General features: G+C 71.9%; 76 protein-coding genes, 1 tRNA gene, 1 pseudogene and 1 riboswitch (2 of these 79 only partly in view). Of the genes and pseudogenes, 30 read left to right on the forward strand and 48 right to left on the reverse strand.

The window, feature by feature from the left end; translation table 11 throughout:
• Positions 1 to 834 carry the 3' portion of an N-acetylmuramic acid 6-phosphate etherase gene (murQ, locus tag ACJX2R_RS23945; RefSeq protein ID WP_262699204.1) on the forward strand. The gene continues 99 nt to the left of window position 1, outside the view, so only the last 834 of its 933 coding nucleotides appear in the window; its start codon lies off the left edge, out of view; it ends in the stop codon at positions 832 to 834.
• Positions 835 to 950: 116 nt separating this feature from the next.
• On the opposite strand, the gene groL is transcribed toward murQ, so the two are convergent.
• The 4 genes from groL to thrC form a co-directional block, all read right to left on the reverse strand.
• Positions 951 to 2,576, reverse strand: coding sequence for a chaperonin GroEL (gene groL, locus ACJX2R_RS23950; RefSeq protein ID WP_020870491.1), 1,626 nt, complete (start codon positions 2,574 to 2,576; stop codon positions 951 to 953).
• A gap of 329 nt (positions 2,577 to 2,905) precedes the next feature.
• Positions 2,906 to 3,112 (reverse strand): cold-shock protein, encoded by a 207-nt coding sequence (locus tag ACJX2R_RS23955; RefSeq protein WP_009716982.1) that lies wholly within the window; start codon positions 3,110 to 3,112, stop codon positions 2,906 to 2,908.
• Between the two features lie 418 nt (positions 3,113 to 3,530).
• A complete protein-coding gene (locus ACJX2R_RS23960) occupies positions 3,531 to 3,809 on the reverse strand; it encodes a MoaD/ThiS family protein (RefSeq protein WP_037960442.1) in 279 nt (92 codons plus the stop codon).
• Positions 3,806 to 5,098, reverse strand: coding sequence for a threonine synthase (thrC, locus tag ACJX2R_RS23965; protein WP_413101804.1), 1,293 nt, complete (start codon positions 5,096 to 5,098; stop codon positions 3,806 to 3,808). Before thrC ends, ACJX2R_RS23960 begins: the two co-directional genes overlap by 4 nt.
• A gap of 18 nt (positions 5,099 to 5,116) precedes the next feature.
• Positions 5,117 to 5,258: riboswitch (SAM riboswitch) on the reverse strand.
• A 199-nt stretch (positions 5,259 to 5,457) separates the two neighbouring features.
• Between thrC and ACJX2R_RS23970 the strand changes: the two genes are divergently transcribed.
• A complete protein-coding gene (locus ACJX2R_RS23970; protein ID WP_413101805.1) occupies positions 5,458 to 6,405 on the forward strand; it encodes a glucosyl-3-phosphoglycerate synthase in 948 nt (315 codons plus the stop codon).
• A gap of 147 nt (positions 6,406 to 6,552) precedes the next feature.
• Entirely contained in the window at positions 6,553 to 8,037 is a 1,485-nt protein-coding gene (locus ACJX2R_RS23975) for an alpha,alpha-trehalose-phosphate synthase (UDP-forming) (RefSeq protein ID WP_413101806.1), read from the forward strand.
• A 67-nt stretch (positions 8,038 to 8,104) separates the two neighbouring features.
• On the opposite strand, the gene otsB is transcribed toward ACJX2R_RS23975, so the two are convergent.
• From otsB to ACJX2R_RS23990, 3 genes are all read right to left on the reverse strand, one after another.
• Positions 8,105 to 8,968 carry a trehalose-phosphatase gene (otsB, locus tag ACJX2R_RS23980; RefSeq protein WP_413101807.1) on the reverse strand — a complete coding sequence of 288 codons (864 nt, stop codon included), beginning with the start codon at positions 8,966 to 8,968 and terminating at the stop codon, positions 8,105 to 8,107.
• Between the two features lie 171 nt (positions 8,969 to 9,139).
• A complete protein-coding gene (locus tag ACJX2R_RS23985) occupies positions 9,140 to 9,358 on the reverse strand; it encodes a DUF3263 domain-containing protein (protein WP_121825225.1) in 219 nt (72 codons plus the stop codon).
• A 152-nt stretch (positions 9,359 to 9,510) separates the two neighbouring features.
• Positions 9,511 to 10,746 carry an extracellular solute-binding protein gene (locus ACJX2R_RS23990; protein WP_413101808.1) on the reverse strand — a complete coding sequence of 412 codons (1,236 nt, stop codon included), beginning with the start codon at positions 10,744 to 10,746 and terminating at the stop codon, positions 9,511 to 9,513.
• 336 nt (positions 10,747 to 11,082) lie between these two features.
• On the opposite strand from ACJX2R_RS23990, the gene ACJX2R_RS23995 reads away from it, so the two are divergent.
• From ACJX2R_RS23995 to ACJX2R_RS24005, 3 genes are all read left to right on the forward strand, one after another.
• A complete protein-coding gene (locus tag ACJX2R_RS23995; protein WP_413101809.1) occupies positions 11,083 to 12,015 on the forward strand; it encodes an ROK family protein in 933 nt (310 codons plus the stop codon).
• On the forward strand, positions 12,015 to 13,292 hold the full coding sequence (gene nagA, locus ACJX2R_RS24000) for an N-acetylglucosamine-6-phosphate deacetylase (RefSeq protein ID WP_413101810.1): 1,278 nt from the start codon (positions 12,015 to 12,017) through the stop codon (positions 13,290 to 13,292). Before ACJX2R_RS23995 ends, nagA begins: the two co-directional genes overlap by 1 nt.
• Before the next feature lie 204 nt (positions 13,293 to 13,496).
• Positions 13,497 to 14,459: a 1-phosphofructokinase family hexose kinase gene (locus ACJX2R_RS24005; protein ID WP_413101811.1), complete on the forward strand. Its 963-nt coding sequence runs from the start codon at positions 13,497 to 13,499 to the stop codon at positions 14,457 to 14,459.
• A gap of 176 nt (positions 14,460 to 14,635) precedes the next feature.
• Here ACJX2R_RS24005 and ACJX2R_RS24010 read toward each other — a convergent pair whose 3' ends face one another.
• Both ACJX2R_RS24010 and cdgB read right to left on the reverse strand, forming a co-directional pair.
• On the reverse strand, positions 14,636 to 15,646 hold the full coding sequence (locus ACJX2R_RS24010; RefSeq protein ID WP_413101812.1) for a carbohydrate-binding protein: 1,011 nt from the start codon (positions 15,644 to 15,646) through the stop codon (positions 14,636 to 14,638).
• Between the two features lie 186 nt (positions 15,647 to 15,832).
• Complete coding sequence (gene cdgB, locus ACJX2R_RS24015) at positions 15,833 to 17,524, reverse strand: diguanylate cyclase CdgB (RefSeq protein WP_413101813.1); 1,692 nt, start codon at positions 17,522 to 17,524, stop codon at positions 15,833 to 15,835.
• Between the two features lie 403 nt (positions 17,525 to 17,927).
• Between cdgB and ACJX2R_RS24020 the strand changes: the two genes are divergently transcribed.
• Positions 17,928 to 18,428 carry a flavin reductase family protein gene (locus tag ACJX2R_RS24020; RefSeq protein ID WP_413101814.1) on the forward strand — a complete coding sequence of 167 codons (501 nt, stop codon included), beginning with the start codon at positions 17,928 to 17,930 and terminating at the stop codon, positions 18,426 to 18,428.
• A 77-nt stretch (positions 18,429 to 18,505) separates the two neighbouring features.
• On the opposite strand, the gene arfB is transcribed toward ACJX2R_RS24020, so the two are convergent.
• Complete coding sequence (gene arfB, locus ACJX2R_RS24025; RefSeq protein WP_371105970.1) at positions 18,506 to 18,943, reverse strand: alternative ribosome rescue aminoacyl-tRNA hydrolase ArfB; 438 nt, start codon at positions 18,941 to 18,943, stop codon at positions 18,506 to 18,508.
• A gap of 174 nt (positions 18,944 to 19,117) precedes the next feature.
• On the opposite strand from arfB, the gene ACJX2R_RS24030 reads away from it, so the two are divergent.
• A complete protein-coding gene (locus tag ACJX2R_RS24030; RefSeq protein WP_037956321.1) occupies positions 19,118 to 19,693 on the forward strand; it encodes a TerD family protein in 576 nt (191 codons plus the stop codon).
• A 101-nt stretch (positions 19,694 to 19,794) separates the two neighbouring features.
• Here ACJX2R_RS24030 and ACJX2R_RS24035 read toward each other — a convergent pair whose 3' ends face one another.
• Positions 19,795 to 20,403 (reverse strand): Uma2 family endonuclease, encoded by a 609-nt coding sequence (locus ACJX2R_RS24035; RefSeq protein ID WP_413101815.1) that lies wholly within the window; start codon positions 20,401 to 20,403, stop codon positions 19,795 to 19,797.
• Positions 20,404 to 20,412: 9 nt separating this feature from the next.
• Complete coding sequence (locus ACJX2R_RS24040; RefSeq protein ID WP_413101816.1) at positions 20,413 to 20,994, reverse strand: TetR family transcriptional regulator; 582 nt, start codon at positions 20,992 to 20,994, stop codon at positions 20,413 to 20,415.
• A 101-nt stretch (positions 20,995 to 21,095) separates the two neighbouring features.
• On the opposite strand from ACJX2R_RS24040, the gene ACJX2R_RS24045 reads away from it, so the two are divergent.
• The 4 genes from ACJX2R_RS24045 (at position 21,096) to ACJX2R_RS24060 (ending at position 26,076) form a co-directional block, all read left to right on the forward strand.
• The gene (locus tag ACJX2R_RS24045; protein ID WP_413101817.1) at positions 21,096 to 22,106 is read left to right on the forward strand and encodes an NAD(P)-dependent alcohol dehydrogenase; all 1,011 of its coding nucleotides are present in this window, start codon (positions 21,096 to 21,098) and stop codon (positions 22,104 to 22,106) included.
• A gap of 495 nt (positions 22,107 to 22,601) precedes the next feature.
• Complete coding sequence (locus ACJX2R_RS24050) at positions 22,602 to 24,221, forward strand: M4 family metallopeptidase (RefSeq protein WP_413101818.1); 1,620 nt, start codon at positions 22,602 to 22,604, stop codon at positions 24,219 to 24,221.
• 131 nt (positions 24,222 to 24,352) lie between these two features.
• Complete coding sequence (locus tag ACJX2R_RS24055; protein ID WP_413101819.1) at positions 24,353 to 25,438, forward strand: S-(hydroxymethyl)mycothiol dehydrogenase; 1,086 nt, start codon at positions 24,353 to 24,355, stop codon at positions 25,436 to 25,438.
• Positions 25,438 to 26,076 (forward strand): MBL fold metallo-hydrolase, encoded by a 639-nt coding sequence (locus tag ACJX2R_RS24060; protein WP_413101820.1) that lies wholly within the window; start codon positions 25,438 to 25,440, stop codon positions 26,074 to 26,076. Before ACJX2R_RS24055 ends, ACJX2R_RS24060 begins: the two co-directional genes overlap by 1 nt.
• A 118-nt stretch (positions 26,077 to 26,194) precedes the next feature.
• On the opposite strand, the gene ACJX2R_RS24065 is transcribed toward ACJX2R_RS24060, so the two are convergent.
• Both ACJX2R_RS24065 and ACJX2R_RS24070 read right to left on the reverse strand, forming a co-directional pair.
• A complete protein-coding gene (locus ACJX2R_RS24065) occupies positions 26,195 to 26,704 on the reverse strand; it encodes a flavin reductase family protein (RefSeq protein WP_413101821.1) in 510 nt (169 codons plus the stop codon).
• A 7-nt stretch (positions 26,705 to 26,711) separates the two neighbouring features.
• Positions 26,712 to 41,051 carry an amino acid adenylation domain-containing protein gene (locus ACJX2R_RS24070; protein ID WP_413101822.1) on the reverse strand — a complete coding sequence of 4,780 codons (14,340 nt, stop codon included), beginning with the start codon at positions 41,049 to 41,051 and terminating at the stop codon, positions 26,712 to 26,714.
• 244 nt (positions 41,052 to 41,295) lie between these two features.
• Between ACJX2R_RS24070 and ACJX2R_RS24075 the strand changes: the two genes are divergently transcribed.
• Together ACJX2R_RS24075 and ACJX2R_RS24080 are read left to right on the forward strand one after the other, a co-directional pair.
• On the forward strand, positions 41,296 to 41,670 hold the full coding sequence (locus ACJX2R_RS24075; RefSeq protein WP_413101823.1) for a hypothetical protein: 375 nt from the start codon (positions 41,296 to 41,298) through the stop codon (positions 41,668 to 41,670).
• The gene (locus ACJX2R_RS24080) at positions 41,667 to 42,185 is read left to right on the forward strand and encodes a 3-hydroxyacyl-ACP dehydratase FabZ family protein (RefSeq protein ID WP_413101824.1); all 519 of its coding nucleotides are present in this window, start codon (positions 41,667 to 41,669) and stop codon (positions 42,183 to 42,185) included. The genes ACJX2R_RS24075 and ACJX2R_RS24080 overlap by 4 nt, the downstream gene beginning before the upstream one ends.
• An 81-nt stretch (positions 42,186 to 42,266) precedes the next feature.
• Here ACJX2R_RS24080 and ACJX2R_RS24085 read toward each other — a convergent pair whose 3' ends face one another.
• The 3 genes from ACJX2R_RS24085 to ACJX2R_RS24095 all read right to left on the reverse strand — a co-directional run bounded on the left by ACJX2R_RS24085 (position 42,267) and on the right by ACJX2R_RS24095 (position 66,497).
• On the reverse strand, positions 42,267 to 43,532 hold the full coding sequence (locus ACJX2R_RS24085; RefSeq protein WP_413101825.1) for a cytochrome P450: 1,266 nt from the start codon (positions 43,530 to 43,532) through the stop codon (positions 42,267 to 42,269).
• 16 nt (positions 43,533 to 43,548) lie between these two features.
• Positions 43,549 to 55,320 carry an amino acid adenylation domain-containing protein gene (locus tag ACJX2R_RS24090; RefSeq protein WP_413101826.1) on the reverse strand — a complete coding sequence of 3,924 codons (11,772 nt, stop codon included), beginning with the start codon at positions 55,318 to 55,320 and terminating at the stop codon, positions 43,549 to 43,551.
• 155 nt (positions 55,321 to 55,475) lie between these two features.
• The gene (locus ACJX2R_RS24095; protein WP_413101827.1) at positions 55,476 to 66,497 is read right to left on the reverse strand and encodes an amino acid adenylation domain-containing protein; all 11,022 of its coding nucleotides are present in this window, start codon (positions 66,495 to 66,497) and stop codon (positions 55,476 to 55,478) included.
• Between the two features lie 286 nt (positions 66,498 to 66,783).
• Here ACJX2R_RS24095 and ACJX2R_RS24100 point away from each other — a divergent pair, with 286 nt between their 5' ends.
• Together ACJX2R_RS24100 and ACJX2R_RS24105 are read left to right on the forward strand one after the other, a co-directional pair.
• Positions 66,784 to 68,001, forward strand: coding sequence for a cytochrome P450 family protein (locus ACJX2R_RS24100; protein WP_262699227.1), 1,218 nt, complete (start codon positions 66,784 to 66,786; stop codon positions 67,999 to 68,001).
• Between the two features lie 79 nt (positions 68,002 to 68,080).
• Entirely contained in the window at positions 68,081 to 69,154 is a 1,074-nt protein-coding gene (locus ACJX2R_RS24105; RefSeq protein ID WP_413101828.1) for a MupA/Atu3671 family FMN-dependent luciferase-like monooxygenase, read from the forward strand.
• 101 nt (positions 69,155 to 69,255) lie between these two features.
• Here the strand turns inward: ACJX2R_RS24105 and ACJX2R_RS24110 are convergent, their stop codons facing one another.
• Genes ACJX2R_RS24110 through ACJX2R_RS24120 form a run of 3 tightly spaced genes read right to left on the reverse strand, consistent with a single transcriptional unit; the run spans position 69,256 to position 72,317 of the window.
• Positions 69,256 to 70,050, reverse strand: coding sequence for an ABC transporter permease (locus ACJX2R_RS24110; RefSeq protein ID WP_262699229.1), 795 nt, complete (start codon positions 70,048 to 70,050; stop codon positions 69,256 to 69,258).
• Positions 70,047 to 71,045, reverse strand: coding sequence for an ATP-binding cassette domain-containing protein (locus ACJX2R_RS24115; protein WP_413101829.1), 999 nt, complete (start codon positions 71,043 to 71,045; stop codon positions 70,047 to 70,049). The genes ACJX2R_RS24110 and ACJX2R_RS24115 overlap by 4 nt, the downstream gene beginning before the upstream one ends.
• Positions 71,046 to 71,090: 45 nt before the next feature.
• Complete coding sequence (locus tag ACJX2R_RS24120; RefSeq protein ID WP_413101830.1) at positions 71,091 to 72,317, reverse strand: cytochrome P450 family protein; 1,227 nt, start codon at positions 72,315 to 72,317, stop codon at positions 71,091 to 71,093.
• A 325-nt stretch (positions 72,318 to 72,642) separates the two neighbouring features.
• On the opposite strand from ACJX2R_RS24120, the gene ACJX2R_RS24125 reads away from it, so the two are divergent.
• From ACJX2R_RS24125 to ACJX2R_RS24145, 5 genes and pseudogenes are all read left to right on the forward strand, one after another.
• Complete coding sequence (locus tag ACJX2R_RS24125; protein ID WP_262699232.1) at positions 72,643 to 73,254, forward strand: hypothetical protein; 612 nt, start codon at positions 72,643 to 72,645, stop codon at positions 73,252 to 73,254.
• A gap of 266 nt (positions 73,255 to 73,520) precedes the next feature.
• Positions 73,521 to 74,552, forward strand: coding sequence for a 4-hydroxyphenylpyruvate dioxygenase (hppD, locus tag ACJX2R_RS24130; protein WP_413101831.1), 1,032 nt, complete (start codon positions 73,521 to 73,523; stop codon positions 74,550 to 74,552).
• Positions 74,549 to 75,565: pseudogene (locus tag ACJX2R_RS24135) on the forward strand (alpha-hydroxy acid oxidase); the annotation flags it as partial. The gene hppD and the pseudogene ACJX2R_RS24135, both read left to right, overlap by 4 nt.
• Positions 75,566 to 75,781: 216 nt before the next feature.
• The gene (locus ACJX2R_RS24140) at positions 75,782 to 77,053 is read left to right on the forward strand and encodes a PLP-dependent aminotransferase family protein (protein WP_413105942.1); all 1,272 of its coding nucleotides are present in this window, start codon (positions 75,782 to 75,784) and stop codon (positions 77,051 to 77,053) included.
• A complete protein-coding gene (locus ACJX2R_RS24145; RefSeq protein ID WP_413101832.1) occupies positions 77,050 to 78,159 on the forward strand; it encodes a prephenate dehydrogenase in 1,110 nt (369 codons plus the stop codon). The genes ACJX2R_RS24140 and ACJX2R_RS24145 overlap by 4 nt, the downstream gene beginning before the upstream one ends.
• Before the next feature lie 37 nt (positions 78,160 to 78,196).
• Here the strand turns inward: ACJX2R_RS24145 and ACJX2R_RS24150 are convergent, their stop codons facing one another.
• The 13 genes from ACJX2R_RS24150 to ACJX2R_RS24210 all read right to left on the reverse strand — a co-directional run bounded on the left by ACJX2R_RS24150 (position 78,197) and on the right by ACJX2R_RS24210 (position 89,951).
• Positions 78,197 to 80,284 carry an ABC1 kinase family protein gene (locus ACJX2R_RS24150; protein ID WP_413101833.1) on the reverse strand — a complete coding sequence of 696 codons (2,088 nt, stop codon included), beginning with the start codon at positions 80,282 to 80,284 and terminating at the stop codon, positions 78,197 to 78,199.
• 160 nt (positions 80,285 to 80,444) lie between these two features.
• Positions 80,445 to 80,651 carry an MbtH family protein gene (locus ACJX2R_RS24155; RefSeq protein ID WP_014061551.1) on the reverse strand — a complete coding sequence of 69 codons (207 nt, stop codon included), beginning with the start codon at positions 80,649 to 80,651 and terminating at the stop codon, positions 80,445 to 80,447.
• Between the two features lie 96 nt (positions 80,652 to 80,747).
• Positions 80,748 to 81,461, reverse strand: coding sequence for a 2-hydroxychromene-2-carboxylate isomerase (locus tag ACJX2R_RS24160; RefSeq protein ID WP_262699236.1), 714 nt, complete (start codon positions 81,459 to 81,461; stop codon positions 80,748 to 80,750).
• A 26-nt stretch (positions 81,462 to 81,487) separates the two neighbouring features.
• Positions 81,488 to 82,234: a 3-oxoacyl-[acyl-carrier-protein] reductase gene (gene fabG / locus ACJX2R_RS24165; protein ID WP_413101834.1), complete on the reverse strand. Its 747-nt coding sequence runs from the start codon at positions 82,232 to 82,234 to the stop codon at positions 81,488 to 81,490.
• 56 nt (positions 82,235 to 82,290) lie between these two features.
• On the reverse strand, positions 82,291 to 82,803 hold the full coding sequence (locus tag ACJX2R_RS24170; RefSeq protein ID WP_413101835.1) for a 3-hydroxyacyl-ACP dehydratase FabZ family protein: 513 nt from the start codon (positions 82,801 to 82,803) through the stop codon (positions 82,291 to 82,293).
• Positions 82,803 to 83,225: a 3-hydroxyacyl-ACP dehydratase FabZ family protein gene (locus tag ACJX2R_RS24175; protein WP_413101836.1), complete on the reverse strand. Its 423-nt coding sequence runs from the start codon at positions 83,223 to 83,225 to the stop codon at positions 82,803 to 82,805. The genes ACJX2R_RS24170 and ACJX2R_RS24175 overlap by 1 nt, the downstream gene beginning before the upstream one ends.
• 8 nt (positions 83,226 to 83,233) lie before the next feature.
• On the reverse strand, positions 83,234 to 84,361 hold the full coding sequence (locus tag ACJX2R_RS24180; RefSeq protein ID WP_413101837.1) for a beta-ketoacyl synthase N-terminal-like domain-containing protein: 1,128 nt from the start codon (positions 84,359 to 84,361) through the stop codon (positions 83,234 to 83,236).
• A gap of 31 nt (positions 84,362 to 84,392) precedes the next feature.
• On the reverse strand, positions 84,393 to 85,412 hold the full coding sequence (locus tag ACJX2R_RS24185; protein WP_413101838.1) for a hypothetical protein: 1,020 nt from the start codon (positions 85,410 to 85,412) through the stop codon (positions 84,393 to 84,395).
• Positions 85,409 to 86,242: an alpha/beta fold hydrolase gene (locus tag ACJX2R_RS24190; RefSeq protein ID WP_413101839.1), complete on the reverse strand. Its 834-nt coding sequence runs from the start codon at positions 86,240 to 86,242 to the stop codon at positions 85,409 to 85,411. The genes ACJX2R_RS24185 and ACJX2R_RS24190 overlap by 4 nt, the downstream gene beginning before the upstream one ends.
• 89 nt (positions 86,243 to 86,331) lie before the next feature.
• Positions 86,332 to 87,276, reverse strand: a complete 945-nt coding sequence (locus ACJX2R_RS24195) for a beta-ketoacyl synthase N-terminal-like domain-containing protein (protein WP_413101840.1) — start codon at positions 87,274 to 87,276, stop codon at positions 86,332 to 86,334.
• On the reverse strand, positions 87,273 to 88,406 hold the full coding sequence (locus ACJX2R_RS24200; protein ID WP_413101841.1) for a beta-ketoacyl-[acyl-carrier-protein] synthase family protein: 1,134 nt from the start codon (positions 88,404 to 88,406) through the stop codon (positions 87,273 to 87,275). Before ACJX2R_RS24200 ends, ACJX2R_RS24195 begins: the two co-directional genes overlap by 4 nt.
• The gene (locus ACJX2R_RS24205) at positions 88,403 to 89,644 is read right to left on the reverse strand and encodes a beta-ketoacyl-[acyl-carrier-protein] synthase family protein (protein ID WP_413101842.1); all 1,242 of its coding nucleotides are present in this window, start codon (positions 89,642 to 89,644) and stop codon (positions 88,403 to 88,405) included. Before ACJX2R_RS24205 ends, ACJX2R_RS24200 begins: the two co-directional genes overlap by 4 nt.
• Before the next feature lie 55 nt (positions 89,645 to 89,699).
• The gene (locus ACJX2R_RS24210; protein WP_014061562.1) at positions 89,700 to 89,951 is read right to left on the reverse strand and encodes an acyl carrier protein; all 252 of its coding nucleotides are present in this window, start codon (positions 89,949 to 89,951) and stop codon (positions 89,700 to 89,702) included.
• A 577-nt stretch (positions 89,952 to 90,528) separates the two neighbouring features.
• Between ACJX2R_RS24210 and ACJX2R_RS24215 the strand changes: the two genes are divergently transcribed.
• A complete protein-coding gene (locus ACJX2R_RS24215) occupies positions 90,529 to 91,026 on the forward strand; it encodes a hypothetical protein (RefSeq protein ID WP_413101843.1) in 498 nt (165 codons plus the stop codon).
• 139 nt (positions 91,027 to 91,165) lie between these two features.
• Positions 91,166 to 91,441 carry a hypothetical protein gene (locus ACJX2R_RS24220; protein WP_413101844.1) on the forward strand — a complete coding sequence of 92 codons (276 nt, stop codon included), beginning with the start codon at positions 91,166 to 91,168 and terminating at the stop codon, positions 91,439 to 91,441.
• Positions 91,442 to 91,580: 139 nt separating this feature from the next.
• Here the strand turns inward: ACJX2R_RS24220 and ACJX2R_RS24225 are convergent, their stop codons facing one another.
• The 7 genes from ACJX2R_RS24225 to ACJX2R_RS24255 form a co-directional block, all read right to left on the reverse strand.
• Positions 91,581 to 93,449: a BTAD domain-containing putative transcriptional regulator gene (locus ACJX2R_RS24225; protein ID WP_413101845.1), complete on the reverse strand. Its 1,869-nt coding sequence runs from the start codon at positions 93,447 to 93,449 to the stop codon at positions 91,581 to 91,583.
• 85 nt (positions 93,450 to 93,534) lie between these two features.
• Positions 93,535 to 94,263 carry an IclR family transcriptional regulator gene (locus tag ACJX2R_RS24230; RefSeq protein WP_262699249.1) on the reverse strand — a complete coding sequence of 243 codons (729 nt, stop codon included), beginning with the start codon at positions 94,261 to 94,263 and terminating at the stop codon, positions 93,535 to 93,537.
• Between the two features lie 4 nt (positions 94,264 to 94,267).
• On the reverse strand, positions 94,268 to 95,011 hold the full coding sequence (locus ACJX2R_RS24235) for a thioesterase II family protein (RefSeq protein WP_413105943.1): 744 nt from the start codon (positions 95,009 to 95,011) through the stop codon (positions 94,268 to 94,270).
• Between the two features lie 156 nt (positions 95,012 to 95,167).
• A complete protein-coding gene (locus ACJX2R_RS24240) occupies positions 95,168 to 95,977 on the reverse strand; it encodes a LuxR family transcriptional regulator (protein ID WP_413101846.1) in 810 nt (269 codons plus the stop codon).
• A 115-nt stretch (positions 95,978 to 96,092) separates the two neighbouring features.
• Positions 96,093 to 96,821 carry a DNA-binding response regulator gene (locus ACJX2R_RS24245; RefSeq protein ID WP_413101847.1) on the reverse strand — a complete coding sequence of 243 codons (729 nt, stop codon included), beginning with the start codon at positions 96,819 to 96,821 and terminating at the stop codon, positions 96,093 to 96,095.
• A gap of 651 nt (positions 96,822 to 97,472) precedes the next feature.
• The gene (locus tag ACJX2R_RS24250; RefSeq protein WP_014061570.1) at positions 97,473 to 97,730 is read right to left on the reverse strand and encodes a LysR family transcriptional regulator; all 258 of its coding nucleotides are present in this window, start codon (positions 97,728 to 97,730) and stop codon (positions 97,473 to 97,475) included.
• A gap of 406 nt (positions 97,731 to 98,136) precedes the next feature.
• Positions 98,137 to 98,209: transfer RNA gene (locus ACJX2R_RS24255), tRNA-Thr, on the reverse strand.
• Between the two features lie 176 nt (positions 98,210 to 98,385).
• Between ACJX2R_RS24255 and ACJX2R_RS24260 the strand changes: the two genes are divergently transcribed.
• The 3 genes from ACJX2R_RS24260 (at position 98,386) to ACJX2R_RS24270 (ending at position 101,187) form a co-directional block, all read left to right on the forward strand.
• The gene (locus ACJX2R_RS24260) at positions 98,386 to 99,522 is read left to right on the forward strand and encodes an ABC transporter ATP-binding protein (protein WP_413105944.1); all 1,137 of its coding nucleotides are present in this window, start codon (positions 98,386 to 98,388) and stop codon (positions 99,520 to 99,522) included.
• A 363-nt stretch (positions 99,523 to 99,885) separates the two neighbouring features.
• The gene (locus ACJX2R_RS24265; protein WP_020870433.1) at positions 99,886 to 100,305 is read left to right on the forward strand and encodes a hypothetical protein; all 420 of its coding nucleotides are present in this window, start codon (positions 99,886 to 99,888) and stop codon (positions 100,303 to 100,305) included.
• 81 nt (positions 100,306 to 100,386) lie between these two features.
• On the forward strand, positions 100,387 to 101,187 hold the full coding sequence (locus ACJX2R_RS24270) for a nucleotidyltransferase family protein (RefSeq protein ID WP_262699252.1): 801 nt from the start codon (positions 100,387 to 100,389) through the stop codon (positions 101,185 to 101,187).
• 836 nt (positions 101,188 to 102,023) lie between these two features.
• On the opposite strand, the gene ACJX2R_RS24275 is transcribed toward ACJX2R_RS24270, so the two are convergent.
• From ACJX2R_RS24275 to ACJX2R_RS24300, 6 genes are all read right to left on the reverse strand, one after another.
• Positions 102,024 to 103,793 (reverse strand): DoxX family protein, encoded by a 1,770-nt coding sequence (locus tag ACJX2R_RS24275; RefSeq protein WP_413101848.1) that lies wholly within the window; start codon positions 103,791 to 103,793, stop codon positions 102,024 to 102,026.
• Between the two features lie 116 nt (positions 103,794 to 103,909).
• Positions 103,910 to 104,860 (reverse strand): 23S rRNA (guanosine(2251)-2'-O)-methyltransferase RlmB, encoded by a 951-nt coding sequence (rlmB, locus tag ACJX2R_RS24280; protein WP_413101849.1) that lies wholly within the window; start codon positions 104,858 to 104,860, stop codon positions 103,910 to 103,912.
• Positions 104,861 to 105,006: 146 nt separating this feature from the next.
• Entirely contained in the window at positions 105,007 to 106,404 is a 1,398-nt protein-coding gene (gene cysS, locus ACJX2R_RS24285) for a cysteine--tRNA ligase (protein WP_413101850.1), read from the reverse strand.
• 282 nt (positions 106,405 to 106,686) lie between these two features.
• Positions 106,687 to 107,178: a 2-C-methyl-D-erythritol 2,4-cyclodiphosphate synthase gene (ispF, locus tag ACJX2R_RS24290; protein WP_413101851.1), complete on the reverse strand. Its 492-nt coding sequence runs from the start codon at positions 107,176 to 107,178 to the stop codon at positions 106,687 to 106,689.
• Positions 107,168 to 107,962 (reverse strand): 2-C-methyl-D-erythritol 4-phosphate cytidylyltransferase, encoded by a 795-nt coding sequence (ispD, locus tag ACJX2R_RS24295; protein WP_413101852.1) that lies wholly within the window; start codon positions 107,960 to 107,962, stop codon positions 107,168 to 107,170. Before ispD ends, ispF begins: the two co-directional genes overlap by 11 nt.
• Positions 107,963 to 108,249: 287 nt before the next feature.
• Positions 108,250 to 108,732, reverse strand: coding sequence for a CarD family transcriptional regulator (locus ACJX2R_RS24300; protein ID WP_009716930.1), 483 nt, complete (start codon positions 108,730 to 108,732; stop codon positions 108,250 to 108,252).
• Between the two features lie 642 nt (positions 108,733 to 109,374).
• On the opposite strand from ACJX2R_RS24300, the gene ACJX2R_RS24305 reads away from it, so the two are divergent.
• Entirely contained in the window at positions 109,375 to 110,082 is a 708-nt protein-coding gene (locus ACJX2R_RS24305; protein WP_413101853.1) for a DUF461 domain-containing protein, read from the forward strand.
• Positions 110,083 to 110,384: 302 nt separating this feature from the next.
• Here ACJX2R_RS24305 and ACJX2R_RS24310 read toward each other — a convergent pair whose 3' ends face one another.
• Positions 110,385 to 111,065: a response regulator transcription factor gene (locus tag ACJX2R_RS24310; RefSeq protein ID WP_037960596.1), complete on the reverse strand. Its 681-nt coding sequence runs from the start codon at positions 111,063 to 111,065 to the stop codon at positions 110,385 to 110,387.
• Positions 111,062 to 112,357 (reverse strand): sensor histidine kinase, encoded by a 1,296-nt coding sequence (locus ACJX2R_RS24315; protein WP_262699259.1) that lies wholly within the window; start codon positions 112,355 to 112,357, stop codon positions 111,062 to 111,064. The genes ACJX2R_RS24310 and ACJX2R_RS24315 overlap by 4 nt, the downstream gene beginning before the upstream one ends.
• A 323-nt stretch (positions 112,358 to 112,680) precedes the next feature.
• Between ACJX2R_RS24315 and phoU the strand changes: the two genes are divergently transcribed.
• The 3 genes from phoU to ACJX2R_RS24330 form a co-directional block, all read left to right on the forward strand.
• On the forward strand, positions 112,681 to 113,358 hold the full coding sequence (phoU, locus tag ACJX2R_RS24320) for a phosphate signaling complex protein PhoU (protein ID WP_413101854.1): 678 nt from the start codon (positions 112,681 to 112,683) through the stop codon (positions 113,356 to 113,358).
• 409 nt (positions 113,359 to 113,767) lie between these two features.
• On the forward strand, positions 113,768 to 113,998 hold the full coding sequence (locus ACJX2R_RS24325; protein ID WP_262699261.1) for a hypothetical protein: 231 nt from the start codon (positions 113,768 to 113,770) through the stop codon (positions 113,996 to 113,998).
• A gap of 436 nt (positions 113,999 to 114,434) precedes the next feature.
• Positions 114,435 to 115,343: the beginning of a hypothetical protein gene (locus tag ACJX2R_RS24330; RefSeq protein WP_413101855.1), read on the forward strand. It continues 3,300 nt past the right edge of the window; only the first 909 of its 4,209 coding nucleotides appear in the window; its start codon is at positions 114,435 to 114,437; the stop codon falls past the right edge of the window.

The following is a 115,343-nucleotide window of genomic DNA, read 5'->3' on the forward strand; positions in this document are numbered from 1 at the left end:
CTTGAGATCGCCCGGATCATGAACGCGGAGGACGCCGCCGTCCCCACCGCCGTCGCCGGTCAGCTGCCCAGCATCGCCGCCGCCATCGACGCCATCGCCGTACGGATGTCCCGTGGCGGCCGCCTCCTCTATACGGGCGCGGGCACCGCCGGACGGCTCGGGGTGCTCGACGCCAGCGAGTGCCCGCCCACCTTCAACACCCGGCCCGAGCAGGTCGTCGGGGTGATCGCGGGCGGCCCGGACGCCGTGGTGACCTCGGTCGAGGGCGCGGAGGACAGCGCGGAGATGGCCGCCCGGGACCTCGACCGGCTGGGCATCGGGCCCGACGACACCGTGGTCGGCGTCTCGGCCTCCGGCCGCACCCCGTACGCCGTGGGCGCGGTCGAGCACGCCCGGCGGTGCGGTGCGCTCACCGTCGGGCTGTCCTGCAACGCCGGTTCGGCGCTCGCCGCCGCGGCCGACCACGGCATCGAGGTCATCGTGGGGCCGGAGCTGCTCACCGGCTCGACCCGGCTGAAGGCGGGTACGGCCCAGAAGCTGGTGCTCAACATGATCTCGACCATCACCATGATCCGGCTGGGCAAGACCTTCGGGAACCTGATGGTCGATGTGCGCGCCTCCAACGACAAGCTGCGCGCGCGTTCGCGGAGGATCGTCTTCCTGGCGACCGGCGCCTCCGACGAGCGGATCGAAAGCGCGCTGGCGGCCACGGACGGCGAGGTGAAGAACGCGATCCTCACCATCCTGGGCGAGGTGGACGCCCCGACCGCCGAGAAGCTCCTCGCCGAGGCACACGGCCATCTGCGCGCCGCCCTGGAGGCGGCCACGGGGTAAGCCCCTCAGCTGGGCACGTGGCCCTGGATACGCCGTCGGGGCGGCACCCCTGGGAGAGGGTGCCGCCCCGACGTCTGGACGGTACGACCGACCGGCGAGCGAACGCGCCGAGTCGATCAGAAGTCCATGTCACCGCCCGGCATGCCGCCCGGAGCGCCCGCCGGGGCGGCCTTCTCCGGCTTGTCGGCGATGACGGCCTCGGTGGTGAGGAACAGCGCGGCGATCGACGCGGCGTTCTGGAGCGCGGAGCGCGTGACCTTGGCCGGGTCGATGATGCCCTCGGCGATCAGGTCCACGTACTCACCGGTCGCGGCGTTGAGGCCGTGACCCGGGGTCAGGTTGCGCACCTTCTCGACCACGACGCCGCCCTCGAGACCGGCGTTGACCGCGATCTGCTTCAGCGGGGCCTCCAGGGCCAGGCGCACGGCCTGGGCACCGGTGGCCTCGTCGCCCTCGAGCTCCAGCTTCTCGAAGACCGAGACGGTCTGGAGCAGGGCCACGCCACCACCGGCGACGATGCCCTCCTCGACGGCGGCCTTGGCGTTGCGCACCGCGTCCTCGATGCGGTGCTTGCGCTCCTTGAGCTCGACCTCGGTGGCGGCACCGGCCTTGATGACGGCCACGCCGCCGGCCAGCTTCGCCAGGCGCTCCTGGAGCTTCTCACGGTCGTAGTCCGAGTCCGAGGACTCGATCTCGGCGCGGATCTGGTTGACGCGGCCCTGCACCTGCTCGGTGTCGCCGGCGCCGTCCACGATCGTGGTCTCGTCCTTGGTGACCGTGATCTTGCGGGCACGGCCGAGCAGGTCGAGACCGGCGTTCTCCAGCTTGAGGCCGACCTCCTCGGAGATGACGGTGCCACCGGTAAGGATGGCGATGTCACCGAGCATGGCCTTACGGCGGTCACCGAAGCCCGGCGCCTTGACGGCGACGGACTTGAAGGTGCCACGGATCTTGTTGACGACCAGGGTCGCCAGGGCCTCGCCCTCGACGTCCTCGGCGATGATCAGCAGCGGCTTGCCCGACTGCATGACCTTCTCGAGCAGCGGGAGGAGGTCCTTCACGCTGCTGATCTTGGAGTTGACGATCAGGATGTACGGGTCGTCGAGCGACGCCTCCATACGCTCCATGTCCGTCGCGAAGTACGGGGAGATGTAGCCCTTGTCGAAGCGCATGCCCTCGGTGAGCTCGAGCTCGAGCCCGAAGGTCTGCGACTCCTCGACGGTGATGACACCTTCCTTGCCGACCTTGTCCATCGCCTCGGCGATGAGCTCACCGATCTGGGTGTCGGCGGCGGAGATGGAGGCGGTGGAGGCGATCTGCTCCTTGGTCTCCACGTCCTTGGCCTGCTCGAGCAGCTGGGCGGAGACGGCCTCGACGGCCTTCTCGATACCACGCTTGAGCGCCATCGGGTTGGCGCCCGCGGCGACGTTGCGGAGGCCCTCCTTGACCAGCGCCTGGGCGAGGACGGTCGCGGTCGTCGTGCCGTCACCGGCGACGTCGTCCGTCTTCTTCGCGACCTCCTTGACCAGCTCGGCGCCGATCTTCTCGTACGCGTCCTCGAGCTCGATCTCCTTGGCGATGGAAACACCATCGTTGGTGATCGTGGGGGCGCCCCACTTCTTCTCGAGGACGACGTTACGGCCCTTGGGGCCGAGGGTGACCTTGACGGCGTCGGCGAGCTGGTTCATCCCGCGCTCGAGGCCGCGCCGCGCCTCCTCGTCGAACGCGATGATCTTGGCCATGTGAAGTGGTCCTCCCAGAGACGGGGTGGATTGCTCCGGACCGCGCTGGCGCCCGCGACGGACGGCCTACCTGCCGCGCGGTTCCTTACCCCGCATGGCCTGGCGGGCCTCACCGACCCGGTCCTTCTGTCACTCTCAACGTCAGAGTGCTAACGCCAATGATTAGCACTCGGACCCAGTGAGTGCAAGCGCCCGTAGGGCGGCAGAAGCGCCCGAAGGGGGCGGTAGGGCACAGGAGGCCATGGCGCCAGGCATGCCGAAGGGTCCGTATCCTGTTCGGGACACGGACCCTACGGACTTGTTCGTTTCAGCTGCGTCGCGTCGGCGCGTCAGCCTACGGCCACGCGGACCATGTCGGCCTGCGGGCCCTTCTGGCCCTGCGAGATCTCGAACTCGACCCGCTGGCCTTCCTCGAGGGTGCGGTACCCGTCCATCTGGATCGCGCTGTAGTGGACGAACACGTCCGCACCACCGTCGACCGCGATGAAGCCGTACCCCTTCTCCGCGTTGAACCACTTGACGGTGCCCTGAGCCATTCCTAACTCCCCTATTGCTGGCCCTTGCGCAGGACCGCACTCCGCGGACCCGGGTCAGACCTCACCCCCCGGATGTGGGGGGTGTGCGCCGGAACGCGTCGACCGCCGCTGAATGTATCCGTCCCAACGCCCTCTGCAACAGGTCAATCGGACGAGAATTCTTGGCACGGTCGAACGGTTAAAAGTGAGGAATTATGTGAAGTTCGGGCAAGCCGGGCCGGACATAAGGAACCAACCCGACAATTCGCGCTCACACTTTACGCACAACTTGACGAGTTCTCATATGTGGCTCCGACCCCGGAGCCGTCGGGGAATCCGGGCAACTGTATCGCGATTCCACAGACGGAATCGCCCCGTCCGGTTGTCCCCGGACGGGGCGATGCCAAAGGTGAGGAGGGGTGAGCGGGTGGACGCGGGGTCAGCAGCCGCCCGCGACCGCCGGGATGATCGAGATCCCGGCGCCGTCCGGGGTCGCCGTGGCCAGGCCGTCGGCGAAGCGGACGTCGTCGTCGTTGACGTAGACGTTCACGAAGCGGCGGAGCTTGCCGGTGTCGTCCAGGACGCGGGCCGAGATGCCCGCGTGGTTCTTCTCCAGGTCCGCCAGGACCTCGGCCAGGGTCGCGCCCTCGGCGGGGACCTCGGCCTGGCCGCCGGTGTAGGTGCGCAGGATGGTCGGGATTCGGACGTTGACGCTCATGCGAGTCCAGCCTCTCGGAACGAGTCAAGGGTGGGGCGGATGATGGCGGAGGGACCCGTGGTGGGGGCCACCGCGTCGAGGGTCTTGAGGCCGTCGCCCGTGTTGAGCACGACGGTGGTCAGGGACGGGTCGAGCAGACCGTCCTCGATCAGCTTCTTGGTCACGCCGACGGTCACGCCGCCCGCGGTCTCCGCGAAGATCCCCTCGGTGCGGGCCAGCAGCTTGATGGCGTCGACGATCTGCTCGTCGTTCACGTCCTCCACCGCGCCGCCCGTACGGCGGGCGATGTCCAGGACGTACGGGCCGTCCGCGGGGTTGCCGATGGCCAGCGACTTGGCGATGGTCCGCGGCTTCTGCGGCCGGACGACGTCATGGCCGGCCTTGAAGGCGACGGAGACCGGGGAGCAGCCCTCGGCCTGGGCGCCGAAGATCTTGTAGGGCCGGTCCTCGACCAGACCGATCGCGATCAGCTCCTTCAGCCCCTTGTCGATCTTGGTGAGCTGGGAGCCGGAGGCGATCGGGACGACGATCTGGTCCGGCAGCCGCCAGCCGAGCTGCTCGCAGATCTCGTACGCCAGGGTCTTGGAGCCCTCGCCGTAGTACGGCCGCAGATTGACGTTGACGAAGCCCCAGCCCTCGCCCGCCGGGTCACCGATCAGCTCGCTGCAAAAGCGGTTGACGTCGTCGTAGTTGCCCTCGATGCCGACCAGCTCACCGCCGTAGACCGCGGCCATGACGACCTTGCCCGCCTCCAGGTCGTGCGGGATGAAGACGCAGGAGCGGAAGCCCGCGCGGGCGGCCGCGGCGCCCACCGCGCCGGCGAGGTTGCCGGTGGAGGAGCAGGAGAGGGTGGTGAAGCCGAAGGTGCGGGCGGCCTGGACGGCGATGGCGACGACCCGGTCCTTGAAGGAGTGGGTCGGGTTCCCGGAGTCGTCCTTGATGTGCAGCTCACCGGTGACGCCGAGCTCACGGGCGAGGTTGTCGGCCTTGACCAGCTTGGTGAAGCCGGGGTTCAGGCTCGGCAGGTCCGCCACGTCCGCCGGGACGGGCAGCAGCGGGGCGTAGCGCCAGATGCTGTTCGGGCCGGCCTCGATCCGCCGGCGCAGCCCCTCCACGTCGCCGGCCGGGAGCTCGTACGCGACCTCGAGGGGGCCGAAACAGGACTCGCACGCGAAGATCGGACCCAGTTCGAACCGCTCACCGCACTCCCGGCAGGACAATGCGACGGCGGGGCCGAAGGCACCGGAGGCGGAGGAAGTGGTTGAGCTTTCTACTGACTGCACAGCCATGGATGGCGAGGCCCTTTCTCCTCATCTTCCTCGCGACGCATTTCGCCACGAGACGGAATTGGCACCTTCCCGAGCTGGGAGCCTCGCTGCGGAACGCGAGATCAGCTGGAGGGTTGCCGGGGCTTCAACGGGCCGTTCCCTCTGCCCCTCTGGATGAGCGGTATGGCGCCGGGCGGACCCGGGGCGTTTGTCGGCACGGGCTTCGCCGGTACCTCGGTACCTCGGTAAACACCGAGGTCGACCCCGACATACGACGGCCATGTGCGTTGTTCAAGACTGTAACCGAAGGCCCGGATGGTTGAGCTAGCCGTCCGATGCGCGAGATGGATCACAGCGATCACAGCAGGGGAGACACACAGGTGCTGGATGAGGTGGAGCGCTGGCTGAAGCGTCGCTCCTGGTCTGCCGACGACCGTCCGCTGGATCGCCTGCTGGCCGCGAAGCGGGCCTCGGCGGCGACGGTGAGCGTGGTCCTGCCCGCCCTGAACGAGGAGGCCACGGTCGGCGAGATCGCCGACACGATCCGGCGTGAGCTGATGGGCGAGGCGACACCGCTGGTGGACGAGCTGGTGGTGCTGGACTCCGGCTCCACGGACCGCACCGCCGAGGTCGCCGCGGCGGCGGGCGCCACCGTCGTCCCCCGCGACTCGCTGCTGCCCCGGCTGCCCGCGCTGCCCGGCAAGGGCGAGGTGCTGTGGCGGTCCCTGCTCGCCACGAGCGGCGACATCGTCTGCTTCATCGACGCCGACCTGCGGGAATTCGAACCGCGCTTTGTCTCGGGGATCGTCGGTCCGCTGCTGACCGACCCCACGCTGGAACTGGTCAAGGGCATGTACGACCGCCCGCTCGGCGAGGTGGCGGGCCAGGGCGGCCGGGTCACCGAGCTGGTCGCCCGCCCGCTGCTGAATCTGCACTGGCCCCAGTTGGCCGGATTCGTCCAGCCGCTGGGCGGGGAGTACGCGGCGCGCCGCTCGCTGCTGGAGCGGCTGCCCTTCCCGGTCGGCTACGGCGTCGAGCTCGGGATGCTGGTCGACGCGCTGCACACGGTGGGGCTCGACGCGCTCGGCCAGGTGGACATCGGGGTGCGCAAACACCGCCACCAGGACGGGCAGGCGCTCGGCCGGATGGCGGCCGCGATCTACCGCACCGCACAGCTGCGGCTGGCCCGGGGCCACTTGGTGCGGCCGCGGCTGACCCAGTTCGACCGGGGCGAGAACGGCTTCGAACCGCGCACCACGGCCGTGGACACCGAGGAGCGGCCGCCGATGATCGAGATCCCGGAGTACACGGCGCGGCGCGCGGCGTGAGGCGGGGCGTGGGGCCGCGGCTCGGCGCCCGCGGAGGGGCACCGCCCTGGCGGTCACGTGGCCGGAACCGGAAGAGCGGAATAGCACCTACGGGGCAAGAAACCGTACGTACGTTTGCGCGGGGCCGCGCCTGGCTAGGCTCGCGACATGGCAGTTCCGCGCACCGCCCCGATCCTGGTCGCGTCCAACCGCGGCCCGGTCTCGTACACCCTGGGCGAGGACGGCTCGCTCGCCGCCCGGCGCGGCGGTGGCGGGCTGGTCTCCGGGCTCAGCGCGATCGGCCCCGAGTCGGGCGGGGTGTGGGTGTGCGCGGCGCTCGGCGAGGGCGACCGCGAGGCGGCCCGGCGGGCCGGGGACAGCCATCTGAACCCCGGTGACACCGGCGGTCAGCAGGTGCGGATGCTCGACATCTCGCCGGACGTCTTCGCCGCCGCGTACAACGGCGTGGCCAATTCGGTGCTGTGGTTCGTGCACCACCTGCTCTACCAGACCCCGGTCGAGCCGGTCTTCGACGCGGAGTTCGCCGAGCAGTGGGCGGCCTACGAGAGCTATAACGCGGCCTTCGCGGACGCGCTCGCCCAGGAGGCGGTGGACGAGGCCGTCGTCCTGGTGCAGGACTACCACCTGGCGCTGGTGCCCGCGATGCTCCGCGAGCGCCGCCCCGATCTGCGGATCGGTCACTTCTCCCACACCCCGTGGGCCCCGCCGGACTACTACCGGCTGCTGCCGGACGAGGTCGCGGCGGGTGTGCTGCGCGGCATCCTCGGCGGCGACCGCGCCGCGTTCCTCACCGAGCGCTGGGCGACCGCCTTCGCCGACTGCTGCGCGGCGGTGCTGGGCGCGGAGATCGTCCGGGACGGTGGCGGCGACGGTGACGATGGGGGCGGCGGTGGCGGTATGGCGACGGCCGTGCGCTTCGAGGGCCGGGAGACCCGGCTGGGCGTCCACGGCCTGGGCGCGGACGCGGACTTCCTGCGGGAGCGGTCGCGCCAGGCCGATGTGGACGAACGGCTGAGCACGCTGCGGGCGCAGATCGGGCCGGGCCGGAAGTCGATCGTCCGGGTGGACCGCACCGAGCTGTCCAAGAACATCGTGCGCGGGCTGCTGGCCTACCGGCGGCTGCTGGAGACCCGCCCCGAGTGGCGCGAGCGCGTGGTGCATGTCGCCTTCGCCTACCCCTCGCGCCAGGACCTCGCGGTCTACCGCGACTACACCGAGCGGGTGCGGCGGATCGCGGACGAGATCAACGAGGAGTACGGCACGGAGGGCTGGACCCCGGTCGCCCTGCATGTGAAGGACGACTTCGCCCGGTCCCTCGCGGCCTACCGGCTGGCGGACGTGGCACTGGTCAACCCCATCCGGGACGGGATGAACCTGGTGGCCAAGGAGGTCCCGGTGGTCTCCGAGCGGGGCTGCGCGCTGGTGCTGTCCCGGGAGGCGGGCGCGTACGCCGAGCTGGGCGAGGACGCGCTGGTGGTGAACCCGTACGACGTGGAGGGCACGGCCCGCGCGCTGCACGAGGCCCTGCGCATGAGCGACGGCGAGCGCGCGGACCGCACGAAGCGGCTCGCCGCCGCGGCGACCGCGCTACCGCCACAGGCATGGTTCCTGGCGCAGCTGCGGGCGCTGTAGACCGGCGCCGTCCGGGTGGGTGGCAGGCGCTGTCCGGTTGGGTAGCGGCCGTTCTCCCCGGCGAGCCCTACGCGGCTTCGCCGCTGACCGCGGCGGCCAGGGCCGAGAGCAGGTCCACTACGCCCGCCGGGCCGTCGACCACCAGGTCGGCCCGCTTGGCGAGCTCGGTCACCTCCGTGCTGCCGCTGCACACCAGCACCCCCGGCACCCCCTCCTCGCGCAGCCGCTCCACCGCCGCGAACGCGGCCAGGTCGCCCAGGTCGTCGCCCGCGTAGAGCACGGCTTCCGCGCCCGTCCGCCGTACGTATTCGGTGAGCGCGACGCCCTTGTCCATGCCCGGCGGTCGCAGCTCCAGCACGAAGCGGCCGGGCTCGACGATCAGCCCATGGCGCTCGGCGAGGGCGTGCAGCGGCGCGCGCAGCCGCTCGAACGTGGCCTGGGGGTCCTCGGCACGGCGGGTGTGGACGGCGACGGCGCGGCCCTTGTCCTCGATCCAGGTGCCGCGCGAGGCGCCGTGCTCCTCGAGGACGGCGGGGAGTTCGGCCTGGACGGCGGCGACGCCGGGGTGCGGTTCGGGCGCCTGGACCTCGCCGCTGCCCGCGTCCCAGCGCTCGGCGCCGTAGAGGCCGAGGACGACGAGCCCGTCCAGCCCCTCGGCCCCGGCGAACCCGCCGTACCGTACGGCGACTTCGGCCGGGCGTCCGGTGATCACCGCGACGGAGCGGATCCCCGGGGCCAGCCGGGAGAGCGCGGGGACGGCGCCGGGGTGGGCGCGGGCCTGGTCGGGGTCGGGGACGATCTCGGCGAGGGTGCCGTCGAAGTCGAGTCCGACGACGGCGCGTCCGGGCCGTTCGAGGAGGGCGGCGAGGCCCTCACGGCCGGCGGAGGTGGTGGGTACGGGGACGGGGTGACTTCCCATAGCGCTGCCCATGGCGGTGACCCTACCGGGCCCGGCGGCACGGCGGGCTTACCCCGGGCGTCCCCCCGGTGAACGCCCCCGGGCGCCCGGACGGTGAAGGCCTCACGGGTACTCGCCCCGTCAACGGCCCGCGCGCCCGGCTGATGAACGCGCCCCGGCCGTCCCTCCGACGCGACGACGCGCTCAGCGGCGTTCGCGGCGCTCGTCCCTGATCCGGCGCAGCCGGTTGACGGTCACCGGGTCGTGCTCCAGGGCCCTGGGGTCGTCAAGCAGCGCGTTCAGCAACTGGTAGTAGCGGGTCGGGGAGAGGCCCAACCGCTCCCGTATCGCCCGCTCCTTGGCGCCGGGGCCCGGCCAGCCGCGCCGCTCCACGGCGAGCACGGCCAGGTCGCGCTCTGACAGCCCGGCATCCGGATCCGGCTCCTGGTCCTCGACCCGGCCTTGGCCCTGGTCCTCGACCTGGTCCTGCTCCCCGGCCTGGTCGGCGGGGTCGTCGGAGGGTCCGGAGCCGGGGCCGGGCCCGGAGCCGGGGCCGGAGCCGGGCGTGTCCACTGTCATGCCCCCGCATTCTCCATGGCGTCGGCCTCCCGCTGGATCTGGCCCAGTACGCTCGCCGGGTCGCCGCCCTTGGCCACGGTCGAGCCGATCTTCTGCTTGATCAGCTTGCTGACCTCCGCCCAGGAGGTCTTGTCGGCCGGGTAGAACTCCGCGCTCTCCAGCTCGTCCAGGAACCGCCACAGCCGCTTGTACTCACGGTCGCCGAGCATTGTCTGCTCGACGGCGGTGGTCACCGGCAGCAGGTCGTACTCGGTGACGAAGTCCAGCACGTTCTTCTCGGTGTAGACGAAGTCGAGGAACTTCCCGATCGCCTTACGGTGGCCGTTCTGCTTGAAGGCCATCAGCCAGTCGGCGACGCCCATCGTCGACGGGGACTTGCCCCTGCGGCCGGGCAGCGGCGCGGTGCCGTATGTGATGCCGTGTCCGGACGCCTGCTGCATAAGGGTCGGGTGGCCGTTGAGCATGCCGACCTCGCCGCGGGCGAAGGCGTCGAAGGTGTCCTGGCGGTTGGTGCGGGCCGGGGAGCCGGGGCCGGTGAGGTCCGCGCCGACGAGTTCGTCGCGCAGCCACTCGAAGGCCTCGATGTTCTCGGTGGAGTCGATGGTGTAGCTGCCGTTGGCGTCGGTGTAGCCGCCACCGCCGCTGAGCATCCACATCATGGTCTCGGCCTGGCACTCCTCGGGGCCGAGCGGCAGCCCGTACGGGATCTTCACCCCATTGGCCTTGAGCCGGACGGCCGCCTCCTTGAGCTCGTCCCAGCTGGTGGGGGCGGAGGATATCCCGGCCCGGTCGAAGAGCTTCTTGTTGTAGAAGAGCAGCCGGGCGCTGGCCACGAACGGCACCCCGTACTGCACCCGCCGCACCTCACCCGCATGGGCGATCGAGGTGATGAAACCGGCCTGGGTGGGGATGGAGAGCATCTCGTCCGCGCGGTAGAGCTTGCCCTGCGCGGCATAGTCGGCGTACGCGCCGATCTGTGCGATGTCCGGGGCCTGACCGTTCTTGACCATCTCGGCCACCCGCCGGTCCACCTCGGTCCAGCTGTAGACCTTGACGTCGACCTTAAGGCCGCCGTTCTTGGCCTCGAAGGCCCGGGCCACCTTGTCCCAGTACTTCTGGGAGCTGTTGGCGGTGCTGTCGCCGTAGTCGGCCGCGACCACCTTCAAGGTGACATCACCGTCGGAGCCGGAGCCGCCGCTGCCGCAGGCCGTGAGTCCTGGTGCCGTCGCCATCGCCGCGACACCCGCCGTTGTCAGGCCCAAGAACCGTCGCCGCTGCACCGCTGTTCCCACCCTATGGCTTGTTTCATCCTCAAGGGTCCTCCCCCGAGGTCGAGCGAGTCTGCCTTGCAAACCTCCACAAGGTCTACACCACGGGCGTATCGCTTCGGTATCAGAACTCATTTGCCCAGGTGAGCGGGGTGCTACACGCGTAAGTGGGATGTGTCACCCAGTCACAAACGGAGGGGCTGGTTCACACCAACCCCCTACCGGCACCGACGTGATCTCCTGACGAGAAGCGGCGAGTGGACTAGACCTCTCATGGTGGATCGCGCGAGACTGTTCCATGTGAAACACGTCATCGCCCTGGATGTGGGCGGCACCGGTATGAAGGCCGCCCTCGTCGGGGCGGACACCACACTCCTCCACGAGGCCAGGAGGCCCACCGAGCGGGAGCGCGGGCCCGAGGCGGTCGTGGCCGCGATCCTCGACTTCGCCGCCGAGCTGCGCGCGATCGGCGAGCGGCGGTTCGGCGGACCCCCACTGGCCGCCGGGGTCGGTGTGCCCGGGGTCCTGGACGAGGACCGCGGAGTGGCCGTCTTCGCCGCCAACCTCGGCTGGAGCGACGTCCCGCTGCGGGCACTGCTCACCGAGCGGCTGGGCGGGATCCCGGTCGCGCTCGGCCATGACGTCCGGCTGGGCGGGCTGGCCGAGGGGCGCATAGGAGCGGGCGAGGGCGCCCGGCGCTTCCTGTTCGTCTCCGTCGGCACCGGCATCGCGGGCGCCATCGGCGTCGACGGGCGCATCGACCCAGGAGCCCACGGCTCCTCCGGCGAGATCGGCCATATCGTCGTCCGTCCGGGCGGCGCCGCCTGCGGCTGTGGTCAGTCCGGCTGTCTGGAGACGCTCGCCTCGGCGGCCGCGGTGGGCCGCGCCTGGGCCGACGCCAGCGGCGATCCGGCCGCCGACGCCGCCGACTGCGCCAAGGCCGTCCGGTCCGGCGATCCCAGGGCCGCGGCCGTGTGGGGCGAGATGGTGGGCGCGCTCGCCGACGGCCTGGTCACCGCCCTCACCCTGCTGGACCCCGGAGTGCTGATCGTCGGCGGTGGGCTGGCCGAGGCCGGGGAGACGCTGTTCGCGCCGCTGCGCACCGCGGTCGAGGAGCGGCTCACCTTCCAACAGCTCCCCCGTATCGTCCCGGCGGCCCTCGGGGACACCGCCGGCTGCCTGGGCGCGGGTCTGCTCGCCTGGGACCGACTCTCCACGGAGGTAACCGCCTGATGGTCCAGCGAACGCATCTCACCGGCGCCCGGGTGGTCCTGCCGGACGGCGTGGTCGACAACGGTCGGGTGACGGTCGAGGGCACGCGCATCACGGCGGCGGGGCCGGCGGCCGGGACTGCCGCGGGCGGAACTGCCGCGGGACCGGCGGGCGGGACTACCGCAGGACCGGTGGCCGGGTCTACTGCCGGACCAGCGACCGGATCCGCGGCGGACTCCGCGTCCGGCGGCGGTGGCGAGCGGGTGCTCGACCTGGCGGGCGGCTGGATCGTCCCCGGCTTCGTAGATCTGCATGTGCACGGCGGCGGCGGTGCCTCGTTCTCGGCGGGCACCCCCGAGGAGGCCCTGACCGCCATCGGTACGCACCGGCGGCACGGCACCACCACGATGCTCGCCTCCACCGTCACCGGCGATCTGGACGACCTCGCCCGGCAGGCCGCCGCCCTCTCGGAGCTGGTGGAGCAGGGCGAGTTGGCGGGCATCCACTTCGAGGGGCCGTTCATCTCCCCCCACCGCTGCGGCGCCCACCAGCCCTCGCTGCTGCGCGCGCCCGATCCGGCGGATGTGCGCAAGCTGGTCGACGCGGCGCGCGGCACCGCGCGGATGATGACCCTCGCCCCCGAACTGCCGGGCGGGCTGGAGTCCGTACGGCTACTGGCCGAGAGCGGGGTCCTCGCGGCCGTCGGTCACACGGACTCGACGTACGAAGCGACGCTGGAGGCCGTCGAGGCGGGCGCGACCGTGGCGACCCACCTGTTCAACGCGATGCCGTCGCTGCTGCACCGCGCCCCCGGCCCGGTGGCCGCGCTGCTGGAGGACGAGCGGATCACGGTGGAGCTGATCAACGACGGCACCCATCTGCACCCCGCCGTGCTGGGGCTGGCCTTCCACCGGGCGGGCGCGGATCGGGTCGCCTTCATCACCGACGCGATGGGCGCGGCGGGCATGAGCGACGGCCGCTATCCGCTCGGCCCCATGGAGGTCGAGGTCAAGGACGGTGTCGCCCGGATCAGCGACGGGCCGACGGCCGGTTCCATCGCGGGCTCCACCCTCACCCTGGACCGGGCCTTCCGGCGAGCCGTCACGGTCGACGGGCTCGGCGTCGAGGCGACCGTAAGGGCGCTGTCCGTGACCCCCGCCCGGGTGTTGGGCATCGCCGACCGGGTGGGTTCGCTCGGGCCCGGTAAGGACGCCGATCTCGTCGTGCTCGACGACGACTTCCGGCTGCGGGGCGTGATGCGCCGGGGCACTTGGGTGGTCCATCCGGAACTGGGCTGAAGTGCCCTGATTTCAGGCCGGGGTGAGGGGGTATTGACACGGTCCGACGCTGTCCGGAACGACGCGGAGGTCTGGGCCGAAGCCACTCGTTTTGGCATGATCGCTCGGACACGGGAACGGGCACGCACGGGTACGGCTCGGCACACAGTCGCTTTCAGCACAGGAGTCTCCGTCCGGCGGGGGGACGGGAGAGGGGATGCCAGGGTGATCCTCACGGTCACGCTCAACACCGCCCTCGACGTCACCTACCGGGTGCCGGAACTGCGCCCGCACACCACCCACCGCGTCACCGAGGTCACCGAACGGCCCGGCGGAAAGGGCCTCAACGTGGCCCGGGTGCTGGCCGCGCTGGGCCATGACACCGTCGTCACCGGCTTCGTCGGCGGGGTCACCGGCGCGGTGCTGCGGCAGCTGCTCGCCGAGATCGCCACGCCCGGCGGCGGCCCCAAGGCACCTCGCGGCACGATCACCGACGCGCTCGTCCCGATCGCCGGCACCACCCGGCGCACCATCGGCGTCGTGGACGCCGCCACAGGTGACACCACCCAGCTCAACGAGCCGGGCCCGCTCGTCACCACCCCCGAGTGGTCCACCTTCATGGACGGTTACGGCCGGCTGCTGCGCGAGGCGTCGGCGGTCGCGCTGTGCGGCAGCCTGCCGCCCGGGGTTCCCGTCGGGACGTACGCCCAGCTCATCCGGGAAGCGCATGCGGCGGGCGTACCCACCCTGCTGGACACCAGCGGCGAACCGCTGCGCCGGGGCATCGCCGCCCGCCCCCATCTCGTCAAGCCCAACGCCGACGAGCTCGCCGGGCTCACCGGCTCCACCGACCCGCTGCGCGCCGCGCGCGACGCCCGGCGGCGCGGGGCGCGCGCGGTGGCCGCCTCGCTCGGCCCCGACGGCATGCTCATGATCACCGCCCACGGCGCCTGGCGCGCCACCCCGCCGCGCCGGCTGACGGGCAATCCGACGGGCGCCGGGGACGCGGCGGTCGCGGGGCTGCTGTCCGGGCTGGTCGAGGAGGTGCCGTGGCCGGACCGGCTGGCCCGCGCCGTCGCCCTGTCGGCGGCGGCCGTAAGGGCCCCGGTGGCGGGCGAGTTCGACCGTGCGGTCTACGAGGAGGCGCTGGCGCGGGTCGAGGTGACGGAGCACCCGGCGGCGGCGTGAACAACCGCCGAGTGCCGCCCGGTCCTACGCTTTCCTCTCCCCTTCCCACTCCTCCCCGCTCCTCCCCGCGGCATCGATATGCGGCTCCGCCGCGTGGCACGCGTGGCAGGGGCTTCACCCCTGGACCCCGGGGTCTGGGGCCTGGGGCGGAGCCTCAGTTGAAGGAAGGGGGCGGGCTAGCCCTTGGCCTTGGCGAGCCACATCTGATCGATGTTGGCGTCGCACTTGTCGCCGGGGTCACACGACACGGTGATCGTGTTGGTGCCCTTGGTGAGCTGGACGATCGACCAGGTCTCGGTCCAGCCCTTCTCGTAGTCACCCTTCGGCGCGCCCGAGAAGTTCTTCATGTTGAGCGGCCGCGTCTCCTTCTTGCCGTTGATCGTCAGCGACATGCTCTGGTCCTCGCCGGGCACGCCGTAGGTGACGTACAGCCGGTAGGACTTCGCCTTGGCCACGTCCAGGCTCCAGGTCGCGGACGAGCCCGGGGTGTTGAGCCCGCCGACGTAGGTGCCGCCCGCGGCCTTGGCGCCCTTGATGTCGCTCGCGGGGGCCGCGCCACCGGCCAGCTTCATCTTCGCGGCGTCCTCGGTGGGCAGCTTCTCGTCGCCCGGACCCTTGGCGGGCCCGGAGGGCTGGCGGGGCCGGACGCTGGAGCCCGCCGTGGGCTGGCCGGTCGGGTCGGCCTGGTCGTCCTTGTTGTCATCACCGTTGGTGATCATGGCGACGCCGATGCCCACGAGGACCACCGCGACCACCGCGATGGCGCCGATGAGCAGCCCCTTGCTGTTGGGGCCGCGGCCGCCTCCGCCATGGCCGCCGCGCGGGGCGGCCGCACCGGGCTGGCGGGGCGCGCCGCCGGGCAGGGTCTCGGGGGCGGCGTAGTGGGCGTTCTGCCGACCGTGGCCGCCCTGCTGGCCGTACCCCTGCTGGCCGTACGCCTGCTGCGGCTGCTGGTTCGGGATCTGCTGGCCGTAGGTGCGCTCGCCCACCGCGCGGACCTGGTTGTACGAGGTGCGGGGAACCCCTGGCTGGGCCGGACCTGGGTAGCCATAGCCGCCGGTGCGGGGGGCGGCACCCGGCTGGCCCGACTGACCGCCCTCGTTCCCTTGATCGCCCTCCGAGCGATACAGGTAGGCGAACGGGTCGTCGTTCTCCGGTGTGCCCGAGCCGTTGTTGCCGGCCGTCATCCCTCGTCACTCCCCTATGCATATGGCCATCGGCGCGGGATCAGAACGCGCCACGACAGCTCATATCAGGGTCGAGAGGGCCTCAACAGGGCGTGTGCTGTCCGGATGGCCAATATTCATGATCGGTTCACTGTCGGCGGCAGGGCCGCATCGGCGCAGCCTACCGCGACCGACCGCCTCCCTACCTCACCCCGCCCGGCGGCGCTCCTTGGAGCGGGATCGCTTCTCGATGTACATCCGCTGGTCAGCGGAGTGCAGCACCTCTTCGGCCGACATTCCGCAGCCCGCCCAGCCGATGCCGAAACTGGCACCGACCCGGACCGCCCGGCCGTCCACCCGGATGGGCGGAGTGATCGCGTTCCGCAGCCGTACCGCCAGGTCAGCCGCGTCGGCCCGGCCGAGGCCGTCGGCGAGGACGACGAACTCGTCACCGCCGAGGCGGGCGACCGTGTCCCCTTCCCGCACTCCGTTGGTCAGCCGGCGGGCGACCTCGATGAGCACGGCGTCGCCCGCGTGGTGCCCGAACCGGTCGTTGATGGACTTGAAGCCGTCGAGGTCGCAGAAGAGCACCGCGAGGCCCTTATGGCCGTCGTCGATGTCGGAGTCCTCGTTGGGCGGGACGGTGTGCACATGGCCGTCGAACGGGGCGGTCTCGACCGGGGGCGGGGTGCCGAAGCACTCGAACTCGTCGAAGCCGTGCAGATGCCCCGCCGCGTCCACATAGACCCCACCGGCGCCCTCGACACCGCCGTCCGACGCGCCCCCGTCCTCGTACCCCCCGCCCGGCCGGGGCGGGGTGGCGCACAGCCGGGCGGCGAGCCGGGCGCGCAGCTCGGCGCTGTTGGGCAGGCCGGTCAGGGAGTCATGGCTGGCACGGTGGGCGAGCTGGAGCTCATGGCGCTTGCGCTCCTCGATGTCCTCGACATGGGTGAGCAGGAAGCGCGGGCCGTCGGCCGCGTCGGCCACCACCGAGTTCCGCAGTGAGACCCAGACGTACGAACCGTCGCGGCGGGCCAGCCGCAGCTCGGCGCGACCGCCCTCGGCTGAGGTGCGCAGCAGGGTGCCGATGTCCTCGGGGTGGACCAGGTCGGAGAAGGACAAGCGGCGCATCGCGGAGGCCGGGCGGCCCAGCAGCCGGCACAGGGCGTCGTTGGTGCGCAGCAGCCGGCCGTGCTGATCGCCGCCCATCTCGGCGATGGCCATGCCGCTGGGCGCGTACTCGAATGCCTGCCGGAAGGACTCCTCGCTGGCGCGCAGCGCCTGCTGCTCACGCTCCAGGCGCAGCAGGGCGCGCTGCATATTGCCGCGCAGCCGGGCGTTGCCGATCGCGACGGCGGCGTGGAAGGCGTACATCTGGAGGGCCTCGCGGCCCCAGGCGCCGGGGTGGCGGCCGTTGCGCGGTTTGTCGACGGACAGCACGCCTATGAGCTCGCCGCCGGAGGCGCCCGCCGCGTAGAGCGGGGCGAACAGGCGGTCCATCGGATGCCACTCGTCGGGGAAGCGGGGCGCGGGTCCTGGGGTGTGCCACTGCGGGACGTCGTCGTCGTCGAGGACCCAGCCCTCGCTGTACGGGATGAAGCGCAGATCGCCCCAGCGCTCGCCCATGGACAGCCGGCGCTCCCAGGAGCAGCGGGAGCCGACCCGCCCGGCCATCAGCGCCTCGGCCCCGGCGCTGCCGCCGACGGCGGCGACGACGAGGTCCCCGTCGGGGCGGACGAGGTTGACGGCCGAGAGCTCGAAGCCGAGCCCGGCGATGACACCGTCGGCGACGGCCTGAAGCGTGTCGGCGAAGCTGCGGGCGGTGTTCAGATCGGCGACCACCTGGTGCAGTTGCCGCAGTGTCGCAAGGCGGATGTACGGCTCCGACTCGGTCTCCATCGATCGCACTCCCCCGAGACCTCGACAGCAAACTCCTGGCGTCTTGTCGTCCGATTGCCACGGCCACTGAATCACAGCGAGCTGCCCACTCGGTACACAGGGTCAACAATTACTGCCTGCTGTGACTCATGTCACAGACCGTGTTCACTTCTTCAAGAGAGCGGATGGGAGCGCTCCTAGTTTTTGTGATCGCAAATCCCGGTACGAGGACGCCTGGCCATGCAAGGCGGCCACCCGGGGAGCCCGGACTCCCCCGGCCCGGGGCCCGGCTTACGGCCCGCGACCTACGCCGGAGTGGTCCCCGGGTCCGATGCGGGGACCGGCCGGTGGCGGTTAGCGTCGAAGGGTGTTCCCGACGACTCCTTCCAGCCCAGCCGAGCCCGCCGTCCCCCATGCTGGTGGGGTGAGCGAGGACGAGTTCCGCGTCGCGCTGTCGCGATTCACCGCGGGTGTGGTGCTGGTGACCGCGCACGACCCGGAGGAGGGGCCGCGCGGCGAGGACGTCGGCATGACGGCCACCGCGTTCATGTCAGTGTCACTTGACCCGCCGCTGGTGATGGTGAGCGTTCGCAACGGGTCCCGGATGGACGAGCTCCTGGAGCGACAGCCCCACTGGGCGGTATCGGTCCTGTCGGAAGGTCAACGGCATATCGCGGGACGATTCGCCATGAAGGGGCGCATCAGCGACAGATTGCTGTTCGAGGACATGTCCGTGGTGCGGGGCGAGCATACGGACGCGCCGCTCGCGGTGGGCGCGCTGGCGACACTGGAGTGCCGCACCGAACAGCGGGTGACGGCCGGGGACCACACGCTCGTGGTGGCCCGGGTGCTCGCCGCGGCGGCACCGGCCGCGAAGGGCGGGCCACTGACGTACTTCAGGGGGCGCTACCGGACGCTGGGGTGAGGGGCGCCGAAGACGTGGCGGGCGGGGAATGGCGACCGGTCGGCCCGGTCGGGCCGTCCGGGGCTACGGGCCACGGGCTACGTCCAGCCCCGCCCCGTACGCCCCCGCTTGACCTCGCTCCGCTGCTTCTTCTCGCGCAGCCGCCGCTCGTTGATGCCCCGGGGGATCCGGGTGGGGCGGCGCGGCTTGGGCGGTGGCGCGGTCGCCTCCGCGAGCAGTGACGCGAGCCTTACGGCGGCCGTCTCGCGGTTGCGCCACTGCGAACGGTGCTCGGAGGCCCGTACGGTCACCACCCCGTCCACCAGCCGGCCCGCCAGCCGCTCCAGGGCACGCTCCTTCCATACGGACGGCAGTGCCTCGGTGCTGGCCAGGTCGAAGCGCAGCTCGACCTGGCTGTCACTGGTGTTGACGTGCTGTCCGCCGGGCCCGGAGGACCGCGAGAAACGCCACATCAACTCGGCCTCCGGCAAGAAGACCGAACCTCGGATGACATAGGGCGCGGGCATGTCCCCCATGGTCGCCTGCCGACCCCGGCGGCGTCATCTTGTTATCTCGTCGTACCCCGACATCAGGGTTTGGCAAAGAAAGTAAAGAGAGCTGGAACCTGTCGGGCCATTCATGGCGTTGTGGAGGGTGACGACGGCTTCGCCCGTCGCCTCGGACCATCGAGACCACGAAAGGGACTCCCCATGGCTGTAAGCCTGTCCAAGGGCGGCAACGTCTCGCTCACCAAGGAGGCACCGGGCCTGACCGCCGTCACGGTCGGCCTCGGCTGGGACGTCCGCACCACCACGGGCACCGACTTCGACCTCGACGCGAGCGCCATCGCCGTCAACACGCAGGGCAAGGTCTACTCCGACCAGCACTTCGTGTTCTTCAACAACAAGTCCACGCCGGACCAGACCATCGTCCACACCGGTGACAACGTCACCGGCCAGGGCGAGGGCGACGACGAGCAGATCAACGTCAACCTGGCGGGTCTGCCGGCCGACGTGGAGAAGATCGTCTTCCCGGTCTCGATCTACGAAGCCGAATCCCGTAGCCAGAACTTCGGCCAGGTGCGGAACGCGTTCATCCGCATCGTCAACCAGGCCGGCGGCACCGAGATCGCCCGCTACGACCTGAGCGAGGACGCCGCCACCGAGACCGCCATGGTCTTCGGTGAGCTGTACCGCAACGGCGCGGAGTGGAAGTTCCGCGCCGTGGGCCAGGGCTACGCCTCCGGCCTGGTGGGCATCGCCAAGGACTTCGGCGTCAACGTCTGAGGTTCCACCAGCGCACCACCACCAAGGGCCGCCCCGCACCCGGGGCGGCCCTCGCCGTGTCCGTATCTCCCCGTTGCGTCCGCATCCCCCCGTCGCGGGGGTCAGAACTCGCTGGTGTCCAGGTCGAACCCGAGGGGTTCGGGCAGCGACAGCGGCTGGGAGATGTCGACCTCCACCTTGCGGGTGTACCTCTTCCCAGCGGGCAGGGAGTGCAGGACGGCCTGGTGCCGCTCCCGGTCGATCAGCAGGTAGAACGGAATGCCCGCCGCCGCATAACCGCGCAGTTTGGGGCCCCGGTCCCTCTCCGCCGTCACAGCCGACGTCACCTCGCCGACCAACATCACCGCTCCCGGACCGTGGAACTCCAGGGAGTTCCGGAAACTGCCCTTCGGCGCGATGACAAGATCGGGTAAGCCTCTGCCTTCCGGCGAGATACCCGGGAGGTGGAGGCCGAGACCGGTGTAGCACCCCAGCCCTTTTCGGTGGTCCCTCACCTGACCGGACACGGACGACACGATCCCCGCGTGCCCCCCATCACCGGGACCCGTCACATGGATCGCACCTTCGACGAGCTCCACGCGCCATCCCTCGGGAGCCGCCGCGCTCAACGCCCCGAAACCATCCTCAGCAGCAGTAAGTGTCACAGTGCCTCCCCTTCCTGGCGCGATGCTTTCAGCCGGGGCGAACGACCCAGAGCTGTTCTGCCGCATGTCACCCGTTCAGGGATTGAGCACCCCGAAGGCGCCCGAGACCGCCTGGGCCAGGGCCTGCTTGCGGCGGGTGTGGGCCTTGGGCGGGTCGTCGGGGGTTGCGGTGGCGGAGAGGCCGGCGGCGGACCAGGTCAGGGCCATGGCGAGGACCAGCGCGAGGACGTCCTGGGGGTCGATCGAGGCGGTGACCCGGCCGGTGTGCTGGGCCTCGGCGATCGCCTGGAGTTTGACGGTGACGGCGGATGACTCGGTCACCAGATTGTCGGTGACCACTCCTTCGAGCTTGGCCCAGGTGGCCAGGCGGACCAGCTCCGGCCGTTCGATGGCGGCCTCGTAGAGCCGCACGGCGTACCGGGGGAGGTCGTCGGCCGTGAACGGGACGGCGTCGACGACGGCGTCGGCGTGGAGGCGGAAGACGGCGCCGAAGAGGCCGAGCTTGTCCCCGAAGTAGGCGTACAGCTGCGCCTTGTTGACGCCGGCGGCGGCCGCAATGCGGTCGACCCGGGCACCCGCGATGCCATGGGCGGCGAAGTCGGCGGTGGCCGCGTCGAGCAGGCGGCGGCGGGTGGCGTCGCTTTTCCGGGGAGACACGGGGCTCAGGTTACCAACTGGTTAGTTGCCAGCGTTGGGCGTGGGCGCGTAGCGTACAAAAATCCAACCAACTAGTTAGTTAGAAAATGAGGTGGGGACGCATGACCGTGCGCGCATACGCGGTGGAGCAAGCCGGTGGCCCGGTACAGCCGCTCGAGTACGAGCCGGAGCCCCTGGGCCCCCTGGAGGTCGACGTCGCCGTGACGCACTGCGGCGTCTGCCAGACCGACATCGGCCTGGTGGACGACGTGTACGGCGTGTCCCAGTTCCCGGTGGTCGCGGGGCATGAGGCGGTCGGTGTGATCGAGGCCGTGGGCAGTGCCGTCGACGGCACGCGGCTGGCCGTCGGTCAGCGCGTGGGCGTCGGCGCGGTGGCCGGGGCGTGCTTCACCTGCGAGTGGTGCCTCACCGGTCGGCAGTATCTGTGCCCGCACAAGGACGACACGGCGCTGCGCGGCGACCGCGGCGCGTTCGCCACCCGGGTACGAGCGAGCGACTGGCGGTATGTCCAGCCCCTGCCCGACGCCCTCGCCTCCGAGCACGCGGCGCCGCTCCTGTGCGCCGGGATCACGGTCTTCTCGGCGATCAGCCGGAACGGGGTGCGGCCCACGGACCGGGTCGCCGTGGTGGGAGTGGGCGGCCTGGGCCACCTCGCGATCCAGTTCCTCGCCAAGTGGGGCTGCCATGTGACCGCCATCTCCTCGACGGCGGCGAAGGCGGACGACGCCCGGCGGTTCGGCGCCCATGAGTTCATCGTCGCGGAGGAGGGGCTCCAAGGGGCCGCGGGCTCGTTCGACTTCATCCTCTCGACCGTCTCGGCCGATCTGCCGTGGGACGCCTACCTCGCGGCGCTGCGCCCGCAGGGGACGCTGTCCGTGGTCGGCGTTCCCCACGGGTCGTTCAGCGTCCACCCGTTGAGCCTGCTGCCGGGCGAGAAGCGGATCGTCGGAGGCGTCGTGGGATCGGCGGAGGAGAACCGGCGGATGCTGGACTTCGCGGTGCGGCACGGCATCCGCCCGGTCGTCGAGACGTTCCCGATCGCGCGCGTCGACGAGGCGCTCGACCACGTCCGCAACGGACGCGCGCGGTACCGGGCGGTGCTGGAGTTCTGAGGCTGGGGCCGCGCCCGGGACACCTGGTCGCGCACGCCCACCGCACAGATCGTCTTCTCGTCGCGTGCACAGCAACGCACAGCAACCCCATCCGCCGCGCCCGCCGATCGCCCCGCCGCGCTCGTCACCTGGGCGATCGGCCGGGCCCCGCCCCCGCCCCGGCCGGGGGCACCGATGCGGCAGGGGCATGACGTAGCGGCATAAGTCGGCATCAACCAGCCGTTGTTGCCTCATGCCTCGCTGACCGAATTCGCCCCCACTTGAACAACGTCGAGTCAAATTCTTGTTACGCGCCTATCCCAATCGATCGTTCAATGACAATCTCTGGTCGGCCCGCCGCGCGTCTTCTGACTCCGCGGTAAGGCCCCCATGCACCGCTCTGCACCTCTCTGTGCACCACTCGCACCACTCCTGCTCGACCGGACGGCCCACCCATGGCCGTCCGTACCCCCTACACAGGGCCGCGACCCGGCGGCCCCAAGGCAAGGAGACCGAGTGAGACCCATCGCTTCCTCCCCCCGTAAGAAGACCGTCCGCGTGGCGGCGCTCGTCGCCTCCGCCGCCATGGTCGTCATCGGCGTGCAGACCGGCCAGGCCAGCGCCCAGCCGGAGCAGTCCCGCGAGGCGGGCGCCACGGCGCTTCCGCTGACCGCGGGCGAGCGCGCCACCGCGATCAAGGCGGCCCAGGCCGACGCCTCCGCGCAGGCCGAGTCCCTCGGGCTCGGGGCCAAGGAGAAGCTCCTCGTCCGCGACGTCATCAAGGACGCGGACGGAACGGTTCACACCCGCTATGAGCGCACCTACGCGGGGCTGCCCGTCCTCGGCGGCGACCTGGTCGTCCACGAGAAGACCAGCGGCGCGCGCTCCGTCAACAAGGCCACCGACGCGCGGATAGCGGTCAAGAGCACCGACGCCGCCGTGGCCCCCTCGGCCGCCTCCGGCACCGCGCTGAAGGCCGCGCCGAAGGCGACCACCGGCGAGAAGGCCAAGTCGCCGCGGAAGGTGGTCTGGGCGGCCACCGGCACGCCCGTCCTGGCCTGGGAGACCGTCGTCACCGGCACGCAGGCCGACGGCACCCCGAGCGAGCTGCACGTCGTCACCGACGCCACCACGGGCAAGAAGCTGACCCAGTGGGAGGGCGTCGAGACCGGCACCGGCACCAGCAAGTACAGCGGCACGGTGCCCCTGGGCACCACCAAGAGCGGCTCCACCTACAGCCTCACCGACTCCACACGGGGCAATCACAAGACGTACGACCTGAACCAGGGCAGCTCGGGTACCGGCACCCTGTTCACCGACGCGGACGACGTATGGGGCGGCGGACGCCAGACCGCCGGCGTCGACGCGCACTACGGCGCGGCCGAGACCTGGGACTTCTACAAGGAGTTCCTGGGCCGCAACGGCATCAAGAACAATGGCGTGGGCTCGTACTCCCGCGTCCACTACGGCAACAACTACGTCAACGCCTTCTGGCAGGACTCCTGCTTCTGCATGACGTACGGCGACGGCTCGGGCAACGCCAACGCACTGACCGCGATGGACGTGGCCGGCCACGAGATGAGCCACGGTGTGACCGCGGCCACCGCGAACCTCAACTACGCGGGCGAGCCCGGCGGTCTCAACGAGGCCACCTCCGACATCATGGCCACCGCGGTGGAGTTCTACTCGGGCAACTCCGCGGACGTCGGTGACTACCTCATCGGCGAGAAGATCAACATCAATGGCAACGGCACCCCGCTGCGCTACCAGGACAAGCCCAGCAAGGACGGGGCGTCCAAGGACTACTGGTCCTCGTCGCTCGGCAACATCGACGTCCACTACTCCTCCGGCCCCGCCAACCACTTCTTCTACCTGCTGTCCGAGGGCAGCGGCGCGAAGGTGATCAACGGCGTGAGCTACAACAGCCCGACCTACGACGGCTCGACCGTCACCGGGATCGGCCGGGACAAGGCCATCAAGATCTGGTACCGGGCCCTGACCACGTACTGGACCTCGACGACCAAGTACGCGGGCGCCCGCACCGGCACTCTCAGCGCCGCCTCCGACCTCTACGGGGCCAACTCCACCGAGTACAAGGCGGTCGCCGCCGCCTGGACCGCGATCAACGTGAAGTAACCAGTCCGCCGAAGCGGTGACGGGCCGCACCGGGGTACCGGTGCGGCCCGTTTCCGACCGACCGGGCGGCCCGTTCCGGACGGGCCTCGTCATCCCTGTCGTAGCCGCTGGTCGCCACTTACGCTGCTGTCATGACACAACAGGTACGCGGCGTGGTGGCCCCCGGCAAGGGCGAGAAGGTCAGGATCGAGACGATCGTGGTGCCGGACGCCGGCCCCGGCGAGGCGGTGGTGCGCATCCAGGCGTGCGGCGTCTGCCACACCGATCTGCACTATCGGGAGGGCGGGATCAACGATGAGTTCCCCTTCCTCCTCGGCCATGAGGCGGCGGGCACCGTGGAATCCGTGGGCGAGGGCGTCACGGAGGTGGCCCCCGGCGACTATGTGATCCTCAACTGGCGCGCGGTCTGCCACGAGTGCCGGGCCTGCCGCCGCGGCCGCCCCTGGTACTGCTTCAACACCCACAACGCCAAGCAGCCCATGACCCTGACCGACGGCACCGTGCTCAGCCCCGCGCTCGGCATCGGCGCGTTCGCCGAGAAGACGCTGGTGGCGGCCGGGCAGTGCACCAAGGTCGACCCCTCGGCCTCGCCCGCCGCGGCCGGGCTGCTCGGCTGTGGGGTGATGGCCGGCATCGGCGCCGCGCTCAACACCGGCAACGTCCAGCGCGGTGACTCCGTCGCCGTGATCGGCTGCGGCGGGGTCGGCGCCGCCTCGGTCGCCGGGGCGCGGCTGGCCGGGGCCGCGAAGATCATCGCGGTGGACCTGGACGAGCGGAAGCTGGAGTGGGCCCGCTCGCTGGGCGCCACCCACACCCTCAACGCCAAGAGCGCCGATGTCGTCGAGGCCGTCCGGGAGCTGACCGACGGCAACGGCGCCGACGTCGTCATCGAGGCCGTGGGCCGCCCCGAGACCTACAAGCAGGCGTTCTACGCCCGCGACCTGGCCGGCACCGTCGTCCTGGTCGGCGTCCCCACCCCCGAGATGAAGCTGGAGCTGCCGCTCCTGGACGTCTTCGGGCGCGGCGGGGCGCTCAAGTCCTCCTGGTACGGGGACTGTCTGCCGGACCGCGACTTCCCCATGCTGATCGACCTCTACCAGCAGGGCCGCCTCGACCTGGACGCGTTCGTCAGCGAGACGATCGGGCTCGAGGACATCGAGGAGGCGTTCGCCAAGATGCACCGCGGTGAGGTGCTCCGCTCGGTGGTGATGTTCTGATGACCCCTCCGCCCGTACGCGTCGACCACCTCGTCACCTCCGGCACCTTCTCGCTGGACGGCGGCACCTGGGAGGTGGACAACAACGTGTGGCTGATCGGCGACGACCACGAGGTGTACGTGATCGACGCCGCGCATGACGCCGACGCCATCGCGGACGCCGTCGGCGGCCGCCGGCTGCTCGGCATCATCTCCACCCACGGCCATGACGACCACATCGACGCGGCCCCGGCGCTCGCCGAGCGCACCGGCGCGCCGATCCTGCTGCATCCGGAGGACGAGGTGCTGTGGCGGATGCGCCACCCGGACCGCGCCCCGGACAAGCCGCTGGCCGACGGTGATGTCCTCACCGTGGCCGGGACGCAACTGCGGGTGCTGCACACCCCCGGCCACTCCCCCGGCGCGGTCTGTCTCTACGCACCGGAGCTGACCACGGTCTTCTCCGGGGACACCCTGTTCCAGGGCGGTCCGGGCGCCACCGGGCGCTCGTACTCGTCCTTCCCGACGATCATCGAGTCGATCCGGGAGCGGCTGCTGACGCTGCCGCCGGAGACGGTGGTCCGCACCGGTCACGGCGACTCCACGACCGTCGGGGACGAGGCCCCGCATCTGGAGGAGTGGATCGCGCGGGGGCACTGAGCCCCCGGCGGTCGGTCCCGCACCTGAACAAGTGACAACCTGAACAAGTGACAAGTGGACGACGCGGGGGCCATCGCGCCCCCGCGGCCGGTCCACCCCCCGGTCCGCGGGGCCGCGCTCACCAGACCGCGGCGCCGCGGACCGTCTCGGCCACCGCCGCCGGGCGCTGGAAGGAGCGGTCGCAGTAGACGAGCGGGTCGTCCTCGCCGACGTGGGCCGCCACGACCCGGCCTATGAGGACGGAGTGGTCGCCGCCGTCCACGACGCGGTGCAGTGAACAGGCGACCCGGGCGACCGCCTCCGGTATGCCCGGCAGCCCCAGCTCCATCGGCAGGGTGTCCCCCGCCGCGAACCGGTCCGCACCGGAGGCGGCGAAGCGCCGCGCGATGTCCGCCTGTCCCTCCGCCAGGATGTTGATCATGAAGCTTTCGGCGGTGGTGAACGCCTCATGGGTGCTCGCGGTCTTGCCCAGGCAGATCAGCACCAGCGGCGGGGCCAGGGACAGCGAGCTGAACGAGCTGCCCGTGAACCCCCATCTGCGTCCGGACGCGTCGACCGTCGTGGCCACCGTCACGGGGGCGGGCACCCGGGCCATGGCCCGGGTGAACTCCTCAGAGGTGATGGTCATCGACGTTTCACCACTCGTCCTCCAGCAACTCGATCTCCTCCTGCTCCAGATTCGACAGCGCGAGGTCCGAGGGGGTGTGGCCGCCCGCGCCGGGTCCGGCCGCGTGCAGCGCCATCCCGTCCAGGGCGCGCAGCCACACCTCGCCGACCTCCCGTACCTCCGCCTCGGACAGCACATCGGAGGCGTAGGTCCAGGTCACCATGAGCTCAGGGCCACCGGGGCGGTCGACGGTGACGGCGTTCAGCTCCAGTCCGTACGGGCTGCCAGGACCGTCGTCGCCGAGGTCGAGCCCGAGCGCCTCGGAGGCCGGGCGCCAGTCGCCGCCGGGCCCGTCGTGGACCTCGACCCGGCCCAGATAGTTGAAGCCGATCCACGGCACGGCCGCCCCGGACAGCTCCGCGGCCGTCTCCCGGTCCAGATGGCGCAGCAGGCCGTAGCCGATGCCGGTGCCGGGCACCGCGCGCAGCTGTTCCTTGATCCGCTTGACCACGCGTCCGGTGGCCGGGCCGCCCGTCCACAGCTCGCCCCACTGCACCTGGCCGGGGTCAAGACACACCGGGTGGAGGCTGGTGAACCAGCCCACCGTACGGGACAGATCCGCGCCCCCGACGCTCTCGTCGCGGCCGTGCCCCTCCACGGCGACCAGCACCGAGGTGGCCACGGAGCCCAGCCGGCGGCGGCGGTCGGTGACCGCCAGCGCCAGGGCGCTCAGCAGCACGTCGTCCACACCGCAGTGGAACACCGACGGCACCTCGCCGAGCAGCGGCGCGGTCTTCGCGGCCGGCAGCGTCATGGTGACGCGGGCGACCGGTCCGGCCGGGTCGCGCCCGGGGGCCGATGTGGCCCCGCCGAGCCGGGCGTCCGGAGCGGACAGGATGTCCGTCCACAGCGGCAGCTCCGCCCGCCGTTCCGGCCTGCGCACCTCGGCCGCCAGAAGTTCGCTCCAGCGGCGCACCGAGGTGCCCACCGGAGTGAGCTCCGGCTCCCGTCCGGCGGCGACGGCCGTCGCGATGTCGGCGAGGTCCTGGAGCAGGATCCGCCAGGACACCCCGTCGACCATCAGGTGGTGGGCGACGAGCAGCAGCCGTCCCGGCCGTCCGGGACCGGCGTCGAACCACACCGCGCGCACCATCTCGCCGTCCCGGGGGGCCAGCTCCGCACGGGCCTCGGCGAGGGCGCGGCCGACCAGCGGGGTGAGATCCCCTGCCACGGCGTCGGCGATGTCGACCCGGCGGACTCGGTCCGCGCAGGACACCGCCCCGGCCGGTGGCACGCTCAGCCGCCAGCCGCCCTCGTCGTCCTCGACCAGCCGGGCGCGCAGCGCATCGTGCCGGTCGTGCAGCGCCTGGAGCGCGGTGGTGAGCGTCGGCAGGTCCAGGCCCGCCGGGGTCCGTACGAGCATCGGCTGGCTGAAGGAGTCGATCGCACCGCCGCGCTCCCGCAGCCAGTGCATGATCGGCGTGGGGGCGAACTCGCCGACGGGGTTGTCCGGTTCGCGGGCGGCCGCGTCGTCCAGCACCTCGGCCACCGCGGCGAGCCCGGCCACCGTCTTGTGCTCGAACACGTCGTTGACGGCGAGGACCAGACCCGCCGCCCGGGCGCGGGCGATGAGCTGCATCGACACGATGCTGTCGCCGCCCAGTTCGAAGAAGCTGTCGTCGATGCCGACCGAGGGCAGCCGGAGCACCTCGGCGAAGACCGCGCACAGCGCCTCCTCGACCGGGGTACGCGGGGGCCGTGAATCGGCCGCCGCGCCGAAGCTCGGTGCGGGCAGCGCCTTGCGGTCGAGCTTGCCGTTCGGGGTGAGCGGCAGCCGGTCCAGGACCACGAACGCGGACGGGATCATGTACTCCGGCAGCGACTCGCCGAGCCACGTGCGCAGCGCTGCGGGATCCGGCGCCGCACCGGGGACCTTCGGCACCACATAGGCGACCAGCCGCGCGCCGGCGCCCTGGTCGGAGCGGGCCAGCGCCACGGCCTGGCCGACCGCCTCATGGGCGGTCAGCACCGTCTCGATCTCCCCGAGCTCGATCCGGAAGCCGCGCACCTTCACCTGGTGGTCGGCCCGGCCCGAGAACTCCAGCCGGCCGTCGGCGGTCCGGCGGACGATGTCGCCGGTGCGGTACATGCGCTCGCCGGTGCCGCCGAACGGGCAGGCCACGAAGCGCTCCGCGGTCAGCGCGGGCCGGTTGTGGTAGCCCCGCACGACGCCCGCGCCGGCGATGTAGAGCTCGCCCGGCACCCCGGGGGCGACCGGCCGCAGCCGGTCGTCCAGCACATAGACCCGGGTGTTGGCGATCGGGTTGCCGATCGAGGGCACGCCCTGGCCGTCCGTCAGGTCCGCGGCCGTCGACCAGATGGTGGTCTCGGTCGGTCCGTAGAGGTTGGTCAGCCCGGCGGCCGATGTGCGCAGCCGCGTGGCCAGGGCCTCCGGCAGCGCCTCACCGCCGACCAGCACCCGCAGCCCGCGCAGCGCCTCCGGCGACGCGGTGACCATGGCCTGCCACAGCGACGGCGTCGCCTGGACGACCCCCGCCCCGGTCTCCTCGGCCATCCGCAGCAGCGCGGCCGGGTCGCGCACGGTGTCCCGGTCGGCGATCACCACGCCCGCGCCGCACAGCAGCGGCAGATAGAGCTCCAGCGCCGCGATGTCGAACGACACCGTGGTGACCGCGAGCAGCCGGTCGGCGGGGCCGAGGCCGAACCGCCCGCCCATGTCGGCCAGGAAGTTGCTCAGCGCGCCGTGCGGGACGACCACGCCCTTCGGGCGGCCGGTCGAACCGGAGGTGTAGATGACATACGCCGGGTGGTCCGGTGAGCACACCGCACCGGGCGCGGCCGTGGGCGCCGCCGCCAGCTCGGCGGCGGTGGCCGGGTCGTCCAGCACCAGCGCCGGTACGCCGCCGTGCCGAGCGCCGTCCCCACCGTCCCCACCGTTCCCGCCACCCACAGCCAGCAGCGGCGCGGTGGCGGAGGTGACCAGTGCCAGTGCGGGGCGGGCGTCCTGGAGGGTGTAGCCGATCCGGTCCCTGGGGTGCTCCGGGTCCAGGGGCAGATAGGCCGCCCCGGTCTTGAGCACCGCCAGCAGGGCGACGAGCAGGTCCGCCGAGCGCGGGATCGCCACGGCCACCAGCCGCTCGGGGCCCGCCCCGCGGGCGGTCAGCAGCGCGGCGAGCCGGTTGGCGCGCGTCTCCAGCTGGGCGTAGGTCAGCTCGACACCGCCGGAGAGCACCGCGACGGCCGATGGGGTACGGGCGGCCCGCTCCTCGTACAGCTCGTGGACCCGGCGTGCGGGCAGCGGCCGCGCGGTGTCGTTCCACTCGACCAGCACCCGCTCGCGCTCGGCCGCCGAAAGCACCTCGACCTCGCTGATCCGCAGCCCCGGGTCACCGGTCACCGTCTCCAGGACCTGGACAAGCCGCCGGACCAGCGTCTCCACGCTGTCCGCGTCGAACAGCTCGGTGCTGTACTCGCAGACGCCGGACAGCGCGCCCGGCCGGTCCGGCCGCTCGCCGAAGGCGAAGCTCAGATCGACCTTGGCGACGCCCAGGTCGACCAGCTCGGGCCGCAGGGCGAGCCCGCCCAGCGAGCTCTCGGCGGCCGGCATGTTCTGGACCATCAGCATCACCTGGAACAGCGGGTGCCGGGCCAGGGACCGCTCCGGGTCGACCACCTCCACCAGCCGCTCGAACGGCACGTCCTGGTGGGCGTAGGCGTCCAGCGCGGTGCGCCTGACCCGCTCCAGCAGTTGGTCGAAGGTCGGGTCGCCCGAGGTGTCGGTGCGCAGCACCAGCGTGTTCAGGAAGACGCCGACCAGGTCCTCCAGGGCCTGGTCGGGGCGCCCGGCGATGGGGCTGCCGACCGGGATGTCCTCTCCGGCCCCCAGCTTGGTCAGCAGCAGGGCCAGCGCCGACTGCAACACCATGAAGGTGCTGACCCCGCGGGCCCGGGCCAGCGCGGTGAGCCGCTCGTGCAGCCCGGGGTCGATCGCGAAGTCCAGGGTGCGGCCGCGATGGCCGGACACGGCCGGCCGGGGCCGGTCGGTGGGCAGGGTCAGCTCGTCCGGCAGCCCGGCGAGCGCTTGGCGCCAGTACGCCAGCTGACGGGAGGCCAGGCTCTCCGGGTCGTCCTCGGCGCCCAGCAGCTCGGCCTGCCACAGCGTGTAGTCCGCGTACTGCACCGGCAGCGGCTCCCAGGCCGGGGCCCGGCCGTCGCAGCGGGCGGCGTAGGCGGCCGACAGGTCGCGCACCAGCGGCGCCGTGGACCAGCCGTCGGTGGCGATGTGATGGATCACCAGGGCGAGGACGTACTCGCTCTCGCCGATCGCGAACAGGGTGGTGCGCAGCGGCAGCGACACGGTCAGGTCGAAGCCCCGGGTGACGGTCGCCTCGAGCTGTTCCGGCAACGCGTCCTCGGTCGTCTCCACCACGGTCAGCGGTATCCGCACCGCGTCCGGGTCCCACACCTGCTGCCGGGGCGAGCCGTCGGTCTCGGGGAAGACCGTGCGCAGGCTCTCGTGCCGGCCGATCAGATCGCCCAGCGCCTGCTCCAGGGCCGTCCGGTCCAGCTCCCCGGACAGCCGCAGCACCACCGGCACGTTGTAGGTGGCGCTCGGCCCCTCCATCCGGCCCAGGAACCACAGCCTGCGCTGGGCGAAGGACAGCGGAAGCGCCTCGGGCCGCTCGCGGGCGGTCAGCGGCAGCCGGGCGGCCGCCTCCCCGTCCAGGGTCCTGGCCAGCGCCGCCACGGTCGGGGCCTCGAAGAGCGTGCGGACCGACAGCTCGACGGCCAGGACCGAACGGATCCGGTTGACGATCCTGGCCGCCAGCAGCGAATGGCCGCCCAGGTCGAAGAAGTTGTCGTCCACGCCGACCGCGGGCACGCCGAGCACATCGGCGAACAGACCGCAGAGGATCTCCTCGCGGGGTGTGCCCGCCGCGCGGCCCGCCGTCGCCGGAGCGTAGTCCGGTGCGGGCAGCGCCTTGCGGTCGAGCTTGCCGCTGGCGTTCAAGGGCAGGGCTTCCAGCACCACGAACGCGGACGGCAGCATGTAGTCGGGCAGCGACGCGGCGAGCGTGTCGCGCAGCACGCCCGGTTCCGGTGGGTCACTCGGGTCCTGCGGCACCAGATAGGCGACCAGCCGCCGTTCGCCGCTCCGGTCGTCCCGGGCGACCACCGCGCAGTCGGCCACGCCCCGGCAGGCGGACAGCACGGCGGCGATCTCGCCGGTCTCGATCCGGAAGCCCCGGATCTTCACCTGGTCGTCGGCGCGGCCCAGGTACTCCAGCAGCCCGTCGGCGTTCCAGCGGGCCAGGTCGCCGGTGCGGTACATCCGGCCGCCGTCGCCCGCGAACGGATCGGCCACGAACCGTGACGCACTCAGCCCCGGCCGCTTCAGATAGCCCTGTGCCACACCGCCACCGGCCACGTACATCTCCCCCGCCACCCCCGGGGGCACCGGGCGCAGCGCACCGTCCAGCACATAGATCCGCAGGTCCGGAATGCCCCGGCCGATGAGCGAGCCCGCGCCCGAGGCCGCCAGCTCCGCGTTCAGCGGCAGATGGCTGACGTGGACGGTGGTCTCGGTGATGCCGTACATGTTGACCAGCAGCGGCGCGCAGGCGGCGCCCGCGCCGTGCCGCTCGTACCAGTCCGGCAGCCGTCCCAGGTCAAGCGCCTCACCGCCGAACACCACATGGCGCAGCGCCAGCCGGTCGCCGGTCGCCGGGTCCTCCCGGTCGGCGTTGACGAGCTGGTAGAACGCCGAGGGCGTCTGGTTGAGGAAGGTCACCCCCTCGTCCGCGAGCAGCCGCAGGAAGCGCTCCGGCGAACGGGACACGTCGAACGGCACCACCACGAGCCGGCCACCGTGCAGCAGCGGCCCCCACAGCTCCCACACCGAGAAGTCGAACGCGTACGAGTGGAACAGCGTCCACACGTCGTCCGGGCCGAACGCGAACCACTGCCGCGTGTGCTCGAAGAGCCGCACCACATTGCCGTGCGAGACCACCACACCCTTGGGACGGCCCGTCGAACCGGATGTGTAGATCACATACGCGGGCGCTGCCGGTACGAGCGGCGCGATCCGGTCGGCGTCCGTCAGGTCCGTACCCGGCAGTCCGGCGAGCCGGCCCGCGACCGGTTCATAGCCCAGCACCACCCGCGCCACGCCCTCCGGCAGTGGCACATCGACCCGGGTGTCCGTCACCACGAGCGCCAGGTCCACGTCCGAGACCGTGTAGGCGATGCGGTCCGCCGGATAGGAGGGGTCGATCGGCACATACGCGGCACCCGACTTCACCACCGCCAGCAGCGCCACCACCAGATCCACCGACCGCGGCAGCACCAGACCCACGAACCGGCCCGGCCCCGCGCCCCGCTCGACCAGCAGCCGCGCGAGCGCGTTGGCCCGCGCGTTCAGCTCCCCGTACGTCAGCGTGTCCGCGCCGAGGGACACCGCCCGCGCACCGGGGCACTCCCGCACCCGCGCCTCGAACAGCTCCGGAAGCGTGGCCACGACCTCACCGGCCGCGTCCCCGTTCCACTCCACCAGCACCCGCCGGCGCTCCGCCTCGGAGAGCAGGTCGATCTCCGTGACGCGGACGGCCGGGTTGGCCGCCACCGTCTCCAGGAGGCGTACGAACCGGTCGGCCAGCGCCTGCGCGCCGGCCCGGTCGTACAGGTCGGTGTTGTAGACCAGCGTGCCGGTCATCCCGGCCGGGGAGCCGGCGGCGTCGAAGGTCTCGCCGATGGCGAAGTCGAGGTCGAACTTGGCCGTGCGGTTGTTGGCGGGGTGCAGCCGGGTGTCCAGGCCGGGGAAGCGCAGCGTCAGCTCGGGGATGTTCTCGAACGTCAGCATGGTCTGGAACAGCGGGTGGCGGGAGAGCGACCGGTCCGGGCTCAGGGTCTCCACCAGCAGGTCGAACGGCACCTCCTGGTGGGCGTAGGCGGCCAGGTCCGCTTCCCGTACCCGCTCGACGAGTTGCCGGAAGGTGGGGTCGCCGGACAGGTCGTTGCGCAGCACCAGGGTGTTGACGAAGAAGCCGATGCCGTCCACCAGGGACTCGTCGTTGCGGCCCGCGATGGCCGTGCCCATGGGGATGTCCTCGCCCGCGCCCAGCCGGGACAGCAGCGCGGCCAGGCCCGCCTGCACCACCATGAAGAGGCTGGCGCCGCTGGAGCGGGCGATGTCGGTCAGCGCGCTCTGAAGCTCGGGGCTCAGGGACAGCGGCAGGCGGTCTCCGTCGTTGCTCAGCACCGCCGGGCGGGGCCGGTCGGTGGGCAGCTCCAGCTGCTCGGGCAGACCGTCGAGGGTCCGCTTCCAGTAGTCCAGCTGACCGCCCAGCAGGCTGTCCGGGTCGTCCTCGGCGCCCAGCAGCTCGGCCTGCCACAGCGTGTAGTCCGCGTACTGCACCGGCAGCGGCCGCCAGGTGGGGGCGGCCCCGGTGCGCCGCGCGGTGTAGGCGGCGACCAGGTCGTCCACCAGCGGGCCGAAGGACCAGCCGTCGGCGACGATGTGGTGCACCACGATCAGGAAGACGTGCTCGGTGGGGCTCAGCACCAGCAGGTCGGCGCGGATCGGCAGTTCGGAGGCGAGGTCGAAGCCGCGCCGCGCCACCTCCGACAGCGCCTCGTCCAGCCGTTCCTCGGTCACTTCGGAGACCCGGATCTCGGCCTGGGCCCGCTCGGCGGCCAGCACGACCTGGGAGGGCACACCGCCGCGGTCGGGGAAGAGGGTGCGCAGGCTCTCGTGCCGGGCGATGACGTCGTGCAGCGCGGTGTGGAGCGCGGCGCGGTCGAGCCGTCCGGTGAAGCGCAGCGAGACACCCAGGTTGTAGGTGCCGTCCGCGTGGTCCAGCTGGTTGATGAACCACAGTCCGCGCTGCGGGTACGCCAGCGGCACCTCATCGGGGCGCTCCCGGGGCGTCAGCGGGGTGCGCGCCCCGGTGGCCCGGTCGACCAGCCGGGCCAGCTCGGCGACGGTCGGCGCGTCGAACAGGTCGCGCACCGCCACGTCGGCGCCCAGGACGGCCTGGATGCGCAGCACCAACCGGGTGGCGAGCAGGGAGTGCCCGCCCAGGGAGAAGAAGTTGTCGTCCACCGACACCGAGGCCAGTTCGAGGATCTCGGCGAAGAGCCCGCACAGCACCTGCTCCTGCGGGGTGCGCGGAGCCCTGCCCGCTCCCTCGCCGGTGAGCTCCGGCTCCGGCAGCGCCTTGCGGTCGAGCTTGCCGTTGGGGGTCAGCGGAAGGGTGTCCAGGGCCAGCACGGCGGAGGGCACCATGTAGTCGGGCAGCGCCTCGGCCAGCTCCTCGCGCAGCGCGGAGGTGTCGAGGCGGTGGCCCGGGGCGGGCACCGCGTAGGCGACCAGCCGCTTGTCCCCGGGACGGTCCTCGCGTACGACCACGGCGGCGGAGGCGACGCCGGGGCGGCGGGCGACCGCGGCCTCGACCTCACCCGGCTCGATCCGGAAGCCCCGGATCTTCACCTGGTCGTCGGCGCGGCCGGCGAACTCCAGCGTCCCCTCCTCGGTCCAGCGGGCGAGGTCGCCCACCCGGTACATCCGGCTGCCCGCCGGGCCGTACGGGTCGGCGACGAACCGCTCCGCGCTGAGCGCGGGCGCCCGCCAGTAGCCGCGCGCCAGACCCTCGCCGGCGAGGTACAGCTCGCCGACCACGCCCGGCGGCACCCGGCGCAACTGGCCGTCCAGGACATGGGCCCGGGTGTTGTCCAGCGGGGCACCGATCGGTACGACATCGGGCACCCGGTCGGCGGAGGTCACCCGGTGGAAGGTGGCGAAGGAGGTGGTCTCGGTCGGGCCGTAGGTGTCCTTGAACACCATGCCGGGGAACCGCTCGAGCAGGGCACGCACCGCCGTACCGGGCACGACGTCGCCACCGGCCAGCAGCTCCCGCACACCGGTCAGGCAGTCCAGGTCGTTCTCGGCCACGACGCGGAAGAGCCCGGCGGTCAGGTGCAGTCCGGTGATGCCGTGCTCGGCGATCATCCGGCGCAGGGTGCGGACGTCCATGTCCTGCGGCGGGGCGATGACGACCGTGCCGCCGGTGAGCAGCGGCACCCACAGCTCGTAGTTGGCGGCGTCGAAGGCGTGCGGCGCGTGCAGCAGCACCCGGCGGTGGGCGTCGGCCTCGAAGCAGCCGTCCAGGGCGAACGCCAGCAGATCGCGGTGGGTGACCGCGACGCCCTTGGGGCGGCCGGTCGAACCGGAGGTGAACATCACATACGCGAGCCGCTCGGGGTGTACGGCCACGTCCGGTGCGGCGTCGGCCGACGCGTCCGGCGCCGGGGTCTCGGCGTCCACCACGACGGTGGTGGCCCGGTGGGTGAACTCCAGCTCCGGCTGGGCCCGGTCGAGGAGCAGCACCGACGGTTCGGTCCGCTCCATCACCTGCTCCCAGCGGGCCTGCGGGGCGCGCGAGTCCAGCGGCACATACGCGGCACCGGCCTTGACCACGGCGAGCAGGGAGACGACGAGCTCCACCGAGCGCTGCTGGAGCACGGCCACCCGCGCCTCCGGGCCGGCGCCCGCGGCGAGCAGCCGGTGCGCGAGCCGGTTGGCGCGCGTGTCCAGCTCCCGGTAGCTGATCTCGGTGCCGTCCGCGGCGATGAGGGCGGTCGCGTCCGGGGCGGCGGCCACCCGCTCGGCGAACCGGGCGGGGACGGAGCCGGTGAGCGCGGGCACCTCGCGGACCGGGCCGGACCACTCCACGGCCAGCCTGCGGGTCTCCTCGGGTGCCAGGACGTCGATCTCGGCGATGCTGCCGCCGGGCCGCGCCACGGCCGACTCCAGCACCGTCAGGAACCGCGCCACCATCCGGCGCACGGTCCCGGCGTCGTACAGATCCGTGGCGTACAGCACCTGGCCACCGATCCCGGCCGGCGCCCCCTCCGCGTCCCGGCGCTCCTGGAAGTCGAACTGGAGGTCGAACTTGGCGATGGTGAGGTCGCCCGGGGCCACCGAGGCGGTCAGACCGGGCAGCTCCAGCGAGCGGTCCGGGTGGTCCTGCATGCTCAGCAGGATCTGGAACAGCGGGTGCCGGGACCGCGAGCGGTCCGGGTTGAGGACCTCGACCAGCCGCTCGAACGGCACGTCCTGATGCGCGTAGGCCGTCAGGTCGGCCCGGCGGACCCGGTCGACCAGCTCGGTGAACGACGGCCGACCGGAAGTGTCGGTGCGCAGCACCAGTGTGTTGACGAAGAACCCGACCAGGTCGTCCAGGGCCTCGTCGGTCCGTCCGGCGATCGGGCTGCCGACCGGGATGTCGTCGCCCGCGCCGAGCTTGGACAGCAGCACGGCCAGCGCCGCCTGGAGCACCATGAACACGCTGGCGCCGCCGGCATGGGCGACGGCGAGCAGTTCACGGTGGAGTTCGGGGCCGATCTCGCAGTCCAGTACGGCGCCGCGGTGGCTCGCCACGGCGGGCCGGGGCCGGTCGGTGGGCAGGGCCAGCTCCTCGGGGAGACCGGCCAGCGCGGTCTTCCAGTACGCCAGCTGACGGGCCAGCGGACTGGACTCGTCGGAGTCCTCGCCCAGCAGTGACCGCTGCCAGAGGGTGTAGTCGGCGTAGGCGACCGGCAGCGGCTCCCAGCCGGGGGCACGGCCGTCACAGCGGGCGGTGTACGCGGCCGACAGATCGCGCACCAGCGGCGCCAGGGACCAGCCGTCCCCGGCGATGTGGTGGACCACGACGGACAGCACATGCTCATCGCCGCCGAGGTGGAACAGCTCGGCGCGCAGCGGCAGTTCGGTGGCGAGCAGGAAGCTGTGGCCCGCGGCGGCCGCCAGGGCGGCGGGCAGGTCCGCGGCGGCGACCTCGGACGCGTACGGCAGCGGCGGCAGCTCCTCGGCGGGCACCAGATGCTGCCGGGGCTCGCCCGCGGTGTCGGGGAAGACGGTGCGCAGGCTCTCGTGGCGCAGCAGGACGTCGCGCAGCGCCGCCCGCAGCGCCGGAACGTCCAGGTCGCCGGACATCCGCAGCACGAAGGGGATGTTGTAGGTGGGGTTGGGGCCGTCGAGCCGGTCCAGGAACCACAGCCGGGCCTGGGCGAACGACAGCGGCATGGGCTCCGGCCGGTCCACCGGGACCAGCGCGGGCCGCGCCGCCCGCGCGGTGTCCAGCAGTTCGGCGAGCAGGGCCACGGTGGGCCGGTCGAACACCTCGTGCACGGCGAATTCCACGCCGAGCACCGAGCGGACCCGGCCCGCGAGCCGGGTGGCGGCCAGCGAATGGCCGCCGAGCGCGAAGAAGTTGTCGTCCACACCGACCCCGGGCACGCCCAGCACCTCGGCGAACAGCCCGGCGAGCACCTGCTCGCCCGGGGTGCGGGCCTCCCGTCCGGCCGCTCCGCCGGTCATCTCGGGCTCCGGCAGCGCCCGTGTGTCGAGCTTGCCGCTGGGGGTCAGGGGCAGCGCGGGCAGGATGACGAACGCGGCGGGCAGCATGTAGTCCGGCAGCGACTCGCCGAGCTTCTTGCGCAGCAGCCCGGGGTCCAGCGCCCCGCCGGGGGCCTGCGGCGCGGACCCAACAGCCCACGTACCAAAGGAAGCCGCCGGATCCAGCCCCTCGCCCGGGGCCTGCGGCACCACGTAGGCCACCAGCCGCCGTTCGCCGCTCCGGTCGTCCCGGGCGACCACCGCGCAGTCGGCGACACCCTGGCAGGCGGACAGCGCGGCCGCGATCTCGCCGGTCTCGATCCGGAAGCCCCGGATCTTCACCTGGTCGTCGGCGCGGCCCAGGTACTCCAGCAGCCCGTCGGCGTTCCAGCGGGCCAGGTCGCCAGTGCGGTACATCCGGCCGCCGTCGCCCGCGAACGGATCGGCCACGAACCGTGACGCACTCAGCCCCGGCCGCTTCAGATAGCCCTGTGCCACACCGCCACCGGCCACGTACATCTCCCCCGCCACCCCCGGGGGCACCGGGCGCAGCGCAGCGTCCAGCACCCGCACCCGCAGGTCGGGGATGGACCGGCCGATCAGCGAACCGGCGCCGGAGGCGGCGAGTTCGGGGTCCAGGGCCAGATGGCTGACGTGCACCGTGGTCTCGGTGATGCCGTACATGTTGACCAGCAGCGGGGCGCAGGTGGCGCCCGCGCCGTGCCGTTCGTACCAGTCGGCCAGCCGTCCCAGGTCAAGCGCCTCACCGCCGAAGACCACATGGCGCAGCGCCAGCCGGTCGCCGGTCGCCGGGTCCTCCCGGTCGGCGTTGACGAGCTGGTAGAAGGCCGACGGGGTCTGGTTGAGGAAGGTCACCCGCTCGTCCGCGAGCAGCCGCAGGAAGCGCTCCGGCGACCGCGACACCTCGAACGGGACGACGACGAGCCGCCCGCCGTGCAGCAGCGGCCCCCACAGCTCCCACACCGAGAAGTCGAACGCGTAGGAGTGGAACAGGGTCCACACCTCGTCGGCGCCGAAGGGGAACCACCGGCGGGTGGCGGTGAACAGCCGGACCACGTTGTGGTGGGAGACCACCACGCCCTTGGGGCGCCCGGTGGAACCGGAGGTGTAGATGACGTACGCGGGGGCCACCGGCAGCAGCGGCGAGGGCCGGTCGGCGTCGGTCAGATCGGTGCCGGGCAGGGCGGCGAGCCCGGCCCGCACCTCCTCCTCGCCCAGCACCACCCGCTCCACGCCCTCCGGGAGCGCCACCTCGACCCGGGAGTCCGTCACCAGCAGGGTCAGGTCCACGTCGGAGATGGTGTACGCGATGCGGTCCGCCGGATACGCGGGGTCGATGGGCACATAGGCGGCGCCCGACTTCACCACCGCAAGCAGCGCCACCACCAGGTCGATCGAGCGGGGCAGCACCAGGCCGACGAACCGGCCGGGCCCGGCGCCCCGCGCGACCAGCAGCCGGGCCAGCGCGTTGGCCCGCGCGTTCAGTTCGGCGTAGGTCAGCGTGTCCGCGCCGAGGGACACCGCCCGCGCGTCGGGGCACTCCCGCACCCGCGCCTCGAACAGCTCGGGGAGGGTGGCGGTGGCGGTGGCGGGCCCGGCCGGTTCGTCGGCGAAGTCCACCAGCACCTGCCGGCGCTCGGCCTCGGTCGCGATGTCCAGCGCTCCGAGCGGCCGGTCCGGCGCGCCGGCGCCCAGGGCGCGCAGCAGTCCGGTCAGGCGCTCGCCGTGGCGCTCCACCTCGGCGGCGGAGTACAGCTCGGGGCTGGCGTTGAGCTCCACCCGCAGCCCGCCGTCGCCCGCCCGGTTGTCGACGACGACGGTCAGATCGTCGTCGTGACCGATGGTCAGGTTGTGCACCACGCCCGGGTGGCCGCCGAAGTCCAGGTCGTAGTCGAACATGATGATGTTGACGCGCGGGCCGACCAGACGGCTGCCGTCGGCCAGCGTGCCGGCGTCGCGGCGCAGCTCCTCATAGCGGTAGCGCTGGTGGCGCAGGGCGCCGCGCATCCGCCGGGAGACCTGGCCCAGCAGCTCGGCGACGGTGTCCCCGGGCCGTACGGACAGCCGCAGCGGCACGAGGTTGGACACCATGCCGGGCACGCTCGCGGCGTCGCCGCCGGGCCGGGCCGCGACCGGGAGGGCGAGGACGACATCGGTGCGGCCGGTGATCCGGTGCAGATACAGCGCCTGGGCGGCGACGGCCACCGTCGGCCAGGCGGTGCCCGCCTCACGGGCCAGCGACCGGATCGACTCGACGGCGGTCGGCTCCAGCGTGGCGACCACCCGCAGCAGCGGGCCGTCCGGATAGCGGGTGGGCTGTGTGGTGAGGCCCTGGACCTCGGGGCGGTCGGCCAGTTGCTCGGCCCAGTACCGCCGATCGCGGACGATCTCCTCGGACCCGCCGTACGCGGCGTCGGCCTCGATGAGCTCCCGCAGACCGCCGTGGCCGGACTCCGGGCACGGCTCGCCCGCCACGGCGGCCGAGTACACGGCGGAGACCCGGCGCGCGATCATGCCCACGCTCTGGCCGTCCAGCGCGATGTGGTGATGGCGCTGGTACCAGACGTGCCGGTCCTCGGCGAGCCGGAACAGCGCGAAGGTGAACAGCGGTCCGGCGAAGAGGTCCACCGGGCGCTTCTGGTCGGCCGCGGCCCATGCGCGCACGGCGGCCTCCGGATCGTCCTGCCCGGACACGTCCACGAAGTGGAACGGCCAGTCGAGTCCGGGCGCCACCACCTGGTACGGACCGTCGGCGTCCGCGCCGAAGGACACCCGCAGGGCCTCGGTCTCATCCACCACCCGCCGCAGGGCGGCCTCGAAGAGACCGGGGTCGACGGGGCCCTGGATGTCCACCCGCTCCGCCAGGCCGAAGAGCGGATTGGCGGGATCGCCCTGGACGGCGTACCAGATTCCCCGCTGGCCGTCGGTCAAGCGGAATCGAACACCCTGCGGGACAGACATGCACTCACTCCACACTCGATGGGAGAAAGGAGACGGTCGGCTGAACAGCCTTCACTCATCGCAGCCTGTCCGACGCCCGTGAGGTGCGACAACGACAGTGCAAAGAATTGAGTACGTGATCCGGGGGTGTAGCGGAGGGCTGTAGCCGGGCTTCCGATTTGAACTATTCGAGGCGATGTAGGCGGCATCCCACGCCATGGGCACCATGTCAGCCATGAACGTCAAAGGGCAGGATGCCGATCACCGCGAGCGGGCCCCGGCGGCGATGACCGCCGAGGTCACCCACACCACGTCGCTCGAGACGTTACTCGCGGCCCCTTGTCCGGACTTCCCCGTCCTGCCCGGGGTGTGCGTCCTGGAGTATCTGCGGGCGAGCGCCGAGGCCACCCAGCCCGCCCCGGGCCTGCGCTGGCACGCGGTGGACCGGGTGCGGTTCCTGGGCGCGGTGTTCCCCGGCGAGGAACTGACGGTCCGGCTGACCTGGCAGCGGTCGGACGAGGGCCAATGGACCGGGCTCGCCACCGCGAGCACCGTACGCGGTACGGCGGCCTCCGCCCGGCTGCGTTACGTCGGGGAGGCGGACCGGTGACCGGACCGACCACCGCGAACACCGCGCGCCGCGCGACGGTGATCGAACTGGACGGGGTGCGCCGGCTGCTTCCGCGCCGCCGCCCCATGCTGCTCGTGGACCGGGTGCTGGAAGTCGTCCCGGGCGAGCGGATCGTCGCGGCGAAGGCCGTCACCTGCAATGAGCCGTGGTACGCGCGGCTCCCCGAGGGCACCCCCGCCGAACGGCTCGGCTATCCGCCGGCCCTGGTGATCGAGTCGTGGGGCCAGGCCGCCGGAATCCTGTCGCGGCTGAGCGGTGAGCTGCCCGAGGGCATGATGCTGCTCGCCGGAATGAGCGATGTCCTGGTGCACCGCACGGTCCTGCCCGGAGTGCTGCTGGAGCACCGGGCGAGGATCGTCAGATCCCTCGGCGACCATCTGATCTTCGAGGGGGAGAGTGTGGTGGACGGGGACACGGTGGTGTCCATCGGGCGGATGCTGATGGCGTTCCGCCCCGCGAGCGCGCTGTTCCCACCGGACCGGGACGGGCGCTGAACCGACGGGCGCAGAGCCACTGACACCGGACCGCCAGGTGCTCCCGCGGGAGCACCTGGCGGTCCGGTGTCGGAAGGGGACTCAGGAGTCGGCGGTGGCCAGCCCCGCCTCGTCCGGCAGGAACCGGACCGGCAGGGTCGACATCCCGGTCATCAGATTGGAGTGGATCCGGCGCGGCTCGCCGGTGAGCTCGACACCATTGCTGAACGTCCGCATCGCGTCCAGCATCTCCTTCACCTCGACCCGCGCCAGATAGGCGCCGAGGCAGAAGTGCGGACCGTAGCCGAAGGTGATGTGCTTGTTCGGCGAACGGCCCAGGTCCAGGACGTACGGGTCGTCGAAGACCGACTCGTCGCGGTTGGCCGAGGTGTTCCACAGCGTCACCACGTCGCCCGCCTTGATGGTTCCCCCGGCGATCTCGACGTCGACCAGCGCGGTGCGGCCGAAGTTCATCGCGGGGGTGGCCCAGCGCAGCGCCTCCTCGGTGGCCGACTCCAGCGTCACCGAACCCTCCTTGAGCCGCTTCCACTGCTCCGGCTCACGGCTGAGGGTGTAGAGGGAGTCGATCATCGTGAGCCGGCTGGTCTCGTCGCCGCCCAGGATCAGGCTGTAGCAGTTGAAGACGATGTCCTGATCGGTCAGCGGCACGCCGTTGATGTCACTGGCGGTGAGCGTGCTGATCACGTCGTCCTGCGGATCGGCGCGCCGCTCGGCGACCAGGTCGCTGAAGTACAGCAGGATCTCGTTGCGCGCCAGGAACGCCTCCTCCGGGGCCTGGTCCGCCTCGTCCGAGCTGAGCGAGGACTTGGTCAGACCCAGCAGATAGGTGTGGTCCCTCACCGGCACTCCGAGCAGGCCGCCCACGGTGGTCAGCGGGATCACCTGGGCCACCTCGGCCGCGAAGTCCCCCTCCCCCCGCCGGACCGCTTCGGCGATCATCCGGCGCGCGTTGACCCGGACCAGCGCCGCGACCTTGGACAGGGCTCGCGGCGAGAACGCCTTGAGCATCACATTGCGCAGGTCCTTGTGGCGCTGGCCGTCGGTCACCGCCAGCATCTGCCCGGCGGCCGAGTCGCCGCCCGCCAGCAGGGTCACCAGGACGTTGCCCTTCTCCGAGGTGAGCCGCTGGTTGTCCCGGTAGAGCGCCATCACGTCGGCGTAGCGGCTGACCACCCAGAAGCCGGGTTTGCCGTCGACCGGCGGATGCCAGTACAGCGGGTGGTCGGCGCGCAGCCGGCGCCAGTACGCGTCCATGTCGTGCTCGAGGTAGGCCTTGGGGTCGACCAGGTTGACCGCCGAGATCTCCTCCGGTATCTCTTCGCGGCTCATCGCTGTCTGCACGCTCATCTCTCCACCAATCGGGTCACTTGAGTTCCCGGAGCTTCTCGTTGAGTACGCGGCCGATCTCGGCGGCCGGTTCGGGCCGCATCAGGTACGGGTGGGCGTAAGGGATCCGCCGGTACTCGATCCGTCCGTCGACGAAGGGCCGCCACCGCTCGGCGCGCCCGGCCAGGTCTGCGGCGGGCACCGACGGGTCTTCCTCGGCCACCAGCAGCAGCAGGTCGCCCCGGTAGCGGGCCGGTTCATAGGCCAGGAACAGCCTGCGGTTGTTGGCGAAGGCACGGGCCAGGGCGGCCACGTTGTCCTCGTCCAGGCTGGCCAGCACCGACTGCCGCTCCCGCAGCATGGTCACCACCTGGCCGTGGGTCAGCGGCGCGTCGCCCAGGGCGGCCACGTCGTAGCCCTCGAAGTCCAGCAGCACCCGCAGCGCGTCCTGCTCGTCCGGCAGCCGGTCGGGCAGCGGCTGGGAGCGGTCGAGCGGGTACTCGTCCAGGTTGACCAGCAGCGCCACCTCCTCGCCCTCGGCCTGGAGCAGCGCCGCCATGGCGTGGATGACCGTGCCGCCGAGCGACCAGCCGAGCAGGACGTACGGTCCGGTGGGCCGGACCCGGCGGATCTGGGCGACATAGTCGGCCGCCATCTCCTCCAGGGTCCCGGGGAGGGCGTCCCCCGCGCCGTTGAGGCCGCGGCACTGCAACCCGTAGACCGGGTGCTCGGCGTCCACGCTCCGCAGCAGCGCCGAGTAGCTCCAGCTCAGCCCGCCCGCGGGGTGGACGCAGAACAGCGGGACGCGGCTGCCGTGCTCGCGCAGCGGAAGCAGCACATCGAGCGAGTCCTGCTCCGCGTCGCCGCCGAGCCGCTGGGCCAGTTCGGCGACGGTGGGCGCGGTCAGCACCGTCCGCATGCCGAGCTTCACGCCGAACGCCGACCGGATCCGGTTGACCAGGCCCATCGACATGATGCTGTCGCCGCCCAGGTCGAAGAAGCTGTCGTGGATCCCCACCACGTCAAGACCCAGCGCCTCCCGGAACAGCCCGCACAGGATCTCCTCCTGCGGGGTGCGCGGTCCGCTCCACTCGCGGGGGTTGTAGTCGGGTGCGGGCAGCGCCTTGCGGTCGACCTTCCCGTTGGCGTTCAGCGGCAGTTCGTCGAGGACCGTGAACGCGGCCGGGACCATGTAGTCCGGTACCGCCGCGGCCAGCCGCTCGCGCACCGCGGCGACGTCCAGCCCGCCACCCGCCGCCGGCACCAGATAGGCGGCCAGCCGCCTGCCCGCGCCCTCGTCCCCGCGCAGCACGACCGTCGCCTGGCCCACCCGGGGGTCCCGGGCCAGCGCGGCCTCGATCTCGCCGAGTTCCACGCGGTAGCCGCGGACCTTGACCTGCTCGTCCACCCGGCCCAGGTACTCCAGCTGCCCGTCCGCGTTCCAGCGCGCCAGGTCGCCGGTGCGGTACAGCCGGCCGCCCGGCGCACCGAACGGATCGGCCACGAACCGGGCCGCCGTCAGGGCGGGCCGGTTCAGATAGCCGCGGGCCAGCTGGCCGCCGCCGATGTAGAGCTCGCCGACGGCGCCGCGCGGCGCGGGCCGCAGCGCCGGATCGAGCACGTACAGCCGGGTGTTCGGAGTGGGCCGGCCGATCGGCATCGCGCCCGACGGCGTCTCCTCGCCCGGTTCCAGCCGCAGCACCGCGCAGCCGACGGTGGCCTCGGTCGGCCCGTACTCGTTCACCACGGCCACGTCCGGGTGGGCGGCGCGCCAGGGGGCCAGCGCCTCGCCCAGCAGCTGCTCACCGCCGATCACCAGCTCACGGGTCGGGGAGCACTCCGGGTCCACACCGGCAAGCAGCGGCAGATGGGAGGGGGTGACCTTGCAGAACGCCGGCCGGAGCCGCCCCTCCGCGGGCTGCTCCAGCTCCGCCACGTGCACACAGCCGCCGGTCGTCAGCGGCCCGAACAGCGAGGTGACCGCCATGTCGAAGGAGACCGGCGAGTGCAGCAGGGCCCGCTCCCCCAGCGACGGGTACGCCTCGGCGGCGTAGTCGAGGTACTGGGCGAACGAACGGTGCTCCACCACGACGCCCTTGGGCCGCCCGGTGGACCCCGAGGTGTAGATCACGTACGCGGGGCTCTGTGCCCGCCAGCGGTGGCCGCCGGAACCGGCGGAACCGCCGGAACCGCCGGAGACGGACTCGGTCGGCTCGCTCGTACCGGCGTCGTCCAGCAGCCGCACCGGCGCCGCCGTCCGCGGCAGGCCGGGCGCGATGTCCGAGCGGGTCAGCACCAGCACCGGAGTCGCGTCGGTGAGGACGTGCGCCAGCCGGTCGGCCGGGTCGCCCGGGTCCACGGGCAGATAGCCGCCGCCCGCCTTGAGCACCGCGAGGGCGGCGATCACCAGGTCGGCCGAGCGCGGCAGGGCCAGTGCCACCAGCCGCTCGGGACCCACTCCGGCCCCGATCAGCTCGGCGGCCAGCCGGTCGGCGGCCGCGTCGAGCCGCGCGTAGCTGAGCCGGGTGCCGTCCGCGGCCAGCAGCGCCGGGGCGTCCGGGGTGCGGGCGACCTGGGCCTGGAAGCGCTCGGGCACCAGGGCGACGGGCGCGGGCCGCGCCGTGGCGGTGAACTCCTCCAGCAGCGTGCGGCGTTCGTCCGTGGCCAGCAGATCGACCCGGTTCACCGGCTGCTCCGGCGCGCCGGTCATCGCCTCGAACGCGCGGACCAGCCGGCCGCCGATGGCCTCCACGGCGTCGCGGTCCACGACGTCCGGCCGGTAGCCCAGACGCAGCCGCAGGGTGCGTCCCGGCATCGCCACCAGACTGATCGGGTAGTGGTTGGCGTCCGAGCCGTACAGGCCGACGATGCGCAGACCGTCCTCGACGGCGGGCATTCCGTCGCCGTCCAGCGGATAGTTCTCGGTCACCACGATCGTGTCGAACAGCGTGTCCGGCTCGACCAGGCGCAGCACGTCCTGGAGGCCCAGGTAGTGGTGGTCCATCACCGCCGTCTGCTGGCCCCGCAGCCGCTCCAGCAGCGTCGTCCAGGTGTCGGTCGTCCTCAGCTCGGCGCGGACCGGGACGGTGTTGATGAACAGGCCGACCATGGTCTCCACACCCGGGAGGTCCGCGGGGCGGCCGGAGACGGTGGCGCCGAACACCACGTCGGTCCGGCCGGTCAGCCCGGACAGCACCACGCTCCAGGCCGCCTGTACGACCGTGTTCAGGGTCGCGTCGTGGCGTCGGGCCAGCGCGGTCAGCTCCGTGGTGGTGCGCTCGGGGAGTTCCACGAGTATGTCGCCGGGGACCTCGACGGTCCGTCCGTCGCCGTCGGGCGCGATGAGCGTCGCGCCGTCCACCCCGGAGAGCACCGTGCGCCACGCTTCGCGTGCCGCCTGCTTGTCCTGCCGGCCGAGCCATGCGAGATAGTCGCGGTACGGGGTGACCTCCGGCAGCGCCGACTCGTCGCCGTCCGCCTCGTACAGCGTGAACAGCTCACGCATCAGCAGCGGGCCCGACCAGCCGTCGAGCAGCAGATGGTGGTTGGTCATCAGGAACCGGGCCAGCCGGTCGCCCATGTGGATCAGGGTGAAGCGCAGCAGCGGCGGCCGCTCCGGGTCGAACCGGCGCACCCGGTCCTCGTCCATCAGCGCGTCGAGCCGGGCGGCCCGCTCCGCCTCGGGCAGATGGCCGAAGTCCAGCTCCACCCAGGGCAGTTCGAAGTCGGCGGCCACCACCTGTACGGGGCGGGTCAGCCCCTGCTGGCGGAAGCCCGCGCGCAGGTTGGCGTGGCGCCGCAGCAGGGTCCGCGCCGCGCCGCGCAGCCGGTCCGGGTCCAGGGGGCCCGCGAGGTCGATGCCGAGCTGCACGGTGTAGAGGTCGGGCTCGTCCTCGTCGAACTGGGCGTGGAAGAGCAGCCCCTCCTGCATCGGTGTGAGCGGCAGTACGTCCTCCAGCCGCTCCGCCCCCGCGGACTCGACCGCCTCGATCTCGTCCTGGGTCAGCGGGACCAGCGTCAGGTCGGAGGGGCTGTAGCCGCCCGCCTCCGGCTCCTCGGCGTGCCTGACCAGGGCGGTGAGCGCGGTCAGCCAGTTCTGGCCCAGCTCGTGGACCTCGTCCTCGCTCAGCAGCTCGCCCGCCCAGGACACATCGGCGACCAGATGGGGGCCGTCCGGCAGGTCCTGGGTCATCGCGGTGATGTCGACGGTGTGCGCGAGCGGGCGCCCGGGGTCGCTGCCGCCATCGAGGTCGAAGCCCTCCGGGGCCGGCCCCCAGTCGGCCGGGACGGTCTCCTCGGTCGCCACGGCGCCGGGGAAACGGCCCAGGTAGTTGAAGCTGATCTGGGGCTCGGGCAGCCGGGCGAGTACCGGGCCGGTCTGCGGGTTGAGGTACCGCAGCAGGCCGAATCCGATCCCGTTGTCCGGCAGTGCGCGCAGTTGCTCCTTGACCCGCTTGAGCACCCGGCCGGCCGCCGGACCGCCCGCGCGGAACTCGGCCCAGTCGTGCGGGCCGGGGTCGAGCCGTACCGGGAACAGGCTGGTGAACCAGCCGACGGTCCGGGACAGGTCGACGCCCTCGTCGAGCTCCTCACGGCCGTGGCCCTCCAGGTTGACCAGGACATGGCCGGCTTGGTGGCCCCGCTGTGCGCGCCACTGGGCGACGGCGACCGCGAACGCGCTCAGCAGAACGTCGTTGATCCGGGCGTGGAACGCGGCGGGCACCGTGGTGAGCAGGGCCGAGGTCTGCTCGGCGGGCAGCGTGAGCATCAGCCGCCGCGCCGTCGCGGTGATGTCCCGCGCGGGGTCGAGCGGCCGGGCGGCGAGCGCCGGGTCGGGCTCGGCGAGGGTGTCCAGCCAGAACTTCAGCTCCTCGATCCGCTCCGGCCGCTGGGCGGCGTCGGCGAGCCGCTGCGCCCACTCCCGGAACGAGGTGCCGACGGCGTCGAGCCCGGAGGTGCCGTCGGCCGCGTCCGCCCCGGAGGTCGTGTCCTTCTGCGCGGACCACGCCGTGGTCAGGTCCGGCAGCAGGATGCGCCAGGACACCCCGTCGACCGCCAGGTGGTGGACGGTGAGCAGCAGCCTGCCGGAGACGTCCGGGCCGTTGTCGAACCAGACGGCCTGGAGCATCAGCCCCGCCTCGGGGTCGAGCCGGTCCCAGGCGCCCTTGGTCTCCTCCGCCATACGGGCATGGGCCCGCTCCTCGTCAAGACCGGTCAGGTCGACCCGGCGCAGGCAGTCCGCCACCCGGACCGCGCCGCGCTCGGGCACCTCCAGGCTCCACACCACGCCACCGGTGCGGCGCAGCCGCATCCGCAGCACGTCGTGGTGGTCGAGCACCGTCTGCAACGCGGACCGCAGGCGCCGCTCGCCGACGTCCGCCGGGACCACGATCATGTTGGTCTGGCTGAACCGGTCGGGGCGGCCGCCCCGCTCGCGCATCCAGTGGATGATCGGCGTCAGCGGTACGTCGCCGACCCCCGCGGAGGCCGCCACGGGTTCGGCCGCGGGGCCTTCCGCGGGAGCGTCCTCGACGGCTGTGGCCTTGGCCAGCGCGGCCACCGTCTTGTGCTCGAACACATCCCGCGGCGTCAGCTTGACGCCCGCGTCACGGGCCCGGCGGACCAGCTGGATGGACATGATGCTGTCCCCGCCGGTGTCGAAGAAGCTGTCGTGGATGCCGACCCGCTCCAGCCCGAGGACCTCCGCGAACAGTCCGCGCAGCAACTCCTCGTGGGGGGTGCGCGGTTCGTCGGCGGGGCCGGTGGCCGTGGTGTACTCCGGCGCGGGAAGCGCCTTGCGGTCGGTCTTCCCGTTCGGCGTCACCGGCAGCGAGTCGAGCACCACCACCGCGGCGGGCACCATGTACTCGGGCAGCTCAGCGGCCATCTGGGTGCGCAGGTCGGCACCGTTGAGCGGCCCGGCCTCGGTCACCGCGTAGGCCACCAGCCGCGGCTCACCGGGGCGGTCCTCGCGCACCATCACCTCGGCCTGCCGGACCGAGGGCCGGCGCAGCAGCACCGAGCGGATCTCGCCGAGCTCGATCCGGAAGCCGTGCAGCTTGATCTGCTCGTCGGCGCGGCCGACGAACATCAGCACACCGTCGCGGGTCCACTTGGCCAGGTCACCCGTGCGGTACATACGGGTGCCGGGCGGGCCGAACGGATCGGCGACGAAGCGCTCCGCGCTCGGTCCTGGCCGGTTGAGGTAGCCGCGGGCGATCCCGGGACCCGAGAGGTACAGCTCGCCGACCACCCCGGGGGCCGTCGGCCGCAGCGCCGCGTCGAGCACCCGCACCCGGGCGTTGGGGATCGGTGTGCCAAGGGGCGGTTCGGCCACGCCGGACAGCGGCGCGCTGATGGTGGCGCACACCGTCGCCTCGGTCGGGCCGTACGCGTTCACCATCCGCCGCCCCGCCGACCAGCGGCCGGCCAGCTCCGGCGGGGTCGCCTCCCCCGCCACCAGCAGGGTGACGCTCGCGGGCACCTCACCGTCCGCCATCACACCGAGCGCGGCCGGCGGGATGGTCGCCTGGGTGACGCGCTGCTCGGTGAGCAGCGCGGCCAGCGGGGCGCCGGGGTCCAGGCGCGCGGAGGGCGCCATCACCAGCGTGGAACCGGAGAGGAGCGCCTTGCACAGCTCGGCGAAGGCGGCGTCGAAGCTCGGCGAGGCGAACTGGAGGACGCGGCTGCCCGGACCGAGTCCGAGCGCCTCCACATAGCCGGTGAGCAGACTGGCGAAGCCGGTGTGCGGGACCACCACGCCCTTCGGCCTGCCGGTGGAGCCGGAGGTGTAGATCAGATAGGCCGGGTGGTCCACCGACAGCCGGACCTCCGGCGCGGTCTCCGGCGCCATCGCGATCCTGGCCTCGGTGGCCTCGTCGTCGAGGAGGAGGACCGTGGTGTCGCCCATGGGGGGCAGGGTCTCGGCGATCGGCCGGGTGGTGACGACCACGCCGGGCCGGGCGTCGGCGAGCATGTAGGCCAGGCGCTCGGCGGGGTACGCCGGATCGAGCGGCAGATAGGCCGCGCCCGCCTTGTGCACGGCCAGTACCGCGGCCGGCCAGTCGGGGGAGCGGGGCAGCGCCAGGGCGACGAACCGCTCGGGGGCCGCACCCTCGGCGCGCAGCACATGCGCCAGCCGGTTCGCCCTCCGGTCCAGTTCGGCGAAGGACATCTCGCGGCCCTCGAAGGCCACCGCGGGGTCGTCGGGCGCCTCGGCGACCCGACGGGCGAACAGCTCGGGGAAGGTCGCCGGGGGGAGGTCGCGCGCGGTGTCGTTCGCGGCGGCCAGCACGGCGTGCTCTTCCTCGGTGAGCGGGGAGATGTCGCCCACCCGCAGGTCCGGGTCCTCGACGACCCGCTCCAGAAGCCGCGTCAGACGCTCGAACAGGGCCTCGACCGTCTCCCGGTCGAAGAGGTCGAGCCGGAAGTCGATCAGCGCCTGGAGACCGGCCGGGGCGCCGCCGGGACCGGTGCTCTCGTTGAAGGTGAAGGCCAGGTCGAACTGGGTCGCGTTGACCGGCACCGGATACGCGACGGCGTCGACCCCGGGAAGGCCGGTCGGCGAGGTGGTGGTGGTCTCGAGGTTCTGTACGTTCAGCCAGATCTGGAACAGCGGGTGCCAGGCCAGCGAGCGCTCGGGGTTGAGCAGCTCGACCAGGCGCTCGAAGGGCACCTCCTGGTGGGCGTACGCGGCAAGGTCGTACTCGCGGACCCGGTCCAGCAGTTCGCGGAAGGTGGGGTCGCCCGAGGTGTCGGTGCGCAGCACCAGGGTGTTGACGAAGAAGCCGATCATTTCTTCGAGCGCCTTGTCGTTGCGCCCGGCGATCGGCGAGCCCACGGGGATGTCGGTGCCCGCGCCATGCGCGGAGAGCAACGAGGCCAGACCGGCCTGCAACACCATGAACAGGCTGGTCCCGGTCGTGCGGGCGACACGGGCCAGCGCGCGGTGCAGCTCCGGTGAGATCCGCCCCTCGACCGTCTCGGCCGTGTAGTCGGCCTCCGGCGGACGCGGGCGGTCCGTCGGCAGCGGCAACACGTCGGGGCTGCCCTCGAGGCGCTGCCGCCAGAATTCCAGCTGCTCGCTGACCAGGCTCCCGGGGTCGCTCTCGTCGCCGAGGACCGAGTAGTTCCAGATCGTGTAGTCGGCGTACTGGACCGGCAGTGGCTCCCAGTCCGGGGCCCGGCCGGCCGTCCGCGCCAGATAGGCCGAGGTGAGGTCGGCGGCGAAGGGGCCGACCGACCAGCCGTCGCCCGCGATGTGGTGCAGGATGATCAGCAGGACGTGGTGGTCCGGGGCCAGCCGGAACAGCGTCACCCGCAGCGGGGTCTCGGTCGCCAGGTCGAAGTCGCGCGCCGCCTGTTCGGCGATCGCCGCGTCCAGCGCCCGCTCGTCGACGGAGGTGACGACCAGCTCGGCCGGGCACTGGTCCGGGGGCAGGATCAACTGCCGCGCGGCGCCGCCGGTCTCCGGGAAGACCGTGCGCAGTGTCTCGTGCCGGGCCGTGACGTCCCGTACGGCCGCCCGCAGCGCCTCGTGGTCCAGCGTGCCCGTCAGCCGCAGCCCCAGGCTGATGTTGTGCGCCGCGGCGCCGTTCTCGAACCGGTTGAGGAACCACAGCCTGCGCTGGGCGTAGGACAGCGGGATCCGCTCCGGGCGCTCCACCGGGACCACCGGCGGCCGCGCGGAGTCGGCGTCACGGAGCCGTTCCGCCAGCCGCGCCACCGTGGGCGCCTCCCACAACGCGCGCAGCGGCAGTTCCACGGAGAACGCCGTCCGGGTCCGGCTGACCATCCGGGTGGCGTGCAGCGAGTGCCCGCCCAGCTCGAAGAAGTCGTCGTGGATGCCGACCGAGTCCAGCTCCAGCGCCTCCATGAACAGGCCGCACAGGATCTCCTCCTGCGGGGTGCGCGGGGCCACGCTCGTGGACAGTGCGGTGAGGTCCGGCGAGGGAAGCGCCTTGCGGTCGGTCTTCCCGTTGGGCGTCAGCGGCATCTCGTCGAGCACCATGAACGCCGAGGGCATCATGTACTCCGGCAGCCGGGCGGCGACGGCCCGGCGCAGCGCGGGCACCGGCACCGCCGCGCCCGGGGCCGCGACGACGTACGCCACCAGCCGCCGCTCGCCCGCCCCGGCCTCGCGGGCCACCACCGCCGCCTGGGCGACCTCGGGCAGTTCGGCGAGCGCGGTCTCGATCTCGCCCAGCTCGATGCGGAAACCGCGCACCTTGACCTGGTCGTCGGTGCGGCCGGCGAACTCCAGCTCCCCGTCGTCCGTCCACCGGGCCACGTCACCGGTCCGGTACATCCGGGTGCCGGGCGCGCCGAACGGGCAGGCGACGAACCGCTCCGCGGTCAGGTCCGGACGGCCCGCGTAGCCGCGCGCCACGCCACGCCCGGCGATGTAGAGGTCGCCGAGGACCCCGGGCGGGGCCGGTGACAGCCCGGCGTCCAGTACGTAGACCTGGGTGCTCGCGATGGGCCTGCCGATGACTGGTGGGCCGGACACCTCGGCGAGGCGGGCGGCCGTGGACCATACGGTGGTCTCGGTGGGGCCGTACAGGTTCGTCACCTCGGAGCCGAGTTCGCACAGCCGGGAGGCGAGCCCGGCGGGCAGCGCCTCGCCGCCGACCAGCACGCGCAGCCCGGAGAGCGCCTCGGGGTGCTGGGACACCAGCGCCTGCCACAGAGTGGGCGTCGCCTGCATGACCGAGGCGCCGGTGTGCTTCAGCAGCGCGGCCAGCGCGGGGACGTCGATCACCTCGTCGCGGGTGGCCAGGACCACCGCGGCGCCGGACACCAGCGGGGTGTAAAGCTCCAGGCCCGCGATGTCGAAGGCGATGGTGGTCACCGCGGCCAGCCGGTCCCCGGGCCGCAGGGCGAACCGGTCCCGCATGTCCTGGACGAAGTTGGTGAGGTTGTCCCGGGTGACCACGACGCCCTTGGGCCTGCCCGTGGAACCCGAGGTGTAGATGGTGTAGGCGGGGTGGTCCCCCGCCACCGGGGCGGGCTCCGGGGCCTCGCCGGACAGGGCGGCCAGCCGGTCGCGGACCGCCGGGTCGTCCAGCAGCACCCGCGTCGCACCACCGGTCGCGGGCACCGAGGTCACCGAGGAGTCCGTCACCACGACCGCGGGCGCGGCGTCGGTCACGATGTACTCGACGCGCTCGGCCGGGTATTCGGGGTCCAGCGGGATGTACGCGCCGCCGGTCTTCAGGACCGCGAGCAGGGTGGCCACCAGGTCCGCCCCGCGCGGCAGCGCCACCGCCACCCGCGTCTCGGGGCCGACGCCGAGCCCGGACAGCAGCCGGGCCAGCCGGTTGGCGCGGGCGTCCAGCTCGCCGTAGGAGACCTCGGCCCCGTCCGCGACCAGGGCCACCGCCGCCGGGTCGGCGGCCGCCGCGGCCTCGAACAGCTCGGGCACGGAGGTCTCCGGCGCCCCGGCGTCGGGCTCGTTCCAGTCCTCCAGGACCGTGCGCAGCAGCTCGGGCGCGAGCACTTCGGTGCGGCCCACCGGGAGGGACGGGTCCGCCTCGATCCGCTCCAGCATCCGGCGGAAGCCGTCCAGCAGGGCCCGCGCCCGCTCGGCCGGGTAGAGATCGGGCCGGTATCCCAGGCGCAGCCGCAGGGTGGGGCCGGGGGTCGGGAACAGGGTGAGCGCGTAGTGGGTGGCGTCCTGGCCGGTGATGTCGGTGATCCGCGGCCCGTCGACGCGCTCGGTGATGCCGTCGGAGTCCAGCGGGTAGTTCTCGAAGACGACCAGCGTGTCGAAGAGTTCACCGGTGACCTGCGTGGCCTCCTGCACGGCGGACAGCGGCAGGTGGTGGTGGTCGAGCAGCGTGGCCTGCTGCCGCTGGACCGCGGTCAGCAGGTCGGTCCAGGAGGCGCCGTGGTCCACCCGTACCCGGACCGGCAGGGTGTTGATGAACAGCCCCACCATGGACTCCACACCGGGGATGTCCGCCGGGCGCCCGGACACGGTGGCGCCGAACACCACGTCGTCACGGCCGGTCAGCCGGCCGAGCAGCACGCCCCAGGCGCTCTGCACCAGCGTGTTCAGGGTGACCCCGGCGGAGCGGGCCAGCTCGCCGAGGCGGGCGGTGAGGTCCGCGTCCACCTCGGCGACCAGGTCCTCGGGCAGCACCTCGGCGCCGGGACCCGCCTCGGGCACCACGAGCGTGGGCGCGTCCACCCCTGCCAGCGCCTCTCGCCAGGCCCGCTTCGCCGCGTCCTTGTCCTGCCTGGCCAGCCAGGCGAGATAGGTGCGGTAGGGGGTGGCCGGAGGCAGGGTGGTGTCCTCGCCGCCCGCACGGTAGTGCTGGAACAGCTCCTGCATCACCAGCGGGGCGGACCAGCCGTCCAGCAGGATGTGGTGGGCGGTGAGCACCAGCCAGAAGGCGTCGGCCGCGACCTTGATCATGGTGACCCGCAGCAGCGGCGGCCGCTCCATGTCGAAGCGGCGCGCACGGTCCCCGGCGGCGAACTCCCGGACCTTCGCCCGCTGTTCGTCCTCGGAGACACCGCTGAAGTCGAGCTCGGTCACAGGGAGTTCGAGGTCCCGGAGGATCACCTGCATCGGGTCGCCGGTCTTGCGGCGCCGGAATCCCGCGCGCAGGCTCGCGTGCCGCCGCACCAGCGCGGCCGCGGCGCGGCGCACCGCCGGGGCGTCCACCGGGCCCTGGATCCGCACCGCCAGCTGGACGGTGTAGACGTCGAGCGCGTCCGCGTCCTCGGAGTACTGCGCGTGGAAGAGCAGCCCTTCCTGGAGCGGCGACAAAGGCAGAAGGTCCTCGATACGTGTCTGCTTCACTGCACAGGCTCCCTGGGCGTCTTCGTGATGCGATGTGTGACGAGTGCGCAGTCGAGATCGGCGGGGCCCCTCTCGCCCGTCGGCGAGGCCCGCCGATCCGACCGTAACGGCGCCGCGGCCCGGTGAAAGCCGCACATAAACAACTCGGAAGTGGGCTACTGCCAGTCGTCCAGTTCGCTCGCGAGCTGGTCCAACTCTTCCTGGCTGACGTCGATCAGATCCATGTCGGAGGGGGTGTGGCGGACGGCCTGCGGGGTGTCGGCGTGGCGGGCCAGCGCCTCCAGCGCCCGGATCCACGCCTGTGCGAGGTCCCGTACCACGGACTCCTCCAGCAGCGCCGAGGGCCACTGCCAGAGCACCGACAGCTCGGGGCCGTCGCTGCGGTCCTGGGTGGACGCGGTGACCTCCAGCGCGTGGGCGACCGGCATGTCCGGGTCCTCGCCGCCGACGGCGCCCGCCTCGGGGGCGAGCGCCCAGTCGGCGGCCTCGGGCGCGGCCGAGGCGTCGAAGCGGCCGAGGTAGTTGAACCCGATCTGCGGCTCGGCCAGGCCCCGCAGCGAGGGCGCGGTGTCCGGGTTGAGGTAGCGCAGCAGGCCGTAGCCGACGCCGTTGTCGGGCACCTGGCGCAGCTGCTCCTTGATCCGGGCGAGGACGTCGCCGACGGTCGCCCCGCCGGTCCACACCTCGCCCCAGTCGATCCGCCCGGGGTCCAGGAACAGCGGGTACACGCTGGTGAACCAGCCGACCGTACGGGACAGTTCGGTGTGCTCGGCGATCTCCTCGCGGCCGTGGCCCTCAAGGGCCACCAGCAGCCCGCCCGTGGCCCCGCCGAAGTGCCGGCGGCGCCAGTCGGCCACCGCCAAGGTCAGCCCGGTGAGCAGCACGTCGTTGACCGACGCGCGGAACATCTCGGGCAGCCGGGTGAGCAGGGTCCGGGTGGTGTCCGCGGGCAGCGCCATGGTGATCGAGCGCTGGGTGCGGGTGAGGTCCCTGGCCGGGTCGACGGTCAGCTCGGCGAGGGGCTCCGGGGCCTGGGCGAGGCGGCCGCGCCAGACCGGGAGTTCGGCGATCCGCTCCGGGGTGACGGCTTCCTCGGCCAGCGTCCGCGACCAGCGGCGCAACGAGGTGCCCACCGGGTCGAGCCGGGGGGTGCGCCCGTCCCGTACCGCCTCCCAGGCCCGTGCCAGGTCCGGCAGCAGGATCCGCCAGGAGACGCCGTCGACGACCAGGTGGTGCAGCGAGAACCACAGTCTGCCGCGCTCACCGGGCCCGGCGTCGAACCACACGAACTGCGCCATCGTGCCGTCCTCGGGGGCGAGCCGGCCCACCGCCGCGTCGCTCTGCTCGGCGAGGCGGGCACGGCGCTCCGCGTCGTCCAGACCGGTGAGGTCGACCCGCCGGATCAGGTCCGCCGCGCGGACCTTGCCGCGGGCCGCCACCTCCAGCGACCACCGCCCCTCGGTACGGTTCAGCCGCGCCCGCAGGGCGTCGTGGTGGTCCAGCAGCGTCTGTACGGCGGTGACCAGCCGGTCCAGGTCCAGCTCCGCGGGCGTCTGGAGCAGCATCGACTGGTGGAACCGGTCGATGGGTCCGTTCCGCTCGCTGAGCCAGTTGAGGATCGGGGTCGCGGGGACCTCCCCGATACCGGCGTCCGGGTCCTCCGCCTCGGCCTCGGGGACGGTGCCCGCGGCGGCCGCGAGGGCCGCGACCGTCTGGTGGCGGAAGACGTCCTTCGGGGTGAAGACCAGACCCGCGGCGCGGGCCCTGGCCACCAGCTGGATCGAGACGATGCTGTCGCCGCCCAGGTAGAAGAAGCTGTCGTCGACGCCGACTTCCCCGACCCCGAGCCCCAGCACCTCCGCGACCAGCCGGCGCAGGGTCTCCTCACGGGCGCCGCTCGGCGCCCGTGAGGTGCCGCCCTGCTCCGGCGCGGGCAGCGCCTTGCGGTCGATCTTTCCGCTGGTGGTCAGCGGAAGCGTCTCGAGCGTCACGAACGCCGCCGGAACCATGTAGTCGGGCAGTCGACGCGTCAGCCCGGCCCGCAGTTCGTCGATGTCGATGCCGTCCGCCCCGGCGGTGGGCACTACATAGGACGTCAGCAGCCGCACCCCCGGGCGGTCCTCGCGCACGACGGTGGTGGCGCGGTGCACCCCGGGGTGGTCCGAGACGGCCGCGGTGATCTCGCCCAGCTCGATCCGCAGCCCCCGCAGCTTCACCTGGTCGTCGGTGCGCCCGACGAACTCCAGCTCGCCGTCGGCGCGTCGGCGCACCAGGTCGCCGGAGCGGTACATCCGCGATCCGGGCGGGCCGAACGGGTCGGCCACATAACGCTCGGCGGTCAGCCCGGGGCGCCGCAGATAGCCGCGGGCCAGCGAGACGCCCGCGATGTGCAACTCGCCCACGCAGCCGAGCGGCACCGGACGGAGCCGCTCGTCCAGAACGTGCAGCCGCGAGTCGGCGACGGGCGCGCCGAGCGCCGGTACGGAGTCGTCGGTGAGCAGCCCGCTCATCGCCGCCACACAGGTGGTCTCGGTCGGGCCGTACACGTTGTGCATCCGCACCGTGTGCCGCCACCGGCCGATCAGCTCCGGTCCGAAGGACTCACCGCCGACGACGATCTCCATGCCCTCGGGCAGTCCGCCCTCGGGCAGCGCGGCCAGCGAGGCGGGGGTGATGAAGGCGTGGGTGACGCCGTATTCGGCGCACAGGTCGAGATACGCCTGTCCGGACGTCGGCCGGTCGGCCGGGACCACCACCAGCGCGCCGCCCACCAGCAGGCTCATGGACAGCTCCAGGAACGCCGCGTCGAAGCTGGCCGAGGCCAGCTGCGGCACCCGGGCCCCCGGGCCGACGCCCGCCCGCTCCACCAGCGTCGCGCACAGGTGCGCCACTCCGGCGTGGGTCACGGTCACGCCCTTGGGCCTGCCGGTCGATCCGGAGGTGTAGATGACGTAGGCGGGGTGCTGGGGCGACAGGGCGGCGGGGAGCACCGGCGCGTCGGCCGCGGACGCGTCAGCCCCGTCCACCGGCGCGGGCGCGTCCAGCGTGTCGAACAGCGCCGTGGGCACGGTGGTCCGCGGCAGCCGTCCGGCGACGGAGCCGGAGGTCAGCAGCAGGGCGGGCGCGGCGTCGTCGAGCATGTACCCGATGCGGTCGCCCGGCAGGTCCGGGTTGACCGGCAGATAGGCCGCCCCCGCCCGCACCACCGCGAGCAGCGAGACGATCAGCTCAGGGGAGCGCGGCAGCGCCACCGCCACCAGCTTCTCCGGTCCCGCTCCCCGCGCGGCCAGCCCCCGGGCGATCCGCTCGGCCCGCGCGTCGAGTTCGGCGAAGGTCCAGGTGCGGTCCTCGGCCAGCAGGGCGGGTGCGTCCGGGGTGCGGGCCACCCACCCGGCGAACAGCTCCGCCATGGTCGCCGGGGGCACCTCGCGCACCGCGGCGTCGTTCCACTCCTCGACGATCCGGTGCCGCTCCCCGGGCAGCAGGACGTCCAGTTGGTCCACCGAGCGGGACGGATCGGCGACGGCGGCGGCCAGCAGCCGCTCCAGCCGGTCCACCAGCATCCGCACCGTGTCCCGTTCGAACAGGTCGGTGCTGTAGGTAAGCGCCCCCTCGATGCCCGCGGGCGCGCCGTCGTCCCGGTGGGTCTCCGCCAGGGTGAAGGACAGGTCGAACTTGGCCACGTCCTGGCCGATCGGCTGCGGCCCCGCGACCACCCCGGGCAGTTCGACCCTGCCCTCGGCGGTGTTCTGGAACGCCAGCATCACCTGGAACAGCGGATGCCGGGACGCCGAGCGCTCAGGGTTGATCAGCTCGACCAGCCGCTCGAACGGCAGGTCCTGGTGGGCGTACGCGGCCAGATCGGTCTCCCGCACCCGCTCCAGCAGCTCGGCGAAGGTCGGATCGCCGGAGACATCGGTGCGCAGCACCAGCGTGTTGACGAAGAAGCCGATCAGGTCGTCCAGGGCGTCGTCGGTGCGGCCCGCGATCGCCGTGCCGAGCGGGATGTCGGTGCCCGCGCCGAGCCTGCTGAGCAGCGCGGCCAGACCGGCCTGGACGGCCATGAAGAGGCTGGCCCGGTGAGCCAGGGCCAGCTCGCGCAGGCCGCGGTGCACCTCGGCGTCGAAGCGGAAGGTGACCATATCGCCGCGGTAGCTGATGGCGGGCGGACGGCGGTGGTCGGCGGGCAGTGCCAGCTCCTCCGGCGCGCCCTCCAGGGCCGACCGCCAGAACGCGGCCTGCCGGGAGATGGTGCTGTCCGGGTCGTCCTCGCTGCCCAGCACCTCGTGCTGCCACAGCGTGTAGTCGGCGTACTGCGCGGGCAGCGGGGTGAACTCGGGGGCGCGGCCCGCGCTCCGGGCCGCGTAGGCGGTGGACAGATCGCGGCCCAGCGGGGCCATGGACCAGCCGTCGCCCGCGATGTGGTGGACCACCAGCGCCAGTACGTGCTCGGTCCGGCTCAGCGCGAACAGCCACGCCCGGACCGGGATCTCGGTGGCGATGTCGAACGCGTACCCGGCGGCCTCGGTGAGCGCAGCCTCCAGACCGGCCTCGGTGACCTCGGCCACCGGCAGTTCGGGCACCGTGTCCAGCACCACCTGGCGAGGGCGGCCGTCCACCTCCGGGAAGACGGTGCGCAGGCTCTCGTGGCGGGTGACCACATCGGCCAGCGCCGCGCGCAGCGCCTCCCGGTCCAGCTCACCGGTCAGCCGCAGGGCCATCGGCAGGTTGTAGGTGGCGCTCGGCCCCTCGAACCGGCCCAGGAACCACAGCCTGCGCTGGGCGAAGGACAGCGGCACCTCCTCGGGCCGCTCCCGCGCGGTCACCGCGCGCCGCGCCCCGCCCGCGTCGCCGATCAGCCCGGCAAGGCCGGCGGGCGTCGGCGACTCGAACAGGTCGCGCACGCCGAGCTCCGCGCCCAGGGTCGTACGGATCCGGCTGATCAACCGGGTGGCGAGCAGTGAATGACCGCCGAGGTCGAAGAAGTCGTCGTCCACCCCCACCTCGTCCACTCCGAGCACCTCGGCGAACAGCCCGCACAGCGCGGCCTCCCGCGGTGTGGCCGGCTCCCGCCGCTCGGCGTCCTCCCGTACCGGCGCGGGCAGCGCCCGGCGGTCCAGCTTGCCGTTGGGGGTCAGCGGCAGTGCGTCCAGTGCGACGAACGCGCTGGGCACCATGTAGTCGGGCAGCGTGGCGGCCAGGTGCTTGCGCAGTTCGGCCGGGGCCGGGGCGGTCCGTCCCGTGGGCGGGACCAGATAGCCGACCAGCTGGTGGGCCCCGGGCCGGTCCTGCCGGGCCAGGACGGCCACCGAGGCGAGGTCGGGGTGGGCGGCGAGCGCCGTCTCGATCTCGCCGAGCTCGATCCGGAAGCCGCGCACCTTGACCTGGTGGTCGGCCCGCCCCACGAACAGCAGCTGGCCGTCCTTGCCCCAGCGCACCAGGTCACCGGTGCGGTACAGCCGGGACCCGGGCGGGCCGAAGGGGTCGGCCACGAAGCGCTCCGCGGTGAGGCCCGGCCGCTTCAGATAACCGCGGGCCAGCCCGGCGCCGGAGAGGTACAGCTCCCCGACGACCCCCGGGGGCACCGGGCCCAGCGCGTCGTCCAGGACGTAGACCTGGTCGTTCCAGACCGGGCGTCCGATCGGGGCCGTGGCGGGCCAGTTCGCGGGGTCGCCGGGCAGGGTGGTGGCCGTGATCACATGGCTTTCGGTGGGGCCGTAGTGGTTGTGCAGCCGCAGCCACGGACGGTCGGCCTGGAAGGCGCGCAGCCGCGGGGTGAGCGCCAGCGCCTCGCCCGCCTGGGCGATCACCCGCAGCTCGCCGAGGGTGACACCGCCCTCGATGGCGGCCTCCGCGACGGCGTCCACCACCAGGTTGGGGGCGTACAGCTCGTTGATCCGGTGCTCCTCCAGCCACCGGGTGAGGGCGGCGGCGTCGCGGCGCACCGCGTCGTCCGGGACCACCAGCGTCTTGCCGGTGAGCAGGGTGGTCAGGATCTCCTGGGCGGAGACGTCGAAGCTGATCGCGGTGAACTGCGCGACCCGCGTCCCGGCGCCGCCGCCGATCTCACCGTGGTGCCAGGCGACCAGGTTGGCCATGGCGCCCGCGGGCATCACGACGCCCTTGGGGCGGCCGGTGGAGCCGGAGGTGTAGATGACGTAGACCGGGGCGGCCGGATGGAGCGGACGGGTGCGGTCCGCGTCGGTGGGGTCGGTGTCCGCCTGCCCGGCCAGGAGGGCGGCGGTCTCCGGGGTGTCGAGGGCGAGGAGCGGGGCCCGGTGGCCGTCCGGCAGCACTCCGGTCCGGGTCAGCACCACCGAGGGCGCCGCGTCGGCCAGCATGAAGGAGACGCGCTCGGCCGGGTACTCCGGGTCGATGGGCAGATAGGCCGCTCCGGTCTTGACCACCGCGCACACCGCCACCAGCAGCTCCGCCGAGCGCGGCAGCGCGATGCCGACCGTGTCCTCGGGACCGGCGCCCCGTGAGATGAGCAGATGTGCCAGCCGGTTGGCCGCCGCGTTCAGCTCGGCGTACGACATCACCGTGTCGCCGTGCACCACGGCCGGGGCGTCCGGCAGCGCATGCGCCTGCCGCTCGAGCAGTTCCGGGAGGAAGGCCCCGTCGAGCTGGTGCGCGGTGTCGTTGTAGGTGGTCAGCTGGCGGTGCCGCTCGATCGGGTCGAGCAGCTCCAGGGAGCCGATCGGCCGCTTGGGGTCCTCGGCCGCCCCGGCCAGCACCCGGATCAGACGGTCGGCGAGCCCCTGGACCGTCTCCCGGTCGAACAGATCGGTGCTGTACTCCATCCACCCGTCCAGACCGTCCGGTGCGCCGTCGGGGGTGCGTCGCTCGGTCAGCCCGACGAACAGGTCGAACTTGGCCATGTCGCCGAGGTGGTCGTACTGGTCCACCCGCAGGCCCGGCAGCGAAAGCTCGGCCGGGCGGTTGTTCTGCACGGTGAACATCACCTGGAACAGCGGGTGGCGCGCGAGCGAGCGCTCGGGGTTGAGCTGCTCGACCAGGCGCTCGAACGGCACGTCCTGGTTGGCGTACGCGGCCAGGTCGGTCTCCCGCACCCGCTGGACCAGCTCGCGGAAGGTCGGGTTGCCGGAGGTGTCGGTGCGCAGCACCAGCGTGTTGAGGAAGAACCCGACCAGTCCGTCGAGGGCGTCGTCGGTACGACCGGCGATCGGCGTGCCCACGGGGATGTCGGTGCCCGCGCCGGACCGCGACAACAGCACCGAAAGACCGGCCTGGGCCACCATGAACAGGCTGGCCTGGGAGGTGCGGGCGATGGTGAGCAGCCGCTTGTGCAGCTCCTCGGGGAGGTGGAACGTCACGGTGTCGCCCGCGTAGCTCGCCACCGCGGGGCGCGGCCGGTCCACCGGGAGGTTGAGCTCGTCGGGGAGCCCGGCCAGGGCGTCCGACCAGTAGGCGAACTGCCTCGCGATCGCGCTGTTCTCGTCCGTCTCCTCGCCCAGTACGCGCCGCTGCCACAGCGTGTAGTCCGCGTAACTCACGGGCAGCGGCTCCCACGACGGCGCGGTGTCCTTCAGCCTGGCCGCGTAGGCGAGCGAGAGGTCGTGGCCGAAGACGCCCAGCGACCAGCCGTCCCCGACGATGTGGTGCATCACCACGAGCAGGACGTAACTACGGGCGCCGGTGCGGAAGACGCGCACCCGCAGCGGGAGTTCGTCGGCCAGCCGGAACCCGGCGGTCGCCTCCTCCTGGAGTGCCTCGTCCAGCCGCTCCGGTGCCGCGCTCAGATCCACCAGGGCCAGGTCGAGCTCGGCCGCCGCGGGATCCAGCACCCGCTGGTACGGGTCGCCGTCCACGTCCGGGAACACCGTCCGCAGGCTCTCGTGCCTGGCCAGGACGTCCCCGAAGGCATGGCGCAGCGCGTCCAGGTCCAGTTCACCGGTCAGCCGCACGGTGAGCGGGACGTTGTAGATCGGCTTGGCGCCCTCGAACCCGTCCAGGAACCACAGCCGGCGCTGGGCGAAGGACAGCGGTACCCGCTCGGGACGCGGCCCCGCCTCCAGCGCGGGCCGGCCGTCCACGGCCTGGTGCAGCCTGCGGGCTATCCCGGCGGGCGTGGCCGTCTCGAACACCGCGCGCAGCGACAGCTCCTCGCCGAAGACCGCGCGGGTCCTGGTGACCAGCCGGGTGGCCAGCAGCGAATGGCCGCCGAGGTCGAAGAAGTCGTCGTCCACCCCCACCTCGGGCACGCCGAGCAGTTCGGCGAAGAGCGCGCACAGGATCTCCTCCTGCGGGGTGCGCGGCCCGCGTCCGGCCGGTCCGGCCGCGCCACCGGGCTCGGGCAGCGCCTTGCGGTCCAGTTTGCCGTTGGGGGTGAGCGGGAGGGCGTCGAGGGCGACGAACGCCGAGGGCACCATGTACTCGGGCAGCGAGGCGCCCACGTGGTCGCGCAGCGCGGTGGGGGCGGGCACCTCTCCCCCGCTCACCGGCACCAGATAGGCGACGAGCCGCTTGTCGCCCGGGGTCGGCTCGCGCACCACGACCACCGCACGGTCGATCCGCTCATGCGCGGCCAGGACCGACTCGATCTCCCCCAGCTCGATCCGGAATCCGCGGATCTTGACCTGGTCGTCGGCCCGGCCGGCGAACTCCAGCACGGGCTGCTCGCCGTCGGTGTTCCAGCGCACCAGGTCACCGGTGCGGTACATGCGCATCCCGCCGCCCGGATACGGATCGGCGACGAAGCGCTCGGCGGTCACACCGGGCCGGTTCAGATAACCGCGCGCCAGGCAGGGGCCCGAGACGTACAGCTCCCCGGTGACACCCGGCGGCACCGGCCGCAGCGCACCGTCGAGCACCCGCAGCCGCGCGGTGCCGAGGGCGGTGCCCATGGGCGGCGCCACCGCGCCGGACAGCGGCTCGCTGAGGGAGACGCAGACGGTGCTCTCGGTCGGCCCGTAGGCATTGATCATCGTCCGGTTGGCGGACCACGCCTCGACCAGCTCCGGCGCGGACGCCTCACCGCCGACCACCAGCAGGCGTATCGACGGCAGGTCCTCGGTGAGCACGGCCAGCGCGGCGGGCGGTATGAGCGCGTGGGTGACCTGGTGCTCGGCGACCAGCTCGACCAGCGCCCGGCCGGGCCGCAGCCGCTCGGCGGGGGCGAGGACCAGCGTGGCGCCGGTGAGCAGGGCGGTGTAGGTCTCCCAGACGGCGGCGTCGAAGCTGGGTGAGGAGAACTGGAGCACCCGGCTGCCGGGCCCCACGTCGAACCGCTCGACGTTGGTGGCGACCAGACCGGCGAGACCGGAGTGCGTCACCATGACGCCCTTCGGACGGCCGGTGGAGCCGGAGGTGTAGATGACATAGGCGGGGTTGGCGGACGACATCGCCGCCGGCCGCTCGCCCGGCTCGATATCGGTGTCCGGCCGGGCGTCGATCTCGCGGACGGTGGCCGGGTCGTCCAGCAGCACCCTCGGCGCGGCGCAGACGTCCGGAATCACCTCCGCCGACGCGGCGGTCGCCAGGACCAGCGCCGGGCCTGCGTCGGTGAGCAGATAGGCGATCCGGTCGGCCGGATAGGAGATGTCCACCGGCAGATAGGCCGCGCCCGCCTTGAGCACCGCCAGCATGGCGACGACCAGCTCGGGAGAGCGCCGCAGGGCGAGCGCGACCACCCCCTCCGGCCCCGCGCCCCGTTCGATCAGGGTGCGGGCCAGGCGGTTGGCGCGGCGGTCCAGTTCGGCGTAGGAGAGCGAGGTGTCCTCGTGGACCAGGGCGACGGCCTCCGGGTGGAGCCGTACCTGTTCTGCGAAGAGTGCGGGGATGACGTCACCGGCCGGCAGCGGACGTGCGGGCATGCCCAGGGCGAGCATGCGGCTCGCCTCGGCGTCGCTCAGCAGGGGCAGTCGGCCGATCAGCTGCTCCGGATCGTCCGCGAAGGCCGCGAAGAGGCGGCGGAAGCGGTCGCCGAGCACCTCGATGTCCTCGCGGGTGAAGATCTCCTGCCGGTAGCCGAAGTGCAGCCGCAGCCCGTCGCCCGGCAGGGCCGCGATGCTCAGCGGGTAGTGGTTGGCGTCGGTGCCCCTGGCGCCCGTCAGCGTGAGGTCACCGGGCAGCTCGGGCAGGTCGTCCCCGCCCATGGGGTAGTTCTCGGTGACGGTGAGCGTGTCGAACAGGGTGCCGAGCCCGGCTGCCCGCTGGATGTCCGGGAGGCTGAGGTGGTGGTGTTCCACCATTCCGGCCGCCTGGCGCTGCATCCCGGTCAGCAGGGACAGCAGGCTCTCCTGCGGGCGCACCCGCACCCGGACCGGCACCGAGTTGATGAACAGGCCGACCATCTGGTCCGCGCCGGTCAGCTCGGCGGGGCGCACCGACACGGTCGAGCCGAACACCACGTCGTCACGGCCGGTCAGCTGCCCCAGCAGCAGCGCCCAGCAGCCCTGGAACACCGCGCTCAGCGTGAGGTCGTTGCGCCGGGCGGTCTCCCGCACCCGGGCGGCCAGCTCATCGGGCATGGCGATGACCAGCTCGGCCGGCACGTTCCGCGCCCCGGTGTCGCCGGGCGCGAGCAGCGTGGGCTCCTCCACCTCGGCGAGCGCGGTGCGCCAGGCGTTCTCCGCCGCCGCCCGGTCCTGCCGCTCCAGCCAGCTCAGGGCCTCGCGGTACGGCGTCACCGGCGGCAGGCCCGAGTCGTCGCCACGGCGGTGGTAGATCTCGAAGAGCTCGAACATGAGGCGGGCGGTCGACCACCCGTCGAGCAGGATGTGATGCGAGTTGAACATCAACCGGCTGGTGCGCGGGCCCAGCTTGATCAGCGTGAAGCGCAGCAACGGCCCGGACCCCAGGTCGAACCGGTGCGCCGCCTCCTCGGCGGCCAGCCGCTCCAGCTCCCGCTCCTGGGCCCGCTCGTCGAGCCCGGTGAGGTCGAACTCCCGCCAGGGCACCGGGACTTCGCGCGCGATCACCTGCACCGGCCGGCTCAGCTTCTCGTACCGGAAACTGGCACGCAGATTGGGGTGCCGGCGCAGCAAAGTGGCCACCGAGTCACGCATGGCCCCGGCGTCCAGGGGGCCGTCGAGGTCGATCAGGATCTGGGCGACGTAGACATCGAGTTTCTCTTCCCCGTACAGGGTCTGAAACAGCAGACCTTCCTGGAGTGGCCACAGCGGAAGGACGTCGTCGATGGCTGCTCGCGTCATTATGGAAATCTCCACTCGTCTTTCCGGGGTCGCCGGCAAAAAGGGCTCGGTCGCCTGCCACCAGCCTGGATCGCCTGAGTCTCAGCTCCGGTCGGGCCACCGGGCAACGGCGCTGCAAAAACTTCGTTTTGCGCACCGCGGAACGTGGAAGTGGCCCACTTCGCTCCACTTCGAAGAATTCACACTGCCGCTGACCGGTCCGGTCCGGCCGTGCTGTCATCGGTAAGGCCGCGCGCCGTCAATCGCCCGCGGGCCGCTACCCGCACCGCGACTTCAGGGAGTACTGGTGACGAACACCGGCACGCTGTCCCGCTACTGGATGTTCAGCGACGAGTACACACAGAATCCCTATCCCTTCCTCGCCCAGCTGCGCGAGGAACAGCCGGTGTGCCGGGTGGAGACCCCGGACGGGGTGCGGGCCTGGGTGGTGAGCCGCTACGACGACGTCCGCGACGCGCTCTCCGACCCCCGGCTCGGCCGGGACATCGGCAAGCTCTACGCGGCGCTGGGCAAGCAGCTCGGCCAGGAGATCAAGCCGGCCGACGAGATCAGCAACCATCTGGCCAACTCCGATCCGCCGCGCCACACCCCGCTGCGCAAGGCGCTCACCTTCGCCTTCACCCCCAAGCGGGTCAGAGGGCTGCGCGACGGCTGGGAGAAGGTGGTCGACGATCTGCTCGACGAAATGGTGCGGACGGACAACCGGGACCTGGTCTCCGGGCTCAACGAACCGCTTCCGATCATCACCATCGCGCAGCTGATGGGCGTGCCCGACGCCGACTGGCCGCGGTTCCTGGTGTGGACGAACACGCTGCGCCGGGTGGACGCCAGCGACCCGACGGGCATCATCGCCGAGCACACCCGGCAGCTGTCGGACTACCTCAAGGCGCTGATCGCCACCAAGCAGCGGACCCCGCAGGACGATCTGATCTCCGCGCTGGTCCACGCCGACGAGGACAAGCGGCTGACCGCCGCGGAGGCGCTGTCCACCGCGTTCGCCCTGATGACCGGCGGTAACGACACCACGACCAGCCTGCTCAACGGCTCCTTCGCGGCGCTGCTCACCCATACCGGCGAGGCCGACAAGATCCGGGCCGACTGGAGTCTGCTGCCGAACGCGGTCGAGGAGCTGCTGCGGTTCACCAGCCCGCTGATCAACTCCCTCCAGCGGGTCACGCTGGAGCCGGTCGAACTGTGCGGGGTGAAGATCCCCAAGGACGAGATCATCATCATTTCGCTGGCCGGGGCGAACCACGATCCGCACGCCTTCCCCGACGGTCCGTCGGAGCTGGACATCACCCGTCCCAAGCCCGCGCATGTGAGCTTCGGCCACGGAATCCACTACTGCCTGGGCTCCCATATGTCCAAGGCGCTGACCGAGCTGGCGATTCGACGGGTCTATGAACGCTTTCCCGGCATCAAGCTGGCCGTGCACCCCTCGGAGGTGCGCTATCGGCCCGGACTCATGGTCCGCCCGATGATCGACCTGCCGGTGAATTTCTGAACGGCGCACAGCAGCGACACCGCCCGGGACCCGCCGTCAGCGCGCCCCGGGCGCTTTTCTTTCGCTTTCCGGAGGACCCATGGATTTCAGCCTGTTCTACTTCGCCAACAACGACAGCGAGGAGCACGACCGCTACCGGCTGCTGCTGGACGGCGCCCGGTTCGCCGACGACAACGGCTTCACCGCGGTGTGGACCCCCGAGCGCCACTTCCATCCGTTCGGCGGGCTCTACCCCAACCCCTCGGTGACGGGCGCCGCGGTGGCGGCGGTCACCCAGCGGGTCGCGGTGCGCGCCGGAAGCGTCGTGGCGCCGCTGCACCACCCGATGCGGATCGCCGAGGAGTGGTCGGTCGTCGACAACCTCTCGGGCGGCCGGGCCGGGGTGGCACTCGCCTCGGGCTGGCACGCCGCGGACTTCGCGCTCCGCCCGGAGAACTACGAGACCCGCAAGTCCGGGCTGATGGAGACGGTCGAGACCATCCGCCGGCTCTGGCGGCGGGAGAGCGTGTCCCTGACCGACGGGGCGGGCGAGACGGTGGAGTTGACCATGTTCCCGCCGCCCGTCCAGCCCGCGCTGCCGATGTGGCTGACCAGCGGCGGCACCCCGGCGACGTTCACGCTGGCCGGTGAGCACGGGCTGGGGATGCTCACCCATCTGCTCGGCCAGGAGGTCGATGTCCTCGCCCAGCGCATCGAGGAGTACCGCCGGGCGCACCGCGAGCACCAGCCCGCCTCGGCCGGGGAGGGGCATGTGGCCGTGATGGTGCACACCTTCGTGGGCACCGACCGCGACGCCGTACGGGAGACCGTGCGCGAGCCGTTCTCCCGCTATCTGGCCAGCTCCTTCGACCTGCTGATCAAGGCGGCGGAGGCGGCGGGCGCCCAGGGCGCGGACATGTCCCGGGAGCTGAAGAGCATGGGCCCGGAGGACCGTCAGTTCCTCGTGGCCCAGGCATTCGACCGGTACTTCGAGACCAGCGGGATGTTCGGCACCGTCGACGACTGCATGGCGATGCTCAAGCAGCTCAAGGACGCGGGGGTGGACGAGGTCGCCTGTCTGGTGGACTTCGGTGTGCCGACCGATGCGGTGGTCGGCGGCTTCGAGCACCTGGCCCGGCTCCATGACACCTGGCGTGCGCATCTGGGGAGCTGAGCATTTGGGGAGGTGACCCGGCGGCGCCCACGCCGAAGCCCGGACGACCGAGAGCGGTCGTCCGGGCTTCGGCTTCGGCCCGGGGGTCGTACGGCCGCGTGTCAGCGCGCGGCGGCCCGCTCGTAGGCCCGGTTGGCCAGCGGGACCACGACGAGCAGCAGGGCCACCACCATGATCAGCGAGGCCGCCACCGGATGCCGCAGCGGGAACGCCGGATCGGCGCCGTTCCCCGTCGGGTTGCCCCACAGCTCACGCATCCCGGTGGTCAGGGTGGTCACCGGGTTCCACTCGGCCACCGGACGCACCCAGCCCGGCAGGTTCTGGGCCGGGTAGAAGGTCGCCGACAGGAAGGTGAGCGGCATGGTGATCACCATGGCCACCGAGTTGACCGCCTGGGGATCGCGCAGCAGCAGCCCGATGAGCGAGCCGAGCCACGCCGTGGCGTAACCGAGCAGCAGCAACAGACCGAAGCCCGCGAGGGCCTTGAGCGGCCCGCCGTGGATGCGCCAGCCGATGAGCAGGCCGACGGAGAGCATCGCGACACAGGAGATCGCGTTGAGCAGCACATCGGAGAGGGTCCGGCCGAGCAGCACCGAGCCCTTGGACATCGGCAGCGAACGGAACCGGTCCACCAGGCCGTTGGAGAGGTCCTCGGCCACCCCCACACCGGTGTTGATGACGCCGGCCAGCATCATCTGGGTGAAGATGCCCGCCATGATGTACTCGTGGTAGTCGCCCTCCGGCACGTTCATCGAACTGCCGAAGAGATAGCCGAAGAGGAACACGAACATGATCGGCATCAGGGTGATGCTGAGGATCCGCTGCGGTGCCCGCTTCAGGTGCCGTATGTGGCGGCCCGCCAGGGCGAGCGCGTCGCTCAGGACATAGGTGGTCATCGGCTCGTCGCCTCCAATTCGGCCTCGGATCCGGTCTCGGGTCCGGCCTCGGGTCCGGCTCCCGTCAGCTCCAGGAACACGTCGTCCAGCGAGGGGCGCCGCACGAGGAAGTCGACCACCTCCACCGAGGCCCCCTGGAGCTCCGACGCCGCCGCGGAGACACCGGCGATACCGCTCTCCAGCGCGATCGACACCCGCATCCCGCTGTCGTCGACGACCGGCGGGGCGGAGCCCCGCGCGGAGATCCGGGCCAGCGCGACCCGGGCCGCCTCCACCATCTCGGTGGTCCGTACGGTGATCTCCAGCCGCTCGCCGCCGACCTTCCGCTTCAGCTCGTCGGGCGTGCCCTCCGCCGCCACCAGCCCCTTGTCGATCAGCGCGATACGGTGGGCGAGCTGGTCCGCCTCCTCCAGGTACTGGGTGGTCAGCAGTACGGTGACGCCCTCGGCGACCTGCTTGCGCACCATGTCCCACAGCGCGTTCCGGCTGACCGGGTCCAGACCCGTGGACGGCTCGTCCAGGAAGATCACCGGCGGGCTCCCGGTCAGGCTGGCGCCCAGGTCCAGCCTGCGGCGCATACCGCCCGAGTAGGTCTTGACGACCCGGTCGGCGGCATCGGTGAGGTCGAACATCTCCAGCACCTCATCCGCGCGGGCACGGGCCCGCTTGCGGCCCATGTGCAGCAGCGTTCCCATGAGCACCAGGTTCTCGCGACCGGTCAACTCACCGTCCAGCGCGGCGTACTGACCCGTCAGCCCGATGCTGCGGCGCACCTCGTGCGCCTGGCTCAGCACGTCGTAGCCCGCCACCGTCGCGGTGCCCGCATCGGGCTTGATCAGCGTCGACAGCGTCCGCACCGTGGTCGTCTTGCCGGCGCCGTTGGGGCCCAGGAGCCCGTAGACCGTGCCCGCCTCGACGGACAGGTCGATGCCGCCCAGCACCTCGTTGCCGCCGTAAGCCTTCCGCAGACCCGCCGCGGAGATTGCGATATCCATCAGACTCCTCATCATCGGCCGGTACGCCGGTCCGGTCCGCCTCGCTCAGCCGAGCCGGACCGGCAGTGACTCCAGCCCCCGGGTCAGGTTCACCTCGCGGCGCAACTCCCGCGGCGCCACGGCCAGTTCGATCCGCGGGAAGCGGTCGAGCAGCGCACCGACGGCGATCTCGGCTTGCAGCCGGGCGAGGGGCGCGCCCATGCAGTGGTGGATGCCGTGGCCGAACGCCAGATGCCCGCCGGTCTCCCGGCGGATGTCGAACCGCTCGGGGTCCTCGAAGCGTTCGGGGTCGTGATTGGCCGCGCCGAGCGAGACGAGGACGAACTCGTCGGCCGGGACGCGGACACCGGCGATCTCCACCGGTTCCGTGGTCACCGAGAGCGTGTTCAGGTGCAGCGAGTTGTCGTAGCGGCAGAACTCCTCGACGGCGCCCCGCAGCAGCGACCGGTCCGCGCGCAGGGCGGCGAGCTGGTCCGGGTGGCGCAGCAGGGCGAGCATCCCGTTGCCGATCAGATGCGCGGTGGTCTCGTATCCGGCCACCAGGAGCTGGAAGACCATCGACACCAGCTCGTTCTCGCTGAGCCGGTCCTCGTCGTCCCGGGCCTGGATCAGCCCGCTGATCAGGTCGTCGGCCGGGGCCGCCCGCTTGGCGGCGATCAGCCCGGTGAGGTACTCCGCCATCTGGTCGGCGATGCGGTGCATCTCCTGTGGCTGGACGGCCACGGTCAGCGCGTTGGACCACGCTCCGAAGGCGGCCTGGTCGGCCTCGGGGACGCCGATCATCTCGGAGATCACGGTGAGCGGCAGCGGGAAGGCGAACGCCTTCAGCAGATCCACCTCGCCCTGCCCGGCGATGTCGTCGAGCAGGGCACCGACCGTGTGCTCGATCCGCGGCCGGAGCGCCTGGATCTGCCGTGCGGTGAACGCCTTGGCCACCAGCTTGCGCAGCCGGGTGTGGTGGGGCGGGTCCATGCCCAGCATGTGCTCCACCAGCATCCGCTGGCCGGGCGACTTCTCGGCGGGCTGCGGGGCGGGGTCGACGCCCGCGTGCTTGGCGGCCAGCCGGGCACAGCGCTCGGGGTCCTTGTGCAGCTTCGGCTCGGTCAGCGCGGCGCGCGCCGCCTCATGGCGGAGCACCAGCCACATCGGTGCCCCGCCGAGCACGACCCGCGCCACCGGGGTCTGCTCGCGGAGCCGGGCGTACACCGGGTACGGGTCGCGGATGAAGTCCTCACCCAGCACCTCCGGCGTCCGGCTGGTCTCCTCGGCCATGTGTCCGGTCCTCTCGGTCGGCCCGTGCCGCATGTCGCGGAAGCAGGGTGGGTGAACGACGTCTCCGATCCGTTGATAGCAGGCTTTTCCGCGCTTCCCCGGCGCACTTCGAGGATTTCTATCGAGCTCCCGCGGAGCGTGTTCGAAAGCCGTTCATCCCCTCCTTCGCGGTCATCCGGACGGAGGAGGCAGCGAAGGGGGGCTCCACCCGACGGCGTGTGGGTTTGCCTCCGTGGGAGGAGTCGTGTGCGGGGTGCCGTATGCCATTCTCCTGGCAGCGATCCAGCAACGGACGCACGTTTCCCGGTGTCTCCTGGAGGGCCCCGTGTCCGGAATCCTTACCGCCGTTTCCCGTGGCTATCGAAAGCTCCACGGCACTCCCGCCGAAGGGGTGCCCCTCTGGGCCCGGCGTGCGGCCTTTCTGATCCCGTTGGCCGTGCTGCCCTCGGGGCTGTGGCGCATCGCCCAGGTCACCTTCGGTGTTCCGCTCACCAAGAACGTGGACATCGGCCGGGGACAGTTGCCGGGCTGGCTGCCGCTGGAGCTCTACGTCGTCATCCTGTCCATCGTCGCCGAGGGGCTGGCCTTCCTCGCCGTGGGGCTGGTCTCCACCTGGGGCGAGGTGTGGCCGCGCTGGGTCCCCTTCCTCGCCGGGAAACCCGTACGGCCGCTGTCCGCGATCATTCCCGCCGCGCTCGGGGCGGTGGCCCTCACCGTCACCTGGACCATGACCCTGGTCCTCTCGCTGCAAGGGCGGGCGCTGGACGGCCGCCAGTTCGGGGAGGGCGGCTGGCGCGGATCGCTCATCCATGACGTCGGCGAACTCGGCTGGCGGTCCTGGGTGTTCGTCACCGCCTATCTGCCGCTGCTCGCCTGGGGGCCGCTGCTGGCCGCCGTCACCTACGCTTACGCGGTGCGCCGCAAAGCGTTCAAATGAAGAGAATCGAATAAGCCATTGCCAGGGTCGGCCGACCGTCTTCACGATCACCGCCGACCGCCCGAAAAGAGGCGATTGACGCGGTCGGCGGACCTTCTTGGCGGTACGCCCTCCACCGCCTTCCGCGAAAATTCCGCACCCGTCTCTTTCCGTCTATAGAAGAATTCTTGGCGGCCCATCGCACCGCTTCCCCGTCCCGGTACCGTGCGATTCCACGAGTTGCACACACACATGTGTGGCGAGGCAATCGTCGGATGGGGAGCATCGTGACCGCGCATGACGTCGAGTACATCGAGATCTACACCAGCGATCAGCGGAAAACCACGGACTATTTCGTGTCCGGTATGGGATTTCAGGAAGAGGCCCGGTGCCGGACCGGCGCGCTGGAATCGATCCTGCTCCGCCGACAGGAAATCCAGCTCGTCATCACCTCGGGACCGGGCACGGCCGACTTCCTGGCCGAACACGGTGATGGCATCGCCGACATCGCCTTCGCCTGCGAGGACCCCCTCGCGGCCCATGAGGGCGCCCTGGCCGCCGGCGCCCGCGATCTGACCTCCGGCAATCCGGCCGGTCCCGCGGTCTCCGGCTTCGGCGCCGTCCGCCACACCCTCCTCAAGCGCTCCGCGGACCGGCCGCACGGGCTGCCCCCGGGCCGGGACTGGGTCACCTCGCCGAAGGGCGCCGCCCGGACCGGCGCCACGACCGAACTGCGGCTGCTCGACCACATCGCGGTCTGTCTCGACGCCGGAACCCTGCACGACACGGTCCGGTACTACATCGACGGATTCGGCTTCGAGCAGTACTCCAGCGAATACGTCGCCGTCGGCGAGCAGGCCATGGACTCCATCGTGGTGCGCAGCCCCTCGTCCGGGATCACCTTCACCATCATCGAGCCCGACTCCACCAAGAAGCCGGGCCAGATCGATGAATTCCTGGAGCGGAACGGCGGCCCGGGGGTGCAGCACCTGGCGTTCCTCGTGGACGAGATCATCCCGGCCGTTGTCGAGTTCGAGACCCGGGGCATCGAGTTCCTGCAAACCCCCGGCACCTACTACGACGCCCTCGCCGAGCGGATCGACAACCTCGACGAGACCATCACCGATCTGCGCAAGACCAATGTGCTCGCCGACCGCGACGAGTGGGGCTACCTGTTGCAGCTCTTCACCCGCTCGCCCTTCGAGCGGCGCACGCTGTTCTTCGAACTCATCCAGCGCCACGGGGCCCAGGGCTTCGGAAGCTCCAACATCCGCGCGCTGTACGAGGCCGTCGAGCGCGCCCGGGCGGCCAACTCGTGACCGGCCGCACAACCCCCTCCGGCGCCTCCCGGCCGCCGCTGTCCCTCGAGGAGTACGCCGAGCGGGCGCGCACCCGACTGACCCCGGCGGTCTGGGACTTCATCGAGGGCGGGGCCGGGGAGGAGCGGACGCTCGCCGCCAACCGGGCGGCGTTCGACCGTATCCGGCTCAGCCCCCGGGTCCTGACCGGGGCGGGCGAGTGCGACCCGTCCACCACCGTCCTGGGACGGCGGTGGGGAGCGCCGGTGGCCGTGGCGCCCATGGCCTACCACACGCTGATGCACCCCGACGGCGAGACGGCCACCGCGCGGGCCGCGGGCGCGGCCGGCCTCCCGCTCGTGGTGAGCACCTTCGCCGGGCGGACCTTTGCGGAGATCGCCGCGGCCGCCACCTCGCCCCTGTGGCTCCAGGTCTACTGCTTCCGCGACCGCGCCACGACCCAGCGGCTCATCGAACACGCGGAGGCCGCCGGTTTCGAGGCGCTGGTCCTGACCGGCGACACCCCGCGGCTCGGCCGCCGACTGCGCGACCTGCGCAACGACTTCCGGCTGCCGTCGCACATCACGCCCGCCAACCTGCCCGCGGACGAGGCCGATTACTCGTCCCCGTCCGAGCACGGCCGCACCGGCCTCGACCCCTCGCTCGACTGGTCGGTCATCGCCTGGCTGCGCTCGGTCAGCCGACTGCCCGTACTGGTCAAGGGCGTCATGACCGCCGAGGACGCCCGGCGCGCGATCGCCGCGGGCGTGGACGGCATCGTGGTCTCCAACCACGGCGGACGGCAGCTGGACGGGGCACCCGCCACCCTGGACGTGCTCGCCCCGATCGCCGCCGCCGTGGACGGCCGCTGCGCCCTGCTCCTGGACGGCGGCGTCCGCCGCGGCCGGGACGTCCTCGGCGCCCTCGCCCTGGGGGCGGACGCCGTGCTGCTGGGCCGCCCGGTGCTGCACGGACTGGCCGTGGCGGGCGGCAACGGCGTGGCGGGCGTCCTGGGCCTGGTCCTGGACGAGCTGTCGGAGGCCATGGCGCTGACCGGCACCGCCACCGTCGCCGACGCGGACGCCTCGCTGCTGACCGGGGCGGAGGACACCGCCGCGGCGCTCCACCGCCCGTCCGGCGGGACACCGCGCCACGCCCCGCCGCGCCCGCCGGAGCCGACGGGCACCGCCACGGCAACGCTGCGCAAAGAGAATCTGCACCGCAGCGTGTCCGACCCGGTGCTGGACACCATGAACTTCCTGAACGAGATCACCGGCCGCTTCCCGGACGTGGTCTCCTTCGCCCCCGGAAGGCCGTACGAGGAGTTCTTCGACAAGGACGAGATCCTCGATCACATCCGCCGCTACCTCGACCACTTGGCCGCGGGCGGTGCCTCGGACGAGGCCATCCGCACCGCGCTGTACCAGTACGGCCCGACCGCCGGCCAGATCCGCGAGCTGATCTCCGACTCGCTCCGCGCCGACGAGGGCATCGACGCCCCGCCGGGCGCGATCGTGGTGACGGTGGGCGCCCAGGAGGGGATGCTGCTGGCCCTGCGCGCGCTCTTCGCGGACCCCGGGGACGTCCTGCTGGTCGCCAGCCCCTGCTACGTGGGCATCACGGGAGCCGCCAGTCTGCTGGGCGTGCCCGTGCACCCCGTCGAGGAGCGGGCCGACGGCCTTGACGTGGCCGATGTGGAGGCCGCCGTCCTCGCCGAGCGGGCCCGGGGCCGCCGCCCGCGCGCCTTCTACGTGGTGCCGGACCATTCGAACCCGTCGGGCAACACCATGTCCCGGCGCGCCCGCGAGGAGTTGCTCGAGCTGGCCGCCCGGCACGATCTGCTCATCCTCGAGGACAGCCCGTACCGGCTGGTCAGCCCCGGCGTCCAGCTGCCCACCCTGAAGTCGATGGACCACGCGCGGCGGGTGATCCACCTCGGGTCGTACTCGAAGTCGGTCTTCCCCAGCGCCCGCGTCGGATTCGTCGTGGCGGACCAGCCGGTGCGGGATCCGTCGGGGGCCGAGAGCCTGCTCGCCGACGAACTCGCCAAGATCAAGAGCATGGTGACGGTGAACACCCCGGCGCTGAGCCAGGCGGCCGTCGCCGGTGCCCTGCTGGCCTGCGGCGGCCGGCTCACCGAACGCAACGCGGTGCCGGCCAAGCACTACGGCGAGGCGCTCCGCGTCACCCTCGAACAGCTGGACCGCCACTTCCCCGAAGACGTCCGCGACCGGCTCGGCATCGGCTGGAACCGGCCCAGCGGCGGCTTCTTCCTGACCGTCCGGGTTCCGTTCCCCGCCGACAACGCCGCGCTGCTGCGCTCGGCCGAGGACCACGGCGTCATCTGGACGCCAATGGCCTACTTCTACCCGGGCCCCGGCGGCGAACGGTCGATCCGGCTCTCCTTCAGCTATCTGAGCCCGGCGGAGATCGAGGACGGCATCGCACGGCTCGCCGCCTTCCTCCGGTCGGAGATCGAGCGCCCCGGCGCCACCGGACCCGCCTCGGGACGTGACACATGAGGACCGCCGTCGTCGTCGGAACCGGGCTGATCGGGACGTCCATCGCCCTCGCCCTGAGCCGCTGGGGCGTCCTGGTGTACCTGGACGACGCCGACACCACGGCCGCCAGGACCGCCGAGGCCCTGGGGGCGGGCTCGCTCGAGGCGCCCGACGGGCAGGTGGACCTCGCCGTCCTGGCGGTGCCGCCCGCGAGCATCGGCACCGTGCTCGCCCGCTGTCAGCGGGACGGGCTGGCACACACCTACACCGATGTGGCCAGCGTCAAGGTGCGGCCGCACGAGGAGGTCCGCGCGGCCGGTGGCGATCCGTCCCGCTACATCGGCGGACATCCGCTGGCCGGCGCCGAGCGCTCAGGGCCGCTCGCGGCCCGCGCCGACCTCTTCGAGGGGCGCCCCTGGGTGCTGACCCCCTCGCCCCTCACCGATCGCTCGGCGCTCAACCGGGGGCTGGAGCTGGTCTCCCTGTGCGGTGGCGTCCCCGTCCTGATGGACACCGATGCCCATGACCGCGCCGTCGCCCTGACCTCGCACGCACCGCATCTGGTCGCCTCGATGATGGCGGCCCGGCTGGAGCACGCCGAGACCGAGCACATCCGGGTGTCGGGACAGGGGCTGCGGGACGTCACCCGCATCGCGGCGGGCGAACCCGCCCTGTGGAGCGACATCCTGACCGCGAACGCCGACGCGGTGGCCGACGTCCTCGACGACTACGCCAAGGACCTGGAGCAACTGATCGCCGCCCTGCGGGCGCTGCCCGGCGCGGAGTCCGAGGGGCGCCGGCAGGCCGCCGCCGATCTCCAGGAGTTGCTGCGGCGCGGCAACCGGGGCCACGCCCGCGTACCGCACAAACAGCGTTCACGGCCCGCCGAGTACGTGGCGATCCCGGTCGCCGTCCCGGACCAGCCCGGAGCGCTGGCCCGGCTGTTCTCCACCGTCGGCGAGGCCGGGGTCAACATCGAGGACGTACGCATCGAGCACTCCCTGGACCAGCCGCGCGGCCTGGTCGAACTGCTCGTGGACTCGACCTCCGTCGCGGGCGTACGGCGGGTGCTGGACGCCAACGGCTGGACCATGCGGGAGAAGCCACTGCTGGTCGGCGACGCCTGAGGAATCCGGACCGGCTCCGCCCAGGAGCCGGTCCGTACTAGAAGCTGTCGTGGGCGTTCGGCCGGCGCAGCGCGGTGTAGAGGGCGCGCAGCATGAGGATCGCGCTGACCGCGAGCATCTGATAGCCGAGCAGCGGGAACAGCTCCACCTCCGCGGTGACCCGGGGCCCGCGCCCGGTGCCGAACACCACCAGGACCACCCCCATCAGCCCCGTACAGGCCCCCAGCAGCGTGACCGTCATCTGGTGGATCAGCCCGGAGACGAAGCGCCGCTCCCGCTCGTCGGCGAGCACCCGCACCCGGACCGTGAACCGCCCCTCCTCCAGCGACGCGCCGATCCGCTCCGCCCTCCGGGGCAGCCGCCGCAGCATCGGCAGCGCGGACAGGAACTCATGGGTCGCGCTCCGCGCCAGGGACGAGAACCCGGACGCGAGCCCGCCCTCCTCCTCGCTCCCGGTACCCGTGGCGCGGAACCGCAGCCGGTCGGTGAGGAGGTCCACGGCGATCGCCCGGGCCTCGTCGATCATGTTGAAGTCGGGGGTGATCCGGCCCAGGGTGCCCTCGATGGTCGCCAGGGCCCGGAAGACGGCGGCCACCTCCGGCGGCACGGCGAGGCCGAACCGGGCGAGCAGCTGGAACAGCGCGGTGAACATCTCGGTGTCCGGCCGCGCCCCCGCCCCCAGGTGCTGGGCCATGAACTGCCCCAGCTCCCGCTCCAGCAGCAGCGAGTTGAGCATCAGGTCCTCGCTCCGGGTGGCCCTCGTGCCGAGCAGGGCCATCAGCGCGTCATGCAGACCGGCCCGGTCGCCGCGGTCGACGGCCACCAGCATCTCCTGGAGGGCGTGGCGTACGGACGGGTCGATACGGCCCACCGAGCCGAAGTCGAGCAGGCCGATCCGCCCGTCGTCGAGGAGCAGCACATTGCCCGGATGCGGATCGGCGTGGAACACCCCCGCCTTCAGGATCTGGTGGAGCATGGCGGCGAAGGCGGTCCGGGCTATCCGGTGGCGGTCCAGCCCCTCGCGGTCCGCGACGGTCGCCGCACGATCGAAGGTGACCCCCTCCAGCCACTCCTGAACCAGCACCCTGGCCGTGGTGAACTCCTCGTACACCCGGGGCACGCGCACCAGGGCGTCCGCCTCGTACCCGCCGCAGGACGCCGCCACCACCGCGGCGTTGTTGGCCTCGATCCGGAAGTCCAGCTCCTCCCGCACCGATGTGGAGAAGCCGTCGCCCAGATCCCGCAGTCCCATGGCGTGGGAGGACCGGGAGCGCTGCTGGAGGCCGCGGCTGACCGCGACGACGATGTCCAGGTCGCGCTCGACCATCTCGCGGATCCCCGGCCGCTGGACCTTCACCACGACGACCGGGCCTCCGCGCAGCTTGGCGCGGTGCACCTGGGCGATCGAGGCGGCCGCGAGCGGCACCTGCTCGATCCACTCGAAGGCGTCCTCCACCGGCCTGCCCAACTCCGCGCGCAGCAGCACCGCCACGTCCCCCCACGGCGCGGGCGCCACATCGCTCTGGAGACGGCTGAGTTCGTCGATGAAGTGCGGGGGCAGCAGATCGCGCCGGGTGGACAGCAGCTGGCCCAGTTTGATGAAGGCCCCGCCGCACTCCTCGAGCGCCAGCCGCAGCCCCCTGGCCATCCGCTCGCCGAACTCGCCGGGCCGCAGAGCACGTTCCAGACTGTGCCGACTGCGGAGCGGACGGCTCAGCCCGTGCCGCATGAAGATCCGGCTGATCTGCGAATAGCGGCGGGTGCGCCGCAGCCGGCTGCGCATCGCGCGCCACAGCCGCATGGGCAGCGCCCAGCTGCCGCGCGGCAGAAAGACCTCGGCCAGCACCAGGGTGGCCATCGCGGCGAGCACGGACACCCCGACCTGCACGCCGTACAGCACGCCCATGCTCTGCTGGTCGTGCATGGTCGGCTTGAAGACGAGCATCGCGCCAAGACCGACCAGACCGGCGCCGAGGGCGCGCAGCGGGCCCACCCGGATACCGAGCAGCCGGCCGGAGATCGCCGAGACGCCGAAGACGAAGACGCCGAGCGACGACACGGCGATCAGCACGATCAGCAACCCGAAGGACAGGTCGTCGATGCTGGTGGCAGCCAGCCAGGTCATGGCACGTTCCCCCGGGTGCGATGAACAGTGTGTCAACAGTAGTCCGGCTCGTCCCCCTCGGACCGCGCTTGCCCGCATGTCACGCAGCAACCTGCCAGACACGCCACGGGGCCCGACATCGGGATGTCGGGCCCCGTGGCACGGGAGTGCGTGGCGGGCGTCAGCCCATCGCCTCGATCAGGCTCTTGGGCCGCATGTCGGTCCAGTTCTCGTTGATGTAGTCCAGGCACGCCTGGCGGTTGTCCTGGCCGTGGACGACGGTCCAGCCCGCGGGTACCTCCGCGAAGGCCGGCCACAGCGAGTGCTGCCGCTCGTCGTTGACCAGCACGTAGTAGCTGCCGTTCTCGTCCTCGAAGGGGTTGCTCATCGCGTGATCGCCTTTCTGGCGGGTCTATTGGGCCTATCGGGTCTATCGGGGCTATCGGGTCTGTCGGGCCCGTCAGGTCTTTGCGAGCGGGCCCGGTCAGCCGCAGCCACCGGCGTGGCCGGCGTCACCGGCCGGGACGAGCAGGGCGGGCTCGACCCCGCGGTCGTTCTCCCGCTGTTCCACGACGGCGGTCCGGGTCTTGGCACGGACGCTCGCGACAAAACCCGAGAGCCGGTCCAGTCCCCAGAACTTGTCGTGCCGGTGGATGAAGAACGGCACTCCGAACACTCCGTCGCGGTCCACCGCCCGCAGCGCCTCGATGCCCCGCCTGCGGATCTCCGGATCGTCGGCCGCACCGGCCAACGCATCGGGGTCGAGGCCGAGTTCATGGCCGATCGCGGCCATGGTGGCGCGTTCGGAGATGTCGATGCCGTTCTCCCAGCGGGCCCGGTACACGGCGTCGATGAAGTCCCGCCCGCGGCCGGCGTCCTCGGCGACCAGATAGGCGAGATGGGAAACGTCCCAGTTGGGCGCGGTGTCGATCGGCCAGGCCACCGACAGACCACGCTCGATGGTCGCCCGCTTGATGTCCTGGAGGATGTAGAAGTGCTTCTCCTTCGACATCGCGACATAGGGGAGGTGGATCCCGGCGTCGGCCAGCATGCGCTCGCTCACCTCGTCCGGCTCCCAGTACGGGCGCCATTCGATCGCGTCCGCCACATCGGGCGCGTTCTCGGTGAGTTCACGGTAGGCGAGCCAGGAATAGGGGCTGCGGAGTGAGAAATACCAGCGCGGTGGTTTGACGGCCAACGAAACCTCCTGGGTTCGGAGCGAAGCTAGATGGTGATGCCGCCGTCGATCTGGACGACGGAGCCCGTGACATAGGCCGCACGGTCCGAGACGAGGTACGAGACGAGGTCGGCGACCTCATCGGCCCGCCCCAGCCGCCCGAGCGGCACCGACTCCAGCGCCTTGTCCTTCACCTGGCCGGTGAGTACGGAGGTCATGTCGGTGTCGATGAACCCCGGGGCGACGACATTGGCGCGGATCCCGTACCGCCCGGCCTCCTTGGCCAGGGCCCGGGAGAACCCGATGATCCCGGCCTTGGAGGCCGAGTAGTTGGACTGGGTGGCGTTGCCGTACACACCGGCGACCGAGGAGATGTTGACGATCACCCCGCTCTTCCGCTTCATCATGCCGAACACCACGGAGCGGCAGACGTGGTAGACCCCGTCGAGGTTGACGTCCAGCACGTCATGCCATTCGTCGTCCTTCATCAGCAGCAGGGGGTTGTCACGGGTGATACCGGCGGCGGTCACGGCCGCGTCGATCGGACCCAGCGTCTGCTCGGTCTCCGCGACCAGCGCGCGCACCGCCTCGGCGTCACGGACGTCGACCCTGCGGCTGAGTACCCGTACCCCGGTCTCGGTGACCTCTTTCTCCAGCTCCAGGGCGGCCGCCTCGTTCGACTGGTAGCAGAAGGCGACATCGAAGCCGTCCCGTGCCAGACGCTCCACCGTCGCCCGGCCGATTCCCCGTGAACCGCCGGTGACCAGCGCCACCCGGGATGCGTTCTCTGCCATTGGTTCTCCAAAGCGATTCGGCCGGCCGCGTGGGACCGGATGTCTGTGGCCGGGGGTCAGGCGAGGGCGGGGGCGGAGGCGGGGTCGGGGTCGGGGTCCTGGGGCCGCAGCTCCCCCGCCGGGCGGAAGGCCAGCACCGCGAGGCCGACCGTCAGAGCGGGCTCACCGGCCACCGTGGAACCGCCCTCGATGATCACGGTGTCGTCCACCACCCGGGTGATGGACGCCCGGTGTTCCAGTACGTCCCCCGGCAGCACCGGCCGGTGGTACTCGACCCCGGACACGCTTCCGAAGAGCATGACCTGGCCCTCGAGCACATCGGGATCCGGCGACTCCCAGGTGGCCAGCAGCCCCGCCGACTGGCACCAGGACTCCAGCAGCAGCACCCGCGGATAGGCGTAGGCCTCCGCCGCCGCGTCCGGTCCGAGCCCCTGGTACCAGGGCTCATTGCAGGTCACAGCCTTCACGGCGGTGACCCGCTGCCCGGGGACCACTTCGGTCACCCGGTCCAGCAGCAGCATCGGGAACCGGTGCGGCAGCACCTTTCTGATCTCGAACTGACCGATCATCACGCCTCCTCCGCCGTGAACCGCAGTCTGACCTGGGCGGCGGCACCGCGCTCGGTGGCCACCTTGGCGGCGCACCGCCACGCCCCGGACCCAGCGGTCCACATCAGCTCCACCTCCAGCCGGTCGCCCGGGAAGACCGGCCTGAGGAACCGTGTGCTCTCCACCGCCACCAGTTCCAGACCGGCCGCGCCCGGCGGAGGGGTCCGCAGACCGCTGAGGTGCACGCACTCGATCACGCAGACCCCGGGGAAGATGGGGAAGCCCGGGTAGTGCCCGGGGAAGACCGCCTCGTCCTCGCCCACCGTGACGGCCGTCACCGCACGTACCTTGCCCCGGCTGTCGGCGGCGGCCGGACGGACGACCTCCACCCGCGCGGCGATCGGACTGCTCGGCCGAGCCGACGTTTCGACGGTTCCGGTCATCGCCCCGGTCATCGCGGACCGGCCAGGCGCAGCAGGGCGCAGCCGACCGCGCCATCACGGTCGACGGAGGTCACCAGCGCCACCCGGCCGGCGGCCTCGGGGGTGGTTTCGGCGTGCACCAGCACTCCGGCGATCTGGAACGCCGCCGCCGCGGCTCCGGTGTCCCCGATGAGCGCGGCCTGGGTGAGGTGGACGGGGTCCGCTCCCTCGGCGGCCTCCGCCACGGCGGCCCGCTCCTGCTCCCCGGACGGGCCGGGCGCCTCACTGGTGGAGACCGCCCAGATCTCCTCCGGGCGCACCCCCGCGCGGTCCAGGGCCCGGCGCAGACAGGCGGCCAGCGCGGGGCGGACCCCGCCGTCCAGGGCGATGCCCATCTCCACCGCGAGGATCTCCGCCAGCACCGGCTGCTCGGCGTCGTCCCGCGCGCCGGGGCCGTGCTGCTCCACCAGCAGCAGTCCGCAGCCCTCACCGGGCAGTTGCGCGGGCCCCTCGGTGCCCGGCCGGTGCGCGTGCCGCTCCAGCCAGGAGCGGGCGTGCGAGAACTCCTCGACCGCACCGCACAGCACGGTCCTGGCCCGGCCGAAGGTGAGCAGCCGGCGCGCGTAGTTGAGGGCGTACAGCCCCGCCGCGTGGCCACCGGCGATCGTGGTGTTCGGCCCCTTGAGCTGGTGCCAGATCGCGCTCTGCCCCGCGGCGCAGTTCATCACGGCGTTGGGAAAGCGCGCCGGGTCCACCAGATACGGCTTCTCCCCGGTGAGCGAGTCCCGGGTGAAGTCCATCTGGCTCTGCACACTGCCGGTGGTGGTGCCCAGGACGAGGGCGGCGTCCTCGCCGGTGGCCACCCACCGGTTGCGCGGCGCGTCGTCGAGCAGCCGGGCGACCGTGGTGACCGCGAGGCCGGTCACCCGGTCCATCGAGCGGACCCCCTTCTTCCCGAGCACCGTACGCAGGTCGAAGTCGGGCACCAGACAGGCGCGGTCCCCGGCCGCCTGCCACCGCTCGTCGTCGAGCTCGGCCGCCGCGGGCCGGCGTTCCCTGATCCCCTCGGTGAAGGCCGCCCGGCCGATCCCGAAGGGCGATACCGCCGACCAGGCCGTGATGACCGGTCGATTCACAAGAGCTGTGCCGCCACTCATGTCTGCTCCGTCGCTCCGTCGCCGTCGTCGGTCAGGATTCGCCGCGCAGCGCCTTGGAGACGCGCTCGTCGAAGTTGATCAGGTTCCAGTCCCGCCGGTTCTCGATCAGGGCGTAGCCATGGGTGACCTTGCCGGTCGCGGTCGGCAGCAGCCTGCCGTCGCGCACCACGTAGCAGTCCATGCGGGAGGTGTAGGTGAAGTCCTTGAAGACGTTCTCGACGGTGTAGACCGTGTAGAGGTCCTCCTCCATCAGCGCCTCGTCCAGGATCTGGATCCGGGAGTGCGGGCAGGCGGGGATCCACCGGCGCTCGTCCAGCAGGGTCTTCACCGAGATGCCCCGGTCGGCGAGGAAGAGGTCCACGACCTCCTCCATCTGCCGCAGGTAGCTGGACATCTGGAGCCGCTCGGAGAAGTGGCAGTACGGGTAGGGGATCCGCCACTTCCAGCCGAACGCGTTCTTCCCCGAGGTCAGCAGGTCGAGCACCGGGTCGGGGCCGGAGGTGCCGCGGCCGGCCGACAGCGAGGTGGTGACGGCCGTGAGGTCCGTGCCGGTCAGCTCCGGCGGCTCGGGGGCGACGGCGCCGGGGGTGCTCAGCCGGTCGGTGACGAACCGGGCGAGCTCGGCGGGCGGTTCACCGGCCGTCTCGACATAGCTGTCCGAGCGCAGCACCACCTTGGCGTTGGCGCCCACCACCTTGGTGTCCGCGCCGTCCCGGTCGGCGTGCAGGGACACCGTGAAGGAGATGAAGGAGTCGTCGTCCCCGGCCGTCGGCACCACCCGCGCCTGAACCGTCTCGTCCATGTAGAGGGCGTGCAGGATCCGGGTGTCGAGGTCGATGACGTCCACCCCGAGGCCGTGTTCGGCGTACAGCGCCCGCGCCGGGAGGTCCGCATCGGCGAAGTGGCAGAGGATGGCCTCCTCGACCAGGTAGTTGATGTGCTTGAACCCGATCCAGGTGCAGATGTTGGAGCCCTCGTACCGGGTGCGCAGCGACGCGGTCGTCTCGCTGGTGAGCAGCCTCTTGACGGCGCCTTCGGCCACTGTGGTCATCGATCGTGCTCCCATGGGAATCCGGGGCCGGGACCGCCGTGCGGACGGACGGCCGAACAGGTGCTGACGAAGCGGTCGAGCAGGGTGGCGAACTGCCGGGCCCGCTCGATCATCAGGAAGTGCCCGCAGTCGGGCAGCAGACGGAACTCGGCGTCCGGGAGGCCGTCCGCGAGCGCGCGGCCCTCGGCCGGCGGCGCGGCGAAGTCGTCCGCACCGGCGAGGACGAGACACGGCACGGTGAACCCTCCCAGCCGCAGGGCGGGGGTACGCAGATAGATCTCGAAGAACCGCATCCAGCCATAGGGGCCGACCCAGTCCCGGATGCGCTCGGCGAGGTGGCGGCGGGCCGCCGGAGGGACCCGGTCCCCGGCGTGCACCCGGATGCCCTCGGCGATCAGCGGGGCCATGTTGTCCACGGAGTGCGCCAGGCTCGCCCAGTCGAACTCCTCGGCCGTACGCCGGTAGAACGGGGCCACCAGCACCAGGCCGTGGATGCCGAACTCGGTGAACGGGTCCAGGCCCCCCTCGATCCGGCGGCTCAGGAACTCCATCAGGACGTTCGCGCCCATCGAGTGGGCGACCACCACATCGGCGCCGCCCGGCACCGCGCGCAGGGCGTCGCCGGTATACGGCACGAGATCGCCCCGGGCGCTCCACCCGGCGACGCTCCGGCCCCGCCAGGGCAGGTCGGCGGCCCACATCTCGGGCCCGCCGGCCCGCCGGCCGTGCTCGACGCAGGCGTCCCACACCGTGCTGCTGTTGGACAGTCCGTGCAGGAAGAGCACCCCGCCCCGCCGGGGGTCGCCCGGGGCACGCCGGGTCACGACCACGGGGCTCTCCTTGTCGCCCCGCGCGGACGCCTCGACGGGCCCACCGCCCTCCCGGGCGGGTCCCCGCACGAGACGGTCACCGGCGGACATCAGGCCGCTGCCCGCCCGCGCAGCGCGATACCCGCACTGGCGTCGTCGGCGTCGGTGCCCGCGGTGGCGTACACCGGACCGGCTCCGCCCTGGGCGAACCAGCCGACGGCCGCGGCGCACTGAAGCACTCCCAGCGCGCCCGAGCCCAGGCCGAAGGCCTCGCCCAGATCGTGCCGGGGTACGCCCTCCAGCAGGGTGTCCGGCACGGCGGCCGTACGCCGTTCGGGCAGCTGCCACAGGGCCGGGCGGTCGCCGGTCGTCCTGGCCAGCCGTTCCAGACAGCGGTCCAGTCCGGCGCCCCGGACGTAAGTGCCGAGGACGGCCGGCGCGTTCGCTCCCCGTTCGGCGGCCGATTCCTCGCTCTCCACCACCAGCGCCGCCGCCCCGTCGATGGTCCGCGAACCGCCGGTGAAGGCGCGCACGGACTCGTTGTCGGGTTCGACGCCGAGGACCAGCGCCCGGGAGGCCCGGCCGCCGCGGATCAGCGTGGCCGCCCAGTGGACGGCGTCCAGCCCGGAGGTGGCGCCGTTGCACAGCATCAGGTTGGGGCCGCGCAGCCCGAAGCGGATGGCGACGGAGGAGGCGATGACATTGCTCGAGGCGTTCGGCAGGTCCATGGCGCTGCCCGCCGCCGCCGTGTGCTCGGCGATGGTGTCGATCGCCCGGCAGATGGTGTCGAGATTGCCGTAGTTGGAGCTCGCGACCATCGCGACGCTTCCGCCGGGGACGCGCAACCCCCCGTCGTCCAGCAGACCGGCGTCGCGCAGGGCGGCGTCGGCCGCGCAGTAGGCGAGTTGGGTGGCCCGGTCCTTGTACCGCAGGCCCTTCCGGCCGACCAGGTCCTTCGGCTCGACGGGCGGGGCGTCCGCCGCCGGTGCCATCAGCTCCGGTGCCGACCTCGCGCGGGGCAGCACCACGCCGACCCCGCTCACCACCACGGTCATCGGGCCGCCTCCAGGATCGCGACGGCGTTGATGCCGCCGAAGCCGAATGCGTTCAACTGCGCCACGGTCAGCGGCCGTTGGGCCGCCTCTCCGGTGACGAAGCGGAATCCGGCCGCCTCGTCCACCGGGTCGTCCAGGCCCACGGTCGGCGGCACCAGCCCCTCGGCGAGACAGCGAAGGGTGACCACCAGATTGAGCAGCCCGGAGGCCCCGGAGGTGTGCCCGGTCATCGACTTGGTGGCGGTCACCAGGGGCTTGTCCCGGTCCGGACCGAAGACGTCCGCGAGCGCGGTCGCCTCCGCCTCGTCGTTGAGCAGCGTCCCGGTGCCGTGCACCATCAACAGGTCGATGTCCGCGGGCTTCACCCCGCCCCGGGCATGCGCCTCCCTGATCGCTTCGGCGATACCGACCGGGTCCGGCGCCGTCACATGGAAGGCGTCGCAGTTGACCGCGACATCCCGGACCAGGCCGTGCACCGGACGCCCGCCGGGGACCCGGCTGAGCACGACCGCCGCCGCGCCCTCGCCCATCAGGACGCCGTCCCGGTCGCGGTCGAACGGCCGCACCCGGGTCGGGGGCACCGGCTGTACCCGCTCCAGCAGGCCGTACATGGTCTCGGTGAGCACATCGACCCCGGCCACGACCACCGTGTCCGCCCCCTGCGCCAGCAGGTCCACGCCCAGCGCCAGGGCGTACAGCCCGGCCGAGCAGGCGTTGGACAGGGTGTGGGTGTCATCGGCGCCGAACGCCTCGCGCAGCGCGGTGCCGAAGTGGAGCTGGGAGGCCGGGAATTCGGCGCCCTGGGTGCGCCACAGCTCCACCGAGCGCAGTTCGCGCAGCCCGGTGCCGACCAGGACCGGCACCCCGCTCAGATCGCTGTCGTCGAGGCCCGCGTCGCGGACCGCCTGACCGACCGCGTCCAGCAGCAGTCCGGTCGCCCGCCGGGTGACGTCCACCCCGGGCGCGGGGCGGTTGTCCACCTCGTACGCGTGGCGGGCCGTGTGCCGGGCGTGGTCGAAGCCGCGCAGCTCGGCCACTCCGGAGCGACCCGCGCACAGGTTGCGGAAGAGCTCGTCGACATCCCCGCCCAGCCCGGCCACGGCCCCCATGCCGGTCACCGCCCAGCTCATACCGGCACCTCGTCGTACTGGCCGAGCAGCACCACCGCGTTGTTGCCGCCGAAGGCCAGGCCGTTGTTCTGTACGACCTTCAGCTCCGCCTCGATCGCCACATTGGGCACGCAGTCCACATCGCACTCGGGGTCGGTGGTGGTGTGGTTGATGGTCGGCGGAATGAACTTCTCGGTGATCGCCAGGGCACAGCCGATGGCCGACAGCGCGCTGGCGGCGCCCATGGTGTGGCCGATCATCGACTTCATCGAGATGGTCCTGGGAGGACGGCTGCCGAAGACCTCGCGGATGGCGCGTGCCTCGGTGACGTCGTTGGCCTTGGTGCCGGTGCCGTGGGCGGAGATGAGGTCCACCTGGTCGGCCTTGACCCCGGCGTTCTCCAGTGCCAGCTGCATGCACCGGCCGACGCTGTCCTGGTTCGGCGCCACCTGGTGGTAGGCGTCGCAGTTCAGGCCGTACCCGAGCACCTCGGCGTAGATCCGGGCGCCACGGGCCAGCGCGGACTCCAGGCTCTCCAGGACAAGCACCCCGGCGCCCTCACCGGTGAGGATGCCCTTGCGGTCGACGTCGAACGGGCGGCACCGGTCCGGCGCGATGGTGCCCAGCCGGTAGAAACCGGAGAACGTCTTGCGGCACATCGCGTCGGCGCCACCGCACAGCGCGTACTCCGCGTCCCCGGAGCGGACCGCGTCATAGCCGTAGCCCAGGGCGTAGTTGCCGGCCGCGCAGGCGGTCGGAATCGTGACCGCCTCCACATCGGACAGCTGGAGCTCCTGCGCGATGGCCGCCGACAGACGGCCGGCCGGAACGCGGCGGGCGAGTTCGGGCGACATGTGCTCGGGACCGTGGGTGATCTCGGCCTCGACCAGGTGGTCCAGGTCCCTCGATTCACCGTCGGTGGTCCCGATGGAGATCAGACCCGGCAGCGACCGCCAGTCGGCGATGGAAACCCCCGCGTCCTCGATCGCCATCCGGGCCGCGGCGACCGAGTACTGCGTCGCCCGGCCGAGGTGTTCGACCGCGAGGTGGCGTATCCACCGCTCGGGGTCGAAATCCTCCACCTCACAGCCGTTCGCGTGGTCGAACCCCTCGACGTCGAACACCGTGATCGGCTTGGCCCCGCTGCTTCCGGCGCGCAGTCCCCGCCGGAACTCCTCGACGCCCATACCGATACTGGAGACCACACCGAGACCGGTGATCACCACTCTTCGCGGGCTCGCATGCCCCGACTCCGCCATCCCGACCCCTTAAGTCCGCTGTTCCGGCCGTGTCCGCAGGTACGAAAGCGCCGCTTTACCAGCCGGCGGACTCGGCGACTACCTCGTAGACGCCCTTGAGGTGCACCATCCGGGGGAGTTCCGACTGGTCGATGGTGACGTGGAATTCCTTCTCGAGATTCGCGAGAATTTCGATGGAACGCAGCGAGTCAGCCGAGTGGTCCTCCTTGAAGAGGCTGGTCTCGGTAACCTCGTCCTCTTCGATCTCCAGAACGTCGCAGACGATCTCCTTGATCTTCTGCACACGCTCCTCATGCACCGAACTCATGATGGATCCCCCACTTTCGAACAAGGCCGGCTCACGGGCCGTTTCCATTTTGGACTCGGATCTTTCTATGGCACCCCGCGATACCGCGCAATGCCCACTGCATAAAGCTGCCACATCCCGGTCGGCAGACCTGCCCGCTACCCGGATTCCCGCTCATCGGCGGTTATTTATCGGCGCTTCCCACCAGAACTATCCGCGCGGCCGGTACCGCGCAACAGCCGGTACAGGAAGCTGCCAGCGAATCGTTCCCGTCCGCCGCCATCCCCTGGTCAGGGGCCCGGTCCCATGGCTGGTTCGCAGGCTGGGTCCGAGCCCCTGACCTCCTCCTCCCGGCATGCCGCGGCGAGTGCGCGGAGCACCGCGGGCGCGCCGGAGGGAGGCACCGGCGGTCGTTCGGGGGATGACCACCGCCGGAGTCGGATCTCCCGCCGTCCACTTCGCGGACACGGGGTGTTCCGTCAACTGACTGGATTTCTATCCGAACCCGTTGATCTTCCACAATGGCGCTAACAGGAAGGTGCCAGCGCAAGGCCCGCCCCCGCCGCGGGCCGGCGGGACGCCATGACACCATCGGTCGGTGATCGAGCTCGGCTACTCCCTCTCCCACCGCTTCCCGGACCCTTCGCAGACGGACTACCGGGGCGCCCCCGTTCAGGCCCTGCGCCACGACCTGTTCTGCGGCGATGTCCACCTGACGGACACATCAACCGGCCGCGAACTGTCCACGGCCTGGGGATGGGTGCCGGTGCTGGACTTCGCCTGGGCGCTGTGCGACATCGTCGAACTGCTCGACAAGGATCCGCGCGGCAGCCGCTCCGCCACCCCCGTCCACGCGGAACTGGACTTCACCGAATCCACCGACCGGTTGCGCTTCGAACGGCGCTTCGGATGGGTGGACATCACCGCCGACTGGGCACCGGCCACGGATCCACCGCTGAATTTCTCCCATGCCGCACTGCGCCGCGAGGCCAGGGACTTCCTGCACGATCTGATCGCGGATCTGACGGATCTGCACGACGAGCTCGCGGACAACCCCGCCATCTGGAATCTCCAGGCCCGTTTCCCCCGCGTCTAGCCGAACGCCGTAGGCCGACCGGTCCGTCTATCACCGGCCTATAGTCACGGACCGACACTGGAATAGGACGGCCATAGGCGGGCATTCCATGCTGGTCCCGCGGACATGGCTGACGGTCCGCACAAACCAGGGAGGTGCAGTGGAAAACGTATCGACCACTGAGATTCCGGCCGGAGTGGAACTCGATTTCACGGCCTGGCTCCAGCACCTGGAACGCCGGGACCTGGGCGATCCGGCGGAGTTCGCCGCGGTCGTCAGGGAGCTGGCGCTCGACCCGCACCGCACGGAGTACGCCGAATACATCGGGCCCCGGCAGTCGCTGATGAGCGACGCGGGCGCCCGCTGGGCCAGCCTGGTGGCCATGCTCATCAACGCCGTCCACAGCACCATCGCGGACCCGCCCGAGCCGTCCTGAGCCGGACCGGCCGGGGCGGGGCGTCCTGAGCCGGACCGGCCGACGCGAGGCGTCCTGAGCCGGACCGGCCGACGCGAGGCGTCCTGAGCCGGACCGGCCGGGCCCCGGGCTGCCGAGGACCGCCCGGGGCCCGGCCGGATCAGCCCGTACCGCCCGGCGGTGACTGCGGCCCCGGTCCGCGGCCCCGCTGCTCACGGGCGAACAGCCACACCAATGGGCGGTACCGGTACCGCAGTTGGTCCCCGTCGGCGATGACGTCCAGCAGGCGGACCTCCGAGATCGACTCCAGTACGTCCTCGGCCCGCCCCTCCGGCCACCGCAGCTCCACGGCCGCCTGACGCGCCGTGAACGCGGAGCCCCCGTCCCGGTACGCCAGCGCCCGGAACGCGTACCGGGCCGTCGGCGCCAGCCGGGCGTGACAGCGGCTCAGGGTCGTCCGCACATCGAGACTGCCCAGGGACAGCTCGCCCAGCCGCCGCTCCGCGGGCGCCAGCCGGTCCGCCAGATGCGCCAGCCGCCACTGCGGATAGGCCGCCAGCCGCGCCGCGCAGATCCGCAGCGCCAGGGGGAGCCCGTCGCACCGCGCCACGATCCGGTCGGCCGCGTCCGGCTCCGCCGCCACCCTCCCGGGACCCGCGAGTGCCGCCAGCAGCAGCCGCCCCTCCGCGGCGTCCAGCGGATCGAGCCGCACCAGGCGCACCCCCTCCACCGAGGCGAGCGAGGAGTGACCGGTGATCAGCGTGCGGCAGCCGTCGCCGTTCACCAGCAGCGGGCGCACCTGCCGGTCCTCGACCGCGTTGTCCAGCACCACCAGCGCCCGGCGGCCGGCCAGCCTGCTGCGGTACAGCTGCGCCCGTTCGTCCAGGGCGGCGGGCAGATCGTGATGGCCGACGCCGAGCGCCCGCAGGAACCAGCCGAGCACATCCAGCGGATCCTTGGGCCCGCCGTCCTCCTCCCTCAGGTCGGCGTACAGCTGCCCGTGCGGAAAGTCCCCGCGGCACCGGTGCGCGGCGTGCACCGCCAGCGCCGAGGTGCCCGTCCCCGGAGCTCCGGTCAGCACCGTCGCCCCGCCGCGCCCGGGAGCTCGCAGCCCGTCCGACACGATCGCGAGCTGCTCGGCGCGCCCGCTCAGATCGGCGATGTCGGTCGGCAGCATGGCGGGCATCAGACCGGCCCAGATGTCCCCGGCCATCGGCTCGGCCCCGGGGACGTCCGCCCGTCCCGCCTTGTGCAGCCGCACCCGGACCGGCTCCGGGGCGGCGGGGCCGGGCAGATCGCCGCGCAGCACCCCGTGGTGGACGTGGCGCAGCCCCGCGCCGGGGTCCATCCCGAGCTCGTCGCGCAGCACCCGCCGACCGCGCTCGTAGACCGCCAGCGCGTCCGCCCGCCGGTCACACCGGTACAGGGCGGTCATCAACTGTCCGCGCAGGCCCTCCCGGAGCGGATGCTCGGCCACCAGCCGGGTCAGTTCGGGTACCGACCGGGCGTGTCGGCCAAGCGCCAGCTCCGCCTCGATGCGGTGCTCCACCGCGCTGATCCGGGCCTCCTCCAGCCGCGGCAGCTCCGTCTCCTCCAGGAAGCCGGTCACATCCGACAGGGCGGGCCCCCGCCACAGCGCCAGGGCGGTGTGCAGCCGCTCGGCGGCGTCCCCGTAGCGGCCGTCGGAGAGTTCACCGCGCCCCTGCTCGGCGAGGCGCTGGAACTCCTCCCAGTCGAACCGGGCCCCGCTGTGGTCCATGGCGTACCCCGGGCCCCGGCGGGCCAGCTGGAGCCAGGGGGCGCAGCGCTTCCGCAGCCGCGAGATATGGGTGTAGAGCTGCGCGGTCATCGTGACCGGCGGATTGCGTCCCCACAGCAGCTCGCTGAGCCGGTCGTCCGAGACCACCCGGCCGCCGGACAGCAGCAGAGCGGCCAGCACGGTCCGCTGTTTGGCGCCTTCGACGGGCAGCAGCAGCCCGTCCACGCGCACCTCCACCGGCCCGAGGATTCCGAACTCCACCTGCCGCACAGCTGCCTCCCCACGGCCTCGGTGTCGTTCGGTCCGACCACCCCCGCCCTCGTTCGTCCCACCCCGCCCCGCCGTCCGCGGGACGTCAGCAACCTGACAACTCGGTGATCCGCACCGCCGCGTCGATCGCCTCACAGCCCAGCTGGTGCCCCGGATTGCGGCTCACCCGGCTGATCGGCCCGGAGAGCGACACCGCCGCGATCACCCGCCCCTCCGGGGAGCGCACCGGCGCCGATACGGTCGCCATGTCCGGCTCCCAGCCCCCGACGCTCTGGGCCCAGCCCCGCCGTCGTACGCCGGAGAGCATGGCCGCGCTGAACCGGGCCCCGCGCAGCGCCTCGTACAGCACCTCGGGCTCCTCCCACGCGAGCAGCACCTGGGCCACCGCCCCGGACTTCATGGGAAACGCGGTGCCCACCGGCATCGGCTCACCGCCCAGCACCTCGGAGGAGGCCACACAGATCCGCATCCGGCCGCGGCGCCGGTGGAGCCGGGCGCTCGTCCCGGTCCGGGCGCTCACCTGCGCCAGCACCGGGCCCGCCTGGACCTTCAGCCGGTCCTGGCGCGCCTCGACGACCATGTCGCCCAGCCGGGGGCCGAGGGCGAAGCGCCCCTGCCCGTCGCGGGCGACCAGCCTCAGCCGCTCCAGGGCCACCACCAGCCGGTGCACGGTGGGCCGTTTCAGACCGGTGTCGGAGACCAGCCGGGCCAGCGTGGCGGGGCCGCTCTCCAACACGCCGAGCAGCAGCGACGCCTTGTCGAGCACGCCCACTCCGCTCATCGGCGGCGGTGAGGTCATCGTCGAGTGGGCCATGGACTCAGCCCAGATGCTCGGCGAGCGCGCGGACGACGGCGTCGCGCTGCTCCACCAGGTAGAAGTGGTTCCCCGGCAGCACCCGCAGTTCGAAGCCCGCCGGTGCCACCTCGCCCCAGGCGGCCATGTCCTGCGCGGTGATGTGCGGGTCGCCGTCCCCGACATGGGCCACCACCGGGCAGCCGACCGGCACCGCGGTACGGGGGCCGTACGTACCGACCGCCTTGAAGTCCGCCCGGAGCGCGGGCAGCACCACCTCGCGCAGATCCGGGTCGTCCAGCAGCTCGCCGTCGGTGCCGCCGAGCCCCCGCACCTCCTCCAGCAGCGCCTCGTCGCCGTCCAGGTAGGTGGTCCGGGGCGTCAGCTCGTGCGGGGCCTTCCGGCTGGAGACGAAGAGCGCCTGGGGGCGGATGCCGTGCCGGCTCTCCAGCCGCAGCGCGACCTCGTACCCCACGGACGCGCCCATGCTGTGGCCGAAGAAGGTCAACGGCACGTCCGCGAAGGGCAGCAGGGCCGCGGTGACCTCGTCCGCGAGATCCTCGATGCGGTCGATGCCCGGCTCTGCGAGCCGCTCCTGACGGCCCGGATAACGCGTGGCGAGCACTTCCACCCCGTAGTCGAAGGCGGTCCCCCAGCCGTGGAAGAACCCGGCGGATCCCCCCGCGTGCGGCAGGCAGACCAGCCGCCTGCGCGGCGCCGCCCCGGTCCCGTATCTGCGGAACCACTTGCTGTCGATGCCGACGGCCATCTTCTCCACGCACCTCCTCGTCATCGTCGGCCGATCCCCCGTCGCCCTGGTGACCCGCCCGCATTCCTTGCGGCCAGTTCTAGCCGCGCCCCGATGCACCGGGCAACGGCCGGTCATGAAGCTGCCATGGGGCCGCTGAAAAGAATGCGATGGCTGTCACCGCCGCTCGCCGGCGGATTGCGAGATGAGCAGACCGAGTTCCGCGGCGCGCACCCCGGCCTGAAATCGTGAATTCGCCCCGAGCAATGCCATGATCTCCGCGACATATCTTCGGTAGGTGCGCACGGACATCGCGAGTTCCCGAGCCGCGACCTCGTCGGTCACCCCGGCCCGCAGCCGCTCGAGTATCTGCTGTGCGATATCCGCACGCGTCTTGTCACCGAATTCGATGCGGTCGGAGACCTCGACCGCGTTGCGCCATACCCCGTCGAACAGCGCGACCAGTGGCTGGATGACACCGGGGGCGCGGACCACCGAGGCCCGGCGGCCGGACACCGACGCGGCGCACACCAGCGCGTGCTCATCGTCGGCGATCACGGCCACCAGCGCGGGGATCCGGGCCACCCGGGTCCGTACCCGCGGTTCGGCGGCATGCGCCGAGACGAACCGCCAGTCGAGCGTCGAGGGCGTGCACAGCAGCCGCACCCGGGAGGTCTTACGCCCCGTACCGGACAGCAGCGCGGTCAGGGCGCCGTGGACCGCCTCGGAGTACGCGGGCTCCGCGGCGAGCACCACGTCGACCTGCTTGGCCGCGTCCGTGACCAGCCGCGCCGCCGTCTCGACGGCGTCCTCATGGGTGTCGATGACGTCCACCATGGAGTCGCGGTGCAGCTGATTGCGGCGTCTGTCCACCGTGGACGCGAGGAGCGCGCTGACTTCCAGCAGCTCCCGTTCGAATTCATCGGCGGCCTCGACCGGAACGAGGTCGACCTCTCGACGGCTGCTGCCCGAAGAGCTCTCGGGCACCCCGGATGGCACACCACTCACCCCCGCGTGAGTTCGTCATCGCGTATCAACCGCGGAACACCCACTCGTGTCCGCCCATCGACACGGCACGGCACGCACCGCGTCGCTCCCCGGGTCAGTCGGCCGTCGACAGCAGGCCCAGCTCGACCGCCCGCACCCCCGCCTGGAACCGGGAACTGGCCCCCAACGCCCGCATGATCTCCGCGACATGGCGCCGGTAGGTGCGTAACGACACCTCGACCTCACGGGCCGCGACATCGTCGGTGTAACCCTTGCAGAGCCGCTCCAGGATGCGCCGGGCGGACTCGGTCCGCAGCCGCTCGCTGATCCAGCGGTGCTCCGCGAGGCGCACCGCGCCCGACCACGCACCGGCGAACAGCAGATCCAGGGCCCGGACGGACGCCGTGTCCTCGATGACCGACACCACGTCCCCTCCCCCGCGCTCCACGGAGGACCGGACCATGGCCACGCTGCCGTCCACGATCAGCATCTCCATGACCGCGTCGACCACCTTGACCTGCGTGTTCACACCGCTTTCCACGGCGGCCCGGGTCGCGGGGTCGGCGAGCGCGTCAGGAGTGCACAGCAGCCGCACCGGAATGCGCTCATGGCCAGGACCGGTCAGCCGACGCAGCGCCGACACCATGATCTCGGCCCGGTCGCCGCCGGCGGGGAGCGCGATGCTGATGCCGTGCCGGGCCCGGTCGACGAGCCCCTCCACGGCGTGTCCGACGGCCGCGTCATTCCCCTTCATCGTCACCACGGCGTGCCGGGCCACGGTGCGGCGGTGCAGATTCACCGTCGATTCGATCAATTTACGGGCCTGGAGCAGTGCCTGCACCACACCGTCACGCCCCGGTTCGGGACCTCCGGGCCCCGAAGCCACGCCTATCGCCGCCGGTTCCCCCGCTCTCGCGGAAACAGGCGCCATCGCCAAACCTGTCACGCTTTACCCCCGTTATGACACAACGATCACCAGCGGACATCGGACCGGTGGGTCCGGGATGCGGCTGGGAGGTTGAAGTGAGTGGCCATCCCCCTGAATGGCCAGGTATGTTCCGTCGCCAAAGGTTGAAAGGCGGAACACTTCAATTATCGATGCGCGGCCGACAGTAGTTCCCACTCCTACGCCAGTCAACGCGTCCGAGTCGGCACAGAAAGAGTAGGCAGCTCTTCCCCTTATCGGCCCCCCTTTGACCCCCGCGCGAACCCCCCGAAGTTGTCAGCTAGCTGCCTTACGGCCCCCGGGCTCCCCCGCCTCCGACGTCGTGATCATCACTGTACGCATCGGTCAGGAGGCTTTCAGCGAGCGTCCCGGGTTGTTTCTGTCCTGTTACTGCCAGCCAACATAGGGAATCGGAGAATGACCCCGACAAGCCGCGAACCAGCGGGTCATACCACTCCAGATCCATGTGGCGATCATTCACATGAGGAGTTCCTCATTCCTGGGTGATCGCCGCCACAAGTCGGGCCGAAGTGGCGATTGCAGCATGCGTCAGGCGGCCGCGCAGACGCCCTTCATGCTGTCGATCAGCGCGAGCACCGCCCGCGCGGACGGAAGAATCATGCGACCTTCCCTGGTGAGCTGGGCACCGGTGGAGTCGCGAGTGAAAAGCTTGGTGCCCAACATCTGTTCCAGGCACTTGATCTGGTAACTGATGGCCGGTTGTGAATAGCCGAGCGCCTTGGCCGCTTGGTCCATGCGTCCTATCTCAGCTATGGAAACGAAAGCGCGGAACTCCCGCTCATGCATTTTGCCCCCTGTCCGGCGGCCATCATCCGATGGCCGTCGAGAACCCGTCGCCGAGAAGGCACGGGTTATCCGATCCGTCGAGACCATATCAACGTACTCAATCTTGGAAGGCAACATCCGGTGCAGGAAGCTGCAATGCGACGAGCCGCGAAGACTTCACAAGAGCGGAACATGCTGCAACGCCGGAGGTGAAGAACCCGGCTCCGATGAAAGTTCACACGGCGTTCACCGCACACATCGCGGGAGCGGCCCAACACGACTCGGCCGCGGGCGCGCCGTGGCGGTCCACCGGGCCCGGGGGGAACGGGGTGGCAGTTGGGAGGTACGAGGTAGCAGCCGGGCGGTACGAGATAGCAAACGCCCCGGAGGGCGGACCGTCCGGGGCTTCTTCCCTGCTCGGGCTCAGAGCCGACTGTCGGGTTCGAACCGACGACCTTCGCTTTACAAGAGCGGTGCTCTACCAGCTGAGCTAAGTCGGCGTCCCCTGTAGTGTACCCGGCCCCGAGGTGTGATCCGTTCGAAAATTCTCGGGCCCTGGCTAGAGACACGGCCGCCCTCGCCGGTATAGCGTCACGCCAATCCACCTCCGGTGGACTAGACCCCTCCTTTACTCGGATCGTCCGGCACGTTCCTGCCGGTGAAGGGACAGATCACCATGGCCACGGTCACGTACGACAAGGCGACCCGGGTGTACCCGGGCACCGAGAAGCCCGCCGTCGACCAGCTCGACATCTCCATCGAGGACGGCGAGTTCCTCGTACTCGTCGGCCCCTCCGGCTGCGGGAAGTCGACCTCCCTGCGGATGCTCGCGGGGCTGGAGGACGTCAACGGCGGGGCCATCCGGATCGGGGACCGCGATGTCACCCATCTGCCGCCGAAGGACCGGGACATCGCCATGGTGTTCCAGAACTACGCGCTGTACCCGCACATGTCCGTCGCCCAGAACATGGGCTTCGCACTCAAGATCGCCGGCGTGAACAAGACCGAGATCCGGCAGAAGGTCGAGGACGCGGCGAAGATCCTGGACCTCACCGAGTACCTCGAGCGCAAGCCGAAGGCGCTGTCCGGTGGTCAGCGGCAGCGTGTCGCGATGGGCCGGGCGATCGTCCGGGAGCCGCAGGTGTTCCTCATGGACGAGCCGCTGTCCAACCTGGACGCCAAGCTGCGTGTGCAGACGCGTACCCAGATCGCCAGCCTCCAGCGGCGGCTGGGCATCACGACGGTGTACGTCACCCACGACCAGGTCGAGGCCATGACCATGGGCGACCGGGTGGCGGTGCTGAAGGACGGTCTGCTCCAGCAGGTCGACTCGCCGCGCAACATGTACGACCGCCCCGCCAACCTCTTCGTCGCGGGCTTCATCGGCTCGCCCGCGATGAACCTGGTCGAGGTGCCCATCACCGACGGTGGTGTGAAGTTCGGCAACAGCGTCGTCCCGGTCTCGCGTGAGGCGCTGAGCGCCGCGTCCGACAAGGGCGACCGCACGGTCACCGTGGGCGTCCGGCCCGAGCACTTCGACGTGGTCGAGCAGAACGGCGGCGCCGCCCAGGGCCTCACCAAGGCGTCCGACGACGCACCGGCCGGTCTCGCCGTCACCGTGAACGTCGTCGAGGAGCTCGGCGCGGACGGTTATGTCTACGGCACCGCCGAGGTCGGCGGCGAGGTCAAGGACCTGGTCGTCCGCGTGAACGGGCGCCAGGTGCCGGAGAAGGGCGCGCAGTTGCACGTCGTGCCGCGGCCGGGTGAGACGCACGTGTTCTCGACCTCGTCCGGGGAGCGGCTCAGCGACTGAGGCCGCTGACCCGTCAGTTCGTACCGACGGCGCCGTTCGTCCGCTTCCAGCGGACGGGCGGCGCCGTCGCGTTGGGTGGGGCAGGGCGTACGTCGCGGTGTTGCGTTGTCGGGTTGCGTCGTCGGGTTGCGTTGTCGATAAATTCCCCGACATTTCGAGCATTTCACCCCCGAGCGTCAACCCTCCGAACGCCAGGAGTGGGTTTCCATCACCCGGCCCGGTGACGGAATGTCGCCAAATCGTCGCTCCTCGCTACGATCACCGCATACCGCAGTTCCGCATGACTCACTCCGTACCACTCACTCGGTACCGCTCACTCGGTACCACCCAGCCCCGTACCACCCACCCGCGAGGAACCACCCCGTGAACCACGCAGCCCGCCGCATCGGCAGAACGCTCGCCCTCGTCCTCCCCGTCGTGCTCGTCCTCTCCGGCACCCTCGCGGTCACCCGCGTCCCCTGGGCCTCGCCGAGCGCCGAGTCGCAGATCCTCACCGCCTCCTCCGACCGGGCGTCCACCCATGCCACCCACCGGGCGCCGCATGAGCTGCTGCGCGACCGGCTGCTCGCCGAGCTCCAGGAGAAGAACCCCTCCGTGGCGCTCACCCACCTCCAGGTGGCGACGGCCGAACGTCCCTCGCTGGCCAAGCACTGCGCCTCCATCGCCCGTGCGCTCGGCCGCGCCGCGGTCGCCAAGTACGGCGGTGTGAGCCGCGCCCAGGCGTACGCACGGCCCGTCTGCGACACCTCGTTCGCGTCGGGGACCACCCAGGCGTACCGCTGACCCCGCCCCCGCCGTACCGCCGGGGCTCTTCCCTCCCCTGTTCGCCCTTCGGCGGTCCCCGCACCGCATATGGTGCGGTTCATGAGCGATGACGACGAGCGCAGGCCCGGGCATCACCACCAGACCGCGCGCCCCACACAAGCCGTCGTCCTGGCCGGCGGCCAGGGCTCACGGCTGCGTCCGTACACCGACGACCGCCCCAAGCCGATGGTCGAGATCCCGGGCACCGGGACTCCGATCATCGGCCACCAGCTGGCCTGGCTGGCCGCCGAGGGCGTCACCGACGCCGTGGTCTCCTGCGGCCACCTCGCCGCCGTCCTCCAGGACTGGCTCGAGGCGGCGGAGCTGCCGCTGCGGGTGAAGACCGTCGTCGAGAAGGAGCCGCTGGGGCGCGGCGGCGGCCTGAAGTTCGCCGCCGCCCGGCTCCCGGAGCCCGACCAGCCCTGGTACGCCACCAACGGCGACATCTGGACCCGCTTCTCGCTCCGCGACATGGCGGACTTCCACGACGAGCGCGGCGCCACCGCCACGCTCGCCCTCGCCCGGCCGCGCATTCCGTGGGGGGCGGTGGAGACCAATGAGTTCGGCCACGTCCTGGACTTCATCGAGTCGCCGCCCTCGCCGTACCTCATCAACGCGGGCGTCTACGTCTTCTCCGCCGCCTTCACCGCGCTGCTGCCCGACCGGGGCGACCACGAGCGCACCACGTTCCCGCGCCTGGCGCGGGAACGTCGGCTGGCGGGCTTCCCGCTGCCCCAGGGCGCGTACTGGCGGGCCATCGACACGGCCAAGGACCTGACCGAGGCCGCCAAGGAACTGACCGCGGGCCCCCCGCCCCACGGCCACGGCCCCTTCGACACGACGCCCGTGCCACACGCCTGACCCACGGCCGCGCCGCGCGACGCCGACAGGGTCGGCCGCGGCTCAGCGTGTCCGACGGACCGTGGCGCCCGCGGCGTGCTGTTCCCCTCCCCGCCCCTTCCCGAAACTGGGGCTCCGCCCCAGCCCCCGAGGTCCAGGGCGAGGCTCCTGGCACACCGGCGCGCCAGGAGCGTCGCGACATGCGACCCCGCCCCAGGGCCGGGCGGGGCTTCGCCCCATCCCCGGGGCCCGGGGAAACCCCGCACACCACGGAGCCGCACACCAGGCCCCCAGACACCCCTGACGCGCTGACACGGCAGGGGTATCCGGGGCCCGCCCCCGAGCCCGGGGCCCAGGGGCGAAGCCCCTGCCACGCGGCGGAGCGCCAGGAGCAGTCGCGATATGCGGCCCCGCCCCGGGGCCGGGCGGGGCTTCGCCCCATCCCCGGGGCCCGGGGAAACCCCGCACACCACGGAGCCGCATACCAGGCCCCCAGACACCCCTGACGCGCTGACACGGCAGGGGTATCCGGGGGCCGCCCCCGAGCCCGGGGTCCAGGGCGAGGCTCCTGGCGCGCCGGCGGGCCAGGAGCAGTCGCGATATGCGACCCCGCCCCGGGGCCGGGCGGGGCTTCGCCCCAGCCCCGGAGGCCGGGGAAACCCGCACACCACGGAGCCGCCTGGGCCCCCAGACACCCCTGACGTGCTGACACGGCAGGGGTATCCGGGGCCCGCCCCCGAGCCCAGGGCCCAGGGGCGAAGCCCCTGCCACGCGGCGGAGCCGCACATCGATGCTTCGGGAAGGGGCGGGTAGGGGAAAACCGCCCGGCACCGCGGGGCGCGGGAGCGCGGCCGTGCTCAGCCGAGGAGGCCGCCCAGGGCGGCTTCCTCGGCGGCCGGGTCGCTGTAGTTGTATGTGTTGTCCTCCGGGGGGCCGCCCTCCGGGCCGCCCGCGGACAGGCCGCCGCCGGCGCCGCCCAGCGAGGACGGACCCGGCGCGGTCGGGGCGAGGGGGTGGCGCGGGGAGCGGGGGGCCGTCCCCAGGCCCGGACGGGGCCGGGACGCGCCGCTGGGGCGGCCGGACGTGCCGGACGCCGAATCCGTCGCGCTCGGCACCCCGGACGAGGACGTCGACGCCGAGGAGCCCGTGGCGGACGGCTCGGGACGGTGCGACAGCCGCTCGCGCGGCGACGGCGCGCCCGTGCCCCCGCCCGTGCCCACCGTCCCGCGCTGCCCGCCGCGCGGGCTCTCGGCGGGCTTGCTGGGCAGCGGCGAGCCTGGCAGGTGGTTCGTGGGCAGATCGCTCGGCTCCGGCGCCTTCACGACCTCCGAGGACCGTACGGCGGCGCCCAGCATCGAGCCCACCAGCAGCGTCAGCCCGGCGACCACCATCGCCATCACACCGCCACGGCGCAGCACCCGGCGCCGCAGCTCCCACAGTCCGGCCCGGGGGCCGAGCCGCCGCCACGCCTCGCCGGCGAGCCGGCCGTCCACCGAGTAGACCGGCGCGCCCGCGATGATCAGCGGGCTCCAGGCGGCGAGGTAGATGATGTCGGGCGCGTCGTAGACCGGCACCGTACGCCAGCTCACGGTGACGATCAGCGCGGCGGACAGCAGCGCGCCGAACGAGGCGGCCAGCCGCTGCCACAGCCCGAGCACGGTGAGCACGCCGACCACGATCTGTAGGAACGCCACGGTCAGCCCGGCGCCCACGGGATGCCCCAGCGCCAGGTCGCGCAGCGGCTCGGCGATCGGCCACGGGTGCAGCCTGCGCAGCCAGGTGACCATCGAGCCGCGCTCGCCGCCGTCGAAGTAGACGGGGTCGGAGAGCTTGCCCATCCCGCCGTAGATGGAGATGAAGCCGAGGAAGATGCGCAGCGGGAGCAGGACGACGCCGAGGTTCATCCGGCGCCCGGGGTAGTAGGCGTGGCGTACGGACTCGGAGTGGCGGCGCGGGCGCGGAACCGCGGCGCGCCGCGACTCGTCCCGCTCGCCGTCGGGGGCGCCCGGCCGTCCGGAGGACACGCCGCGCCGCTCCGCCCCGGCCGCCCCGGCCACCGCGCTCGCCCTGCCCGCTCCGCCTGCTCCGCGCGCTCCACCCGTCTCGGCCGGGCCGTCCGCGCCCGGACGCCGCCGTCCGCCGGACGACCGGGGCACGCCGCCGGACGACCGGGGCACGGACTCCGTACGCGGGTTGCGCGGGCCGATGACCGTGGGCGCCGTGTCGTCGTCGAAGGCGATCCGCGGCAGCACCTGCGTGGCGCCCACGTCCTCGGCGCCCTCACCCGCCCGGGAACGGCCCAAACCATCGTTCAGGCCATCGGACAGACTGTCGGTCAGGCCCTCGGAGGAGTACCGCACGGCCTGAAGCAGCCGGGTCGCCGCGGTGTCCCCGCCGGGGCGGGTGCGGCCGCTCCACACCACGGGCGGCCGACGCCGGCCGGGGGCCGGGACGCGGGCGAGCCGGGCCGTGTCCGTCAGCGTGTCGCTGACGACCGGGACGCTGAGCTGCACCCGGAAGCTCGGGGCATTGACGGCGACCTGCGCCGGATCGCATGGCACCTTGGCCATGGTCAGCCGTGGTTCGTCGTCGAATCCCCCCGCGCGTCCCGCCAGGGGCGAAGGCATGCGGGCTTTTCTGGTCTCCACGTCCAACTAACCGAGTGACGGACGGGAAAGACACTGCCGGGGACGTCCCGATCTGTCCGAGGCCCGTCAAGATCATCGGGCCGGAGCAACCAGGGTCAGTCCCGGCGCCGTGCCGCCTCGTACAGCACGACGCCCGCCGCCACGCCCGCGTTCAGCGACTCCGCGCCGCCCGGCATCGGAATCCGCACCCGCAGATCGCAGGTCTCGCCCACCAGCCGCGACAGCCCCTTGCCCTCGCTGCCGACGACGATCACGACCGGGCCGTCCAGCACCTCGAGGTCCGTCAGCTCGACATCGCCGTCCGCCGCCAGCCCGACCACCGTCAGGCCCGCCTTCTGGTAGGCCTCCAGGGTCCGGGTGAGGTTGGTCGCGCGGGCGACCGGGGTGCGGGCGGCGGTGCCCGCCGAGGTCTTCCAGGCGCCCGCGGTCATCCCGGCCGCGCGCCGCTCCGGTACGACCACGCCATGGCCGCCGAAGGCGGACACCGAGCGGACCACCGCGCCCAGGTTGCGCGGATCCGTGACGCCGTCGAGGGCGACGATCAGCGGGTCCTCGCCCTCGTCGAAGGCGGCCGCGCTCAGGTCCTCGGGGTGGGCGTACTCGTACGGCGGGACCTGGAGCACCAGGCCCTGGTGGTTCAGCCCGTTCGTCATCCGGTCCAGCTCGGCCTTGGGCGCCTCCATGAGGTGGATGCCGCCGCGGTCGGCCGCGACCTTCAGCGCCTCGCGCACCCGGTCGTCGCTGTCGATGAACTGCTGCACATACAGCGTGTTCGCCGGAACGCCCTCGCGCAGCGCCTCGACCACCGGGTTACGGCCCACCACCAGCTCGTTGGAGCCCTTGCCGCCGCGCCGCGGGACGGGGCGCTTGGCGGCCTGGCGGGCGCGGGCGTTGGCCATCCGCTGCTTGGCGTGTCCCTTGCGCATCTCGGCGGGCGGGGTGGGCCCCTTGCCCTCGAGGGCGCGGCGCCGCTTACCGCCGCTGCCGACCGTCGCGCCCTTCTTGTTGCTGGTACGGCGGTTCCTGCGCTGGCTGTTGCCGGCCATGAATGTCACCTGTCTCTTCACTGCTCAGCGCTGCTCGGCAAACGGCAACGGAAAAACGTCGAACGCCACACGCGTCTAGGGTCGTACGGTCGTATGTACGGTCACAAGTGTGCCGCCCGACGCGGCGGGCGGCACAAACAGCCAGGTCAGCGGGTGCCCAGCTCCCAGCGCGGCCCGGACGGGGTGTCCTCGATCACCAGACCCGACTGCTGGAGCTGATCGCGGATCGCGTCCGCCGTCGCGTAGTCCTTACGGGCCCGCGCGGCCTGCCGCTGCTCCAGGACCAGCCGGACGAGGGAATCGACCACGCCGTGCAGATCCTCACCACGGTCCGAACCGCCCGCCCAGTGCTCGTCGAGCGGATCGAGGCCCAGCACGCCCAGCATGGCCCGCACCTCGGCGAGCCGGGCGACCGCCGCCTCCTTGTCGTCGGCGGTCAGGGCGGAGTTCCCCTGGCGGACGGTGGTGTGGACGACCGCGAGCGCCTGCGGCACCCCGAGGTCGTCGTCCATCGCCTCGGCGAACGCGGGCGGCACCTCGGCGGCGGGCTCGACGCTCCCGGCCTTCTCCACCACGCGCTGGATGAAGCCCTCGATCCGCGCGAACGCCGACTCGGCCTCGCGCAGGGCCTCCTCGCTGTACTCGATCATCGACCGGTAGTGCGGGGTGCCCAGGTAGTAGCGGAGCACGATCGGACGCCAGCGCTTGACCATCTCGGAGACCAGCACCGAGTTGCCGAGCGACTTGCTCATCTTCTCGCCGCTCATGGTCACCCAGGCGTTGTGCGCCCAGTAGGCGGCGAAGTCGTCGCCGAACGCCTTGGCCTGCGCGATCTCGTTCTCATGGTGCGGGAAGATCAGGTCGACGCCGCCGCCGTGGATGTCGAAGGCGCGCCCGAGGTACTTGTGCGCCATCGCCGAGCACTCCAGGTGCCAGCCGGGACGGCCGCGCCCCCATGGGGTCTCCCAGCTGGGCTCCCCCGGCTTCGCCGCCTTCCACATGGCGAAGTCGCGCGGGTCGCGCTTGCCGGTCTCGCCCTCGCCCGAGGGCTGGCGCAGTCCGTCCAGATCCTGGTTGGAGAGCTTCAGATACTCGGGGAACGAGCGCACATCGAAGTAGACATTGCCCTCGGCGGCATACGCATGACCCCGGTCGATCAGCTCCCGCATCATCTCGATCATCTCGGGGACATGACCGGTCGCCCGCGGCTCATAGGTCACGGGCAGGCAGCCGAGGATGTCGTACGCCTGGTTGAAGGCGCGCTCGTTCTCGTAGCCGATCGCCCACCAGGGGCGCTTCTGCTCCGCCGACTTCGCGATGATCTTGTCGTCGATGTCCGTGACATTGCGGATGAACGTCACGTCATAGCCGCGGTGGGCGAACCAGCGGCGCATGATGTCGAAGTTCAGCCCCGACCTGATGTGCCCGATATGCGGGGCGGCCTGCACGGTCGCGCCGCACAGGTAGATCGAGACGCAGCCCGGGTTGAGCGGGGTGAAGTCACGGATCTGCCGGGCGCTGGTGTCGTACAGGCGAATAGTCACGCGTCAAGGGTAGTGGGAAGTGAACGGTGCCCCGTGCCCCTTCCCCCACGGGGACACAGAAGCGTGACACTCGGGACGCGGGTGACACTCCGGACGCACCCGCGCGCCCCCTGACCGCCGGAACGCGCCGGAACGCGCCGGAACACCGACGCCCCGTCGGAGCACCCGCGCGCCCATCCAGAACACCGACCAGAACGCCGGGCAGAACGCCGACCAGAACGCCGGACGGCACCACCGCCGGAGCGCCCGCGCCCCCGTGCGGACCACCGGTCGCCGTCGCCCCTACCGCCGGAACACCAGCGCCGTCGCGATCGCCGCGAGCCCCTCGGCGCGGCCGGTCAGCCCCAGCCCGTCCGTGGTCGTACCGGACACCGAGACGGGGGCGCCCACGGCCGCCGTCAGCGCCTTCGTCGCCTCTTCGCGCCGTTTGCCGATCTTCGGGCGCACGCCGATCACCTGGATCGCCACATTGCCGATCTCGAAGCCCGCGTCCCGGACGATCCGGGCGGCCTCGGCGAGCAGCGTGGTGCCGGCCGCGCCGGACCACTCGGGGCGGTCGGTGCCGAAGTGGGCGCCGAGATCGCCGAGCCCGGCGGCGGAGAACAGCGCGTCACAGGCGGCGTGCGCGGCCACATCGCCGTCGGAATGCCCGGCGAGTCCGTACTCCTCGCCCTCCCACAGCAGCCCGGCGCACCACAGCTCACGGCCCTTCTCGAAGGCGTGCACATCCGTGCCGATGCCCACCAGGGGGAGCATCGCCGCGTCAGAAGCCATCGTTCGCCCTCCTGCGGGCCAGGACCGCCTCGGCCAGCACCAGGTCCAGCGGCCGGGTCACCTTGAACGCCTCCTCGTGGCCGGGGACGACCACGACCTCGACGCCGAGCCGCTCCACCATGCCCGCGTCGTCCGTGGCGCCCTCGCCCTCCAGGACGATTTTCTCGTGGGCGGCCACGAGGGTGGCGCGGTCGAAGCCCTGCGGGGTCTGGACGGCGCGCAGCAGCGCGCGCTCGGGCGTGCCGACCACCGGCTCGGGCTCACCGGCCCGCTCCCCGGTGCGCGGCTCGACCCGCTTCACGGTGTCGGCCAGCGGCAGCGCCGGGACGACGGCGGGCGCCCCGTCCCGTACGGCGGCGACGACCGCGTCCACCGTGTCCACGGGCACCAGCGGCCGGGCCGCGTCGTGCACCAGCACGGTGGTGACGGTCTCGGGGACGGCGGCCAGCCCCTTGCGCACCGACTCCTGCCGGGTCTCGCCGCCGGGCACGACGACCACCTCGGTGGTGTCGCCGAGGGTGCCGCTCAGCGGATGCGCGTCCAGCAGCCGCCGCACCTCGTCGGCGCCGTCCGGCGGGGCGACCACGACGACGAGGGAGACGGAGCGGGATCCGGCCATCGCCCGTACGGCGTGGACGAGCATGGGCGTGCCGCTCAGCGGGCGCAGCGCCTTGGGGGCGCCCGGCCCCAGCCGCACGCCGCGCCCCGCGGCGGGGATCACGGCGGCGGTGCGGGCGGTTCGCCCGGACGCGCCGGAGCCGCCGTGATCCGGTGTTGCGGACATTGAGTTGGCGTTCAGGTTTGCTTCCTCAGCCGAAATGGGTATGGCCACAGCGTGCCGGGCGCGATGCCCCGACCGGCCCCTTCCGTGACGACTGGTCGAGCCAGCTGCCCGGCCCGGCACACCCACACCGCGCACCGTGCGCGCGGCGATAGACGGGGCCTCGGGGGATCAAAGGAGATCGCCAGGGGATCAACGACGTCCGGCACGTACACATGCCGCAGCGCCCGGCGACAGACGATTAGCGGGAATTCACGTCTGAGTCACTCGGGCACCACGGCATTGATTCGTCAGGACGCGAGAACCTCGTCAAGCAGGGCCTCGGCCTTGTCCTCGTTGGTGCTCTCGGCAAGGGCGAGCTCGCTCACCAGGATCTGGCGGGCCTTGGCGAGCATGCGCTTCTCACCGGCGGAGAGTCCGCGCTCACGCTCTCGGCGCCACAGGTCACGCACGACCTCGGCAACCTTGATCACATCGCCGGAGGCGAGCTTCTCGAGATTTGCCTTGTAGCGACGGGACCAGTTCGTTGGTTCTTCCGCATACGGTGCGCGCAGCACCTCGAAGACCCGGTCCAGCCCGTCTTGGCCGACCACATCACGCACACCGACGAACTCCGCATTGTCCGCCGGCACACGAACCGTCAGGTCACCCTGGGCGACCTTCAGCACCAAGTAGGTCTTGTCCACGCCTTTGATCTGGCGAGTTTCGATGGCCTCGATCAGCGCGGCCCCGTGATGGGGATAGACCACGGTGTCGCCAACCTTGAACGTCATGTGACAGGTACCCCTTCCGTGGCTATCCAGGGTAACACGGGAACGCCTTCTTCTGAATGGCGTTTTCGCAGGTCAGGGCATATCTCGGGGCTTGACAAGTGCGGCAGGAACGTGCTGCACGAGGTCTGCGGAACCGGGTATTCGCAGGTGGGAGCCGCTGTCCGGGCACCCCGAAACCCACCCGTTACGCGTCGGAAGAAGCCCGGACGAGTGGCCCTACGTCCCGTTTTGCCGGAGTCCAGTCGATGGACTTCCGCTACTCCGTTCGGATCAGGAGCGAGCGATCCGGCCCCGATTCGCGAATTGATCACGGAGTTGATCACGCAGAGCGGATCAAGTCTGTGATCAATTCTCGGACATGCATGGATTCCTTACCGATAATCTCCCGCGCGACCGGTCGAGACGATATTCGGGACTTCGGGACGGTGCCGTACGGACCGCGTAACGCACCCGGGAAGCACACCCCGGCCATGTCCGAACCACGCGGAACCGCGCCGGAACCACCCCGGAACCGGCAGCGTACGGGCGTGCCGCCGCGGGGCCGGCCGCCTTGGGGCGGGTCGGGTGCGGGCCGAAGAGGGCGGATCGGTAATCTAAGCGCGCTGATCCAACCTTTACCTCGTCCTAGGAGATGCCGCCGCCGTGAGCAGCAGCCTTCGACGCGGCGCCCTCGCCGCAGCCGCCATCGTGGTCTCGGTCGCCCCGCTCTCCGCCTGCGGAGCCGGGAACGACGCGCAGACGCTGGGGGTCAAGCCCGACAACGCCGCGACGTCCGTCGGGGACATCAAGATCCAGAACGCCGCCGTGGTGACCCAGCCGGACCGCACCGCCGAGGGCCCCGCCGTCGTCACCGGCCGGATCTTCAACAACGGCAAGAACGACCAGACCGTCAAGGCCATCACCCTGCCCGGCACCAGCGCTCGGGTGAAGCTCTCCCCGGCCAAGGGCAAGGGCCCGGTCGTGGTCCCGCACGGCGGCTCGGTGGCGTTCGGCGGCGAGGGCAACGCCTCCGCCGTCATCAGCGACGGGCGCGAGGCCGCCCAGGACGGCAACGCGCAGCGGGTCGTCTTCGATCTCAGCTCGACCGGCAACGTCCCGATCACCGCGTTCGTGGTCCCGGCGAGGAGCTACTTCAAGGGCTGGGGCCCGTCCGAGCTGCCGACCGCCAAGCCGTCGGGCTCGGCGACGCCCAGCGGCAAGCCGAGCGGTACGCCCAGCGGCACCGCCAGTGGTAAGCCCAGTGGCACCCCGTCCGGCACGGCGAGCGGCCAGCCCGGCGGCGAGGAGAGCGGCGACGTCCCCAACGGCATCGCGTCCGGCGAGCCCAACCCGAACGGCGGCGGTCACTGAGACCCGTCGGCCGGTCTCCACGGGTCACTGAGACCCGCCCAGGCATGTGTGAGGGCGGCCCTGGACCTTTCCAGGGCCGCCCTCACACATGAGTCGCTTGCCACGGCTCGACCGGGCCGTTCTCTTTACGGCTCGAACTTGTAGCCCAGACCCCGCACCGTCACCAGATACCGAGGCGCACCCGGATCCGGCTCGAGCCCCCTTCCGCGTGCGCCCCTCGCACCGCTCGGCCCTGGCGGGCCTCACGGGCTTCGGCACGCTGTGCCGGACTCCGTCCGGCGGTCCGGGGCTCAGGCCCGGCTTTACGGCTCGAACTTGTAGCCCAGACCCCGCACCGTCACCAGATACCGAGGCGCACCCGGATCCGGCTCGATCTTGGCCCGGAGGCGCTTGACGTGGACGTCGAGGGTCTTGGTGTCGCCCACGTAGTCCGCGCCCCAGACGCGGTCGATCAGCTGCATACGGGTCAGCACCCGGCCGGCGTTCCGCAGCAACATCTCCAGCAGGTCGAACTCCTTCAGCGGGAGGTCCACCTTGCCGCCGCCGACCGTGACCACGTGCCGGTCGACGTCCATCCGGACCGGTCCGGCCTCCAGGGCGGCCGGGGTGACCTCCTCCGGCTCACCGCGGCGGCGCAGCACGGCTCTGATCCGGGCGACCAGCTCGCGCGAGGAGAAGGGCTTGGTCACATAGTCGTCGGCGCCTATTTCCAGCCCGACCACCTTGTCGATCTCGCTGTCCTTGGCGGTCACCATGATCACCGGGACATTGGACCGGCCGCGCAGCTGACGGCAGACCTCCGTACCGGGCAGGCCCGGCAGCATCAGGTCGAGCAGCACCAGGTCGGCGCCGTTCCGCTCGAACTCATCGAGCCCCTCGGGGCCGGTAGTCGCGATCGCGACCTCGAATCCCTCCTTGCGAAGCATGTACGACAGCGCGTCGCTGAACGATTCCTCGTCCTCGACGACCAGAACTCGGGTCACGGAAGGACCTCCGGAGCTGAGAGTGGTTCATTGGTGAAGGTCTCGTACGGCCGGCCGTGGTCCTCGCCATCGAGGTCTCCGGTGTCGTACGACTCGCTCGACTCGCGCGTCCCGCTCCGCGAGCGGTCCCGGTCCCGCGCCGCACCGGCTTCCGGGAGTCTCAGGGTGAAGGTGGAGCCCTGTCCCTCGGCGCTCCACACGGTGACCTCCCCGCCGTGCGAGGCGGCCACATGCTTGACGATGGCGAGCCCGAGCCCGGTCCCGCCGGTCTGCCGCGAGCGGGCCGGGTCGACCCGGTAGAAGCGCTCGAAGATCCGCTCGCGGTCCTTCTCCGAGATGCCTATGCCCTGGTCGGTCACGGCGATCTCGATCAGGTCCCCGCCGGTAGCGGGGATGCGGCGGGCGGCGATGCCGACGCGGGTGCGGGCCGGGCTGTAGTTGACCGCGTTCTCGACGAGATTGCCGAGCGCGGCGGCCAGCTGACCGCGGTTGCCCCAGACGTGCAGATCGGCGGTGCCGCCCGTGGCCATCGTGATCTGTTTGGTGCCCGCCTGGTGGCGGCACCGGTCGATGGCCTCGGCGACGAGCTCGTCCACCCGGACCGGCTCGGCGTCCTCCAGCGGGTCGTCGTTCTGCACCCGGGAGAGGTCGATGAGCTCCTGGACCAGGCTGGTCAGCCGGGTGGCCTCGACCTGCATCCGGCCGGCGAAGCGGGTGACCGCCTCCGGGTCGTCGGACGCGTCCATCACGGCCTCGGACAGCAGGGACAGCGCGCCGACCGGGGTCTTGAGCTCATGGCTGACGTTGGCGACGAAGTCGCGTCGTACGGCCTCGATCCGGCGGGCCTCGGTGAGGTCCTCCACGAGCAGCAGGACCAGCCGGGAGCCCAGCGGGGCCACTCTGGCGGAGACCGCGAGCGCGTCGCCGCCCCGGCCGGTGCCGCGGCGCGGCAGATCGAGCTCGATCTGCCGGATCTCGCCGTCCCGCCGGGTGTCGCGGGCCATCGCCAGCATCGGCTCGACGGCCAGCTTGCCGCCGCGCACCAGGCCCAGCGCGTACGCGGCCGAGCTCGCCTTGACGACTGCGTCCGCTTCGTCGAGGACGACGGCCGAGGAACGCAGTACCGACAGCACCGTGTCCACGCCGGGCGGCAGCACGGCGTCGGTATGCAGCGAGGAGCGCGTAGGCTTCGCCTGTTCACGCTCGCTCCAGCGGAACGCCAGCATGGCGATGACGCCGGTGCACAACCCGGCGAGCGCCGCCACTGCGGCGATCGCCGCGTTCACGTTCATGCGTCCAGGTTATGCGGGCGGCGAGACCCCTCCACAGCCCCGTGACGATCCCCTCGGTCAGACGTTGCCGAGAGTTCACCGAGGAGTCGGTATCGGTTCACTCCGGACGTTTCGTCAAGCGGGTCTCACACGGGGCGGCCGGGGTTGCGTTGCCGAGAGTTCACCTGGACATCAGGTGTGATTAACGCCCGATGCCGGAAGCGGACGCGTTTCGGCCGGAGCGTGGAAGTGTGGGGCCCCCGGGGCATGCCACGGAGAACTGCCAGGAAACCTGTCAGAGCCTGTCAAAGATCGTCACCGAGAGTCAGTGAAAGAGGTCAGTGATGCGGGACGCGTACCACGAGGAGCTTGATTCGATCGGGGACGGCCTGGTCGACATGGCCCGGCTCGTCGGTTCGGCCATCGGCCGTGCCACCACTGCCATTCTCGACGCGGACCTCAAGCTCGCCGAGAGCGTCATCGCCGCCGATGAGAAGGTCGATGATCTACAGCGGGACCTGGAGGGCCGGGCGATAGCCCTGCTCGCCCGGCAGCAGCCGGTCGCCACCGATCTGCGGATCGTGGTGACCAGCCTGCGGATGAGCGCCGACCTGGAGCGCTCCGGCGACCTCGCGCAGCACGTCGCCAAGCTGGCCCGGCTCCGCTTCCCGAACTCGGCCGTGCCGCAGGATCTGCACGCCACGATCCTGGAGATGGGCCAGCTCGCCCAGCGGCTGATGGCGAAGGCCGCCGAGGTCATCATCACCAAGGACGTCGACCTCGCGCTCCAGCTGGAGCAGGACGACGACGCGATGGACCTGCTGCACCGCACCCTCTTCCAGCACCTGATGGACGACCGCTGGAAGCACGGCATCGAGACGGCCGTGGACGTCACGCTGCTGGGCCGCTACTACGAGCGATTCGCGGACCACGCGGTCTCGGTCGCCAAGCGCGTGGTCTACCTGGTCACCGGTGAGCACGCCGACGAGATATTCCAGCAAGGGGATGTCGAAGGGGCGTGAGCGTCCGCGACGGTGTGCATCAAAGCGCCGTCGACGCGCCCCTGCGCTGGGCCGCCGGGTCGTCGGCACCATGAGCAGCAGGTGACGTGACCCCTCCCGAGGAGGAGACTCATGGCGGACCTCTCCAAGCCCGAACCCGCTCCGACCCACCCCGTCGGCGCATGCGGCTGCGGCTCGGGCTGCGGCTGCGGCTGTCAGTCCGGCGGCCCGTGCCAGTGCGGCGGCAACTGCGGCTGACCGGCGCGACCGATACGAACCGCATAACAGAGGGCCTGGGACCGATGACCGGTCCCAGGCCCTCGCGCGTCGGCCACGGTTTCATGGGCACGGCCCGTTCATCGGCACGTTCCGTTCATCGGCACGTCCCGCCCGAGGTGCGGTCGGCGCCGTAAGCGGCGAGCCTTGTCCTATGGAGGACAAGACCCCCGCCCCGCCCCGCGTCGTGGTGGACGAACCGCTGGACGGCCGCCGCCGTGTGCTGATCGACGGCGCCGACGTCGGAGTGGTGGTGAGCCCGGACGAGCTCCGGCGGCTCCTGCACCGCGCGGGTGTGATGGAAGAGGACGCGCCCCTCGACAACCCCGCGCTGATCGAGTGGAACGGCGGCGGCCCCGACGACTGGCCCGCCGCGCCCAGATGACGTAGCAAAAGCGACAGAACCGCCACAACGTCCGGCGCCGGTCCCTCCCCTCGTGGGGACCGGTGCCGAACGCTGGAGCGGTGCCGATCCGCGCCGTACGGTGCGGATCGGAGGGCCGGATCCGTGGTCGACGCGACCGCCGTCCCCGATGGGACCGGCTTCACGGATCTCTGGGGCTCATGCGACGTGCCCGTGACCGCCGTCTCGTGACCGCGACGAAAGCTGACCGAGAACATGCGGTGCCATGGGTTGTCTCTCCGTGCGCTGAGCTGATGGCCTGGCTGGACGGCTCGTGGTGGCTGCGCTATCGCGCCATGATCCTGCCAGCTGTGCCTCCCACCGAGGAGGTTCCGGTCTCACGCCGCCGGTTTCTCCGCTGGTCAGCCATATAAAGTGAGTTTTCCGGTCCGGATGTCCAGCGCGGGGGAAGTAAGGAGTGGAGACCTTGAGTTCCGACTCGGGGGCACGCATAGCCTTCGCGGAACGCCTCGCACTGCTGTACAGGGAGGCCGGTAATCCTCCCCTCAAGAGCGTGGCCGAAGCGGTCGTCCGACTCCAGCGGACCGATGAGCGGGGACGTCCCGTACGGGTCTCCGCCCAGCGGATCAGCGACTGGCGACGAGCGAAGAACGTACCCGCCCAGTTCGCCGCCCTCGCGGCCGTCCTGCATGTCCTGATACCCGACGCCCGGCGCTCGCGGCCCGTGCCGGTGTCCCCGGGCCTGTACGACATGGCCCGCTGGCAACGGCTGTGGGAGCGGGCGCTGGCCGACCCGGTCGGCGAACGCCCCGCGCCGGCCGCCGAAGAAGAGGAAGGGCCCCCGGCCGAGGGCCCGGCGGTTCCCGGCGGCGTATGCCCGTACCGGGGCCTGGCCTCGTACCGCCGGCAGGACGCCCGGTGGTTCTTCGGCCGGGAGCGGAGCACGGACGCCCTCGTCACCCAGCTGCACGCGGCGGAGAAGACGGGTGGCCTGGTCGTGCTCGTGGGCGCTTCGGGGGCGGGGAAGTCCTCGCTGCTGAACGCCGGTCTGGTGCCCGCGCTGCGCACCGGGGCGCCGGGCGACGGGGACGGCCGGGCGAGGGCCGTGACTCAACTCGTGCCGGGCGGCGACCCGCTCGCGGAGCTGACCCGCCATATCCCCGAACTCGCGCGCCTGGTCCCCACGGCGGAGGAACCGGGAACGGACGAACCGGAACCAGACGAGCCGGAAACGGACGAACCGGATCCGGAGGCGGGCCCTGACGCTGACCCGGGCCCTGACGCTAACCCGGCCGCTGACGCGGAACCGGCCGCTGACGCGGAAGCGACCGCAGACGCGGACGAACGGGCGGCTGACGGCCCACCA

Source organism: Streptomyces sp. Inha503, from assembly GCF_047215865.1.
Taxonomy (GTDB): domain Bacteria; phylum Actinomycetota; class Actinomycetes; order Streptomycetales; family Streptomycetaceae; genus Streptomyces; species Streptomyces lycopersici.

Coding starts and splice junctions, on each gene's coding strand:
- ACJX2R_RS24205 (WP_413101842.1), bottom strand. CDS start 89,644: ATGGCGGAGTCGGGGCATGCGAGCCCGCGAAGAGTGGTGATCACCGGT.
- ACJX2R_RS24170 (WP_413101835.1), bottom strand. CDS start 82,803: ATGATCGGTCAGTTCGAGATCAGAAAGGTGCTGCCGCACCGGTTCCCG.
- ACJX2R_RS24235 (WP_413105943.1), bottom strand. CDS start 95,011: ATGGCCGTCGGCATCGACAGCAAGTGGTTCCGCAGATACGGGACCGGG.
- ACJX2R_RS24105 (WP_413101828.1), top strand. CDS start 68,081: ATGGATTTCAGCCTGTTCTACTTCGCCAACAACGACAGCGAGGAGCAC.
- ACJX2R_RS24120 (WP_413101830.1), bottom strand. CDS start 72,317: ATGGCCGAGGAGACCAGCCGGACGCCGGAGGTGCTGGGTGAGGACTTC.
- nagA (WP_413101810.1), top strand. CDS start 12,015: ATGGTCCAGCGAACGCATCTCACCGGCGCCCGGGTGGTCCTGCCGGAC.
- ACJX2R_RS24155 (WP_014061551.1), bottom strand. CDS start 80,651: ATGAGCAACCCCTTCGAGGACGAGAACGGCAGCTACTACGTGCTGGTC.
- ACJX2R_RS23955 (WP_009716982.1), bottom strand. CDS start 3,112: ATGGCTCAGGGCACCGTCAAGTGGTTCAACGCGGAGAAGGGGTACGGC.
- ACJX2R_RS24275 (WP_413101848.1), bottom strand. CDS start 103,793: ATGCCTTCGCCCCTGGCGGGACGCGCGGGGGGATTCGACGACGAACCA.
- ACJX2R_RS24045 (WP_413101817.1), top strand. CDS start 21,096: ATGACCGTGCGCGCATACGCGGTGGAGCAAGCCGGTGGCCCGGTACAG.
- ACJX2R_RS24065 (WP_413101821.1), bottom strand. CDS start 26,704: ATGACCATCACCTCTGAGGAGTTCACCCGGGCCATGGCCCGGGTGCCC.
- ACJX2R_RS24230 (WP_262699249.1), bottom strand. CDS start 94,263: ATGGCCCACTCGACGATGACCTCACCGCCGCCGATGAGCGGAGTGGGC.
- ACJX2R_RS24095 (WP_413101827.1), bottom strand. CDS start 66,497: ATGACGCGAGCAGCCATCGACGACGTCCTTCCGCTGTGGCCACTCCAG.
- ACJX2R_RS24185 (WP_413101838.1), bottom strand. CDS start 85,412: ATGACCACAGTGGCCGAAGGCGCCGTCAAGAGGCTGCTCACCAGCGAG.
- ispF (WP_413101851.1), bottom strand. CDS start 107,178: ATGGCTTCTGACGCGGCGATGCTCCCCCTGGTGGGCATCGGCACGGAT.
- ACJX2R_RS24030 (WP_037956321.1), top strand. CDS start 19,118: ATGGCTGTAAGCCTGTCCAAGGGCGGCAACGTCTCGCTCACCAAGGAG.
- rlmB (WP_413101849.1), bottom strand. CDS start 104,860: ATGGCCGGCAACAGCCAGCGCAGGAACCGCCGTACCAGCAACAAGAAG.
- ACJX2R_RS24250 (WP_014061570.1), bottom strand. CDS start 97,730: ATGCATGAGCGGGAGTTCCGCGCTTTCGTTTCCATAGCTGAGATAGGA.
- ACJX2R_RS24010 (WP_413101812.1), bottom strand. CDS start 15,646: ATGACGGCCGGCAACAACGGCTCGGGCACACCGGAGAACGACGACCCG.
- arfB (WP_371105970.1), bottom strand. CDS start 18,943: ATGGGGGACATGCCCGCGCCCTATGTCATCCGAGGTTCGGTCTTCTTG.
- ACJX2R_RS24060 (WP_413101820.1), top strand. CDS start 25,438: ATGACCCCTCCGCCCGTACGCGTCGACCACCTCGTCACCTCCGGCACC.
- otsB (WP_413101807.1), bottom strand. CDS start 8,968: ATGGGCAGCGCTATGGGAAGTCACCCCGTCCCCGTACCCACCACCTCC.
- ACJX2R_RS24150 (WP_413101833.1), bottom strand. CDS start 80,284: ATGACCTGGCTGGCTGCCACCAGCATCGACGACCTGTCCTTCGGGTTG.
- ACJX2R_RS23990 (WP_413101808.1), bottom strand. CDS start 10,746: ATGGCGACGGCACCAGGACTCACGGCCTGCGGCAGCGGCGGCTCCGGC.
- ACJX2R_RS24140 (WP_413105942.1), top strand. CDS start 75,782: ATGAACTTCCTGAACGAGATCACCGGCCGCTTCCCGGACGTGGTCTCC.
- ACJX2R_RS24200 (WP_413101841.1), bottom strand. CDS start 88,406: ATGAGCTGGGCGGTGACCGGCATGGGGGCCGTGGCCGGGCTGGGCGGG.
- ACJX2R_RS24300 (WP_009716930.1), bottom strand. CDS start 108,732: ATGACGTTCAAGGTTGGCGACACCGTGGTCTATCCCCATCACGGGGCC.
- thrC (WP_413101804.1), bottom strand. CDS start 5,098: ATGGCTGTGCAGTCAGTAGAAAGCTCAACCACTTCCTCCGCCTCCGGT.
- ACJX2R_RS24315 (WP_262699259.1), bottom strand. CDS start 112,357: ATGAACGTGAACGCGGCGATCGCCGCAGTGGCGGCGCTCGCCGGGTTG.
- ACJX2R_RS24325 (WP_262699261.1), top strand. CDS start 113,768: ATGGAGGACAAGACCCCCGCCCCGCCCCGCGTCGTGGTGGACGAACCG.
- fabG (WP_413101834.1), bottom strand. CDS start 82,234: ATGGCAGAGAACGCATCCCGGGTGGCGCTGGTCACCGGCGGTTCACGG.
- ACJX2R_RS24175 (WP_413101836.1), bottom strand. CDS start 83,225: ATGACCGGAACCGTCGAAACGTCGGCTCGGCCGAGCAGTCCGATCGCC.
- phoU (WP_413101854.1), top strand. CDS start 112,681: ATGCGGGACGCGTACCACGAGGAGCTTGATTCGATCGGGGACGGCCTG.
- ACJX2R_RS24145 (WP_413101832.1), top strand. CDS start 77,050: ATGAGGACCGCCGTCGTCGTCGGAACCGGGCTGATCGGGACGTCCATC.
- ACJX2R_RS24260 (WP_413105944.1), top strand. CDS start 98,386: ATGGCCACGGTCACGTACGACAAGGCGACCCGGGTGTACCCGGGCACC.
- ACJX2R_RS23960 (WP_037960442.1), bottom strand. CDS start 3,809: ATGAGCGTCAACGTCCGAATCCCGACCATCCTGCGCACCTACACCGGC.
- ACJX2R_RS24180 (WP_413101837.1), bottom strand. CDS start 84,361: ATGAGTGGCGGCACAGCTCTTGTGAATCGACCGGTCATCACGGCCTGG.
- ACJX2R_RS24270 (WP_262699252.1), top strand. CDS start 100,387: ATGAGCGATGACGACGAGCGCAGGCCCGGGCATCACCACCAGACCGCG.
- groL (WP_020870491.1), bottom strand. CDS start 2,576: ATGGCCAAGATCATCGCGTTCGACGAGGAGGCGCGGCGCGGCCTCGAG.
- ACJX2R_RS24195 (WP_413101840.1), bottom strand. CDS start 87,276: ATGACCGTGGTGGTGAGCGGGGTCGGCGTGGTGCTGCCCCGCGCGAGG.
- ACJX2R_RS24110 (WP_262699229.1), bottom strand. CDS start 70,050: ATGACCACCTATGTCCTGAGCGACGCGCTCGCCCTGGCGGGCCGCCAC.
- ACJX2R_RS24035 (WP_413101815.1), bottom strand. CDS start 20,403: ATGCGGCAGAACAGCTCTGGGTCGTTCGCCCCGGCTGAAAGCATCGCG.
- ACJX2R_RS24115 (WP_413101829.1), bottom strand. CDS start 71,045: ATGGATATCGCAATCTCCGCGGCGGGTCTGCGGAAGGCTTACGGCGGC.
- ACJX2R_RS24210 (WP_014061562.1), bottom strand. CDS start 89,951: ATGAGTTCGGTGCATGAGGAGCGTGTGCAGAAGATCAAGGAGATCGTC.
- ACJX2R_RS24085 (WP_413101825.1), bottom strand. CDS start 43,532: ATGAGCGTGCAGACAGCGATGAGCCGCGAAGAGATACCGGAGGAGATC.
- ACJX2R_RS24055 (WP_413101819.1), top strand. CDS start 24,353: ATGACACAACAGGTACGCGGCGTGGTGGCCCCCGGCAAGGGCGAGAAG.
- ACJX2R_RS23975 (WP_413101806.1), top strand. CDS start 6,553: ATGGCAGTTCCGCGCACCGCCCCGATCCTGGTCGCGTCCAACCGCGGC.
- ACJX2R_RS24075 (WP_413101823.1), top strand. CDS start 41,296: ATGAACGTCAAAGGGCAGGATGCCGATCACCGCGAGCGGGCCCCGGCG.
- cdgB (WP_413101813.1), bottom strand. CDS start 17,524: ATGGAGACCGAGTCGGAGCCGTACATCCGCCTTGCGACACTGCGGCAA.
- ispD (WP_413101852.1), bottom strand. CDS start 107,962: ATGTCCGCAACACCGGATCACGGCGGCTCCGGCGCGTCCGGGCGAACC.